This is a genomic window from Blastococcus sp. TBT05-19, assembly GCF_003319095.1.
Lineage (GTDB): Bacteria > Actinomycetota > Actinomycetes > Mycobacteriales > Geodermatophilaceae > Blastococcus.
The window spans coordinates 111,848-227,190 of sequence record NZ_QOHI01000007.1 but is presented as its reverse complement, the minus strand read 5'-3'; the positions used below and the strand labels follow the sequence as shown (position 1 = coordinate 227,190).

General features: G+C 73.4%; 98 protein-coding genes, 3 tRNA genes and 1 pseudogene (2 of these 102 running past the window's edge). 65 read left to right on the top strand and 37 right to left on the bottom strand.

All coding sequences use genetic code 11. The features are described from left to right. The 7 genes from DQ244_RS18065 to DQ244_RS18040 all read left to right on the top strand — a co-directional run. A protein-coding gene (locus tag DQ244_RS18065) for a F0F1 ATP synthase subunit delta (protein ID WP_113812880.1) crosses the window boundary here: on the top strand, positions 1 to 37 show its 3' end. Its footprint begins 782 nt before the window's first position; 37 of the gene's 819 nt are visible here — the last part of the coding sequence; the start codon falls outside the window, past its left edge; its stop codon occupies positions 35 to 37. Between the two features lie 49 nt (positions 38 to 86). Then, positions 87 to 1,721 (top strand): F0F1 ATP synthase subunit alpha, encoded by a 1,635-nt coding sequence (gene atpA, locus DQ244_RS18060; protein ID WP_113812879.1) that lies wholly within the window; start codon positions 87 to 89, stop codon positions 1,719 to 1,721. Positions 1,722 to 1,724: 3 nt separating this feature from the next. Further along, a complete protein-coding gene (locus DQ244_RS18055) occupies positions 1,725 to 2,711 on the top strand; it encodes a F0F1 ATP synthase subunit gamma (RefSeq protein ID WP_113812878.1) in 987 nt (328 codons plus the stop codon). 44 nt (positions 2,712 to 2,755) lie between these two features. Next, positions 2,756 to 4,201 carry a F0F1 ATP synthase subunit beta gene (gene atpD, locus DQ244_RS18050; protein ID WP_113812877.1) on the top strand — a complete coding sequence of 482 codons (1,446 nt, stop codon included), beginning with the start codon at positions 2,756 to 2,758 and terminating at the stop codon, positions 4,199 to 4,201. A 209-nt stretch (positions 4,202 to 4,410) separates the two neighbouring features. Beyond that, positions 4,411 to 4,581, top strand: a complete 171-nt coding sequence (locus DQ244_RS19480; RefSeq protein ID WP_158544612.1) for a hypothetical protein — start codon at positions 4,411 to 4,413, stop codon at positions 4,579 to 4,581. A 111-nt stretch (positions 4,582 to 4,692) separates the two neighbouring features. After that, the gene (locus DQ244_RS18045; RefSeq protein WP_113812876.1) at positions 4,693 to 5,082 is read left to right on the top strand and encodes a F0F1 ATP synthase subunit epsilon; all 390 of its coding nucleotides are present in this window, start codon (positions 4,693 to 4,695) and stop codon (positions 5,080 to 5,082) included. Positions 5,083 to 5,110: 28 nt separating this feature from the next. Beyond that, entirely contained in the window at positions 5,111 to 5,512 is a 402-nt protein-coding gene (locus tag DQ244_RS18040; RefSeq protein WP_113812875.1) for a DUF2550 domain-containing protein, read from the top strand. Between the two features lie 11 nt (positions 5,513 to 5,523). Here DQ244_RS18040 and DQ244_RS18035 read toward each other — a convergent pair whose 3' ends face one another. Further along, positions 5,524 to 6,132 carry a cob(I)yrinic acid a,c-diamide adenosyltransferase gene (locus DQ244_RS18035; RefSeq protein ID WP_113812956.1) on the bottom strand — a complete coding sequence of 203 codons (609 nt, stop codon included), beginning with the start codon at positions 6,130 to 6,132 and terminating at the stop codon, positions 5,524 to 5,526. Between the two features lie 69 nt (positions 6,133 to 6,201). Here DQ244_RS18035 and murA point away from each other — a divergent pair, with 69 nt between their 5' ends. Further along, entirely contained in the window at positions 6,202 to 7,482 is a 1,281-nt protein-coding gene (murA, locus tag DQ244_RS18030) for a UDP-N-acetylglucosamine 1-carboxyvinyltransferase (protein WP_113812874.1), read from the top strand. Position 7,483: 1 nt separating this feature from the next. Here murA and DQ244_RS18025 read toward each other — a convergent pair whose 3' ends face one another. Further along, positions 7,484 to 7,786: a hypothetical protein gene (locus DQ244_RS18025; protein ID WP_113812873.1), complete on the bottom strand. Its 303-nt coding sequence runs from the start codon at positions 7,784 to 7,786 to the stop codon at positions 7,484 to 7,486. Positions 7,787 to 7,882: 96 nt separating this feature from the next. Here DQ244_RS18025 and DQ244_RS18020 point away from each other — a divergent pair, with 96 nt between their 5' ends. Next, the gene (locus tag DQ244_RS18020) at positions 7,883 to 9,901 is read left to right on the top strand and encodes a protein meaA (protein WP_113812872.1); all 2,019 of its coding nucleotides are present in this window, start codon (positions 7,883 to 7,885) and stop codon (positions 9,899 to 9,901) included. Between the two features lie 30 nt (positions 9,902 to 9,931). Here the strand turns inward: DQ244_RS18020 and DQ244_RS18015 are convergent, their stop codons facing one another. Together DQ244_RS18015 and DQ244_RS18010 are read right to left on the bottom strand one after the other, a co-directional pair. Beyond that, positions 9,932 to 10,618, bottom strand: coding sequence for a cyclase family protein (locus tag DQ244_RS18015; protein WP_199580466.1), 687 nt, complete (start codon positions 10,616 to 10,618; stop codon positions 9,932 to 9,934). Next, a complete protein-coding gene (locus DQ244_RS18010; protein WP_113812871.1) occupies positions 10,615 to 11,199 on the bottom strand; it encodes a helix-turn-helix domain-containing protein in 585 nt (194 codons plus the stop codon). Before DQ244_RS18010 ends, DQ244_RS18015 begins: the two co-directional genes overlap by 4 nt. Before the next feature lie 136 nt (positions 11,200 to 11,335). Between DQ244_RS18010 and DQ244_RS18005 the strand changes: the two genes are divergently transcribed. The 3 genes from DQ244_RS18005 to DQ244_RS17995 all read left to right on the top strand — a co-directional run bounded on the left by DQ244_RS18005 (position 11,336) and on the right by DQ244_RS17995 (position 14,888). Beyond that, positions 11,336 to 12,901, top strand: a complete 1,566-nt coding sequence (locus tag DQ244_RS18005; protein ID WP_113812870.1) for a cytosine permease — start codon at positions 11,336 to 11,338, stop codon at positions 12,899 to 12,901. After that, positions 12,901 to 13,287: a nuclear transport factor 2 family protein gene (locus DQ244_RS18000; protein ID WP_113812954.1), complete on the top strand. Its 387-nt coding sequence runs from the start codon at positions 12,901 to 12,903 to the stop codon at positions 13,285 to 13,287. Before DQ244_RS18005 ends, DQ244_RS18000 begins: the two co-directional genes overlap by 1 nt. Positions 13,288 to 13,550: 263 nt before the next feature. After that, entirely contained in the window at positions 13,551 to 14,888 is a 1,338-nt protein-coding gene (locus tag DQ244_RS17995) for a dicarboxylate/amino acid:cation symporter (RefSeq protein WP_233491710.1), read from the top strand. Between the two features lie 50 nt (positions 14,889 to 14,938). Here the strand turns inward: DQ244_RS17995 and DQ244_RS17990 are convergent, their stop codons facing one another. Both DQ244_RS17990 and DQ244_RS17985 read right to left on the bottom strand, forming a co-directional pair. Further along, positions 14,939 to 15,790: a hypothetical protein gene (locus DQ244_RS17990; protein ID WP_113812868.1), complete on the bottom strand. Its 852-nt coding sequence runs from the start codon at positions 15,788 to 15,790 to the stop codon at positions 14,939 to 14,941. Then, a complete protein-coding gene (locus DQ244_RS17985; protein WP_158544610.1) occupies positions 15,787 to 16,968 on the bottom strand; it encodes an EAL domain-containing protein in 1,182 nt (393 codons plus the stop codon). Before DQ244_RS17985 ends, DQ244_RS17990 begins: the two co-directional genes overlap by 4 nt. Before the next feature lie 110 nt (positions 16,969 to 17,078). On the opposite strand from DQ244_RS17985, the gene nucS reads away from it, so the two are divergent. The 3 genes from nucS to DQ244_RS17970 all read left to right on the top strand — a co-directional run bounded on the left by nucS (position 17,079) and on the right by DQ244_RS17970 (position 19,922). After that, entirely contained in the window at positions 17,079 to 17,750 is a 672-nt protein-coding gene (gene nucS / locus DQ244_RS17980) for an endonuclease NucS (protein WP_113812866.1), read from the top strand. A gap of 81 nt (positions 17,751 to 17,831) precedes the next feature. After that, positions 17,832 to 19,613, top strand: a complete 1,782-nt coding sequence (locus DQ244_RS17975; RefSeq protein WP_113812865.1) for a 3-hydroxyacyl-CoA dehydrogenase family protein — start codon at positions 17,832 to 17,834, stop codon at positions 19,611 to 19,613. Positions 19,614 to 19,616: 3 nt separating this feature from the next. Continuing rightward, the gene (locus DQ244_RS17970; RefSeq protein ID WP_113812864.1) at positions 19,617 to 19,922 is read left to right on the top strand and encodes a hypothetical protein; all 306 of its coding nucleotides are present in this window, start codon (positions 19,617 to 19,619) and stop codon (positions 19,920 to 19,922) included. Here DQ244_RS17970 and DQ244_RS17965 read toward each other — a convergent pair. The 4 genes from DQ244_RS17965 to mce form a co-directional block, all read right to left on the bottom strand. Further along, complete coding sequence (locus DQ244_RS17965) at positions 19,919 to 21,166, bottom strand: DUF4397 domain-containing protein (RefSeq protein ID WP_113812863.1); 1,248 nt, start codon at positions 21,164 to 21,166, stop codon at positions 19,919 to 19,921. The two genes, DQ244_RS17970 and DQ244_RS17965, sit on opposite strands and share 4 nt — an antisense overlap. Before the next feature lie 29 nt (positions 21,167 to 21,195). Then, positions 21,196 to 22,410, bottom strand: a complete 1,215-nt coding sequence (locus tag DQ244_RS17960; RefSeq protein WP_113812862.1) for a hypothetical protein — start codon at positions 22,408 to 22,410, stop codon at positions 21,196 to 21,198. 141 nt (positions 22,411 to 22,551) lie between these two features. Next, entirely contained in the window at positions 22,552 to 23,883 is a 1,332-nt protein-coding gene (ccrA, locus tag DQ244_RS17955) for a crotonyl-CoA carboxylase/reductase (RefSeq protein ID WP_113812861.1), read from the bottom strand. A gap of 106 nt (positions 23,884 to 23,989) precedes the next feature. Continuing rightward, positions 23,990 to 24,466, bottom strand: coding sequence for a methylmalonyl-CoA epimerase (gene mce, locus DQ244_RS17950; protein ID WP_113812860.1), 477 nt, complete (start codon positions 24,464 to 24,466; stop codon positions 23,990 to 23,992). Between the two features lie 198 nt (positions 24,467 to 24,664). Here mce and DQ244_RS17945 point away from each other — a divergent pair, with 198 nt between their 5' ends. Together DQ244_RS17945 and meaB are read left to right on the top strand one after the other, a co-directional pair. Next, complete coding sequence (locus DQ244_RS17945) at positions 24,665 to 25,855, top strand: acetyl-CoA C-acetyltransferase (RefSeq protein ID WP_113812859.1); 1,191 nt, start codon at positions 24,665 to 24,667, stop codon at positions 25,853 to 25,855. Then, on the top strand, positions 25,852 to 26,874 hold the full coding sequence (meaB, locus tag DQ244_RS17940) for a methylmalonyl Co-A mutase-associated GTPase MeaB (RefSeq protein WP_113812858.1): 1,023 nt from the start codon (positions 25,852 to 25,854) through the stop codon (positions 26,872 to 26,874). Before DQ244_RS17945 ends, meaB begins: the two co-directional genes overlap by 4 nt. Here meaB and DQ244_RS17935 read toward each other — a convergent pair. Next, a complete protein-coding gene (locus DQ244_RS17935) occupies positions 26,838 to 27,728 on the bottom strand; it encodes an HTTM domain-containing protein (RefSeq protein ID WP_113812857.1) in 891 nt (296 codons plus the stop codon). The genes meaB and DQ244_RS17935 overlap by 37 nt on opposite strands. Then, the gene (locus tag DQ244_RS17930) at positions 27,725 to 28,219 is read right to left on the bottom strand and encodes a hypothetical protein (RefSeq protein ID WP_113812856.1); all 495 of its coding nucleotides are present in this window, start codon (positions 28,217 to 28,219) and stop codon (positions 27,725 to 27,727) included. The genes DQ244_RS17935 and DQ244_RS17930 overlap by 4 nt, the downstream gene beginning before the upstream one ends. Before the next feature lie 116 nt (positions 28,220 to 28,335). On the opposite strand from DQ244_RS17930, the gene DQ244_RS17925 reads away from it, so the two are divergent. Continuing rightward, complete coding sequence (locus DQ244_RS17925) at positions 28,336 to 29,808, top strand: NAD(P)/FAD-dependent oxidoreductase (RefSeq protein ID WP_113812855.1); 1,473 nt, start codon at positions 28,336 to 28,338, stop codon at positions 29,806 to 29,808. 24 nt (positions 29,809 to 29,832) lie between these two features. Here the strand turns inward: DQ244_RS17925 and DQ244_RS17920 are convergent, their stop codons facing one another. Together DQ244_RS17920 and DQ244_RS17915 are read right to left on the bottom strand one after the other, a co-directional pair. Further along, on the bottom strand, positions 29,833 to 30,321 hold the full coding sequence (locus DQ244_RS17920) for a C40 family peptidase (protein WP_233491709.1): 489 nt from the start codon (positions 30,319 to 30,321) through the stop codon (positions 29,833 to 29,835). Between the two features lie 336 nt (positions 30,322 to 30,657). Further along, the gene (locus DQ244_RS17915; RefSeq protein WP_113812853.1) at positions 30,658 to 31,563 is read right to left on the bottom strand and encodes a hypothetical protein; all 906 of its coding nucleotides are present in this window, start codon (positions 31,561 to 31,563) and stop codon (positions 30,658 to 30,660) included. Between the two features lie 144 nt (positions 31,564 to 31,707). Here DQ244_RS17915 and DQ244_RS17910 point away from each other — a divergent pair, with 144 nt between their 5' ends. The 5 genes from DQ244_RS17910 (at position 31,708) to DQ244_RS17890 (ending at position 38,178) form a co-directional block, all read left to right on the top strand. Continuing rightward, complete coding sequence (locus DQ244_RS17910; RefSeq protein ID WP_113812953.1) at positions 31,708 to 32,235, top strand: MarR family winged helix-turn-helix transcriptional regulator; 528 nt, start codon at positions 31,708 to 31,710, stop codon at positions 32,233 to 32,235. A gap of 40 nt (positions 32,236 to 32,275) precedes the next feature. Further along, entirely contained in the window at positions 32,276 to 33,955 is a 1,680-nt protein-coding gene (locus DQ244_RS17905) for a methylmalonyl-CoA mutase (RefSeq protein ID WP_113812852.1), read from the top strand. Between the two features lie 25 nt (positions 33,956 to 33,980). Next, on the top strand, positions 33,981 to 34,343 hold the full coding sequence (locus DQ244_RS17900) for a VOC family protein (RefSeq protein WP_113812851.1): 363 nt from the start codon (positions 33,981 to 33,983) through the stop codon (positions 34,341 to 34,343). A 77-nt stretch (positions 34,344 to 34,420) separates the two neighbouring features. Continuing rightward, a complete protein-coding gene (locus DQ244_RS17895; protein ID WP_158544608.1) occupies positions 34,421 to 37,159 on the top strand; it encodes a penicillin acylase family protein in 2,739 nt (912 codons plus the stop codon). Positions 37,160 to 37,212: 53 nt separating this feature from the next. Continuing rightward, entirely contained in the window at positions 37,213 to 38,178 is a 966-nt protein-coding gene (locus DQ244_RS17890) for a tetratricopeptide repeat protein (protein ID WP_199580464.1), read from the top strand. On the opposite strand, the gene DQ244_RS17885 is transcribed toward DQ244_RS17890, so the two are convergent. From DQ244_RS17885 to DQ244_RS17860, 6 genes are all read right to left on the bottom strand, one after another. Further along, positions 38,175 to 39,548, bottom strand: coding sequence for a hypothetical protein (locus tag DQ244_RS17885; RefSeq protein WP_113812849.1), 1,374 nt, complete (start codon positions 39,546 to 39,548; stop codon positions 38,175 to 38,177). The genes DQ244_RS17890 and DQ244_RS17885 overlap by 4 nt on opposite strands. A 51-nt stretch (positions 39,549 to 39,599) precedes the next feature. Beyond that, complete coding sequence (locus DQ244_RS17880) at positions 39,600 to 40,982, bottom strand: hypothetical protein (RefSeq protein WP_233491708.1); 1,383 nt, start codon at positions 40,980 to 40,982, stop codon at positions 39,600 to 39,602. A gap of 90 nt (positions 40,983 to 41,072) precedes the next feature. Beyond that, the gene (gene glgB / locus DQ244_RS17875; protein ID WP_113812848.1) at positions 41,073 to 43,910 is read right to left on the bottom strand and encodes a 1,4-alpha-glucan branching protein GlgB; all 2,838 of its coding nucleotides are present in this window, start codon (positions 43,908 to 43,910) and stop codon (positions 41,073 to 41,075) included. Between the two features lie 53 nt (positions 43,911 to 43,963). Next, on the bottom strand, positions 43,964 to 45,337 hold the full coding sequence (locus tag DQ244_RS17870; RefSeq protein ID WP_113812847.1) for a maltokinase N-terminal cap-like domain-containing protein: 1,374 nt from the start codon (positions 45,335 to 45,337) through the stop codon (positions 43,964 to 43,966). After that, on the bottom strand, positions 45,334 to 47,157 hold the full coding sequence (treS, locus tag DQ244_RS17865) for a maltose alpha-D-glucosyltransferase (protein WP_113812846.1): 1,824 nt from the start codon (positions 47,155 to 47,157) through the stop codon (positions 45,334 to 45,336). The genes DQ244_RS17870 and treS overlap by 4 nt, the downstream gene beginning before the upstream one ends. Before the next feature lie 53 nt (positions 47,158 to 47,210). After that, positions 47,211 to 49,238, bottom strand: coding sequence for an alpha-1,4-glucan--maltose-1-phosphate maltosyltransferase (locus DQ244_RS17860; RefSeq protein WP_113812845.1), 2,028 nt, complete (start codon positions 49,236 to 49,238; stop codon positions 47,211 to 47,213). A gap of 159 nt (positions 49,239 to 49,397) precedes the next feature. Between DQ244_RS17860 and glgP the strand changes: the two genes are divergently transcribed. Beyond that, positions 49,398 to 51,947, top strand: a complete 2,550-nt coding sequence (gene glgP, locus DQ244_RS17855; RefSeq protein ID WP_113812844.1) for an alpha-glucan family phosphorylase — start codon at positions 49,398 to 49,400, stop codon at positions 51,945 to 51,947. Positions 51,948 to 52,070: 123 nt separating this feature from the next. Next, positions 52,071 to 53,030: an FHA domain-containing protein gene (locus DQ244_RS17850; RefSeq protein WP_113812843.1), complete on the top strand. Its 960-nt coding sequence runs from the start codon at positions 52,071 to 52,073 to the stop codon at positions 53,028 to 53,030. Positions 53,031 to 53,093: 63 nt separating this feature from the next. On the opposite strand, the gene DQ244_RS17845 is transcribed toward DQ244_RS17850, so the two are convergent. Next, positions 53,094 to 53,627 (bottom strand): phosphate-starvation-inducible PsiE family protein, encoded by a 534-nt coding sequence (locus DQ244_RS17845; protein ID WP_113812842.1) that lies wholly within the window; start codon positions 53,625 to 53,627, stop codon positions 53,094 to 53,096. Positions 53,628 to 53,702: 75 nt separating this feature from the next. Next, a complete protein-coding gene (glgX, locus tag DQ244_RS17840) occupies positions 53,703 to 55,865 on the bottom strand; it encodes a glycogen debranching protein GlgX (protein WP_233491707.1) in 2,163 nt (720 codons plus the stop codon). Between the two features lie 89 nt (positions 55,866 to 55,954). Here glgX and DQ244_RS17835 point away from each other — a divergent pair, with 89 nt between their 5' ends. From DQ244_RS17835 to DQ244_RS17775, 13 genes are all read left to right on the top strand, one after another. Then, entirely contained in the window at positions 55,955 to 56,767 is an 813-nt protein-coding gene (locus DQ244_RS17835) for an ABC transporter ATP-binding protein (protein ID WP_233491706.1), read from the top strand. Positions 56,768 to 56,788: 21 nt separating this feature from the next. Further along, the gene (locus DQ244_RS17830) at positions 56,789 to 57,574 is read left to right on the top strand and encodes an enoyl-CoA hydratase/isomerase family protein (RefSeq protein ID WP_113812841.1); all 786 of its coding nucleotides are present in this window, start codon (positions 56,789 to 56,791) and stop codon (positions 57,572 to 57,574) included. A 137-nt stretch (positions 57,575 to 57,711) separates the two neighbouring features. Next, positions 57,712 to 58,854, top strand: a complete 1,143-nt coding sequence (locus tag DQ244_RS17825) for an ABC transporter substrate-binding protein (RefSeq protein WP_113812840.1) — start codon at positions 57,712 to 57,714, stop codon at positions 58,852 to 58,854. 263 nt (positions 58,855 to 59,117) lie between these two features. Beyond that, the gene (locus DQ244_RS17820; RefSeq protein WP_233491705.1) at positions 59,118 to 59,756 is read left to right on the top strand and encodes an ABC transporter permease subunit; all 639 of its coding nucleotides are present in this window, start codon (positions 59,118 to 59,120) and stop codon (positions 59,754 to 59,756) included. Then, a complete protein-coding gene (locus DQ244_RS17815; protein ID WP_113812839.1) occupies positions 59,753 to 60,637 on the top strand; it encodes an ABC transporter permease in 885 nt (294 codons plus the stop codon). Before DQ244_RS17820 ends, DQ244_RS17815 begins: the two co-directional genes overlap by 4 nt. Next, the gene (locus DQ244_RS17810; protein WP_113812838.1) at positions 60,634 to 61,725 is read left to right on the top strand and encodes an ABC transporter ATP-binding protein; all 1,092 of its coding nucleotides are present in this window, start codon (positions 60,634 to 60,636) and stop codon (positions 61,723 to 61,725) included. Before DQ244_RS17815 ends, DQ244_RS17810 begins: the two co-directional genes overlap by 4 nt. Beyond that, a complete protein-coding gene (locus DQ244_RS17805) occupies positions 61,722 to 62,822 on the top strand; it encodes a PLP-dependent cysteine synthase family protein (RefSeq protein WP_113812837.1) in 1,101 nt (366 codons plus the stop codon). Before DQ244_RS17810 ends, DQ244_RS17805 begins: the two co-directional genes overlap by 4 nt. 116 nt (positions 62,823 to 62,938) lie before the next feature. After that, positions 62,939 to 63,718 (top strand): electron transfer flavoprotein subunit beta/FixA family protein, encoded by a 780-nt coding sequence (locus DQ244_RS17800; RefSeq protein WP_113812836.1) that lies wholly within the window; start codon positions 62,939 to 62,941, stop codon positions 63,716 to 63,718. Positions 63,719 to 63,752: 34 nt separating this feature from the next. Beyond that, positions 63,753 to 64,715, top strand: a complete 963-nt coding sequence (locus DQ244_RS17795; RefSeq protein ID WP_113812835.1) for an electron transfer flavoprotein subunit alpha/FixB family protein — start codon at positions 63,753 to 63,755, stop codon at positions 64,713 to 64,715. A gap of 160 nt (positions 64,716 to 64,875) precedes the next feature. Further along, positions 64,876 to 66,264 carry an MFS transporter gene (locus DQ244_RS17790; protein WP_233491704.1) on the top strand — a complete coding sequence of 463 codons (1,389 nt, stop codon included), beginning with the start codon at positions 64,876 to 64,878 and terminating at the stop codon, positions 66,262 to 66,264. Beyond that, a complete protein-coding gene (locus DQ244_RS17785) occupies positions 66,261 to 67,451 on the top strand; it encodes a cysteine desulfurase family protein (RefSeq protein WP_113812833.1) in 1,191 nt (396 codons plus the stop codon). Before DQ244_RS17790 ends, DQ244_RS17785 begins: the two co-directional genes overlap by 4 nt. Positions 67,452 to 67,465: 14 nt before the next feature. Then, on the top strand, positions 67,466 to 68,560 hold the full coding sequence (gene mnmA / locus DQ244_RS17780) for a tRNA 2-thiouridine(34) synthase MnmA (protein ID WP_233491703.1): 1,095 nt from the start codon (positions 67,466 to 67,468) through the stop codon (positions 68,558 to 68,560). A 10-nt stretch (positions 68,561 to 68,570) separates the two neighbouring features. After that, positions 68,571 to 69,578 carry a methionine synthase gene (locus DQ244_RS17775; RefSeq protein ID WP_113812831.1) on the top strand — a complete coding sequence of 336 codons (1,008 nt, stop codon included), beginning with the start codon at positions 68,571 to 68,573 and terminating at the stop codon, positions 69,576 to 69,578. Between the two features lies 1 nt (position 69,579). Here DQ244_RS17775 and DQ244_RS17770 read toward each other — a convergent pair whose 3' ends face one another. After that, on the bottom strand, positions 69,580 to 69,960 hold the full coding sequence (locus DQ244_RS17770) for a hypothetical protein (protein ID WP_113812830.1): 381 nt from the start codon (positions 69,958 to 69,960) through the stop codon (positions 69,580 to 69,582). 83 nt (positions 69,961 to 70,043) lie between these two features. Between DQ244_RS17770 and DQ244_RS17765 the strand changes: the two genes are divergently transcribed. Genes DQ244_RS17765 through DQ244_RS17755 form a run of 3 tightly spaced genes read left to right on the top strand, consistent with a single transcriptional unit; the run spans position 70,044 to position 74,711 of the window. After that, a complete protein-coding gene (locus tag DQ244_RS17765; protein WP_113812829.1) occupies positions 70,044 to 72,254 on the top strand; it encodes an insulinase family protein in 2,211 nt (736 codons plus the stop codon). Positions 72,255 to 72,294: 40 nt separating this feature from the next. Beyond that, complete coding sequence (gene ligA, locus DQ244_RS17760; RefSeq protein ID WP_113812828.1) at positions 72,295 to 74,460, top strand: NAD-dependent DNA ligase LigA; 2,166 nt, start codon at positions 72,295 to 72,297, stop codon at positions 74,458 to 74,460. A 50-nt stretch (positions 74,461 to 74,510) separates the two neighbouring features. Beyond that, positions 74,511 to 74,711, top strand: a complete 201-nt coding sequence (locus DQ244_RS17755) for a hypothetical protein (protein WP_113812827.1) — start codon at positions 74,511 to 74,513, stop codon at positions 74,709 to 74,711. A gap of 12 nt (positions 74,712 to 74,723) precedes the next feature. On the opposite strand, the gene DQ244_RS17750 is transcribed toward DQ244_RS17755, so the two are convergent. Continuing rightward, the gene (locus DQ244_RS17750; RefSeq protein WP_113812826.1) at positions 74,724 to 76,595 is read right to left on the bottom strand and encodes a DUF222 domain-containing protein; all 1,872 of its coding nucleotides are present in this window, start codon (positions 76,593 to 76,595) and stop codon (positions 74,724 to 74,726) included. Between the two features lie 76 nt (positions 76,596 to 76,671). Then, positions 76,672 to 77,346 (bottom strand): ACT domain-containing protein, encoded by a 675-nt coding sequence (locus DQ244_RS17745; protein WP_113812825.1) that lies wholly within the window; start codon positions 77,344 to 77,346, stop codon positions 76,672 to 76,674. A 170-nt stretch (positions 77,347 to 77,516) separates the two neighbouring features. On the opposite strand from DQ244_RS17745, the gene gatC reads away from it, so the two are divergent. From gatC to gatB, 3 genes are read left to right on the top strand one after another with little or no spacing between them, the layout of a single operon-like run. Next, a complete protein-coding gene (gene gatC / locus DQ244_RS17740; RefSeq protein ID WP_113812947.1) occupies positions 77,517 to 77,834 on the top strand; it encodes an Asp-tRNA(Asn)/Glu-tRNA(Gln) amidotransferase subunit GatC in 318 nt (105 codons plus the stop codon). Further along, complete coding sequence (gene gatA / locus DQ244_RS17735; RefSeq protein WP_113812824.1) at positions 77,831 to 79,354, top strand: Asp-tRNA(Asn)/Glu-tRNA(Gln) amidotransferase subunit GatA; 1,524 nt, start codon at positions 77,831 to 77,833, stop codon at positions 79,352 to 79,354. Before gatC ends, gatA begins: the two co-directional genes overlap by 4 nt. Further along, on the top strand, positions 79,351 to 80,850 hold the full coding sequence (gene gatB, locus DQ244_RS17730) for an Asp-tRNA(Asn)/Glu-tRNA(Gln) amidotransferase subunit GatB (protein WP_113812823.1): 1,500 nt from the start codon (positions 79,351 to 79,353) through the stop codon (positions 80,848 to 80,850). Before gatA ends, gatB begins: the two co-directional genes overlap by 4 nt. Before the next feature lie 126 nt (positions 80,851 to 80,976). Here the strand turns inward: gatB and DQ244_RS17725 are convergent, their stop codons facing one another. Next, the gene (locus DQ244_RS17725; RefSeq protein WP_113812946.1) at positions 80,977 to 82,110 is read right to left on the bottom strand and encodes a sorbosone dehydrogenase family protein; all 1,134 of its coding nucleotides are present in this window, start codon (positions 82,108 to 82,110) and stop codon (positions 80,977 to 80,979) included. Between the two features lie 48 nt (positions 82,111 to 82,158). Between DQ244_RS17725 and DQ244_RS17720 the strand changes: the two genes are divergently transcribed. Beyond that, positions 82,159 to 83,106 carry a 2-hydroxyacid dehydrogenase gene (locus DQ244_RS17720; protein ID WP_199580463.1) on the top strand — a complete coding sequence of 316 codons (948 nt, stop codon included), beginning with the start codon at positions 82,159 to 82,161 and terminating at the stop codon, positions 83,104 to 83,106. Here DQ244_RS17720 and DQ244_RS17715 read toward each other — a convergent pair. Further along, positions 83,100 to 83,471 (bottom strand): PH domain-containing protein, encoded by a 372-nt coding sequence (locus tag DQ244_RS17715; RefSeq protein ID WP_233491702.1) that lies wholly within the window; start codon positions 83,469 to 83,471, stop codon positions 83,100 to 83,102. The genes DQ244_RS17720 and DQ244_RS17715 overlap by 7 nt on opposite strands. 23 nt (positions 83,472 to 83,494) lie before the next feature. Next, positions 83,495 to 84,316, bottom strand: a complete 822-nt coding sequence (locus tag DQ244_RS17710) for a helix-turn-helix transcriptional regulator (RefSeq protein WP_233491701.1) — start codon at positions 84,314 to 84,316, stop codon at positions 83,495 to 83,497. Positions 84,317 to 84,400: 84 nt separating this feature from the next. Here DQ244_RS17710 and ilvD point away from each other — a divergent pair, with 84 nt between their 5' ends. The 5 genes from ilvD to ilvC all read left to right on the top strand — a co-directional run bounded on the left by ilvD (position 84,401) and on the right by ilvC (position 92,716). Further along, positions 84,401 to 86,113, top strand: a complete 1,713-nt coding sequence (gene ilvD / locus DQ244_RS17705) for a dihydroxy-acid dehydratase (protein WP_233491700.1) — start codon at positions 84,401 to 84,403, stop codon at positions 86,111 to 86,113. A 106-nt stretch (positions 86,114 to 86,219) separates the two neighbouring features. Beyond that, positions 86,220 to 88,988 (top strand): bifunctional diguanylate cyclase/phosphodiesterase, encoded by a 2,769-nt coding sequence (locus tag DQ244_RS17700; RefSeq protein ID WP_113812821.1) that lies wholly within the window; start codon positions 86,220 to 86,222, stop codon positions 88,986 to 88,988. A 234-nt stretch (positions 88,989 to 89,222) separates the two neighbouring features. Further along, the gene (locus DQ244_RS17695) at positions 89,223 to 91,091 is read left to right on the top strand and encodes an acetolactate synthase large subunit (protein ID WP_199580462.1); all 1,869 of its coding nucleotides are present in this window, start codon (positions 89,223 to 89,225) and stop codon (positions 91,089 to 91,091) included. Continuing rightward, a complete protein-coding gene (ilvN, locus tag DQ244_RS17690) occupies positions 91,091 to 91,618 on the top strand; it encodes an acetolactate synthase small subunit (RefSeq protein WP_113799115.1) in 528 nt (175 codons plus the stop codon). Before DQ244_RS17695 ends, ilvN begins: the two co-directional genes overlap by 1 nt. A 69-nt stretch (positions 91,619 to 91,687) precedes the next feature. Continuing rightward, complete coding sequence (gene ilvC / locus DQ244_RS17685) at positions 91,688 to 92,716, top strand: ketol-acid reductoisomerase (protein WP_113812820.1); 1,029 nt, start codon at positions 91,688 to 91,690, stop codon at positions 92,714 to 92,716. A gap of 57 nt (positions 92,717 to 92,773) precedes the next feature. On the opposite strand, the gene DQ244_RS17680 is transcribed toward ilvC, so the two are convergent. From DQ244_RS17680 to DQ244_RS19740, 3 genes are all read right to left on the bottom strand, one after another. Then, positions 92,774 to 93,328 (bottom strand): hypothetical protein, encoded by a 555-nt coding sequence (locus DQ244_RS17680; protein WP_113812819.1) that lies wholly within the window; start codon positions 93,326 to 93,328, stop codon positions 92,774 to 92,776. A 153-nt stretch (positions 93,329 to 93,481) separates the two neighbouring features. Further along, a complete protein-coding gene (locus DQ244_RS17675) occupies positions 93,482 to 94,114 on the bottom strand; it encodes a hypothetical protein (RefSeq protein WP_199580461.1) in 633 nt (210 codons plus the stop codon). A gap of 113 nt (positions 94,115 to 94,227) precedes the next feature. Next, complete coding sequence (locus DQ244_RS19740; protein WP_199580460.1) at positions 94,228 to 94,959, bottom strand: hypothetical protein; 732 nt, start codon at positions 94,957 to 94,959, stop codon at positions 94,228 to 94,230. Positions 94,960 to 95,104: 145 nt separating this feature from the next. Between DQ244_RS19740 and serA the strand changes: the two genes are divergently transcribed. The 3 genes from serA (at position 95,105) to cimA (ending at position 99,615) form a co-directional block, all read left to right on the top strand. Continuing rightward, the gene (serA, locus tag DQ244_RS17665; protein WP_113812818.1) at positions 95,105 to 96,706 is read left to right on the top strand and encodes a phosphoglycerate dehydrogenase; all 1,602 of its coding nucleotides are present in this window, start codon (positions 95,105 to 95,107) and stop codon (positions 96,704 to 96,706) included. 16 nt (positions 96,707 to 96,722) lie between these two features. Next, entirely contained in the window at positions 96,723 to 97,742 is a 1,020-nt protein-coding gene (locus DQ244_RS17660) for a 3-isopropylmalate dehydrogenase (RefSeq protein WP_113812817.1), read from the top strand. 244 nt (positions 97,743 to 97,986) lie between these two features. After that, positions 97,987 to 99,615: a citramalate synthase gene (gene cimA, locus DQ244_RS17655; RefSeq protein WP_113812816.1), complete on the top strand. Its 1,629-nt coding sequence runs from the start codon at positions 97,987 to 97,989 to the stop codon at positions 99,613 to 99,615. Here the strand turns inward: cimA and DQ244_RS17650 are convergent. The 3 genes and pseudogenes from DQ244_RS17650 to DQ244_RS17640 all read right to left on the bottom strand — a co-directional run bounded on the left by DQ244_RS17650 (position 99,566) and on the right by DQ244_RS17640 (position 101,124). Further along, positions 99,566 to 100,276 carry a glutamine amidotransferase gene (locus DQ244_RS17650; RefSeq protein WP_233491719.1) on the bottom strand — a complete coding sequence of 237 codons (711 nt, stop codon included), beginning with the start codon at positions 100,274 to 100,276 and terminating at the stop codon, positions 99,566 to 99,568. The two genes, cimA and DQ244_RS17650, sit on opposite strands and share 50 nt — an antisense overlap. Positions 100,277 to 100,424: 148 nt before the next feature. Further along, positions 100,425 to 100,640, bottom strand: a pseudogene (locus tag DQ244_RS20000) (putative quinol monooxygenase); the annotation flags it as partial. Between the two features lie 67 nt (positions 100,641 to 100,707). After that, the gene (locus DQ244_RS17640; RefSeq protein ID WP_113812814.1) at positions 100,708 to 101,124 is read right to left on the bottom strand and encodes a VOC family protein; all 417 of its coding nucleotides are present in this window, start codon (positions 101,122 to 101,124) and stop codon (positions 100,708 to 100,710) included. Between the two features lie 42 nt (positions 101,125 to 101,166). Here DQ244_RS17640 and DQ244_RS17635 point away from each other — a divergent pair, with 42 nt between their 5' ends. From DQ244_RS17635 to DQ244_RS17590, 10 genes are all read left to right on the top strand, one after another. Then, a complete protein-coding gene (locus tag DQ244_RS17635) occupies positions 101,167 to 101,979 on the top strand; it encodes a fumarylacetoacetate hydrolase family protein (RefSeq protein WP_113812813.1) in 813 nt (270 codons plus the stop codon). Further along, positions 101,976 to 103,466, top strand: a complete 1,491-nt coding sequence (gltX, locus tag DQ244_RS17630) for a glutamate--tRNA ligase (RefSeq protein ID WP_113812812.1) — start codon at positions 101,976 to 101,978, stop codon at positions 103,464 to 103,466. Before DQ244_RS17635 ends, gltX begins: the two co-directional genes overlap by 4 nt. Before the next feature lie 272 nt (positions 103,467 to 103,738). Next, a complete protein-coding gene (locus DQ244_RS17625) occupies positions 103,739 to 104,635 on the top strand; it encodes a CPBP family intramembrane glutamic endopeptidase (RefSeq protein WP_113812811.1) in 897 nt (298 codons plus the stop codon). 79 nt (positions 104,636 to 104,714) lie between these two features. Next, positions 104,715 to 104,786 (top strand) — tRNA-Gln (locus tag DQ244_RS17620). Between the two features lie 34 nt (positions 104,787 to 104,820). Next, positions 104,821 to 104,893: transfer RNA gene (locus tag DQ244_RS17615), tRNA-Glu, on the top strand. A 220-nt stretch (positions 104,894 to 105,113) separates the two neighbouring features. After that, positions 105,114 to 105,186 (top strand) — tRNA-Glu (locus tag DQ244_RS17610). A gap of 180 nt (positions 105,187 to 105,366) precedes the next feature. Beyond that, positions 105,367 to 106,452, top strand: a complete 1,086-nt coding sequence (galT, locus tag DQ244_RS17605; RefSeq protein WP_113812810.1) for a galactose-1-phosphate uridylyltransferase — start codon at positions 105,367 to 105,369, stop codon at positions 106,450 to 106,452. Next, complete coding sequence (gene galK, locus DQ244_RS17600; protein WP_233491698.1) at positions 106,449 to 107,615, top strand: galactokinase; 1,167 nt, start codon at positions 106,449 to 106,451, stop codon at positions 107,613 to 107,615. The genes galT and galK overlap by 4 nt, the downstream gene beginning before the upstream one ends. Positions 107,616 to 107,639: 24 nt before the next feature. Beyond that, the gene (locus DQ244_RS17595; RefSeq protein ID WP_113812808.1) at positions 107,640 to 109,304 is read left to right on the top strand and encodes a sodium:solute symporter family protein; all 1,665 of its coding nucleotides are present in this window, start codon (positions 107,640 to 107,642) and stop codon (positions 109,302 to 109,304) included. 11 nt (positions 109,305 to 109,315) lie between these two features. Beyond that, the gene (locus tag DQ244_RS17590; protein ID WP_113812807.1) at positions 109,316 to 109,591 is read left to right on the top strand and encodes a hypothetical protein; all 276 of its coding nucleotides are present in this window, start codon (positions 109,316 to 109,318) and stop codon (positions 109,589 to 109,591) included. Here the strand turns inward: DQ244_RS17590 and DQ244_RS17585 are convergent. Continuing rightward, positions 109,588 to 110,289 (bottom strand): IclR family transcriptional regulator, encoded by a 702-nt coding sequence (locus DQ244_RS17585; protein WP_113812806.1) that lies wholly within the window; start codon positions 110,287 to 110,289, stop codon positions 109,588 to 109,590. The two genes, DQ244_RS17590 and DQ244_RS17585, sit on opposite strands and share 4 nt — an antisense overlap. A gap of 75 nt (positions 110,290 to 110,364) precedes the next feature. On the opposite strand from DQ244_RS17585, the gene leuC reads away from it, so the two are divergent. Together leuC and leuD are read left to right on the top strand one after the other, a co-directional pair. Beyond that, positions 110,365 to 111,771 carry a 3-isopropylmalate dehydratase large subunit gene (gene leuC / locus DQ244_RS17580; RefSeq protein ID WP_113812805.1) on the top strand — a complete coding sequence of 469 codons (1,407 nt, stop codon included), beginning with the start codon at positions 110,365 to 110,367 and terminating at the stop codon, positions 111,769 to 111,771. A 4-nt stretch (positions 111,772 to 111,775) separates the two neighbouring features. After that, positions 111,776 to 112,375: a 3-isopropylmalate dehydratase small subunit gene (gene leuD, locus DQ244_RS17575; protein ID WP_113812804.1), complete on the top strand. Its 600-nt coding sequence runs from the start codon at positions 111,776 to 111,778 to the stop codon at positions 112,373 to 112,375. A 72-nt stretch (positions 112,376 to 112,447) separates the two neighbouring features. Here the strand turns inward: leuD and DQ244_RS17570 are convergent, their stop codons facing one another. Next, entirely contained in the window at positions 112,448 to 113,383 is a 936-nt protein-coding gene (locus DQ244_RS17570; RefSeq protein WP_113812803.1) for a bifunctional NUDIX hydrolase/histidine phosphatase family protein, read from the bottom strand. Next, a protein-coding gene (locus DQ244_RS17565; RefSeq protein WP_113812802.1) for an RNA degradosome polyphosphate kinase crosses the window boundary here: on the bottom strand, positions 113,367 to 115,343 show its 3' portion. Its footprint extends 96 nt past the window's final position; only the last 1,977 of its 2,073 coding nucleotides appear in the window; its start codon lies beyond the right edge, outside the window — the gene reads right to left on this strand; the stop codon is at positions 113,367 to 113,369. Before DQ244_RS17565 ends, DQ244_RS17570 begins: the two co-directional genes overlap by 17 nt.

Here is a 115,343-nt window from a genome sequence, read left to right as displayed (position 1 = left end):
CCGCCTGGAAGCTGCCCGCCGGCAGCTGGCCGGCTGACCGCCCACACTCCACAGACACGACCCCGCAGGGAAGAGGACTCAGAGCCATGGCCGAGTTGACGATCTCCGCAGACGAGATCCGCAGTGCCATCCAGAACTACGTCACCGAGTACTCGCCCGACGTATCCCGGGAAGAGGTCGGGATCGTCACCGAGGCCGGTGACGGCATCGCGCGTGTCGAGGGCCTGCCCTCGGTCATGACCAACGAGCTGCTCGAGTTCGAGAGCGGTGTGCGTGGCCTGGCGCTGAACCTCGACGTGCGCGAGGTCGGCGTCGTCATCCTCGGTGACTTCTCCGGCATCGAGGAGGGCCAGCAGGTCCGCCGGACCGGCGAGGTCCTCTCGGTGCCCGTCGGCGACGGCTACCTCGGCCGCGTCGTGGACCCGCTCGGCAACGCGATCGACGGCGGCGGCGCCATCGAGACCACCGGCCGCCGCGCCCTCGAGCTGCAGGCCCCCACCGTGGTGCAGCGCCAGTCGGTGCACGAGCCGATGCAGACCGGCATCAAGGCCATCGACGCCATGACGCCGATCGGCCGTGGCCAGCGCCAGCTGATCATCGGTGACCGCCAGACCGGCAAGACCGCGATCGCCATCGACGCGATCATCAACCAGAAGGAAGCCTGGGCGACCGGCGACCCGGCGCAGCAGGTCCGCTGCATCTACGTCGCCGTCGGCCAGAAGGGCTCGACGATCGCCTCGATCCGCTCGGCCCTCGAGGACGCCGGCGCGATGGAGTACACGACCATCGTCGCCGCCCCGGCCTCGGAGGCCGCGGGCTTCAAGTACATCGCCCCCTACACGGGCTCGGCCATCGGCCAGCACTGGATGTACGAGGGCAAGCACGTCCTCATCGTGTTCGACGACCTCACCAAGCAGGCCGAGGCCTACCGTGCGGTGTCGCTGCTGCTCCGCCGCCCGCCGGGCCGCGAGGCCTACCCCGGCGACGTCTTCTACTTGCACTCCCGCCTCCTGGAGCGCTGCGCGAAGCTGTCCGACGAGCTGGGCGCCGGTTCGATGACGGGTCTCCCGCTCATCGAGACCAAGGGCAACGACGTGTCGGCCTACATCCCGACCAACGTCATCTCGATCACCGACGGGCAGATCTTCCTCGAGACGGGTCTGTTCAACTCCGGCGTCCGCCCGGCCATCAACGTCGGCATCTCGGTGTCCCGCGTCGGTGGCTCCGCGCAGATCAAGGCGATGAAGTCGGTCGCCGGCCGCCTGCGCCTGGACCTGGCCCAGTTCCGCGAGCTCGAGGCGTTCTCCTCGTTCTCCTCGGACCTCGACGCGTCCAGCCGGGCCACCCTGGACCGCGGCCAGCGCCTGGTCGAGCTGCTCAAGCAGGGGCAGTACTCGCCGTACTCGGTGGAGCGCCAGGTCGTCTCGCTCTGGCTGGGCACCACCGGCCGGCTCGACCGGGTCGCCGTCGGCGACGTGCGCCGGTTCGAGAGCGAGTTCCTCGACTTCATCGCTCGCGGCGACAACGGCATCCTGCCGTCGATCAGCAGCAGCAAGAAGCTCGAGGACGACACCGTGAGCAGCCTGGAGCGGGCCGTCGAGGCCTTCTACGGTCAGTTCACGACCTCTGACGGCGAGTCGCTCGTGAACGAGCCCGAGGCCGAGGCCATGGACGCCTCGGAGCGGGGTCAGGAGCGCGTCCAGGTCAAGAAGAAGGCCTGACCCGTGGCCGGTAACCTCCGCGCGCTGCGGCGCCGCATCCGCTCCACGCGGTCGACGAAGAAGATCTTCTCGGCCCAGGAGCTGATCGCCGGCGCCCGCATCGTGCGCGCCCAGGCCCGGGTGGAGGCCTCGAAGCCCTACGCCCGGGAGATCACGCGCGTGCTCTCGGCGCTGGCCTCGTCTGCGTCGCTGGACCACCCGCTGCTCACCGAGCGGGAGAACCCCAAGCGGGCCGCGGTCCTCGTGATCACCTCCGACCGCGGGTTCGCCGGCTCGTACAACGTGAACGTGCTGCGGCGCACCGAAGAGCTGCTGGGCCTGCTCCGGCAGGAGGGCAAGGAGCCGGTGCTCTACGTGGTCGGCCGCAAGGGCGAGACCTACTACCGGTTCCGCGAGCGCGACGTCGAGCAGACGTTCACCGGCTTCTCGGAGCAGCCCGGGTACGCCGACGCGCAGGAGGTCGGCCAGGCCCTCATCGAGGCCTTCACCTCCGGTGAGGACGACGACCACGACAACGGAGCCGGCGGCTCCGCTGGTCCTGATGGCATCGCCGGTGTGGACGAGCTGCACATCGTCTTCACCGAGTTCCGGTCGCTGCTCGCCCAGGTCCCGGTCGCCAAGCGGATGGCTCCGCTGGAGGTCGAGGAGGTCGAGGAGTTCGACTACGAGCGCGAGGACCGCGAGCAGGGCGTCGCGAAGGACGACGGGCTGCAGGCGGCCTACGAGTTCGAACCGTCGGCCGAGGGGCTGCTCGACGCCCTGCTGCCGAAGTACGTCACGACCCGCATCTACGCGGCGATGCTGGAGGCCGCGGCCTCCGAGTCGGCGTCCCGTCGGCGGGCGATGAAGTCGGCGTCGGACAACGCCGAGGAGCTGGCGAAGAACCTCTCGCGCCAGGCCAACCAGATCCGCCAGGCAGACATCACGCAGGAGATCAGCGAGATCGTCGGCGGCGCCGACGCTCTGGTGTCCTCCGGCGCCAACGACTGACCCCCGAACGAACCCCCGAGCCCCAGGGCAGGAGAGCACTACAGATGACCGTCACCGAGGACCGTCCGTCCACCCAGCAGACGCAGGCCACCGGCCGCGTCACGCGGGTCACCGGGCCGGTCGTCGACGTCGAGTTCCCCCGCGACGCGATGCCCGACCTGTTCAACGCCCTGAAGGTCGACGTCACGCTCGCCGACCTCAGCAAGACGCTGACCCTCGAGGTCGCGCAGCACCTCGGCGAGAACGTCGTCCGCACCATCTCGATGGCGCCGACCGACGGCCTCGTCCGTGGCGCCGAGGTCTCCGACACGGGCAAGCCGATCTCGGTCCCCGTCGGTGACGTCACCAAGGGCCACGTGTTCAACGCCCTCGGCGAGTGCCTGGACACCCCCGGCCACGCCGAGGACGCGCTGCACTGGGGCATCCACCGCCAGCCGCCGCGGTTCGACCAGCTCGAGGGCCGCACCGAGATGCTGGAGACCGGCATCAAGGTCATCGACCTGCTGACGCCCTACGTGGCCGGCGGGAAGATCGGCCTGTTCGGTGGTGCCGGCGTCGGCAAGACGGTCCTCATCCAGGAGATGATCCGTCGCGTCGCGCAGGAGTTCGGTGGTGTGTCGGTGTTCGCCGGTGTCGGCGAGCGCACCCGTGAGGGCAACGACCTCATCACGGAGATGACCGAGTCCGGCGTCATCGAGTCCACCGCGCTGGTCTTCGGCCAGATGGACGAGCCGCCGGGCACGCGTCTGCGCGTCGCGCTCTCCGCGCTGACGATGGCGGAGTACTTCCGCGACGAGCAGAACCAGGACGTGCTGCTCTTCATCGACAACATCTTCCGGTTCACCCAAGCCGGCTCGGAGGTGTCGACCCTGCTGGGCCGCATGCCGTCGGCCGTGGGTTACCAGCCGACGCTGGCCGACGAGATGGGTCAGCTGCAGGAGCGGATCACCTCGACCCGGGGTCGTTCGATCACCTCGATGCAGGCGATCTACGTGCCCGCCGACGACATCACCGACCCGGCGCCGCACACGACCTTCGCGCACCTGGACGCCACGACGAACCTGTCGCGGCCGATCTCGGAGAAGGGCATCTACCCGGCCGTGGACCCGCTGGACTCCACCAGCCGGATCCTCGACCCGCAGTACGTCGGCGAGGAGCACTACTCCATCGCCCAGCGGGTGAAGCAGATCCTGCAGCGCTACCAGGAGCTGCAGGACATCATCGCGATCCTCGGCATCGACGAGCTCGGCGAGGAGGACAAGGTCACGGTCAACCGGGCCCGGCGCATCGAGCGCTTCCTCTCGCAGAACATGTTCGTGGCCGAGGCCTTCACCGGTCAGCCCGGATCGTTCGTGCCGCTGTCGGAGACCCTCGAGGCGTTCAAGGCGCTCACCGAGGGCAGCTACGACCACCTGCCGGAGCAGGCATTCTTCATGTGCGGTGGCCTCGAGGACCTCGAGCGCAACGCCGACAAGCTCAAGAAGAGCTGAGCTCCCAGCACGTCACGGCGTCGGCCGGATCCCCGCGAGGGGGTCCGGCCGTCGCCGTTCCGGGGCACTGAGGGCGCGATCCCATCGCCCGATCGGGTGATTCCGGTCGGCCGTCCCTGCGTGGGCAGCCGTGAGCTGCCGACCATCTCCGCAGGCGCGCCCGCGCAACGGGCGCCGGATCGAGGGGCGACGTGGAGCGGGACAGCAGGGTGCTGCGATCCCCGGAGCGGGGCAGCCGGGACTGGACCTGGCCGCCGTACGCCCCGGTCACGATCGCCGACCCGGGTTTCGACACCGAGGGGTGGGCGCCGTCGACGTGCGTCCGGCACCCGTGGGTCCGCGTCGGGCGCTGGACGCTGCTCTACCGCCGCTCCGCGTAGGACGGCGCGCTCCGCAGCACCCGGGCCGGGGCCGCCCTGCGACACGCCGCTATTGTGGACCCATCCGCCGTCGGCTCACGGGCCGCCGGACCCTGGACCCCGAGGAGTGTCGTGGCGACCCTGCAGGTCGAGTTGGTGGCCGTCGAGCGCAAGATCTGGTCCGGCGAGGCCACGACCGTGATCGCCCGCACCACCGAGGGCGAGCTGGGCATCCTGGCCGGCCACGCGCCCGTGCTGGCGCAGCTGGCCGACGGCGGCGTCGTGACGATCCGGACCACCGAGGGCGAGGACCTGGTCGTCGCCGCGCACGGTGGCTTCCTCTCCATCACCGGGGAAGGCGTCTCCATCCTGGCCGAGACGGCGGAGATCTCCTCCGAGATCGACGTGGAGCGGGCCCGCGAGGCCCTGCGCCGCGCCGAGGGCGAGAAGGACGACCCCGACGCGCAGGCCGCTGTGCGCCGCGCGCAGTCCCGGCTGAGGGCTGTCGGCGAGAGCGTCTGATCCGGGCGGGGCGCGGCGGTAGCACGACATGACCACGGCCCTGCTGATCCTGGTCGGCGTCCTGCTGCTGCTGGTCGTCGTCGTCTTCCTGCTGCGCCGCCGGTTCCTGCTGTCCGGGCTGGGTGCGGTCACCATGTGGCTCCGCCCGGTCGGCTCACCGCGCTGGTCGGTGGGCGTCGCCTGGTACGGCGGCGACGCGCTGCTCTGGTACCGCGCGCTGTCGCTCTCGGTGCGTCCTCAGCACCGACTCTGCCGGGCCGAGTTCCGGGTGCTCTCGCAGCGCTCGGCCGGCCGGGACGACCTGGCGCTCCCCGGCGACGTCGTCGTGCTCGAGTGCAGCACGGCGGCGGGTGCCCGGGAGCTGGCCATGGAGCCCTCGACCCTCACCGGCTTCCTGTCCTGGGTCGAGTCCGCCCCACCGGCTGGCTGAGCGCGGCGGGGTCAGTTCCCGCTGCTCGCGGCCCGCTGCTTGTGCACGCCGCTGTGCGCGCCGGGCTCCCAGAGGATGTCCCCGTCCGGGTTGGCCACCCGCGACAGGATGAACACCAGGTCCGAGAGCCGGTTGAGGTAGCGCGCCGTCTCGGCGTTGGTCTGCTCGGGCTCGGCCTCCAACAGGGCCCAGACGCTCCGCTCGGCCCGCCGGACGACGACGCGGGCCTGGTGCAGCAGCGCCGCGGCGGGGGTGCCGCCCGGCAGGATGAAGCTGGTCAGCTTGGGCAGCGTCTCGTTGTACGTGTCGCAGGCCGCCTCGAGCCGCTCGGTGTACTCCGCGGTGATCCGCAGCGGCGGGTAGGCCGGGTTCTCCGCGATCGGCGTGCACAGGTCGGCGCCGATGTCGAAGAGGTCGTTCTGGATGCTGCGCAGCAGGTCGGCGATCTCCGCATCGACCTGCCCCAGCGCCAGCGCGACGCCGAGGACGCTGTTGGCCTCGTCGACGTCGGCGTAGGCGACCAGCCGCGGATCGGTCTTCGCGACCCGGCTCATGTCGCCGAGGTGGGTCTGACCGGCGTCACCGGTCTTCGTGTAGATGCGGGTCAGCCGGACGGTCATGGGTGGAGCGTAGGCGGCGGCCGCCCGCGCCTGGAACGGATGGCGCACAACGGGCCTTAGGGTGGACCGGTGGACTGCTTCGAGGTGACCGGCGGCGCGCGGCTGGCCGGACGTGTTCGGGTCACCGGCGCCAAGAACAGCGCGCTCAAGCTCATGGCGGCGACCCTGCTGGCGACCGGCCGCTCGACGATCGACGAGGTCCCCGACATCCTCGACGTCACGATCATGAGCGAGGTGCTGCGCCGGCTGGGCTGCGACGTCTCCTACGAGCGCACCCCGGGCAGCGGGGGCGGCGGCCGGCTCACCATCGACGTCCCCGAGAAGCCGTCCACGGAGACCGACTACGACCTGGTGCGCCGGATGCGCGCCTCGATCAACGTGCTCGGTCCGCTGGTCGCCCGGTGCGGGTCGGCGCGCGTCGCCCTGCCCGGCGGCGACGCGATCGGCTCCCGGGGCCTGGACATGCACATCTCCGGCCTGGAGCGGCTGGGCGCCACGATCATCAGCGAGCACGGCTTCCTGGTCGCCACCGCGCCGCGGCTGACCGGCGCCTCGATCTGGCTGGACTTCCCGTCCGTGGGGGCCACCGAGAACCTGGTGATGGCCGCCGTCCTCGCGCAGGGCACCACGGTCGTGGACAACGCCGCCCGCGAGCCGGAGATCGTCGACCTGTGCCGGCTGCTCGCCGCGATGGGCGCGCGCATCGACGGCGCGGGCACCTCCACCATCACCGTCGAGGGCGTCGAGCAGCTGCACCCGGTCGAGTACACGACGGTCCCGGACCGGATCGTGGCCGGCACGTGGGCGATCGGCACGGTCATGACCCGCGGGGACGTCGTCATCGAGCGCGCCACGGCCGAGCACCTCACCGTGGCGCTGGACAAGCTGACCGACGCCGGCGCGACCGTCGAGGTCGTGCCCGACGGGCTGCGCGTGGCCATGGACGACCGCCCGCGGTGCGTCGACGTCGTGACCCTGCCCTTCCCCGGCTTCCCGACCGACCTGCAGCCGATGGCAGTGGCGCTGGCCGCCGTCTCGACCGGGACCGCCCTGATCACCGAGAACGTGTTCGAGGGCCGGTTCATGTTCGTCAACGAGCTCGTCCGGCTGGGCGCGGACATCCGCATCGACGGGCACCACGCGGTCGTGCGCGGCCGGGAGCGGTTCTCCAGCGCCCCGGTGCTCGCCAGCGACATCCGCGCCGGGGCCGGGCTGGTGCTGGCCGGGCTGTGCTCCGACGGCGTCACCGAGGTGCAGGACGCCTACCACGTCGACCGCGGCTACCCGGACTTCGTCGAGCAGCTGCGCGGCCTGGGCGCCCAGGTGGAGCGGACCCAGCGCCCCGGCTGAGTCACTCGGGGCTGCGGAACGAGACCGCGAGCGCACGCGCGCGGTCGGCGTCCTCCGGGAACACCAGCACCTCGGCGCGGTGCGCGCCGGGGAAGCGGACGGTGGAGCGGATGCCGGCGTCGGAGAGCAGCGCCCGCAGCTGCAGCGCCGACTCCCGTCGGCTGAGCGTCGCTACCCGGGTCAGCAGCCCGTCGTCGACCGGGGACGACGGCGCGGGCCGGCCGGCGAAGGCCCACCGCGTGAACAGCGCGAGCAGCCCCAGCACGACCACGGCGACGAGCGGTCCTGCTGCGTCGTACGGCACGGCACCTCCTCCTGGAACCCCCGATCGAGTGTGCCACCGCACACCTCGTCACGGCGGAGCTGCTACTCGCGGGTAACCGCCCTACACTCCGCCGGTATGCCGTTCCCGTCATCGCCGGAGGAGCGTGACCGTCCCTGGGTCATGCGCACCTACGCCGGCCACTCCTCGCCGGCCGAGTCCAACGCCCTCTACCGCCGGAACCTGGCCAAGGGCCAGACCGGTCTCTCGGTGGCCTTCGACCTGCCGACGCAGACCGGGTACGACCCCGACGACGAGCTCGCCGTCGGCGAGGTCGGCAAGGTCGGCGTCCCGGTCACGCACATCGGTGACATGCGCGCGCTCTTCGACGGCATCCCGCTCGACGAGATGAACACGTCGATGACGATCAACGCGACCGCGATGTGGCTGCTGGCGCTCTACCAGGCCGTCGCCGAGGAGCACGGGCACGACGTCAGCAAGCTGGCCGGGACGACGCAGAACGACATCATCAAGGAGTACCTGTCGCGGGGGACCTACGTCTTCCCGCCGGCTCCGTCGATGCGGCTGATCACCGACATGGTCGCGTACACGGTGACGACCATGCCGAAGTGGAACCCGATTAACATCTGCAGCTACCACCTGCAGGAGGCCGGGGCGACGCCGGAGCAGGAGATCGCCTACGCGATCAGCACCGCGATCGCCGTCCTGGACTCCGTGCGCGACTCCGGCCAGGTGCCGCAGGAGAAGTTCGGCGAGGTCGTCGCGCGCATCTCCTTCTTCGTCAACGCGGGCGTCCGCTTCGTCGAGGAGATGTGCAAGATGCGCGCCTTCACCCAGCTCTGGGACGAGCTGACCGAGGAGCGCTACGGCGTCCAGGACGCCAAGCACCGCCGCTTCCGCTACGGCGTGCAGGTCAACTCCCTCGGCCTGACCGAGGCCCAGCCGGAGAACAACGTCCAGCGCATCGTGCTGGAGATGCTCGCGGTCACGCTGTCCCGCGACTCCCGCGCCCGCGCCGTGCAGCTGCCCGCCTGGAACGAGGCGCTCGGGCTGCCCCGGCCGTGGGACCAGCAGTGGTCGCTGCGGCTGCAGCAGGTGCTGGCCTACGAGACCGACCTGCTCGAGTACGAGGATCTGTTCACCGGCTCGGTCGTGGTGGAGAAGAAGGTCGCCGACATCCTCGAGGGCGCCCGCGCCGAGATCGCCCGGGTGCAGGAGATGGGCGGCGCGGTCACCGCCGTCGAGTCGGGGTACATGAAGGGCCAGCTGGTGGGCTCGCTCGCCGAGCGCCGTCGCCGGATGGAGAGCGGCGAGGACGTCGTCGTCGGGGTGAACAAGTTCGACACCACCGAGCCCAACCCGCTCACCGCCGACCTCGACACCGCGATCATGACGGTCGACCCGGCCGTCGAGGCCGCCGCGCAGGAGGCCGTGAAGAAGTGGCGGGCCGAGCGCGACCAGGAGGCCGCCGACAAGGCGCTGGAGGCGCTGCGCGAGGCCGCGAGCAGCGACGTCAACCTGATGCACGCGACCCTGGAGTGCGCCCGTGCCGGCGTCACGACGGGGGAGTGGTCCGGCGTGCTGCGCGAGGTCTTCGGCGAGTACCGGGCACCGACCGGCGTCTCGGCCGCCTCGGGTGGCGGCGAGGCCGACGAGACCCTCCTCGGGGTCCGCGAGCGGGTGCGGGCGACCGGTGAGGAGATGGGCGGCCGACTGCGCTTCCTGGTCGGCAAGCCGGGGCTCGACGGGCACAGCAACGGCGCCGAGCAGATCGCCGTGCGCGCCCGCGACGCCGGGTTCGAGGTCATCTACCAGGGCATCCGCCTCACGCCGGCGCAGATCGTCTCCGCCGCCGTGGAGGAGGACGTGCACGTCGTCGGGCTCTCGGTGCTCTCGGGCTCGCACCTCCAGGTCGTCCCGGCGGTGCTCCAGGGCCTGAAGGACGCCGGTCTCGACGACGTCCCGGTGGTCGTCGGCGGGATCATCCCGGACAGCGACGCCCGCCGGCTGCGCGAGCAGGGCGTCGCCCGGGTGTTCACGCCCAAGGACTTCGGGCTCAACGACATCATGGGCCAGGTCGTCGACGTCGTCCGCGAGGCCAACGGGCTTCCGGAGTTGGTGCCGGAGCCGGCCTGACGTCGGGCGGCTGACCCCCCGGGCGGGGGGTCAGCCGGCGACGTCGAACGCCACGGCCCGGACCGGGGCGCCGTCGGCTCCGGTGAGCCGGAGCGGGAGCACGCTGACGACCGGCTCGGCCGAGGTGACGGAGGACAGGTTCCGCAGGTTCTCCACGATCACGCCCCCGGCGCCGAGGACGGCGAGGTGCGCGGCGAACCCGCCCGCCGACTCGCCGTCCAGCACCGTCTCGTCGAGGCTCAGCGCGTCCAGGCCGATCGTGCGGACGCCGGCGTCGACCAGCCGCTGTGCTGCGTCGCCGTCCAGGTACGGGTGGGCGAAGTACGCGTCGGTGCCCCAGTGCGCGTCCCAGCCGGTGTGCAGCAGGAGCATGCGCCCGGGCCCGAGGCGGTCGGCGACCGGCGCCAGGTCCGCCCACGTGATCGGGGTGCGCGGTGCCCGGCCGCGGAGGTCTGCGACGACCGCCGGGCCGAGGAACAGCTCCAGGGGGAGCTCGTCGATGCGGGCGCCGTCCTCGAGGAAGTGGAAGGGGGCGTCCACGTGCGTGCCGGTCTGCGAGCCCATCCGCACGTGCAGGACGTTGTAGCCGTGCTCCTCGATGGTCGTGGCGGGCTCGATCCGCGCGACCGGGTCCCCGGGGTAGACGGGGGTGCCGTCGTCCAACGGGTGCGAGAGGTCGACGATGCCCCGCACCGACGGGACCAGGGGGCCGCTCACGGTGCCGGACTCAGGACCCACAGCACCTCGGCGACGGTGTCGGCCGAGGGGTTGAGCCACGTGTGGGGGGTGGCGCCGGGCATGGTGAAGGCGTCACCGGCGGTCAGGTCCACCGGATCTCCGGGCAGCAGCAGCCGCAGCTCCCCGGCCACCAGGTAGACGAACTCCGCCTCGCACGCCAGGGAGTAGAGCTCCGGGCCGCTCCCGCCGCCCGGCTCGACCAGGGACCGGATCACCTGCAGGTGGCGCTGCGAGCCCGCGGTGAGCAGGTACTCGCGGAGACCGCGCCTGCCGAAGTTGATCGGCGGGGCCTCGTCGCCCCGCACGAGCGAGGTCTCGGGCGCCTCGAACAGCTGCCCGACCCCGATGCCGAGGATGCCGCACACCGACACCAGCGAGGCGACCGACGGCGAGACCTCGTCGCGCTCGAGCCGGCTCAGGAAGCCCTTGGTGAGCCCCGCCTCGATGGCGACCGCCGCGAGGGTCAGTCCCGCTGCCTGCCGTGCCGCCCGCAGCCGGGCGCCGATCAGCGCCTCGGCGGGGTCGTGCGGTCGTGCCAGCCGTCGTACCTCTCCGGCCACGTCGTCCCCTCTCCCGAGTCCACGAGCAGCATGCCGCACGAAACTTTCGGGCAACTTTAGTTGTCTCCCAGACAACTCTGCCCCTAATCTTCGCCCACTGCGGTGGTCGGGACCACCGCCTCACCCGGAGGTGCACATGAGCGGACCCGTTGTGGCCGGGACGGCCGCGGAGGCGCGGCGACCCCGCGTCACCGAGATCGAGCAGCACGGGATCGACACGATCCCCGCTGCCGAGCGCACGTCGCGGCCCTTCGACCTGTTCCGCATCCAGTTCGGCGGCGCCAACACGTTCGCGACGGTCATCCTCGGCACCTTCCCGGTCCTACTGGGGCTCTCGCTGGGCCAGGCCGTCGCCGCCACGCTCGTCGGCGTCGTGGTCGGGGCGCTGATCCTCATGCCGATGGGCCTCTTCGGCCCGCGGACGGGGACGAACAACGCGGTGTCCTCCGGTGCGCACTTCGGCGTCCGGGGCCGGGTGCTCGGCTCGTTCCTCTCGCTGCTGACGGCGATCGCGTTCTACTCGATCTCGGTGTGGGTCAGCGGCGACGCGATCGTCGGCGCGGCCACCCGCCTGTTCGGCACGGAGGACTCCGACCTGTTCCGCGGGATCATCTACGCGGTCCTCGGAGCGCTGGTGATCGTCGTCGTGGTCTACGGCTACCAGTTCATGCTGCTGGTGAACAAGGTGGTCGTCCTCGCCAACACCGTGCTCATGCTGCTCGGCATCGTCGCCTACGCGTCGCTGTTCGACTTCGGCTACGACCCCGGTCCCGAGGCGTACGCGCTGGGCAGCTTCTGGCCGACCTTCATCCTCTCGGCGCTGATCGTCATGGGGAACCCGGTCAGCTTCGGGGCGTTCCTCGGCGACTGGTCGCGCTACATCCCCGCGGGCACGCCCACCCCGAAGCTGCTGGGCGCCACCTTCCTCGGTCAGCTGGCCACGCTCGTGCCGTTCCTCTTCGGTGTCGGCACCGCGACCCTGGTCGCCGGAGAGGCCGACTACGTGGTGGCGCTGATCCAGGCGTCGCCGCTCTGGTACGCGGTGCTGCTGATCGTGGTGGCGTTCCTCGGCGGCATGTCCACCGGCGTGACGTCGCTCTACGGCACGGGGCTGGACTTCTCCTCGGTCTTCCCCCGGCTCAGCCGCGTGCAGGCGTCGCTGTTCATCGGCGCGCTGGCCTTCGTCTTCATCCTCGTCGGCCGCCTGGCCTTCGACCTGCTGGGCAGCGTGAACGCCTTCATCGGCGCGATCGTCATCTGCACGACCCCCTGGATGATCATCATGACCATCGGCTACGTCGTCCGGCGCGGGTACTACTCGCCCGAGGACGTGCAGGTCTTCAACCAGGGCCGGACCGGTGGGCGCTACTGGTTCAGCGAGGGGGTCAACTGGCGGGGCATGGCGGCGTGGATCCCCTCGGCGATCGCCGGGCTGCTCTTCGCCAACTACCCGCCGCTGATCGAGGGGCCCTTCCGCAACGCGGTCGCCGGCGGCATCGACGTGAGCCTGCCGGTCTCCCTCGGCCTGGCGGCCGTGATCTACCTGGCCCTGCTGTTCGCCTTCCCGGAGCCCCGCCACGCCTTCGGCCCCGAGGGCCCGCGCTGGGTCCCGGTCAGCGACGGCGAGGCCGCGCCCGTCGTCGACGATCCGCGCGCCTCGGTGCACCGGGCCGGTCGCCGTCCCCAGGAACCGGTCGCGTGATGGTCGAGGCGGAGGTCAGGGCAGCCGCGGAGGCACTCGTGCAGGCCTTCGGACGTGGCGACCTGGAGGCCTACTTCGGCAGCTTCGCCGAGGACGCCACGTTCCTGTTCCACACCACCGACCGGCTGCTCACCTCGACCGAGGAGTACCGGCGGGAGTGGGCACGGTGGGTGGCCGAGGACGGTTTCCAGGTCGTCTCCTGCGAGAGCACCGACGTGGTCGTCCAGCTCCTCGGCGAGACCGGCGTGTTCACCCACCGGGTCCGGACGACGGTGCGCACGAACGACGGCGAGGACGTCCTGCACGAGCGGGAGACGATCGTCTTCGCGCGCCGTGACGGGCGCTGGCTGGGCGTGCACGAGCACCTCTCGCCGGCACCGGCCTGAGGTCGCGTCACGGCCGGCGGTGCACGCCGGGTCGGCCGTGACGGCGGCGGGGTTCCCGCGTCCGGGTGAAACCGAGCACAACCCGGCATGGGCCGGGGCCTGCTCGCATTGACCCTCTCGTGCAGAACCTGTGGGGCCTCACGCGACGGCGTGCCCTGGACTTCGGACGGATGACGACCGCCGGCTGTTGACGCCGGCCGCGCTCGTCGTCCCGTTCCGATTCCTCGAAAGGCCCCTCCCTCGTGCTCGCTCGTCTCCGCCGTGTGCCCTTCGCGGCACAGGTGCTCCTCGCCCTCGTGGTCGGCGTGGCCCTCGGCCTCGTCGCCCGCGAGATCGGCCCCGTCTCCGACGGCTCGCCGAACTGGCTCACCAGCACCCTCCAGACCATCGGCAGCAGCTTCGTCGCGCTGCTCAAGGCGCTGGTCCCGCCGCTGATCGTCACCGCGGTCATCGTCTCCATCGCGAACCTCAAGCAGGTCTCCAACGCCGCCCGCCTGGCCGGCCAGACCCTGCTGTGGTTCGGCATCACCGCGCTGATCGCCGTCGGCATCGGCATCGGGCTGGGCCTGCTGACGCAGCCCGGCCGCAACAGCTCGGTCGACGCGGCCGCCGCCGAGGCCCCCGCGACGACCGGTGGCTGGTGGGACTTCCTCACCGGGCTGGTCCCGGGCAACATCCTCGGGCTGCAGGCCTCCGCCGGCAGTGACGGCTCGGTGGGCCTGTCGTTCAACGTGCTGCAGCTGATCGTCATCTCGATCGCGATCGGCGTGGCCGTCCTCAAGGTCGGCGAGGCCGCCGAGCCGTTCCTCGGCTTCGTGCGCTCCGCCCTGGCGATCGTGCAGAAGGTCCTGTGGTGGGTCATCCTCCTGGCCCCGATCGGCACCGTCGGCCTGATCGGCAACGCCGTCGCCAGCTACGGCTGGGACTCCCTGGGCAGCCTGGGCGTCTTCGCCGGCGCCGTCTACGCGGGCCTGGCCCTGGTGCTCTTCGTCGTCTACCCGGTGCTGCTCAAGGCCCACGGTCTCTCGCCGCTGCGCTGGTTCGCCGGCGCCTGGCCGGCCATCCAGCTGGCCTTCGTCTCCCGCTCCTCGATCGGCACCCTGCCGGTGACCGAGCGCGTGACCGAGCAGAACCTCGGCGTCCCGCGGTCCTACGCCTCGTTCGCCGTGCCGCTCGGCGCGACGACGAAGATGGACGGGTGCGCCGCGATCTACCCGGCGCTGGCCGCGATCTTCGTGGCCCAGTTCTTCGGCGTGGACCTCGGCGTCACCGACTACCTGCTCATCGCGCTCGTCTCGGTGATCGGTTCGGCGGCCACGGCCGGCGTGACCGGCGCGGTGGTCATGCTCACCCTCACGCTGTCCACGCTGGGCCTGCCGCTGGCCGGTGTCGGCCTGCTGCTGGCGATCGACCCGATCCTGGACATGGGCCGCACCGCGGTGAACGTGGCCGGCCAGGCGCTGGTCCCGACCATCGTGGCCAAGCGCGAGGGCATCCTCGACGTCGAGCGCTTCGGCTCGACGTCGTCGGCCCAGCCGCTGGCGAAGGTGGAGGAGCAGAGCGGCGTCGACGCCGACCTGCGCACCCCCGCCACGGTGTAGCACTCCCCGCGACACGGGCCCGGACCTCCCAGGAGGTCCGGGCCCGTTCGTCATCCCCGGGAGAGGTCCTCGCAGCCGGACTCGTGCGGGAGCAGCGGGCGCAGCAGCACCGTCCAGCGCCGGCCGTCCGCCGTCGTCCAGGGGGTGTGGTCGGTGGCCGAGGCCGCGGCGTCGAGCACCGGACCGACCTGGTCCTCGGGCACGAGGACGCAGCCGACCCCCGCCACGTCCAGCGGGGGGCCGGGCCACGGCCGCGCGGTCGGGCCGGGCTCGACGAGCTCGGCGGCGACGGCGGCGACCGACCGGACGGCGTAGGGCTCGGGACCCTCCACCCCGTCGGGGCCGAGGGTGCCGGGCAGGTCGAGCAGCTGCTCGACCAGCCGTGACAGCCGCTCGCGGTCCGCGACCTGCCCCGGCGTCAGCCCGTACCTGCCGTCGGCATCGGGTCCCGACCCGATGCCCAGCGCGTACACCTGGCGCGTGGCGCTGTCCAGACCGGCGCGCAGCTCGAAGCGGGTGTCGGGCAGATCGGTGACCGAGGGCGAACCCAGGTCGCCGGTCTCCGTCACGCCGGCCTGCACGGCCAGCCCGACCAGCTCCTGCAGTCCGCCGGGGTCGACGCGGTGCACCTGCAGGGCCGGCAGCGCGGGCTCGGGGAACCGTGCCGGCCCGGGTGCGCGGGTGACGACCCGGCCGTCGGAGTACACGGTGACCGCGGGCAGTCGGGCCAGGGCGTAGGTGGCCGGCACGTAGCCCCCGACCTCGCCGATCTGCAGGACGACGGCCGGCGGCTCCCCGGGGAGCGGGGCCTGACGGTCCTCGGGCGCCTGCTCCTGGCCCGGGCCGGTGCACGCGCCCAGGAGCACGAGGAGCGCACCGATGGCGGTGGCCGGGCGCCTCACGCCACGAGGTCGTACGCCGGGCGCGGCCGGCCGAAGAGGTAGCCCTGCCCGTACCGCACCCCGCGGGCGAGCAGCGCATCCCGCTCGGCCTCCTCCTCGACCCCCTCGGCCACCAGGCGGGCACCGGTCTCGCCGGCGAAGGCGACCATCGCCGAGGTCATCGCCTGGCGGGCGGGGTCGTCGTGCAGCCCCATCACCAGGCCGGTGTCGAGCTTGATGACGTCGGGACGCAACCGGAGGATGTGCCGCAGGCTCGCGTAGCCCGCGCCCGCGTCGTCCACGCTCACCCCGATGCCGGACCCGCGCAGCCGCCCGGTCGCGCTCAGGACGGCCGCGTAGTCGTCGATCCGGCTGTGCTCGGTGATCTCGACTGCCAGGTCGCAGTCGCAGTGCTCCAGCAGCAGCTGGACGACCGAGTCGCAGGTCAGCGCCTCGGGGGAGAGGTTGACGGCGAGGGTCAGGTCGGCCGGGAGCGTCCGGGCCACCTCGAGCGCGGCGCGCGCGGCGAGCTCCTCCAGCTCCACCCCGAGCCCGACGGCGGCGGCCTCGCTGAACAGGCCCGCCGGGCCGGGGCCCTTCCAGTCGGGGAAACGGCTGAGCGCCTCGTGCCCGACGACCGCGCCGGTGGCCATCTCCACGACCGGCTGGAGGTGGGTGACGACCGCGCCGCGGACGAGGAAGGAGCGCACCCGTTCGCGCCGGGCGGCCAGGTCGCGCGCGGCCGCGGCGGACCCGCTGCGCAGGTGGTCGCTGATGAGGTCGGCGAGCAGCTCGACGGTGCGTGCCGACTCGGCGTCCAGGTGCGTGCCGGGGCCGCGGCTGACGCAGCACAGCATGCCGACGGGGCGGTGGTCGGCGTCCCGCACCGGGGCGCCGACGTAGGAGCCGATGTTCAGGTCGGCGGTGACCTCGAGGTCGCGCGTCCGGGGATCGCGGGTCGCGCCGGTCACCACCGGTGGCAGCTGGCCGCTCAGCACGCGCACGCAGTAGGAGCCCTCCAGCGGGGCGCTCATGCCCTCGACCACGTTCATCGACGCGAGGTCACCCACCGCGGAGGTGATCCGCTGGTCCCCCTCGGTGAAGAGCGACACCCAGGCGACGTCCATGCCCAGCCGGGCACGCGCCGCGTCGAGGAGCCAGTGCACCCAGTCGTCGCCGAGACCGGTGCCCTCTTCCACGGGTGTCATTCTCGACCCGGCAGGGCCTCCGCCACCACATGCGAGCCGATGACTTCCCGAAAAGCCCGGGCCGGCGCGAGCCGTCGGCCCGCCCGGTACCGTCGGCGCCCGTGCGTCTGGTCATCGCTCGTTGCTCGGTCGACTACATCGGTCGGCTCACCGCCCATCTGCCCCTGGCGACCCGTCTCCTGCTGGTCAAGGCCGACGGCTCGGTGTCCGTCCACGCCGACGACCGGGCCTACAAGCCGCTGAACTGGATGAGCCCGCCCTGCCGCCTCGAGGAGCAGCTGGACGACGGCAGCGGCACCTGGACGGTCACGAACAAGGCCGGCGAGCAGCTGATCATCACCATCGACGAGGTGCTGCACGACCACGCGCACGAGCTGGGCGTCGATCCCGGCCTCCAGAAGGACGGCGTCGAGGCCGAGCTCCAGCGGCTGCTCGCGCTGCACGTGGAGACGTTCGGGCAGGGGTGGACGCTGGTGCGGCGGGAGTACCCGACGGCGATCGGCCCGGTGGACCTGCTCTGCCGGGACGCCGACGGCAAGGTCGTCGCGGTGGAGATCAAGCGCCGCGGCGAGATCGACGGCGTGGAGCAGCTGACCCGTTACCTGGAGCTGCTCAACCGCGATCCGCTGCTCGCGCCGGTGAAGGGCGTGTTCGCCGCGCAGGAGATCAAGCCGCAGGCGAAGGTGCTCGCGCAGGACCGCGGCATCGACTGCGTCACGGTCGACTACGCCGTCCTCAAGGGGACCGACGACCCCACCCAGCGCCTCTTCTGAGTTACCGGCGGGTAGCCCCCGCGCGGCGGTGATCGCCGGGTGAGAGACTGCCCGCGATCACCGGCGATGGGAGATGGCAGCGTGGCCAGGGAACTGAACGAGGTCGGCGTCGTGGGGCTGGGCACCATGGGTGCCGGCATCGCGGAGGTGCTCGCGCGGGCGGGCCTGTCGGTCACCGCGGTCGAGGTGTCCGACGAGGCACTGGCACGTGGCCGCGGCCACGTGGAGCAGTCCACCGACCGGGCCGTGGCCCGCGGCAAGCTGGACGCCGCCGAGCGGGACACGATCTTCGAGCGCATCCGCTTCAGCAACTCGCTGGAGGACCTGGCGAACGCCGAGCTGGTCATCGAGGCCGTGCCGGAGCGCATGGAGCTCAAGGCCGAGGTCTTCGCCGCGCTCGACAAGATCTGCCCGCCGGACACCATCCTGGCGACCAACACCTCGAGCCTGTCGGTCACCGAGCTCTCGGTCGTCACGGGCCGGCCGAGCAAGGTCATCGGCATGCACTTCTTCAACCCGGCCCCGGTCATGAAGCTCGTCGAGGTCGTGCAGACCGTCGTCACCGAGCCCTCGGTGGTCGAGGACGTCGAGGCGCTGGCCGACCGGCTGGGCAAGGTCGACGTCACCATCGGTGACCGCGCGGGCTTCATCGCCAACGCGCTGCTGTTCGGCTACCTCAACCACGCGGTCTCGATGTACGAGAACCGCTACGCCTCGCGCGAGGACATCGACGCGGCCATGCGGCTGGGCTGCGGCCTCCCGATGGGCCCGCTCGCGCTCATGGACCTCATCGGCATCGACACCGCCTACGAGATCCTCGACACGATGTACAAGCAGTCGCGCAACCGGCTGCACGCGCCCAGCCCGATCATCAAGCAGATGATGACCGCAGGCCTGCTCGGCCGGAAGTCCGGCCGCGGCTTCTACAGCTACGCCGAGGCCGGCTCCGCCGAGGTCGTCGACGACGCGCAGACCCCCACCCCCGGCGGTGCCGCCGAGGGCGCCCGTCCGGTGCGGACCGTGGGCGTCGTCGGCTCGGGCACGATGGCCACCGGCATCATCGAGGTCGTCGCCAAGGGCGGGTTCGACGTGGTCTTCGTCGCCCGCGCGGCCGAGAAGGTCGAGGCCGTAACCCGGGCCCTGACCAAGTCGCTGGAGAAGCAGGTGCAGCGAGGCCGGCTCGAGGAGTCCGCCCGCGACGAGATCCTCGCCCGGGTCACCGGCACCACCTCGCTGGACGACCTGGCCGACCGCGACCTGATCATCGAGGCCGTCGTCGAGTCGCTGCCGGTCAAGGAGGCGCTGTTCGCCAACCTCGGCGAGATCGCCAAGGCCGGTGCCGTGCTCGCCACGACCACCTCCAGCCTCCCGGTGATCGAGTGCGCCAAGGCCAGCGGCCGCCCGGCCGACGTCGTGGGCATGCACTTCTTCAACCCGGCGCAGGTGATGAAGCTGGTGGAGGTCGTCTCCACGATCTCCACCGCGCCCGACGTCGCCGCCACGATCCACGCGGTCTCGGCGGAGCTGAAGAAGCACGCGGTGTCCTGCACCGACCGGGCCGGCTTCATCGTGAACGCGCTGCTCTTCCCGTACCTGAACGACGCGGTGAAGATGCTCGAGGCGCACTACGCCACCGCCGACGACATCGACGCGGCCATGAAGGTCGGCTGCGGCTACCCGATGGGCCCGTTCGAGCTGCTCGACGTCGTCGGGCTGGACGTGTCGCTGGCCATCGAGCGGGAGCTCTACACCGAGTTCCGCGAGCCCGGCTTCGCGCCGGCCCCGCTGCTCGAGCACCTGGTCACCGCCGGCTACCTCGGTCGCAAGACCGGCCGCGGGTTCCGGGACTACGCCAGCCGCTGACGGGTGCCCCGTCGCCGCCCACGAGCCGGCTCCCGACCCTCCGGTCGGGAGCCGGCTCGTCGCGTCGAGACGGTCGAGGAGGCCGCTGACGGCGACTGGGTGGTGCGGGCGCTCACCGGCTCGTCGGCCGGCAAGGCCTACCGCTGTCCCGGCTGCGACCAGGAGATCCGCCCGGGGACGCCGCACGTGGTGACCTGGCCGGCCTACGCCCGCGACTCGGACCTGGAGCCCTGGGACGTCGAGTCGGCGGCCGACTGGCGCCGGCACTGGCACACCACCTGCTGGCGCTCCCGCGACCGCCGCCGTTAAGAAGCCTGCGCGGTGACGACGACGTTGTCCCGGTAGCTGCCCCGCTCGAACGGGCCGCCGCAGGTGATCAGCCGCAGCTCGGCCCCGGCGGTCGCCCCGTAGACCAGCTCGGTGGGGAACGCGTCCTTGGCGTACCGGTCGACGGCGGTGACCCGGAAGCGGGTCTCGGTGCCGTCGGCCCGCTCCACCACCACCTCGTCGCCCACGGCGGCTCCGGACAGCTCGGCCAGCGCTCCCGGGCGACCGGCCCAGTCCACGTGGCCGGTGACCACGGCGGGGCCGCGCTCGCCGGGACGCGGGCCACCGGTGAACCATCCGGCCACGAGGGGGTCGGCGGGCGGCACCAGGGCACCCGCGCCGTCGAGGCCCGTCCCGGTCAGCGGGGCATCGACGCCCGCCGAGGGCAGTCGCAGGCGCACCGGCGCGGTGGCCTCCTCGCCGAGGCGGACGGCGGCCGAGCCCGCGCCCGTGACCGCGGCGAGCGCCGTCGTGAGCGCCGTCCCCGGCAGCCGGGGGGCGCCGCCGGCCTCCACGCCACCCGCGGGCCGCACGGCCGGGCCGCTGGCGTCGACCACGGGCCGCAGCGTCGTCCCGCCGCCGGGAGCGTCCAGCACCAGCAGGGTGACCACCGAGCCGGCGGCGAGGTCGAGGGGCACCTCGCGGTCCGCGCCGGTCACCGAGGCCCGGTACCGCCCACCGGGGACGGTCAGCGGCTCCCCGGCCTCCCCGGGGCGGAGGTCCGAGGCCGGTACGAGGCCTCCGGCGAACGAGACGTCCACCGTCGGTTCGGTCGTCGCGGCCAGCACCCGCACGCGGGCGGTACCGGCCGGGGGAGGGGAGAGGTCGTCGTCGGTGGGGGAGAGAGCGAGGTCGGCGAACGCCCCGCCGAGGACGACGGTGCGCACCTGCCCCGGCGCCACGTCCACCCGGGCCGAGAGCACGGGGGCGGAACCGGAACCGGCGCCCCGGATGCTCACCGCGTGGCTGCCGGGGAGGACCTCCCGGTACTCGCTGAGGGCGCCGTAGGCCAGCTCGGCCGCGACCACGGGCCCGGGGTCGGTGAGCACCGTGCCCGGCGCGGCGGCGGACGTCAGCGAGACGTCGACCGCCGGCGTGTCGGGGGAGAGGTGGGCGACCCGCAGCAGCCCGGGCTCCTCGGCCCGGGCGGGTGCGGGGACCAGGACGGCGCCTCCCACCGCCACGAGCAGGGCCAGGACGGCCGACAGCCCGCGGGCCGTGGGCACGCGGGCTGCGGTGGAGCGGGGCGCGAGGATCAGGAGCGACCCGGCGCCACGGGCTGGTCGATCGTCTGGGTGCTCTCGGCCTGCGACGCCGCGGTGGAACCGGTCGCGCCCTGGCGGGGCGGCATGGGCAGCTGGCGGGTGGCGGGCTCCTCGGAGCGCTGCGGCGCCGCCGGGAAGGTGGCGGTGGCCGGGTCCTGCCGGGTGGGCTGGCGCGCCGCGGCGGCCTCGCTCTCCCCGCGGGTCACCTGGACCGCCGGCTGCTGACCGGTCTGCTGACCGGCGACCTGGGCCGGCGCCTGGGTGGCGGGCTCGGCGGTCGTGACCTCAGCGGCCGGCGGAGCGGCCTGAGCCGGCTGGGCGGGCTTCGGCTCGACGGCCGGCGCCTGCTGCGGGGCGGGCTGCGCGGCCTGGGTGCCGCGGGCGGCCTCGTCCCGGGCCGGCTCGGGACGGTCGCTCAGGTCGGGCAGGCCGTCGAGCAGGCGGCGGGCCTGGACCAGGCGCGAGGTGAGCTCGTCGCGCACGTCGCGGATGGCCTCGGCGCGGGCCTCGGCCTCGGCGACGAGCTGCGCGGCGTGCTGCTCGGCGGCCGAGATGCGCTGGCGGGCGGCCTGGGTGGAGACGCGCTCGCGCTCCTCCTCGACCCGGGCGGCCTCGGCGCGACGGGCGCGCTGCGCGATGTCGAAGTCCTCCTCGACCTTCGCGCGGCGGGCCTGCGACTCGGCGTCGAGCCGGGCGACGCGCTCCTGCGCCTTGCCGACCAGCTCGTCGGCGCGGATCTGCGCCTTCTGGGCGATCTGCTCGGCGGTCTGGCGGGCCTCGCCGAGCATGCGCTCGACCTCGGCCTGACCGGCGGCGTGCCGCTCCAGCAGGGCGCGCTCCTCGGCGGCGGTCTGCTCGCGGACGGCCATGGCGTCGGCCTCGGCGGCGCGGCGGATCTCGCCCGCCTCCTCCTCGGCCAGCTGCAGCATGTGCTGGATGCGCTCGCTGATGTTCTCGAACGTCGGCGCGGACTGCGTCGCGGCCTTGCGGCGCAGCGCGTCGACCTCGCCGTGCAGGGCGGAGAGCTGGCCGGCCATGTCGGCGGTGCGGGCCACGGCGGCGTCGCGGTCGGCCAGGGCGATGCGGAAGTCCGCCTCGAGCCGCTCGATGGTCTCGGCCACCTGACTGCGGTCGTACCCCCGCAGGACGACGTCGAACGAGTGCTGCGCCTCGTGCATCGGCAGATCACGGCGGGGGTCGGTCATGTCCTCATCCTCGCAGAAGGGGGAGGCGTCGTCACCGTCCCCCGGGAACCGTAGATCCCAGCCGCCCCCGTCGTCCCTGCCGACACGGGGAGCAGGGGGTTCCCGGTGGGGCCGGCGACGCGCCGGCCCCACCGGGAGGGGTCACACCCCGCGGAAGCGGTTGATCGCGTCCACGTGCTTCTCGCGCTTGGCGGTGTCCGTGACGCCCAGGCCCTCCTCGGGGGCGAGGGTCAGGACGCCGACCTTGCCCTGGTGGGCGTTCTTGTGGACGTCGAGGGCGGCCTGGCCGACCTCCTCCATCGGGTACACCTTCGACAGGGTCGGGTGGATGAGGCCCTTGTCGATGAGCCGGTTGGCCTCCCACGCCTCCTTGTAGTTGGCGAAGTGCGAGCTCAGGATGTTCTTCAGGTTCATCCAGAGGTACCGGTTGTCGTACTGGTGCATGTATCCGCTGGTCGAGGCGCAGGTGACGATCGTGCCGCCCTTCTTGGCGACGTAGACCGAGGCGCCGAAGGTCTCGCGGCCCGGGTGCTCGAAGACGATGTCGACGTCCTCACCGCCGGTCAGCTCGCGGATCTTCTTGCCCAGGCGCTGCCACTCCTTGGGGTCCTGGTTGTTCTCGTCCTTCCAGAACTTGTAGCCCTCGGCCGAGCGGTCGATGATCAGCTCCGCGCCCATCCGGCGGACGATCTCCGCCTTCTCGGGGCTGCTCACGACGCAGACCGGGATCGCGCCGCCGTTGAGCGCCATCTGCGTGGCGTAGGAGCCCAGGCCACCCGAGGCGCCCCAGATCAGGACGGTGTCGCCCTGCTTCATGTGGGCGCCGTTGCGGCTGACCAGCTGGCGGTAGGCGGTGGAGTTGACCAGGCCGGGGGCAGCGGCCTCCTCCCAGGAGAGGTGCGCCGGCTTCGGCATCAGCTGGTTGCTCTTGACCAGCGCCATCTCGGCGAGGCCGCCGAAGTTGGTCTCGAAGCCCCAGATCCGCTGCTGCGGGTCCATCATCGTGTCGTCGTGGCCGGCCGGGTCCTCGAGCTCCACCGAGAGGCAGTGCGCGACGACCTCGTCGCCCGGCTTCCACTTGTTCACACCGGGGCCTACGCGCAGCACGACGCCGGCCAGGTCGGAGCCGACGATGTGGTACGGCAGGTCGTGGCGCTTGGTCAGCTCGGAGACGCGGCCGTAGCGCTCGAGGAAGCCGAAGGTCGAGACCGGCTCGAAGATCGACGTCCAGACGGTGTTGTAGTTCACCGAGGAGGCCATGACGGCCACGATCGCCTCGCCCGGGCCCAGCTCCGGGGTGGCGACCTCCTGCACGTGCAGCGACTTGCGGGGGTCCTTGTCCTTGGTGGCCACCCCCTCGAACATGTCCTGCTCGTCCTTGCGCACCACCACGGCGCGGTAGGACTCCGGCACGGCCAGGCCGCCCAGCGCGTCCAGCTGGTTGGCGAGGATGGCGTCCCTGATCTCGTTCACGCGTACTCCCGGGTCGTCTGCGGCCGTCGTCGGCCGGGCTCGGAGGGCGGTGCGGTGGTGCGGGTGCGCAGATGTTACCGATGGGTAACCGCGCGGGTCACTGCGGTCAGTGGGCGGGGGAGGCGGCCGGCTCGACGAGCTCGACCAGGACGCCGCCGGCGTCCTTGGGGTGGATGAAGTTCACGCGGCTGTCGGAGGTCCCGCGCTTGGGGACGTCGTAGAGCAGCCGCAGGCCCCGCTCGCGCAGCGTGGCGCTGACGGCGTCGACGTCCTCGACCCGGAAGGCCAGCTGCTGCAGGCCCGGGCCGGAGCGCCCGATGAACTTCGCGATCGTGGACTCCGGCGTGAGCGGCGCGAGCAGCTGGATGCGGGTGTCGCCGTTGCCGACGGCCAGCATCGCCTCGCGGACGCCCTGCTCCTCGTTGGTCTCCTCGTGCACGGAGTGCACGCCGAAGGCCTGGGCGTAGAAGGCGATCGCCTCGTCCAGGTCGGGGACGGCGATGCCCACGTGGTCGATGGTCGTGAACAGCCCGGCGGGCAGCCCCGCGGCGGCGGCGGTGTGATCGGCGTCGTTGGTGGTCACGCGGGCATCCTGCCGGTAAGACGTCTGAGACGACACTCGGATGTGGCAGGGTTCACCGACGGGTGACCGACATCGCCGGACCGGGTGGCTCGTTGCACCTCACGTCCTATCCTGTTCGGCAGTCGGCCCGCGTCCCGTGCGCGGGTCCGCCCTGTCGACACGGTCGCCAGCGTCGGCGGCCCAGCCACTGGAGGCCTCATGTCCCGCTCGGTCATCGTCAGCGGTGCTCGCACCCCGATGGGCCGGCTTCTCGGCTCGCTGAAGGACTTCTCGGCCGCCGACCTCGGCGGGGTGGCGATCAAGGCCGCCCTGGAGCGGGCCGGCATCTCCGGCGACCAGGTCGAGTACGTGATCATGGGCCAGGTCATCCAGGCCGGCGCCGGCCAGAACCCGGCCCGCCCGGCCGCGGTGAAGGGCGGCATCCCGATGTCGGTGCCCTCGATCACGGTCAACAAGGTCTGCCTCTCCGGCCTCAGCGCGATCGCCATGGCCGACCAGCTCATCCGCGCCGGCGAGTACGACATCGTCGTCGCCGGTGGCATGGAGTCGATGACCCAGGCGCCGCACCTGCTGGCCGGCTCGCGCACGGGCACGAAGTACGGCGACACGAAGCTGGTCGACGCGATGGCCCACGACGGCCTCTCCGACACCTTCGACCAGGTCGCGATGGGCGTGCTGACCGAGCAGGCGAACAGCCGCTACGACCTGACCCGCGAGGAGCAGGACGAGTTCGCCGCCGCCAGCCACCAGAAGGCCGCGCGGTCGCACAAGGACGGCGTCTTCGCCGAGGCGATCACCCCGGTGCTCATCCCGCAGCGCAAGGGCGATCCGATCGAGTTCACCGACGACGAGGGCATCCGCGCCGACACCACCGCCGACAGCCTCTCCAAGCTCAAGCCGGCGTTCGCCAAGGACGGCACGATCACCGCCGGCACCGCCTCGCAGATCTCCGACGGCGCCTGCGCGGTCGTGGTCATGAGCGCGGCCAAGGCCGCCGAGCTGGGCATCGAGCCGATCGCCGAGATCGGTGCGCACGGCATCGTCGCCGGCCCGGACGCCACGCTGCAGAGCCAGCCGTCGCGGGCCATCCAGAAGGCCTGCGAGCGCGAAGGCATCGACCCGAAGGACCTCGACGTCGTCGAGCTCAACGAGGCCTTCGCCGCGGTCGCCATCGTCTCCACCCGCGAGCTCGGCATCGACCCGGAGAAGGTCAACCCCAACGGTGGCGCCATCGCCCTGGGGCACCCGGTCGGCATGAGCGGCGCCCGCGTCGTCCTCGACGTGGCGCTCGAGCTGCGCCGTCGCGGCGCCAAGGTCGGCGCCGCCGCGCTGTGCGGCGGCGGTGGCCAGGGTGACGCCCTGATCCTGCACGCGCCCAGCAAGGCGTGACGGACGGCACCGCCGTCCAGGCCGACGCCCCCACCTCCCCCCGCGGCAGGCGGGGGCGTCGGTCCGTCGACGTCCCGGAGCTCGTCGAGCGCGCCCGCGAGGGTGACGCGCGGTCGGTGGCGCGGCTGATCTCGCTGGTGGAGGACGCCAGCCCGGCGCTCCGCGAGGTCGCGGCCGCACTGGCCCCGCACACCGGCAACGCCCAGGTCATCGGCCTGACCGGCTCGCCGGGCGTCGGCAAGTCCACCTCGACGACGGCGCTCGTGCGCGCCCTGCGGCAGGCCGGCAGGCGCGTCGGGGTGCTCGCCGTCGACCCGTCGTCCCCGTTCTCCGGCGGGGCGCTGCTCGGCGACCGCGTGCGCATGCAGGACCACGCCGGCGACAGCGGCGTCTTCATCCGGTCGATGGCCTCGCGCGGGCACCTCGGCGGCCTGTCCTGGGCGACCCCGCAGGCGCTGCGGGTGCTCGATGCCGCGGGCTGCGACGTGGTGCTGATCGAGACCGTGGGCGTGGGGCAGTCGGAGCTGGAGATCGCCTCGCTGGCCGACACCACGCTCGTGCTCGTGGCCCCCGGCATGGGCGACGGCATCCAGGCGGCCAAGGCCGGCATCCTCGAGGTCGCCGACGTCTTCGTCGTGAACAAGGCCGACCGCGACGGCGCCGACCAGACGGTGCGCGACCTGCGCTACATGCAGTCCCTCGGCGGCCGTCACTCCGAGGCCGGCAACTGGCGCCCGCCGATCTGCCGGACCGTGGCCTCCCGCGACACGGACAACGGCGTGGACGGGGTGCTGGAGAAGATCGAGGAGCACCGCGGGTGGCTGGAGTCCACCGGCGAGGGCCGTCGCCGGCGCGCGGAGCGGGCCGCCCGTGAGATCGAGGCGATCGCGCTGGCGACGCTGCGCGAGCGCATCGGGGACATCCGCGGCTCGGCGGCGCTGGAGTCCCTCGCCGGCTCGGTGGTCGACGGGACGACCGATCCCTACCGGGCGGCCGACGAGCTGCTCGCCCAGCTCTGATCCGCCGCGGGGGCGGTCCGCTGCCACCGCGCGGCCAGCCGCTCCCACGGCAGGATCGACAGGATCGCCACGCAGTGCGGCAGGAAGATGATCGTCACGCCGGCGAACACCATCACGTGGAAGCCGAGCAGGAAGAGGACCAGGCCGATCCGCGCCCGGTCGCTGCGGACCAGCAGCATCAGCGGGGCGAGGAACTCCAGGACCAGCATCGCCCACTGCGCCGTCGACAGCAGCCACGGCAGCTCGAGCGTCCAGTCCGACAGCGGCGTGCCCCGGCGCATCACCGCTCGGGTGAGCGTCGAGCCGGTCGGCCAGTCCCAGCCGCCGAAGCGGATCTTCGCCCAGGCGGCGAGGAAGTACGTGAGCATGACGGTGATCAGGACGGCGGCCATCGCCCAGCCGGCTGCCTCCGAGGAGCGGCGATCGCGCAGGCGGGCCCGGCCGATGGTCGGCAGCACGGCGAGCGCCACCAGGAAGGCGATCCGGTCGTGGTCGACCTTCCCGTAGCTCATCGCGATGACCATCCACTCCATGTAGAGGAGGAAGACGGCCGTACCGAGGAGTCGCGGTGCCCGCCCGGTGGCGGCGGCCAGCGCGGCGAGGACGAGGGCCCACTGGACGACCACGACCACGGTGGCGGTGGGCGTGGGCAGGTGCAGCAGCCGGCCGATGAGCAGCGGTGAGTACCACTCGACCGGGACGTCGGCGTGCGCCCGCACCCAGGCGGTCGTGAGGAAGACGTCGATCGGGATGAACAGGTAGGCGATCACCCGGAAGACGGCGATGCGGGCGAGCGGGACCGGCCGGAAGAACCAGCGGCCCAGCGCGCCGGCGTGAGGTGCAGGGGTGGTCATGCTCCGTCGTCCTCCAGCAGGTGCTCGACCAGCACGCGGTCGGTGAACTCGCCGGTCTGCCGGCCGTCGATCAGCTGGAAGCGCCGCTGGATCACCTGCACCGCGACGAGCTCGGGGGCGTCGGGGTGCCGCTCGACGTAGGCGTCGGCCAGCAGGCCCAGCAGCTCCGGCTCGTCCCGGAGCCGGTCCAACTGGCCCTCGAACTCCGCGCGCCGCAGGCCGACCTCCCCGCCGGACAGGCGCACCTCCTCGCCCGTGGGCGTGAGGGCGACCGTGCGGGTGGAGACCACCGCGGCGTTCGGGTCGGCCCGGGTCGAGTACATGCGGAACGGGCCGAAGGGGAACTCGTCGTCGTCCCCCCACGCGGTGCCGGCGAGCAGCAGGGCGAGCACGATGCCGGCGGCGGCGAGCCGCCAGCTGCGGCCCGCGGGGGTCAGCTGCAGCGGCTCGGGCTCCGTCCGCGGGTCCGCGACGGTCGGGAGGGCTGGCACGCGGGACAGGGTAGGACCGGTGCGCCCCTGCCGGGACCAGGTCGCTGCGCGCCCCGCACCGCGGAGCCCACCGTCCCCAGCCGACACAACGCAGGGGTCCGTGTGAGGATCGGGCGATGAGCGGGCGCCCGGATGCTGTCGTGGTCGGTGCGGGTCCCAACGGGCTGGCCGCCGCCCTGCGGATGTCGGCGGCGGGCCTGCGCGTGCAGGTGGTGGACGCCGCCGACAAGCCCGGTGGCGGCATGCGCACCGAGGAGCTGATGCGGCCCGGCTTCCACCACGACGTGTGCTCCACGGTGCAGCCGATGGCCGCGGCCGCGCCGTTCTTCCGCGAGTTCGACCCGGAGAGCCGCGGTGTGCGGTTCGTGCACCCGGAGATCAGCTTCGCCCACCCGCTGGACGGCGGAGGGGCGGCGCTGTCGTTCCGGTCGCTGGAGCAGACGGCGGCCGGCCTGGGCGCCGACGCCGACGCCTACCGCCGGATGTTCGAGCCCATCGTCGAGCACGGCACCGACGTCATCGACTTCTTCCTCTCCAGCCGGCTGCGCTCGCTGCCGACCAAGAGCGTTCCGCAGGTCACGAAGTTCGCGCTCACCGGGCTGCCGAACGTCAGCTGGCTCGCCCACCGGTACTTCGAGACGCAGGAGGCCCGCGCGCTGCTCGGCGGCGCGGCGGCCCACGGCATGCTCGACCTCAGCCAGCCGCTGACCTCGGCCCTGGGCATGCTGCTGGCGATGCTGTCCCACCACGCGGGCTGGCCGCTGATCGAGGGCGGCTCGCAGAAGCTCGCCGACGCGATGGTGACGGCGCTGGAGCAGCAGGGCGGCGAGGTCGTCACCGGGCACCGGGTCACCGACCTGCGCGAGTTCGACGGCGTGCCCGCGGTGCTGCTCGACACCACGCCCGAGGACTTCGTGACGATGGCGGGGGACCGGCTCAACGAGGGCTACCGCCGGTGGGTGCGCCGGTACAAGCACGGCGCGGGGGTGTTCAAGATCGACTGGATCCTCTCGGACCCCGTGCCGTGGACCAACCCGGACGCGCGCCGGGCGGGCACCCTGCACGTCGCCGGCGACCTCGAGGAGACGATCGCCGGCGAGCGGGCGCCCAACGAGGGCCGGATCACCGACAAGCCGTACGTGCTCGCCGTCCAGCCGACCGTCCCGGACCCCACGCGGGCCCCGGCCGGCGGGCACATCTTCTGGGCCTACGTGCACGTGCCGCACGGCGCCGACGTCGACATGACCGCGGCCATCGAGGACCAGATCGAGCGGTTCGCGCCGGGCTTCAAGGACACGATCCTCGAGCGGCACACGAAGAACGCCGTCCAGATGGAGCAGTGGAACATCAGCTACCTCGGCGGCGACATCTCCAACGGCCAGGCGACGCTGCGGCAGATGCTGGCCCGCCCGGTGCCGCGGTGGAACACCTACCGGACGCCGGTGAAGGGCGTGTACCTCGCGTCGTCGGCGACCCCGCCGGGGCCGGCCGTGCACGGGATGTGCGGCGACCTCGGGGCCCGGGTCGCGCTGCGCGACGTCTTCGGTGTGCGGCGGGTACCGCCGCTGCGGCCGGCGCCCGCCGCGTGAGCTGAGCGCCGGCCGGCCGGCGGATCAGGCGATCCGGCGGGCGGTGTTGTAGCCGTCCATGTCGACGGTCTCGTACTCGACGCCGGTGGACTCGCTACCGGCGTGCACGACCTGGCCGTCGCCCACGTAGATGGCCACGTGGCTGATCGGCTCGTAGTAGAAGACCAGGTCGCCGGGCTGCAGGTCGGCGCGGGCGACCGGGGTGCCGACGTCCGCCTGGTCGGCGCTGCGGCGCGGCAGCTCGATGCCCGCGGCGCGGTAGGCGTGCTGGGTGAGCCCGGAGCAGTCGTAGGCGTCCGGACCCTCGGCGCCGTACTCGTAGGCCTTGCCCACCTGCGCGCGCGCGTCGTCGACGGCGGCCTGCGCGGCGGCGGTCGGGGCCGGGGCCGAGGTGGCGGCCGGCGTGGGCTCGGCGGCGGACGCGGTCACCGGCGAGAGCGTGAGGGTCAGGGTGGCAGCGGCACCGGTGAACAGGCCGGCACCGAGGCGGCGCAGGGTCGGGCGAGTGGTCACCACGAGGTGGCTCTCCTTCCGTTCGTCCGCCGCGGCCGATCACGGGCACGGCCCGGCACACCTCGGCGCGGGGACTCGGGTGTGTGCGGTGTGCTCGCGGTCCGGGGCGGGCCCTCGATGGGGGGCGCACCGCGCCGGTGCTGCGGCGGTACCGATCCGGGGCCACCCTCGTCGGGCGACGACCACCCGGCCGGCTCCTCCACCGTAGGAAGGCGGTTCCGGGGCCACAAGCCGGCGGTCGCCCTGTCGAGGTGTCGAGGTGTCGACATGTGGCGCCACGCCTGGGAATAACGCCCCTCTGGTGCAGTGGGTCACATCGAGATCAGCCGGCGCCGCCTACGGGTGCAAGCGTTGCCGGACTTCCGCCGATCTCGCCGCCAGCGCCCGATCGAGCCGGGTCACGAGCAGGTCGGGCCGGCGCAGGTCGGCCGCCGTCACGAAGAGCACGACCCACCCGGCTGCGGTGAGCCGGTTCAGCCGCTGGCGGTCGCGCCGGAACTGCCCCGGTTCCCCGTGCCACGCGCCGTCGTACTCCACGGCCAGGCGCAGCTCGGGCCAGGCGAGGTCGACGCGGGCGACGGGGCGGTCATCGTGCCGGACGCCGTACTGGGCAACGGGTGCCGGCAGCGGAGACCGGCCGATGACCAGGCGCAACCGGGTCTCCTGCGGTGACTCGGCCAGCCCGTCGGCGAGAGCTGCCGCCATCCGGACGTGCCGGCAGTCCCGCCCGACCGCGGTCGCCGCTGCCGCCCGCACCTCCTCGAGGAAGACGAGCCCGGGGCGCAGGAACTGGTCCAGCGCCACGACGGCCTCGTCGAGCGGGCGGATCCTGGCCAGGTCGAGGGCTGTGCGCAGCGGGGTGGTGACGGCTACGCCCCGGCGCTCCGTCACCTCCGCAGGGGTCAGCGCGCGCCGGTTCGCGCGCAGCCCGGCCACCGGGCCGGCGCCCGATGCCCGGGGGACCGTGCACTCGACGTCGTCGTCCACCGTGGCCACCTCGACGCCCCAGAGGACGGCGGCCGTGCGCCCGCAGGCCACCGCTCCCGGGATCATCAGCGCGGCTGCCTCGGCGCGGAGCTCGTGGGTCAGCGGGAGCGATGCGCAGGCGTAGACGTCGGGGAAGAGCCGGCACCAGGCGGAGCTGCCCAGCTGGTGGCGCGTCAGCTGGCCGGTGCGCACGGCGAGCGACCCCCGGAAGACCGACGCGTGCAGCTCGGGGGGTCGATGCGGGCGTCGCGGCACACCGGCACCATGGCGGACGGGACCGCCGGCGGGTGTCCGCTGTCCACAGGCGGTCGCGAGATGACCCTCAAGCCGGTATCCCGCCCGGGTGACACCGGTCTGCGGCTGATCTCGGTGCCGGCGGGGCCCGGTAGCGTCCGCGGCATGGTCCGACCGCTGGGGCTGCCGTTCGACCCGATCGAGCGCGCCGGGGAGACGTGGGAGAAGCACTTCGGCCCGTCGTCGGCGATGCGCGCGGCCACGTCGGTCTTCCGGGTCCAGCAGATCCTGCTCGCCCGCTTCGACGACGCCCTGCGCCCGCTGGAGCTCACCTTCGCCCGGTACGAGGTGCTCGTGCTGCTGACCTTCAGCCGCCTGGGCGAGCTGCCGCTCAAGGTGATCGGCAGCCGGCTGATGGTGCACCCGACCAGCGTCACCAACGCGATCGACCGGCTGGTCGCCGCGGGCTACGTGGACCGCCGCCCGAACCCCGCCGACGGCCGCGGCGTGCTGGCGTCGATCACCGAGCGCGGCCGCGCGGTCGTCGAGGAGGGGACCCGGGCGCTGACGGCTCAGGACTTCGGGCTGGCCGACCTCTCGGTGGACCAGCACGAGGCGCTGTTCACGACGCTGCGCCAGGTGCGCCTGGGCGCCGGCGACGTCGCCCCGCCGGGGGAGGACACGCCCGCGTGACCGTCGACACACGATAGTTGGACGTCCTACTATCTCGGGCATGACCCAGGACGCCCAGCAGCGGTGGCAGCAGCGGTACGACGCGGCGCTCGCCGCCGGGCGGGTGCGGGACGCCGACTTCACGACCCTGTCCGGGGTCGAGGTGGCGCCGGTCTACGGGCCGGCCGACGAGTCCGCGGTCGAGGGCTTCGAGCGGATCGGCTACCCGGGGGAGTTCCCCTTCACCCGGGGCCTGCACGCCACCGGCTACCGCGGCCGGGCGTGGACGATCCGCCAGTTCGCCGGCTTCGGGAACGCGAAGCAGACCAACGAGCGCTACAAGATGATCCTGGCCGAGGGCGGCGGTGGCCTCAGCGTCGCCTTCGACATGCCCACCCTCATGGGCCGGGACTCCGACGACCCGCGGGCCCTCGGCGAGGTCGGGCACTGCGGCGTCGCCATCGACACCGCCGCCGACATGGACGTGCTCTTCGACGGCATCGACCTCGAGGCCACGACGACGTCGATGACGATCAGCGGCCCCGCCGTGCCGGTCTTCTGCATGTACCTGGTGGCTGCCGAGCGCCAGGGCGCCGACGTCGGGAAGCTCAACGGCACGCTGCAGACCGACATCTTCAAGGAGTACATCGCGCAGAAGGAGTGGCTCTTCGCCCCGGAGCCGCACCTGCGCCTGATCGGCGACCTGATGGAGTACTGCGCGGAGAACATCCCGGCGTACAAGCCCATCAGCGTCTCCGGCTACCACATCCGCGAGGCCGGCTCGACCGCCGCGCAGGAGCTCGCCTACACGCTCGCCGACGGGTTCGCCTACGTGGAGCTGGGTCTCTCGCGGGGGCTGGACATCGAGCAGTTCGCCCCCGGCCTCTCCTTCTTCTTCGACGCGCACATCGACTTCTTCGAGGAGATCGCCAAGTTCCGCGCCGCCCGCCGCATCTGGGCCCGGTGGCTGCGCGACGTCTACGGGGCGCAGACGGAGAAGGCGCAGCAGCTGCGGTTCCACACCCAGACCGCCGGTGTCTCGCTCACCGCGCAGCAGCCCGACAACAACATCGTGCGCACGGCGGTGGAGGCGCTGTCCGCCGTCCTCGGCGGTACGCAGTCGCTGCACACCAACGCCCTCGACGAGGTGCTCGCGCTGCCCAGCGCCAAGGCCGCGCAGATCGCGCTGCGCACCCAGCAGGTGATCGCCGAGGAGACCGGCGTCATGAACGTGGCCGACCCGCTCGGTGGCAGCTGGTACGTCGAGGCGCTGACCGACGACATCGAGCGGCAGGCGGAGGAGATCTTCACCCGCATCCGCGACATGGGGTCGGACGGGAGCATCACCGCCGGCATCCTGCGCGGCATCGAGGACGGGTACTTCACCGGTGAGATCGCCGAGGCGGCCTTCGTCTACCAGCGGGCGCTGGAGAAGGGCGACAAGAAGGTCGTCGGCGTCAACACGCTGACCGGCTCGGTCGACGCCCACGACAAGCTGGAGATCCTGCGGGTCAGCCACCAGGTGGAGGTCGACCAGAAGGCCGAGCTGGCCGGGCGCCGCGCCGCCCGGGACGACGAGGCCGCCCGCGCCGCCGTCGCCCGCATGGTCGAGGTGTCGCGCACCGGGGAGAACATGGTCCCCGCGATGCTCGACGCGGTCCGGGCCGAGGCCAGCCTCGGCGAGATCTGCGACGCCCTGCGCGCCGAGTGGGGCACCTACACCGAACCCGCCCGTTTCTGACGCACCCCTGCGGCACGATCCCCGCATGGCCGACTCCCCGCACCACTCCATCGACTACGTCGAGCTGACCGTTCTCGACCTGCAGCAGGCGCAGCGCTTCTACGCCGACGCGTTCGGCTGGGTGTTCACCGCCTACGGGCCGGAGTACGCCGGCTTCCGCGCACCGGGGAGCGAGCGGGAGGCCGGGGGGCTCCGCCTCGACCCCGCGGGACCGCGCGCCGGCGGGCCGCTCGTGCTGCTCTTCTCCACCGACCTCGACGCCACCGCGGCCGCGGTCGAGGCCGCCGGCGGCAGCGTGGTCGAGGGCCCCTACCCGTTCCCGGGTGGGCGCCGGTTCCACTTCCGCGACCCGTCGGGCAACGAGCTCGGCGTCTGGGCGGAGGCCTGACCTGGGCGTAACCCGGTAGGTGTGTCGTCGTTCACACAGCAACACCACCCTCGACCGGGGAGATCTGGATGCGGCGCGTGGCAGTTCTGGTGACCGGAGCGGTCGTCCTGGCCGGGCTCTCCACGCCGGCCGGGGCGACCCCCGGGTCGAGCGGGAAGCACGGTGACCAGCCAGGGGTCCTGAACATCCTGCCGCCGGGCCAGTCGGGGTCGATCAACGCCGCCGAGGCAGCCGTCGTCGCGGCCGGGGACCCGCAGAACCGCCGCGCCGTCGACGGCGAGAACGCACCGGCGAACTTCGCCGACCAGCTGGAGATGTACGACGCCCTCAACCGCGCCGACCTCACCGCGCTCACGCCGGGCGACCTGGGCAGCTACTACAAGGACGCGCCGCTCACCTTGAAGAACAAGGACGCCGTGCGGGTCGACAGGCCGAAGCCCGGCGTCGTCATCAAGTGGGACTCCTTCGGTGTGCCGTACATCGAGGGGAAGACCCGGGAGGACGCCGCCTGGGGCTCGGGCTACGCCGGCACCAAGGACCGCATGTTCCTCATGGACCTGCTGCGGCACGTCGGGGCGGCCCGCGCCGCGGAGTTCCTCGGCCCCAGCGAGGCCAACGCGGCCATGGACCAGGAGCAGCTGCGCGCCGCCTTCTACACCGAGGAGGAGGCCGAGCAGCAGATCGCGGACGCCGAGGAGCGGTTCGGCGAGGAGGGCCGGCGACTGGTCGCCGCGCTGGACGCCTACCTGGCCGGCATCAACGCCGCCCAGCAGGAGCTGTGCCCGGTCGGCCCGGTCGGGCCGGACTGCCCGGTCGAGTACGCGGCCCTGCAGAAGGCGCCCGAGCCCTGGGACCGTGCCGACGTCGTCTACGTGGCGTCGCTGGTCGGCGGCATCTTCGGCAAGGGCGGGGGCGCGGAGTTCGCCAACGCCCGGTGGCTGCAGCAGCTCCAGGACCGGTTCGGTGCCGAGGAGGGACGGCGGGTCTTCGACGACCTGCGGCTGACCGACGACCCGCAGGCGCCGACCACCTCGACCGTGCCGACGCCCTACGGCGGCGGGCCGGTCGACCCGACGAAGCCGGGTGTCGCGCTGCCCGACCTCGACGGCCCGACGGCGCCGGGGACGGGAGCCGACGCCGGGTCCGGGCTCGTCCCGCCGCCCACCCTCGACAGCCTCGACGGGCGCACCGACGGCGGCCGGCCCATGACCCTGGACGGTCCGTTCGGGACGATCGACCTGGGGGCGGTGCCCGACGGCATGAGCAACGCCGCGCTGGTGTCCGCCGACCGCACCGCCGACGGCCACCCGGTCGCCGTCTTCGGCCCGCAAACCGGGTACTTCGCGCCGCAGCTGCTGACCGAGCAGGCGGTCGTCGCTCCGGGCATCCGGGCGCGCGGCGTCTCCTTCGCGGGCACCAGCCTGGTCGTCCAGCTCGGCCGCGGGGTGGACTACGCCTGGTCGGCCACCAGCGCCGGCAGCGACCTCGTGGACACCGTGGTGGTGCGGCTGTGCGAGCCGGACGGCAGCGCGCCCACCGTGGAGTCGGAGCACTACCTCGACGGCGGCGGCGCCTGCGTGCCGATGGACCGGCACGTGCACGAGGAGACCGCGGTGCCCAACCCCGCCGGCCCGGGCCTGCCGCAGACCTACCGCTTCCTGGTCCTGCGCACCGAGCACGGCATCGTCCAGCTGCGCACCACGGTCGACGGGGAGCCGGTCGGCATCGTGCACCAGCGGAGCACCTACGGCCGCGAGCTCGACTCCGCGCTGGGCTTCGAGCGGCTCGGCAACCCCGACCACGTGCGGGACGCCGCCGGCTTCCGGACGGCGGCCGCGGCCATCGACTACACGTTCAACTGGTTCTACGTCGACGACACCGACATCGCGTACTACTCGTCGGGCCGGCTCCCGGTGCGCGCCGAGGGCACCGACCCGCACCTGCCGCGCTGGGGGGATGCCGCCTACGACTGGCAGGGCTGGCTCGGCGTCGACGAGCACCCGCAGGAGGTCAACCCGCCGACCGGCTACCTGGTCAGCTGGAACAACAAGCAGGCGCCGGGGTTCGGCGCGGCCGACGACCAGTGGGGCTACGGGCCGATCCACCGCAGCCTGGCGCTCTCCGACCGCCTGGACGTGCTGACCGCCGACGGCGGGGTCACGGCGACCTCGCTGGCCGCTGCCGTGCAGGACGCCGCGACCGTCGACTCCCGGGCGGTGCACACGCTGCCGGCGCTGCTCGGCGTCGTCGGCGACGACCCGGAGCTGGCCGAGGCCGTGGCCCTGCTGAGCGGCTGGGTGGAGCGGGGCGCGCACCGGCTCGACCGCGACCGGGACGGCGCGTACTCCGACGAGGCCGCGATCGCGCTCTTCGACGCCTGGTGGGGCGTGGACGCACCTGGCGCCGCCCAGGACCTGCTCCGCGGCACGCTCGGCGATCTCGTCGACGAGCTGCCCCAGCGGCTGGACGACCACCCGCGCCAGGGCCTGGGCTCGGCGTGGAACGGGGTGGCCTGGTACGGCTACGTGGCGAAGGACCTCGACCGGGTGCGCGGCAGCGACCCGGGTGCCTGGTCGCGCACCTACTGCGGCGGCGGGGACGCCACCGCCTGCGCCGAGGACCTGCGGGCGTCGTTGCGGACCGCGGTGGACCGGGTCCTGGGCGAGCAGGGGGCGTCCTCGGTGTCGGAGCTGACCTACGACAAGCACATCGACGACATCCGGGCCACCACCGCGGGCCTGGTCGGCGTGCGGGACATCGACTGGCAGAACCGGCCGACGTTCCAGCAGGTCGTCCACTTCACCGGTGGGCGCTGAGCCGTTCCGGTGCCGGGTAGGGCCGGTGCGTCCGGGGTGGGATGATCGAGGTCATGCAGCCCACCCGCCCCGGACGTCCCGACCCGCGCGCGCAGGCCCAGCAGGCGCAGATGGCCGCCGCCATGGCCGGCGCCGTCGACCTGGCCGCGGTCAAGGCCCGCTCCGACGCGGCCGCGCGCGCCCAGGCGGCACCGCCGCCGAGCGCCTCGGCTCCGGCCGGCGCACCCGGGGGCGCCGTCGTCGACGTCACCGAGGCAACCTTCCAGGCCGAGGTGCTCGACCGGTCCTTCCAGGTGCCGGTCGTGCTCGACCTGTGGGCCGAGTGGTGCGGACCCTGCAAGCAGCTCTCCCCGGTGCTCGAGGCGCTCGCCGTCGAGGGCGGCGGGTCCTGGGTGCTGGCGAAGGTCGACGTCGAGGCGAACCCCGCGCTGGCGCAGGGGCTGCGCGTGCAGGGCATCCCGGCGGTCAAGGCGGTCTGGCAGGGCCAGCTCGTCGCCGAGTTCACCGGCGCGATCCCCGAGGAGCAGGCCCGCCAGTTCGTCACCGAGCTCGTGCAGGCGACCACGGGCGGCGCGGTCCCCGGCGGGCCGGCCCCCGAGGAGGCGGCGGAGGACCCGCGCCTCGACGCCGCCGAGGCAGCCTTGGAGCGGGGTGACCTGGCCGGGGCCGAGGCCGCGTACCAGGCGATCCTGGCCGAGGAGCCCGACCACCCCGACGCCGGCATCGCGCTGCGCCAGGTCCAGCTGTTCCGCCGTGCCGAAGAGGCGGGGCCCGACGCGCTCGACGCCGCCGACGCCGCACCCGACGACGTCACCGCGCAGACCCGCGCGGCGGACTTCCTGCTCGGCACCGGCAACATCGAGGCCGCCTTCGACCGGCTGCTCGACGTCGTCCGCCGCAGCGCCGGCGAGGACCGCGACCAGGCCCGCCAGCACCTGGTGGAGCTGTTCGGCATCGTCGGCGACGAGGACCCCCGCGTCGGTGCCGCCCGCCGCGCCCTCATGACCGCCCTCTTCTAGACCCCTACGTCGCAGGCCGCGGCGCCCTCGACGAAGCCGCCGCGGAAGACGTCGACCAGCTGGAAGCCCGAGAGCTCGGCGGCACCCAGCACGTCCTCCTCGACGCCGTACGTGAGCAGGAAGAGCACGCTCTCGTCCAGGTCGCCCGGTGAGATGAGCACGTCGGGGACCTGGCGGTTGAAGACAGCGGCGCTGAACCAGCCGGTGAGGCACACGGCCGAGCGGATCGCGTCCGGGTCCGCCGGGTCCAGTCCGAGCTGGTCCCGCGCGCCCAGGGCGTAGGGGATGGAGAGGGCGGTCGCGACCGCGTAGTCGCCGAGCTCGTAGGCGTCGGTCGTGAGCCCCTCGTCGTAGCCGACGACGTTGCCGTCGGCGCAGTAGACGAGGTCGCGGTCCGACGGCGCGCAGTCCGGGGCGGCCCCGGTGAAGGCCTCGACGGGCGGGGCGTCGAAGTCCTCGTCGAAGACCTGGGCGAAGGCGCTGTCCCAGAACACGGGGAGGGCGTCACCGACCAGGTCGACCAGCTGGTCGTAGGGGGCGTTGCCCTGGGTGAGCAGGTCCTCGTCGCGGAAGGTGCCCTGGGTGAACACCCGGTCGCGCCCGAACCGGTCCCGGCAGGCCGTCGGCCCGTCGTCGAACCCCTCCTGGAACGCCGACACCCGGTCGAAGTAGGAGCCGTGCGCCGACTGCTCGGCCGGGCTCGTGCCGACCGGGTCGCGGAGCAGGAAGTAGCCGCGCAGGAGGTCGTCGAGCTCGCTCTCCCGCAGCTGCGAGTGCTCGGCCTGCCCGTCGGCGACCCACGCGCTCCAGGCGCCGGCGAAGCAGTCGGCCTGGGTCTCGGTGGCGATGGAGGGTCCCGGGGTGCCGACCCGGCCCTGGACGGCGTGGCCGAACTCGTGCGCCATCACCAGCGCCGGCAGGAAGCGGCCGTAGCCGTCGGCCAGCTCGGCGAGGAACGCGCGGTCGTAGGTGATCGAGTCCGAGTTGGGCTGGTCGGGCGCCTGGCAGTAGAACGCGTTGTTCTCCGACTCGCGCGGGTCGGCTCCGCAACCGACGCCCTGCGGGTAGTCGCGGGGGTCGACGTCGCCGGGGTCGACGCTGAAGTAGCCGCCCTGCAGCGGCGCGAAGCGGTCGCCGTACGCGTCCGGGAACTGCTCGGCCCAGAAGCCCTGCAGGTCGGCCAGGGCGTTGCGGGCCAGCTCGTCCACCGGTTCGTCCGTGGCGCCCACGACCGTGACCTCCCCGGGCGGGGCGTCGGACGGCGCCGGGCCGACCGCGCTCGGCGTGCCCCCCACCACCACGACGCCGCAGGCGCTGATGAGGCCGCAGAGCAGCAGGCTCGCGACGGACAGCAGGACGGGCCGCTTCATGCCTGCCTCCATCGCCGCCCCGGCGGGAGCGCAAACCCACCCGGGAGCCCGTCACCCCGTCAGGTCGCACCCCTCGCTGCCGTCGAGGAAGCCGCTGCGGAAGGCGCCCACCAGCTCGAAGCCGGAGGCGTCGACGTTCGGGAAGACGCGGTCGTCGACGCCGTACTGCAGCAGGAACTGGACCGCCTCGTCGATGTCGCCGGGACTGATCTGCGCGCCCACGAGGTCGGTGAACGCGTTCGTGTACCACTGCGCCTGGTACCAGCCGGTCAGGCAGACAGCCGAGCGGGTGGCCGCGCCGTCGTCGACCGAGAGCCCGGCCTGGTCCCGCACCGCCAGCGCGTAGGGCAGGGACAGGGCGGTGGCCAGGGCGAAGTCGCCGATCTCGTCGTACGCGGGGATGGCCAGGTCGGTCTCGTCCACGTAGACGGTGCCGTCCTCCGGGCAGTAGCCGAGGTCGCGGTCGGCGAGACCGGCGCAGTCGGGGGCGTCGCCGTCGAAGGCCTCGACCGCCGGAGCCTCGAACCTGCCGCCGAACGCGTCGGGGAAGATCGCGTCGTAGAAGGCGGGCAGCGTCGTCGCCACCCAGTCCACCAGGCTGTCGTAGTCGGCGTTGCCCTGGTCGGCGAGGTCGGTGGGATCGAACTCGGCGGCGGTGAAGAGCCGGTCGTCGCCGAAGTCGTCGCGGCACGTGGCCAGCCCGGACTCGAACCCCTCGTAGAACGCCGACACCCGGTCGAAGAACGAGCCGTGCGCGGCGCCGTCGTCGGGGTCGCTGCCGACGTCGTCGCGCAGCAGGAGGAAGCCCCGGACGACGTCGTCGAGCTCCGGCTCGCGGAGCGTGACGTGCTCCGCGTTGCCGTCGGCGACCCAGCGCGTCCAGGCGCCGGCGAGGCAGTCGGCCTGCGTCTCGTCCAGGATGCTGCGCTCGGCGAACCCGTACCGGCCCTGCATCGCGTGCCCGAACTCGTGCGCCATGACGACCGGTACGAGGAAGCGCCCGTAGTCGTCGGCGAGCTCCTGCAGCAGCGTGCGGTCGTAGGCGACGACGTCGCAGACCGGGTCGTAGAAGGCGTTCCCGGCGACCTCCTCGGGGTCGGTCGGCTGCTCCGCGCACCCGATCCCGGTCTCCGGGTAGAGGCCCGGGTCGAGGTCCTCGGAGTCCACCGAGAAGTAGCCGCCCGACAGGGGCGTGTACTCCTCGCCGAAGAACTCCGGGTAGCTCTGCTGCCAGAACGTCTCCAGGTCGGCCAGCGCGTTGCGGGCGACCTGGTCGATCGGCTCGTCGCCGGCGCCGGTGACCGGGAACTCGTCGGCCGACACGTCCAGCGCCGGATCACCGGCGGGCGAGGCCTGCCCCTGCACCACCTCGACGGCACAGCCGCTCACGAGCACTGCGGCGAGGGCGAGCGGTGCGGCCCGGCGCAGGGTCATGGGCGTCAGCATGCCCGGTGACGGGCTGGAACGGCCACCTTTCAGGGGCCCGCGCCGAGCATGCGAGGTGTGGGGGGAAAGGTGGTCCTTCTACTCGTGCAGGAACCAGACGGTGCCCAGCGGGGGAGCGGAGATCGTCGCCGAGTACGGCTGGCCGTGCCACGGCTCGGCGACCGCCTCGACCCCGCCGTAGTTGCCGACGCCGGATCCGCCGTAGCCCTCGGCGTCGCTGTTGAGCACCTCGCGCCACTGGCCGGGGCGGGGCAGCCCGATCCGGTACTCGTGGTGCGGGGAGCCGGAGAAGTTCACGACGCAGGCCAGCGCGGAGCCGGCGACGTCCTCGTCGGGCTCGGTGCCTTCCGCCGGCGGTGTGCCGTAGCGCAGGAACGACAGCACGTTGCCCGACGCGTCGTTGGCGTCGATCCACTGGAACCCCGCCGGCTCGACGTCGAGCGACCAGAGCGCGTCGAACTCCTTGTAGCGCGCGTTCAGGTCGGTGACCAGCTGCAGGATGCCGCGGTGGGCCGGGTCGTCGAGGTGCCACCAGTCCAGCGAGCGGCTCTCGGCCCACTCGGAGTCCTGGGCGAACTCCGAGCCCATGAAGAGCAGCTGCTTGCCCGGGTGCGCCCACATGTAGGCCAGGTAGGCGCGCAGGTTCGCGAGCTGCTGCCACCGGTCGCCCGGCATCTTCCGCAGCATCGAGCCCTTGCCGTAGACGACCTCGTCGTGGCTGATCGGCAGCACGAAGTTCTCGGTGTAGGCGTAGTGCATCGAGAACGTCAGCTGCCCGTGGTGGTAGCTGCGGTAGATCGGCTCGCGCTCCACGTAGGCCAGCGAGTCGTGCATCCAGCCCATGTTCCACTTGAACCCGAAGCCCAGGCCGCCGAGGTGCGTCGGGCGGGTGACGCCCGGCCAGGCGGTGGACTCCTCGGCGATCGTGACGATCCCGGGGACCTCGCGGTACACGGTGGCGTTGAACTCCTGGAGGAAGGCCACCGCCTCCAGGTTCTCCCGGCCGCCGTACTTGTTGGGCAGCCACTCGCTGCGCGAGTAGTCCAGGTAGAGCATCGAGGCCACCGCGTCCACGCGGATGCCGTCGATGTGGAACTCCTTGGCCCAGAAGAGGGCGTTCGCGACCAGGAAGTTGCGCACCTCGGAGCGGCCGAAGTCGAAGACGTAGGTGCCCCAGTCGAGCTGCTCGCCGCGGCGGGGGTCGCCGTGCTCGTAGAGCGGCGTGCCGTCGAAGCGGGCCAGTGCCCACTCGTCCTTGGGGAAGTGCGCCGGGACCCAGTCGACGATGACGCCGATGCCGGCCGCGTGGGCGCGGTCGATCAGGTACCGCAGGTCGTCCGGGCTGCCGAAGCGCGAGGTGGGCGCGTAGTAGGAGGTGACCTGGTAGCCCCAGGAGCCGCCGAAGGGGTGCTCGGCCAGCGGCATGAACTCGATGTGCGTGAAGCCGGCGTCCTTGACGTAGGCGATCAGCTCGTCGGCGAGCTCCCGGTAGGACAGGCCCTGCCGCCACGAGCCGGCGTGCACCTCGTAGACGCTCATCGGGCGCTCGTGCCAGGGAGTGCTCGCGCGCTCGGCCAGCCACTCGTCGTCGCTCCACTCGTAGGTGGACTCGGTGACGATCGAGGCGTTCAGCGGCGGCACCTCGGTGGCGAAGGCGAGCGGGTCGGACTTCTCCCGCCAGACGCCGTCGGCCCCCAGCACGTGGTACCGGTAGCGGTTGCCGACCTGCGCGCCCGGGATGAAGATCTCCCAGACGCCGGAGGACCCGAGGTGCCGCATCGGGTAGGCCCGGGCCTCCCAGTAGTCGAAGTCGCCGGTGACCTTGACGCCCTGGGCGCTGGGCGCCCAGACGGCGAAGGAGACGCCCTCGACGGTGCCGCGGGGCGTCTCGTAGCGCCGGACGTGCGCACCGAGCACCTCCCAGAGGCGCTCGTGCCGGCCCTCGCGGATCAGGTGCTCGTCCAGCGGGCCCAGCGTGGGCAGCCAGCGGAACGGGTCGTCGACGGTGTGCGTGGTGGTGCCGTCCGCGCCATCGCCGTAGACGACCTCGATGCGGTAGTCGCCCGGCTGGCGGGGGAGCGCGCCCTCGTAGATGCCGCCGGCGTGCAGCTGCCGCATCTCGTACCGGCTGCCGTCCTCGTCGAGGACGGCGACGGAGACGGCGTCGGGGCGCAGCGTGCGCACCGCCCAGCCCTCGGCCGTGCGGTGGGCGCCCAGGACCCGGTGGGGGTCGCGCGACCAGCCGTCGACGATCGCCTGCAGGTCCTCGTCGGAGAAGACCTCGAGCTCGGCGTCCTCGGCGGCGCCGGCCGTGGTCCCGCCCGCGGGTGCGGCCGGGGTGCCGTCCGGGGCGGCGGCGGCCGGAGGAGCGGCGTCCTGGCCCGGCTCGCGGACGGGGGCCGCCGGCTCGGCGGCCCCCGGGGTGGTGGCGGTGGCTGGAGCGGCGGCGGTTCCGCCGCCGGCGTCCTCGGGTGCCTGCGGCGTGGGCGGCTCCGCCGGATCGGGGTCGGGCGCCGTCGGCTGACCGGCGGGCGCGCCCGAGGGGGACCCCGGCTCCGCGATCGGCGCGGGGGCGACCACGGGGTTCGCGGTGACCTCGGTGTCCTCGCCGCCGGGCTCCGGCGTGGCCTCGGTCGGGTTCGGGGCCGTCTTCGCCGCGGTCGTCCGCTTGGCCGTCGTCGCCTTCTTCGCGGGTGCTGCCTTCTTGGCGGCGGGGGCCTTCTTGGCCGCGGCCTTCTTCGCCGGGGTGCCGCCCTCGGCGGCCTTCTTCGCGGCCCGCTTGCGGGTGGCGGGGGCGGCGTTGACCGGGGGCTCGCTGCCCGCGGCTGCCTCGGCCTGGGCGACCTTCTCCTCCACGGCGCGCTGCAGTTCGTCCTTGCCCTGCACTGGGTTCTCGCCTCGGTCGTCGGTCGTCATCGTCTCGCCGTCCTCGTCGCTTCTCGGTGCTCTGGTCCGGTGGGTCGGTGCGCTCAGTCGCGGTCGGCGATCCGGGACAACGACTGGAGCGGGATCATGAGCCAGTGCGGACGGTTCCTCGCCTCGTAGACGCATTCGTAAACCGCCTTGTCGGCTTCGAACGCCCGAAGGAGTGGTGATTCCCCGCACGGGTCCAGGCCGCTCGCCTCGGAGTAGCCGGTGCAGAACGCTGCCCGGTTCCGGGCGGCCCACTCCTGGGCGCGGTAGGCGCGCTGGGTGTCCTCGGGCTGCTCGACCAGCATGTGCCGGGCGGCGTAGTCGAAGCTCCGCAGCATGCCGGCGACGTCGCGCAGCGGGCTGTCCAGCACCCGGCGCTCGGCCAGCGGGCGGGCCGGCTCGCCCTCGAAGTCGAGGATGATCCAGCCGGTCGTGGTGCGCAGCACCTGACCGAGGTGGAGGTCGCCGTGCACGCGCTGGCGCACGACCGGCTCCTGGCTCTCGGCGACCGCGGCGTAGACCTGCCGCAGCCCCTCGGCGTACTGCTCGAGCTGCGGCACGACGGCGATGGCGGCGTCGAGCCGCTCGGTCATCTGCCGGGCCACCTCGGCGTACCACTCCGGCGAGGCCGGCTCGGTGGGCAGCACCTGCGCCATGTCGCCGTGCACCGACGCCGTCGCCGCGCCCAGGCGCTCGCTGTCGGCGGCGAAGTCCCCGCCCACCTCGTCGGCGTGCAGGTCACCCTCGGCGTAGAGGTCGCGCACGCTGGCCGTGGCCAGCCGCCAGCCGTCGCTGGCGTTGGGCACGAACGTCTGCAGCATCGCCACGGTCGCCGGCGGGGTGTCCGGGTCGCCGTCGTCGTCGATCTCGATGTGCCCGAGCAGGGCGGCGATGTGCTCGTTCTCCGCCCGGCGCAGCGCGTCGTGGATCTCGACGTCGGGGTTGAGGCCCGGCTCCAGCCGGCGGAACAGCTTGAGGATCGCCTCCTGGCCGTAGACCAGCGAGGTGTTGCTCTGCTCGGTGGAGACGATGTCGCCGGGCAGCCCCTCGGGGATGTGCCCCTCACCGGCGGGGGAGAAGCGCATCGGGCCGATGGCCGACCCCTGCGCGAGGTGGATCAGCCACGGGGCGGTCGACTCGCGGTCGCGCATCGCGTCGTAGGCGAAGGACTCGCGACCGTCGGTGGAGACCGCGCCGACGAACGCCGCGTCCATGTCCTCGGCGAGGTGGTCCCGCCACGACAGCGGGACCAGGTAGGTCTCGCGGGCGCCGTCGCGGTAGGTGATCCGCACCCGGTGCACCGAGAGCACCGGGTTGCCCCGGTCGAGGAAGAAGCCGTCCTCGGTGACGTCGGCCCACTCCCGGCCCTTGCCGCCGAACCACCGCTGCTGCGGGATCCACTCGCGGAACAGATCGGTGAGCGCCTTCATCGGGTGCCTCCGGACTCGTCGGTCGGGGTCTCGTCGGCGGCGCTGACCACACCCGCGGCCAGCAGGTTGTCGGCCACGGCGCTGGACGTGGCGCTGGTCCAGTCCTCGCTCTCGTCGGGGGTGACCGGCTCGCTCGGCTTGGACAGCTCGAACCAGTAGAAGCCGTGCCCGGCGAGGGTGAGCATGTAGGGCAGGACGCCGATCTGCGGGAACTCGACCCGGCCGGTGAGCTCGATCGGCGTGTAGCCCTCGAACCGGCGCAGGTCCAGCTCCACGGCCTGCGGGAACCGGGACAGGTTGTTGACGCAGAGCACCACGTCGTCGCCGAACTCGCGGACGAACGACAGCACGGTGGGGTTGCGCGAGCCGACCTCGGCGTAGCTGCCCAGGCCGAATGTCGGGTGCTGGCCGCGGACCTGGATCATCCGTCGGACCCACTGCAGCAGCGAGTTGGTGTTGCGCAGCTGCGACTCGACGTTGGTGACCTGGTAGCCGTACACCGGGTCCTGGTTCAGCGGCAGGTACATCCGCTGCGGGTCGGCGCTGGAGAACCCGCCGTTGCGGTCCGGCGTCCACTGCATCGGGGTGCGCACGCCGTCGCGGTCACCGAGCCAGATGTTGTCGCCCATGCCGATCTCGTCGCCGTAGTACAGGACCGGGGAGCCCGGCAGCGACAGCAGCAGCGCGTTGAACAGCTCGAGGGTGTTGACGTCGTTGTCGAGCAGCGGGGCCAGCCGGCGACGGATGCCGATGTTGGCCTTCATGCGCGGGTCCTTGGCGTACTCCGCCCACATGTAGTCGCGTTCCTCGTCGGTGACCATCTCGAGGGTCAGCTCGTCGTGGTTGCGCAGGAAGATGCCCCACTGGCAGTTGTCCGGGATGTCCGGCGTCTGGGCCATGATCTCCGAGATCGGGAAGCGCTGCTCCCGCCGCACCGCCATGAACAGGCGCGGCATCACCGGGAAGTGGAACGCCATCTGGCACTCGTCGCCGTTCTCGCCGAAGTACTCGACGACGTCGGCCGGCCACTGGTTCGCCTCGCACAGCAGCACCTTGTCGGTGTAGTTGTCGTCGACGACCTTGCGCACCTGCTTCAGGAACTCGTGGGTGCGCGGCAGGTTCTCCCCGTTGGTCCCCTCCTCCTCGAAGAGGTAGGGCACGGCGTCGAGCCGGAAGCCGTCCACGCCGAGGTCCAGCCAGAAGCGCAGGGCGTCGATGATCGCCTCCTGCACCTTCGGGTTCTCGAAGTTGAGGTCCGGCTGGTGGGAGAAGAAGCGGTGCCAGAAGTACTGCTTGCGCACCGGGTCGAACGTCCAGTTCGAGCTCTCGGTGTCGACGAAGATGATCCGGGCGTCGGCGTAGCCGGTGTCGTCGTCGGCCCACACGTAGAAGTCGCCGTAGGGACCCTCGGGGTCGCTGCGGCTGGCCTGGAACCAGGGGTGCTGGTCCGAGGTGTGGTTCATGACGAAGTCGATGATCACGCGCATGCCGCGCGCGTGGGCCTCGTCGAGGAACTCGTGGAAGTCCTCGATGTTGCCGAACTCCGGCAGCACGGCGGTGTAGTCGCTGACGTCGTAGCCGCCGTCGCGCAGCGGGGACGCGAAGAACGGTGGGAGCCAGAGGCAGTCGACGCCCAGCCACTGCAGGTAGTCCAGCTTGTCGATCATGCCGCGGAGGTCGCCGATGCCGTCGGCGTTGCTGTCGGCGAAACCGCGGACCAGCACCTCGTAGAAGACGGCGCGCTTGTACCACTCCGGGTCGGACCCGGGCGGCGGCAGAGCGGAGCGGGCGGCAGGGGAGTCGGGGACGGGGACGGTCATCGACGCGTATGCCTCGTTCGGGGTCGCAGGTGCGGTCGGGGAGGGGCCGGTCCTCAGGAGACCAGCGGGGGGAACTGCACGGGCCGCGGGAAGGTGATCCCGAAGACGTGGGCCGGCTCCCGGTAGGGGTCGAGCTCGACGTAGTTGAACTGGCCCCAGTCGTACCGGGCGCCGCTGAGCTCGTCGGTGACCGCGAATCGCTCGTGCCAGTCCAGACCGAGGGTCGGCAGGTCCAGCGCCGTCGTCCCGATCTGGGTGTTGTGGCTCGAGAGGTTGACGACGACGAGGACGGCGTCGTTCGAGCCGGGGTCGGTCTTGGTGAAGCAGAGCAGGTTCGGGTTGTCCACCTGGTGGAACCGCAGCGTGCGGAGCTGCTGCAGCGCCGGGTGGGCGCGCCGGACCTCGTTGAGCCGGCGCAGGTAGGGCGCGAGGCTGCGACCGCTCGCCTCGGCACCTTCCCAGTCACGGGGGCGCAGCCGGTACTTCTCGCTGTCGAGGTACTCCTCGCTGCCCGGCTTCACCGCCACGTGCTCGAACAGCTCGAACCCGGAGTAGACGCCCCAGGTCGGGCTCAGCATCGACGCGAGCACCGCGCGGATCTTGAACATCGGCGGGCCGCCGAACTGCAGCGACTCGTGGAGGATGTCCGGGGTGTTCACGAAGAAGTTCGGCCGCATGTAGTGCGAGTTGGTGGCCAGCTCGCGGCCGTACTCCTCGATCTCCTCGCGCTCGGTCCGCCACGTGAAGTACGTGTAGGACTGCGTGAAGCCGATCCGGGCCAGCTGGTGCATCATCGCCGGCCGCGTGAACGCCTCGGCCAGGAAGAGCACGTCGGGATCGGTCTTCTTGACCTCCCAGATCAGCCAGTGCCAGAAGTTCAGCGGCTTGGTGTGCGGGTTGTCGACGCGGAAGATCCGGACGCCGGCGTCCATCCAGTGCCGGACCACCCGGAGCACCTCGGCGTACAGACCCTCGGGGTCGTTGTCGAAGTTGATCGGGTAGATGTCCTGGTACTTCTTCGGCGGGTTCTCCGCGTAGGCGATCGTGCCGTCGGGCTTGGTGGTGAACCACTCCGGGTGCGCCTCGACCCACGGGTGGTCCGGCGCGGCCTGGAGCGCCAGGTCCAGCGCGATCTCCATGCCCAGGCCTTCGGCGCGCGCCACGAAGGCGCGGAAGTCCTCGAGGGTGCCGAGCTCGGGGTGCACGGCGTCGTGACCGCCCTCGGCGCTGCCGATCGCCCACGGGGAGCCGACGTCGTCGGGGCCGATCTCGTGCGGGTTGCCGCCGGGGAACTGGGCGGTGTTCGGGCCCTTGCGGTTCACCGTGCCGATCGGGTGGATCGGCGGGAGGTAGACGACGTCGAAGCCCATGTCGGCGATCGCCGGCAGCCGGTCGCCGGCGGTGGTGAAGGTGCCGTGGGTGGGGGTGCCGCCGACGACGGGGCCCTCCGAGCGCGGGAAGAACTCGTACCAGGAGCCGAACAGGGCCTGCCGCCGGTCAACCCAGACCTCGTGGTCGGGGGTGGCGGTGACCAGCTCGCGCACCGGGTGCTCGTGCAGGTAGCGCTGCAGCCCGGCGGCCAGGGCCGGGGCGATGCGGACGGTCAGCTCCTGCGAGCTGTCGCGGAGCGACTCGGCCGCGGCGGTGACGCGCCCGCGCCACTCGTCGCCGGCCTCGGCGGCGACCCGCTCGAGCAACCGGGCGCCCTCCTCGAGGTCGTTGGCCAGCTCCTCGGCGCCCTGGCCGGCCTCGACCTTGACCTCGACGGCGTGCTTCCAGGTCTCCAGCGGGTCGCTCCACGCCTCGACCCGGAAGGTCCAGCGGCCCTCGCGGTCGGGCACGACGGTGGTGAGCCAGCGGTCGGGCTCCGGCGGCAGCTTGGCCATCCGGAGGAACCCGGTCTGCTCGCCCTCCGGTGAGGTCCACACCACGTTCGCGGCGACGGCGTCGTGGCCCTCGCGGAACACGGTGGCGGTGATCGGCAGGTGCTCGCCGACCACCGCGCGGGCGGAGAAGGTCCCGCAGGACACGACGGGGGCGACATCGGTGATGCCGAGTCGGAGTTCAGCGCGTCCAGTCATCGCCGCCCACGCTAACGAGTGGCCGCCTCACCAGCATCTCGACCGCTCACCTGCCCCTCCCGCCTCACCCGTCGGAGTGCTCGGGAGCGGTGCCGAAGGGTCCGGAGGAGTTCCGCCGGAGGCCCTGACGAACGGCCCGGGGCTGGTTAGTCTCGGTCGGTGCGAGCTCTCCGACGTTTCACCGTCCGCGCGGCTCTGCCCGAGCCCCTCCTGCCGCTGTCCCAGCTGGTGATGAACCTGCGCTGGTCGTGGCACCCCGAGACCCGGGACCTCTTCGAGACCCTGGATCCGGCCCTGTGGCAGCGCTGCGGAGGTGATCCGGTGCGCGCGCTGGGAGAGGTCTCGGCCGAGCGGCTGGCCCAGCTCGCCGCCGACCGCCGGTTCGTCCGCCGGCTGACCGACGCCGTCGACGACCTCGACGAGTACCTCTCCACCCCGCGCTGGTACCAGTCCCTCGGGGACGAGGCGCCGCAGACGATCGCCTACTTCTCCGCGGAGTTCGGCATCACCGAGGTGCTGCCGCAGTACTCGGGCGGGCTCGGCATCCTGGCCGGTGACCACCTCAAGGCCGCCTCCGACCTCGGCGTCCCGCTGATCGGCGTCGGACTGCTCTACCGGGCCGGCTACTTCACGCAGGGCCTGTCGGCCGACGGCTGGCAGCTGGAGCACTACCCGTCGCTGGACCCGCACGGCCTGCCGGTCAAGCTGCTCCGCCAGGCCGACGGCTCGGCCGTCGTCATCAACGTCCCGCTGCCGGAGGGGCGCACGCTGTACGCGCACGTCTGGCGCGCCCAGGTCGGCCGGGTCTCGCTGCTGATGCTCGACAGCGACATCGAGGAGAACGCCCCGGCCGAGCGCGGCGTCACCGACCGGCTCTACGGCGGCGACGAGGACCACCGCCTGCGACAGGAGATGCTGCTCGGCATCGGCGGCGTGCGGGCGCTGCGGGCGTACTGCTCGCTCACCGGCACCCCGGTGCCCGAGGTCTTCCACGCCAACGAGGGCCACGCCGGCTTCCAGGGCGTCGAGCGCATCCGCGAGCTCACCGAGGCCCACGGCCTCACGTTCGCCGAGGCGCTGCAGGCGGTCCGGGCCGGCACCGTCTTCACGACGCACACCCCGGTGCCCGCCGGCATCGACCGCTTCCCCAAGGCGCTGATCGAGCGCTACTTCGCGGGCTTCGGCGTGCCCATGGAGCACCTGCTCCCGCTGGGCGCCGAGGAGGACCCGGCGAAGTTCAACATGGCCCACATGGGCCTGCGGCTGGGGCAGCGGGCCAACGGGGTGAGCGAGCTGCACGGCCACGTCAGCCGCGGCATGTTCAACGGGCTGTGGCCGGGCTTCGACGAGGGCGACGTCCCGATCGGGTCGATCACCAACGGCGTGCACGCGCCCACCTGGACCGCGCGCGAGCTGGTCGACATGGGCACCCAGTCCTCCAGCCAGGGCGACCCGGTCACCGTCGACGGCGAGGTGCACTTCGACGGCGTGGACCGCATCCCGGCCGCGGACCTGTGGGCCGTCCGCCGGACGTTGCGCGGCCGGCTGGTCGACGAGGTGCGGCGGCGGATCCGGGAGACGGCGCTGTCCCGCGGCGCCAGCGAGGCGGAGATCGGCTGGACCGACACCGCGTTCGACCCCGACGTCCTCACCATCGGCTTCGCCCGGCGGGTGCCGTCCTACAAGCGGCTGACCCTCATGCTGCGCGACCCCGAGCGGCTCAAGGCGCTGCTGCTGGATCCCGAGCGCCCCATCCAGCTGGTCATCGCCGGCAAGAGCCACCCCGCCGACGACGGCGGCAAGAAGCTGATCCAGCAGATGGTGGCCTTCGCCGACGACCCGGAGATCCGTCACCGCATCGCCTTCCTGCCCGGCTACGACATCGGCATGGCCCGCTACCTCTACTGGGGCTGCGACGTCTGGCTGAACAACCCGCTGCGGCCGCTGGAGGCGTGCGGCACCTCCGGGATGAAGGCCGCGCTGAACGGCGGGCTGAACCTCTCCATCCGGGACGGGTGGTGGGACGAGTGGTTCGACGGCCAGAACGGCTGGGCGATCCCGACCGCCGACGGCGTCAGCGACGCCGACCGGCGCGACGAGGTCGAGGCGCGGGCGATCTACGACCTGCTGGACAACCAGGTGCTGCCGCGCTTCTACGAGCGCGACCGCGCCGGGGTCCCCGGGCGCTGGGTGGAGATGGTGCGGCACACGCTGCGCGAGACCGGCCCCAAGGTGCTGGCCACCCGAATGGTGCGCGACTACGTCCGCGACCTGTACGTGCCGGCGGCGGGGTCGGCGCGCACGATGGCGACCGACGGCTACGCCCCGGCGCGCACCGAGGCGTCGTGGCGGGCCCAGGTGCTGCACCACTGGCACGACGTGCGGGTGGCGCACGTCGAGGCGACCGGTGCGGGGGACGCGCCCGAGATCGGGTCGACGCTCGCGCTGCGCGCCGAGGTGGAGCTGCCGGGCCTGACGCCCGGGGACGTCGAGGTGCAGGCGGCCTACGGCCGGGTGGACGACGCCGACGGTCTGCACGAGCTGACGACGGTGCCGATGGCGCACGAGCACACCGACGGGTCGCGGCACTGGTTCACCGCGACCGTTCCGCTCGAGCGCACCGGCGCGTTCGGCTACACGGTGCGTGTTCTCCCGTACTCTGCGTACCTGGCTGATCCGGCCGAGCTCGGGGTGGTCAGCACCGCGTGATGACAACATCATTGAACTCATCCACCACGCCGGTCCCAGTGACTCACTGCCACCCCGCGACGCCCCGGCGTGGCGCTGCAGCCGGGGCGCCGAGACCGCTCCGGCTTCACTAGGCTGGTCGTCATGCCCGACCGCTGTGAAGTCCTCCCCGGAGATGCCGTCGTCGCCCGCCGTGGCGGCGGCCTGCTGTGGGTCGACGCTCCCGGCTCGCCCGCCCTCGTGTCCGCCCTGCACGCCTGCCTCGGCGTGTCCGGGCCGGGTGCCGACCGCGTGCTCGCCGCCGTGGCCGGCCAGGTGAGCTCGCTCGCCTCGGGTAGCGCGTCCTTCGCCCTCGTCCTCACCGACGACACCGGCTCCGGTGTCGCGCTGTGGTCGGGCAAGGGCCAGCCGGCCGTCGACGGTGTCCCCGTGTCCGGTTCGTCGGTCGACGGGGGCACGCTCGCCTCCGGCTTCTCGCTGGGCCAGTCCCTGTACGTGGGCCCCGGCCAGTCCGCTCCGCGCACGCCGCCCGGTGTCAGCTTCGACCTCGTCGAGGGCACCGTGCCCGGCGGCGGGGCCACGCTGCACCTGGCCGCGCCCGCGCCGTCGTCGGCGGCCTCGCCGGCCACGTCGGCCAGCCCCGCGCCGTCCTTCTCCGCCTCCTCCGACGCAGGCTTCGGCGCTTCTCGCGGCTCGACCGCGGCGGCCCGTCCCGAGTCGGGCGAGCAGACGGCGTTCTGGTCGCCGAGCACCGACTCCGCCGTGCCGCTGCTGCGGTTCGACGACGGCATGGTCGTCACGATCGACGAGGACCTGGTGCTGGGCCGCCGTCCCGACAACCACGAGATGGTCTCCAGCGGCTCGGCCCGCGCCGTGCCGATCGCGGACACGCAGAACGTGCTGTCCTCGGCCCACGCCGCGCTGACCCGCTCGGGCCGCGAGGTCTCCCTGGTCGACCTGGGCTCGCTCAACGGCACCCACGTCGCCGGCCCCGAGGCCACCGAGTGGACCCAGCTGGAGCCGGGTGTCGCCCACCCGCTCTCCGACGGCGACCGTCTGCTGCTGGGCTGGACCGTCATCACCTTCGAGCAGCCGCAGGAGTAGCTCCCGCTGACGCAGCCGAGGCCCCGTTCCGATCCCGGAACGGGGCCTCGCTCGCATCCGGCGTCAGCGGGGGCGGCGCTCGGGTGGTGGCTGGTCGCTGTCGCCCTCGTCGGGCTCGCGCTCCTTGCGCCGGAGCAGGAACGAGGTGCCGCCGAGGAGCAGCACGAGGACGCCGAGGACGGCGATCTCGACGATGCGGTCGGTGAACTCCGCGCCGTTGCCGACCTCCTTGGCCGACTCCACCGACAGCACCACGATCTCCTTGATCGAGGCGATGATGCCCACGAGGAGGAACGGCTCCGCGAGGAGTTCACGCTTCTCCACCGTCGTGCGGACCGCGAAGAGCAGCTCCACGACGATGAAGACCAGCAGCAGGATGTCGAGCAGGTCCAGGACCGGTTGCTCGGTGAAGTCGGATGTGAGGCCCCAGGCCGTCTTGCCGGCCAGGGCGAGGCAGACGAGGGCCGTGCCCACGAGGAAGGCCGCGATGCCGGCGTAGACGACGTTCTCGGAGAGCTCCAGCAGGCGGGTGCCGAACCGCCCGATGCCCGGACGCTCCTCCTGCTCCCGGTCCTCGCCCTTCCGCCGCTGCGTCATCGGGTGATCGTGGCAGCCGGAACGCCGCGCGCCCCCGGGATCCGGACCGCCACCCCCCGGACGGGGCAGCCGTGCCTAGGGGCGCCGCTCGATGCGCAGCAGCCAGACGCAGCGGCCCGGCAGCTCCACCGGGCCGGGGGCGAGGAACGCCGGCGCCGGGGGAGCGCCCCTGGGGTACTCGGTGGACAGCACCAGCTCGTAGCCGTCGGCCCAGGGCGGCCCGGGCAGCTCCACCGTGACCGGGTCGGGGCCGGCGTGCAGCTGCACCAGGTAGCAGTCGTCGACCAGCGGGTGGCCGTGCTCGTCGCGGTGCCGGATGCCGCGCCCGTCGAGGTACATGCCGATGGTCTGCAGGCCGGTGTCGAACCAGTCGCCGGTGGTGAGCTGCCCGCCGCTGGGGGCGAACCAGGCGAGGTCGCGGGTGCCGCCGGTGCCGGGCAGCTCGTGCCCCTCGAAGAACGCCTCCTGCCGCAGCACCGGTGCCCGGCGGCGCAGCTGCACCAGGTGGGTGACGAAGGCGAGCAGGTCGGAGTCGACGTTCGCCCAGTCCAGCCAGGAGATCTCGTTGTCCTGGCAGTAGGCGTTGTTGTTGCCGCCCTGGGTGCGGCCGATCTCGTCGCCGGCGGTCAGCATCGGCACCCCGGTGGACAGCAGCAGCGTCGTCAGCAGGTTCCGGACCTGCCGGGCGCGCAGCTCCAGGACGTCGGGGTCGTCGGTGGGCCCCTCGACGCCGCAGTTCCAGTTCCGGTTGTGGCTCTCGCCGTCCCGGTTGTCCTCGCCGTTGGCCTCGTTGCGCTTGTGCTCGTAGGTGACCAGGTCGGCCATCGGGAAGCCGTCGTGCGCGGTGACGAAGTTGATGCTGGCGAACGGGCGTCGGCCGTCGGAGCGGTAGAGGTCCGAGGAGCCGGTCAGCCGGTAGGCCAGGTCGCGGACGCCCACGTGCGCCCCGGACCAGACGTCGCGCACGGTGTCGCGGTACTTGCCGTTCCACTCCGTCCACGGCGGCGGGAAGTTGCCCACCTGGTAACCGCCCGGGCCGACGTCCCACGGCTCCGCGATCAGCTTCACCTGGCTGACCACCGGGTCCTGGTGGACGACGTCGAAGAACGCCGAGAGCCGGTCGACGTCGTGCATCGAGCGGGCCAGCGCCGAGGCGAGGTCGAAGCGGAAGCCGTCGACGTGCATCTCGGTGACCCAGTAGCGCAGCGAGTCCATGAGCAGCCCGAGCACCGCGGGGCGGCGGACGTCGAGGGTGTTCCCGCAGCCGGTGTAGTCGGTGTAGCGGGAGCGGTTGCCGCCGTCGAGCCGGTAGTAGCCGGCGTTGTCGATGCCCCGGAACGACAGGGTCGGCCCGCTGTGGTCGCCCTCGGCGGTGTGGTTGTAGACGACGTCGAGGATGACCTCGATGCCGGCGGCGTGCAGCTCCCGCACCATCGTCTTGAACTCGGTCACCTGCCCGCCGCCGCTGCCCGCGGAGCTGAAGCCGGCGTGCGGGGCGAAGTACCCGAGCGTGTTGTAGCCCCAGTAGTTGGTCAGCCCGCGGCGCAGCAGGTGCGGCTCGCTGACGAAGTGGTGGACCGGCAGCAGTTCGACCGCGGTCACGCCCAGGGACAGCAGGTGCTCGACGAACGCCGGGTGGGCCAGTCCCGCGTAGGTGCCCCGCAGGTGCGGCGGGACGTCGGGGTGCTGCGCCGTCGCGCCCTTCACGTGCACCTCGTAGATGACGGTGTCCGACCACGAGCGGCGCAGCGGACGGTCGCCGTCCCAGGGGAAGGGGTCGTGGACGACGACGCCGCGCGGCACGTAGGGGGCGGAGTCCTGCTCGTCGGGGACGGCGGAGTCGACCGTCTCGTAGGGGTGCCCGAACAGGGCGGTGCTCAGCTGCAGCTCGCCGTCGACCGCCCGGGCGTAGGGGTCCAGCAGCAGCTTCGCCGGGTTGAACCGCAGCCCGGAGAACGGGTCGTAGCCGCCGTGGACCCGGTAGCCGTAACGCTGGCCGGGGCCGACGCCGGGCAGCCGCCCGTGCCAGACCTGGTGCGTCGTCTCCTCGAGGCGGTGGCGGTGCTCGGTGCCGTCGGCGTCGAACAGGCACAGGTCGACCGCGGAGGCCCCGCCGGACCACAGCGCGAAGTTGGTGCCGCGGCCGTCCCAGGTGGCCCCGAGCGGTGCGGGGGTGCCCGGCAGGAGGCCGGGGACGACCCCGTGGGGGTGGCGTTCGGCTCGGGTGCGATCGGTCACGGCGCGATCGTGCCCCCTCCGACGGCGGACGGGGCGCAGCGCCCGCCGGACGGAGTTGATTGGATGGGGGTGTGTCGAGCATCGGCGGGGTGGGTGGGGGCCACGCAGACGCCTCCGCGGGGGCCGTCGTCCGGATGGCCGGGGTGGACGTCGTCCGGGGGCAGAACCACCTGCTCAGGGGCGTCGACTGGCAGGTCGAGGCCGACCAGCGGTGGGTGGTCCTGGGTCCCAACGGGGCGGGCAAGACGACGCTGATGCAGCTGGCGTCCGCCCTGATGCACCCGACGCGCGGCGAGGTGCGGCTGCTCGGGGAGACCCTCGGCGCGGTCGACGTCTTCGAGCTGCGCCCCCGGATCGGGATCACCAGCGCCTCGCTGGCCCAGCGCATCGACCCCAAGGAGAAGACCGGCGACGTCGTCGTCTCCGCCGGCTACGCGGTGGTCGGGCGGTGGCGGGAGCGGTACGACGTCCACGACCTGACCCGCGCCGGGCTGCTCATGCAGCAGTGGGGGGTCGCGCAGTACGCGCACCGGCCGTTCGGCACCCTCAGCGAGGGGGAGCGCAAGCGCGCCCAGATCGCCCGGGCGCTCATGCCCGACCCGGAGCTCCTGCTGCTCGACGAGCCGGGTGCCGGGCTGGACCTGGGCGGCCGCGAGGACCTCGTCTCGCGGCTCTCGGACCTGGCGAGGTACCACTACGCGCCGGCGCAGGTGCTGGTCACCCACCACGTCGAGGAGATCCCGCCGGGGTACACCCACGCCCTGCTGCTGCGCGACGGCGAGGTGGTGGCCACCGGCGCCGCCGACGACGTCCTGACGTCGGCGCACCTGTCCGACACCTTCGGGCTGGCCCTGTCGCTCACCCGGACGAACGGCCGCTTCACCGCCCGCCGCGCGGGCTGACCCCCTGGCTAGGGTGCGCACATGGCTGAGCCCGAGTTCGTGACCCTGCAGGTGGAGGACGGGGTGGGCACGATCCGCCTCGACCGCCCGAAGATGAACGCGATCGACGAGCAGCTGCACATGGAGGTCCGAGCCGCGGCGCTCGAGGCCGGGCAGCGCGACGACGTCCGCGCCGTCGTCATCTACGGCGGCGAGCGGGTGTTCGCCGCCGGCGCCGACATCAAGGCGATGTCCCAGCGCGACGCCACCGGCATGCAGGCCTGGGGCAAGGAGCTGCAGGACTCCTTCCGCGCCGTGGCCACCACCCCGAAGCCGGTCATCGCCGCGATCACCGGCTACGCCCTGGGCGGCGGCTACGAGCTCGCCCTGTGCGCGGACTTCCGGGTGCTCGGCTCGAGCGCGAAGATCGGCCAGCCGGAGATCCTGCTCGGCGTCATCCCCGGCGCCGGCGGCACGCAGCGCCTCGCCCGCCTGGTCGGCCCGGCCAAGGCCAAGGACCTCGTGTTCACCGGCCGGCACGTGGCCGCCGAGGAGGCGCTGGAGATCGGCCTCGCCGACGCCGTCGTCCCGGACGCCGAGGTGTACGAGACCGCCGTCGCCATGGCGAAGAAGTTCGCCGCCGGGCCGCCGCTGGCGCTGGCCGCCGCCAAGCGGGCGATCGACGAGGGCCTCGACGGCTCGCTCGACGCCGGGCTGGACCTGGAGAGCCGGCTGTTCGCCGAGCTGTTCGGCACCGAGGACCAGAAGACCGGCATGCGCTCGTTCCTCGAGAGCGGCCCCGGGAAGGCCACTTTCACCGGCCGCTGAGGTCTCGAGAGCAGAACGTTCACCGCCCGGACGGCTGCACGACTGCCCAATCCACCGCGGTCTCGGTCACAATCCCCTCGCCGCCCGGGCGGGCCACTCGGGCCCTGCCGGAGCACGGCACCACCTCAGGAGGACACGTGCGACGAAGCACCCTGCGGACCGCGGTCGCGGTCGTCACCACCGGACTGGCGCTGACCGCCTGCGGCTCGGGTGGCAGCGGCTCGGGTGGCGGCGGGGGTTCGGAGGCGGCGACGGCCGCCTCCGCCGAGGACCTCGGCGGCCTCGCGGAGCTGATCGAAGCCGCCCAGGCAGAGGGCGAGCTCAACGTCATCGCTCTCCCGCGCGACTGGTCCAACTACGGCGAGATGCTCGACACCTTCAGCCTGAAGTACGGCATCGAGATCAACGAGGCCACGCCGGACGCGTCCAGCCAGGACGAGATCAGCGCCGTCACCAGCCAGAAGGGTCAGGACCGCGCTCCCGATGTCCTCGACGTCGGCACCAGCTTCGCCCAGCAGGCGGCCGCCCAGGACCTGCTCGCCCCGTACAAGGTGGCGACCTGGGAGGACATCCCCGAGAACCAGAAGGACCCCGAGGGGCGCTGGTACAACGACTACGGCGGCTTCATCTCCATCGGCTGCAACGCCTCGGTCATCGCCGAGTGCCCGACGACGATCGCCGACCTGCTCGACCCGCAGTACGCGGGCAAGGTCGCGCTCAACGGCAACCCGACGCAGGCCGCCGCGGCGTTCAGCGGCGTCTGGGCGGCCTCGCTGGCCAACGGCGGGGACCTCGACGACATCGGCCCCGGCATCGACTTCTTCAAGAAGATCAAGGACGCCGGCAACTTCAACCCCGTCGAGGTCACCCCGGCCACCGTGCAGAGCGGTGAGACGCCGCTGGCGATCGACTGGGACTACGTCAACGCCGGCCTCACCGAGACCCTCGCCGAGGCCGGGGTCGAGTGGCAGGTCGCCGTCCCCACCGACGGGATCTTCGGCAGCTACTACAGCCAGGCGATCAACAAGTTCGCCCCGAACCCGGCCGCTGCCCGCCTGTGGCAGGAGTTCCTGTACAGCGACGAGGGCCAGAACATCTGGCTGAAGGGCGGTTCCCGCCCGGTCCGACTGCCGGCCATGGAGGAGGCCGGCACGGCCGACGCCGAGGCCCTGGCCGGGCTGCCCGAGGTCTCCGGGGACGTCGAGTTCCCGACCCAGGAGCAGCAGACCGCGGCGCAGAAGGTGGTCGCCGACCGCTGGAACGCGGAGATCTCGGGCTGAGTACGACGACGACGGCGCCCGCGCCGGCCCCCTCCCGGGGCCGGCGCGGGCCATCGCCGGCACTCCTCGGGGCGCTGCCGTTCCTGCTCTTCGTCACGGTCGTCCTGCTGCTGCCGATCGGCGTCCTGGCGGTCGAGGCGTTCCGGGCCACGGACCCCACGACCTTCGAGGAGAGCTGGTCGACCGACTCGCTCGTCACGGCCACCGAGGGCGCCTCGGCGCGCGCCTACCTCGGCAGCCTGCAGCTGTCGGCCATCACCGCCGTGCTGGGCACGGTGCTGGGGCTCGCGCTGGCCGTGGCGGTCGTGCGGGCGGAGCGCGGTCGGCTCCTGCGCCGCCTCGTGCTCACCGCGTCCGGCGTGCTCGCCAACTTCGGCGGGATCCCGCTGGCCTTCGCGTTCATCGCCACGATCGGCAGCACCGCCGGGGTCATCACCGGGCTGCTCACCGACCTCGGCCTCGGGCTCGGCGGCTTCTCGCTGTACTCGATGGCCGGGCTGGCGCTGGTCTACCTGTACTTCCTCATCCCGCTGATGGTCCTGACCATCACCCCGGCCCTCGAGGCGCTGCGCCCGCAGTGGCGGGAGGCCTCGGACAACCTCGGCGCGTCGGCCTGGCAGTACTGGCGGCACGTCGGCGGGCCGGTCCTGCTGCCGCCGGTGCTCGGCGCCATGATGCTGCTCTTCGCCTCGGCGTTCGCCGCGTACGCCACCGCGAAGGCACTGGTCGGCAGCAGCGTCCCGCTGGTCACGCTGCAGATCGCCGACGCGCTCTCCAGCAACGTCGTCGTCGGCTCGGAGAACCTCGGGACGGCGCTGGCGCTCGGCATGGTCGTCGTCGTCGGGCTGGTCATGGCGTTCTACGCGTGGGTCCAGCGGCGCACCCAGCGGTGGCTCGCATGACGGCGCTGGCCGAGGGGATCGCCGGCGCCGGCAGCGTCGAGCCGGCCACCCCGGTCCGGAGCGGGCGGCGCCGGGGCGGGGCCTGGCGGCTCGCCGTCCTCGTCGTGCTGGGCCTGTACTTCGTCGTGCCGATCGCGTCCTCGATCTGGTTCACCGTCCGGGACCGCGGCACCGGCACCTTCACCGCCGACCCCTACGCCGCGATCCCCGGCGCCCCGGGGTTCGCCGAGGCGTTCGGCCGCTCGCTCACCCTCGGCGCGCTCACCGTCGTCCTGTCGCTGCTGCTCATGGTGCCCACGGTGGTGCTCGTGGAGCTCCGGCTGCCGCGGCTGCGCACCGCCCTCGAGCTGCTCACCCTCGTGCCGCTCGTGGTCCCGCCGATCGCGCTGGTGGTCGGCGTGCGCAGCGTCCTGTCCTGGGCGCCGGACCACTTCTACGGCACCCCGGTGGCCGACGTGATGTTCGCGCTCCAGGAGCCGGCGCTGCCATGGATCCTGGTGCTGGTCTACGTCGTGCTGGCGCTGCCGTTCGTCTACCGCGCCCTGGACGCCGGGGTGCGCAACGTCGGTCTGGCCACGCTCACCGAGGCCGCTCGCAACCTGGGGGCCTCCTGGCCCCGGGTGCTGCTCACGATCGTGCTGCCGGTGCTGCGCACCTCGGTGCTCAACGCCTCGTTCCTGACCCTGGCGCTCGTGCTGGGCGAGTACACCGTGGCGGCGATCCTGGGCTTCGAGACCTTCCCGACCTGGATCGTGCAGGTGGGCGGCTCGCAGCCGCAGCTGTCGGTCGCCGTGTCGGTGCTCTCCCTGCTGGTGACCTGGGCCCTGCTGCTGCTGATCTCCGCGCTGGACCGCCGGCGACGGAGCGAGGAGACCTCATGACGACCGACACCGCCTCTCCCGCGGGCGCCGCGGCGGACCTGCGCGCGCGGCCAGGGACGCCCGTCCGGCTGGAGGGACTGACCCGCCGCTACGGCAGCGTCGTCGCCCTCGACGGCCTCGACCTCGACATCGCCGGCGGCGAGCTGCTGGCGCTGCTCGGCCCCTCCGGCTGCGGCAAGACGACGGCGCTGCGGGCCATCGCCGGGTTCGACCAGCCGGATTCCGGCCGGGTGCTGCTCGGCGACCGCGACGTCACCCGCGTGCCGGCGAGCAAGCGCGACACGGGCATGGTCTTCCAGGCCTACAGCCTCTTCCCGAACATGACCGTGGCCGACAACGTCGCCTACGGGCTGCGCGTGCGCGGCCGCGGCCGGCCCGAGCGGGTCGCCCGGGCGGCCGAGCTGCTGGAGCTCGTCGGCCTGGCCGACCGGGCCGGGCGCTACCCCCACCAGCTCTCCGGCGGGCAGCAGCAGCGCGTAGCCCTGGCCCGCGCGCTCGCCGTCGCCCCCCAGGTGCTGCTGCTCGACGAGCCGCTGTCGGCCCTGGACGCACAGGTCCGCGTGCAGCTGCGGGAGGAGATCCGGCGGCTGCAGCTGGAGCTCGGGATCACCACCGTCTTCGTCACCCACGACCAGGCCGAGGCGCTGTCGGTCGCCGACCGCGTCGGCGTCATGCGGGCCGGTCGGCTCGAGCAGGTGGCCTCGCCCGACGAGCTCTACGAGCGGCCCGCGACGGCGTTCGTGGCCGAGTTCGTCGGCACCATGAACCGGGTGCCGGCCACGCTCGCCGGCGGCGCCGTCGAGCTGCTCGGCACCCGTCGTCCGGTCGCCGGCGCGGCCCTTCCGAGCGGACCGGTCGTCGCGCTCGTCCGCCCCGAGGCGCTGGTCGTGACCGCGGGTGGTCCCGGGCGGGTCGTCACGCGCACCTTCTCGGGCGCCGTCACGCGCGTGCTGGTCGCGCTGCCCGGCGGCACCGAGGTCCGGATCGACGTCGCCAGCGCCGACAGCTCCGCGCTCGTGCCGGGCGCCGCGGTCACCGTGGTGCCGGCCGAGCGCCCGGTGCTGGTGGCGCCGGTGGAGCCGGAGTGACGGTCGTCGTCGACCGGTCGGACCCGGCCGGGCGGGCCTGGGTGGACCGGGCGGTCGAGATCGTCGAGGCCGACGCCCGGCGCAGCGCCGACACCCACCTGCTGGTCTACCCGCTGCCGCCGGAGTGGGGCGTGGACCTCTACCTCAAGGACGAGTCCACGCACCCCACCGGCAGCCTCAAGCACCGGCTGGCCCGCTCGCTGTTCCTCTACGGGCTGTGCTCGGGGCAGATCGCCGAGGGCAGCACGGTGGTCGAGGCCTCCAGCGGGTCGACGGCGGTGAGCGAGGCCTACTTCGCGCGGATGCTCGGGCTGCCCTTCGTCGCGGTCATGCCGCGGTCCACCAGCCCGGAGAAGATCGCCCTCATCGAGTTCCACGGCGGGCGGTGCCACTTCGTGGACCGGGCGCCGGAGATGTACGACGAGGCGCGCCGGCTGGCCGCCGAGTGCGGCGGTCACTACCTCGACCAGTTCACCTACGCCGAGCGGGCCACCGACTGGCGCGGCAACAACAACATCGCCGAGTCGATCTTCGAGCAGCTCTCCGCCGAGCGGCACCCCGTCCCCGAGTGGGTCGTCGTCGGTGCCGGCACCGGGGGCACCAGCGCCACGATCGGCCGCTACCTGCGCTACCGGCGGCACCCGACCCGGCTGGCCGTCGTCGACCCGGAGAACTCCGCGTTCCTGCCCGGCTACGAGGCCGGGGAGCCCGGCTGGACCACCGGCACGCCGTCGCGCATCGAGGGCATCGGGCGGCCGCGGGTGGAGCCGTCGTTCGTCCCGACGATCGTCGACCGCATGATCGGCGTCCCCGACGCGGCGTCGGTGGCCGCGATGCGCCACCTCGAGCGGGTCACCGGCCGGCGGGCCGGCGGCTCGACCGGGACCAACCTGTGGGGTGCCTTCGGGCTGGTCGCCGAGATGCTGGCCACCGGTCGCCGCGGCAGCGTCGTCACCCTGCTGTGCGACGGCGGCGAGCGGTACGCGCACACCTACTACTCCGACGAGTGGGTGGCCGCGCAGGGCATGGACCTCGCGCCGGCGACGGACACCCTGGTCAGGTTCGCAGCGACGGGGGAGTGGGCGTCGGCGGGGTGACCTGTGTCACCGGACCCGACGGCACAGCAGCGTTACCAGCCAGTAACATCCATCATCGGAGCCAGGCGGGCCACCGTGCCCGCATCCTGAACGCGTCCTGAGGAAGGTTCAGCGCGATGAACATCGTCGTTCTTGTCAAGCAGGTCCCGGACTCGGGAAGTGAGCGGAAGCTGGACCCGGCCGACAACACCGTCGCCCGTGCGTCCGCCGACAACGTGATCAACGAGATGGACGAGTACGCCATCGAGGAGGCGCTCACCATCAAGGAGGCGCAGGGCGGCGAGGTCACGGTGCTGACCGTCGGCCCCGACTCCGCCACCGACGCCATCCGCAAGGCGCTGTCCATGGGTGCCGACAAGGCCGTGCACGTGGTCGACGACGCCATCCACGGCTCGTGCGCGGTGCAGACCTCGGCGGTCATCGCCGCGGCCCTGCAGCAGATGGAGTACGACCTCGTGCTCTGCGGCGCCGAGGCCACCGACGCCCAGCTGTCGGTCATGCCCGCGCTGCTCGCCGAGCGCCTCGGCCTCCCGCAGCTCTCCGGTGCCCGCAAGGTCACCATCGAGGGCGGCACCGCCAAGGTGGAGCGGCAGACCGACGGCGGCTTCTGGGCCCTCGAGGCCCCGCTCCCGGCGATCGTCTCGACCTGGGACACCATCAACGAGCCGCGCTACCCCTCGTTCAAGGGGATCATGGCCGCCAAGAAGAAGCCGGTCGAGACCAAGTCGCTGGCCGACATCGGCCTGGACGCCGGCAGCGTCGGCCTGGCCAACGCCACCAGCAAGGTGCTCGACTTCGCCGGCCGCCCGCCCAAGGGCGAGGGCGTCAAGGTGACCGACGAGGGCGACGGCGCCCAGAAGTTCGTCGACTACCTCGCCGGCCAGAAGATCGTCTGACCCCGCCCGGATCGAAGGAAGAGGAGAACACCCCATGGCAGAGATCCTGGTCCTGGCCGAGCTCAACCCGGCCGGTGGCGGAGTCCGCAAGACCACCCTGGAGGCCCTGACCGCGGCGCGTGCGCTCGGTGAGCCCTCGGCCGTCGTCCTCGGCGCCCCCGGCACCGCGGCCGGCGTCCGCGACCAGCTCGCGGAGTACGGCGCGGCCACGGTGTACGTCGCCGAGTCCGACGACATCGACGCCTACCTCGTCGCCCCCAAGGCCGAGGTGCTGGCGCAGCTGGTGGGCGAGAAGTCGCCGGCCGCCGTCGTCATCCCGTCCTCCCCGGAGGGCAAGGAGATCGCCGCCCGCCTGGCCATCAAGACCGGCAGCGGCTTCCTGACCGACGTCACCGAGATCGCCGCCGACGGCACCGCCACCCAGGCGGCCTTCGCCGGCGCGACGATCGTGCACTCGCAGGTGACGGTCGGCACCCCGATCTACACGCTGCGCGGCAACTCGGTCACCCCCGAGCCGGCTCCGGCCGCGGGTGCGGAGCAGCCCGTGTCCGTGGCGGTCAGCGACGCGGCCAAGCAGGTCAAGGTCGTCGAGCGCGTCGTCGAGCAGAAGAGCAGCCGCCCCGAGCTCACCGAGGCCTCGATCGTGGTCTCCGGTGGTCGCGGTGTGGCCAGCGCCGAGAACTTCTCGATCATCGAGGGCCTGGCCGACTCGCTCGGTGCCGCCGTCGGCGCCTCGCGTGCCGCGGTCGACTCCGGCTTCTACCCGCACAGCTTCCAGGTGGGTCAGACCGGCAAGACCGTCTCGCCGAACCTCTACGTCGCCGTCGGCATCTCCGGTGCCATCCAGCACCGCGCCGGCATGCAGACCTCGAAGACCATCGTGGCCATCAACAAGGACCCCGAGGCCCCGATCTTCGAGCTGGCCGACTTCGGTGTCATCGGCGACCTGAACACGGTCGTCCCCGCCGCCACCGAGCAGATCAACGCCCGCAAATAAAACACCCCGTCCCCCTCCGGACTCGCTCCGCTCGCCCGGAGCCTCTGGACGGGGCCGTTCCATCACGTAACGGTCGGGGGCCGGTTCCCGTAGGGGAGCCGGCCCTCGACGCATGTCCGGGGACGGGAAGCCCCGAGGAGCACGAGAGGTTGGGCGGGACGTGGACGGTCGGGTCGAGGAGAGCATCTGGGACGCCGGCCACCGGCGGACGACCACCGGCCTGCTGACCCTCGTCACGCTCATCGCCTTCGAGGCGATGGCCGTCGGGACGGCGATGCCCAGCGCGGTGGCCGAGCTCGACGCGGTCGCCTGGTACGCGTGGCCGTTCAGCGCCTTCCTCGTCACCTCGGTCGTCGGCATGGTCGTCGGCGGTGAGGTGGGGGACCGGCGAGCACCCGGACCGGGCGTCCTGGCCGGCGTGCTGGTGTTCGCGGCCGGCCTGGTCATCGCCGGCGTCGCCCAGCACATGGCCGTGCTCGTGCTCGGCCGCGCCGTCCAGGGGCTCGGCGCCGGGGTGGTCATCGTGCTGCTCTACGTCATCGCGGGGCAGGCGTACTCCTCGCGGCTGAGGCCCCGCCTCTTCGGCGCCTTCGCGGCCGGCTGGGTGCTGCCCGCGCTCATCGGCCCGCTGGCCGCCGGTCTGGTGACCGCCTCCGTCGGCTGGCGCGGCGTCTTCCTCGGGCTGGTGCCGTTGGTGGCGGCGGGGCTCGCGCTGCTGCTCACCGCCGGTCCCGGCGAGGCCCCCGTCGGCGAGGGGACGCCGCGGCGCAGCAAGGCGCCCTGGGCACTGCTGGCCGGTGCCGGCATCGCGGCCCTGCAGTACGCCGGTCAGCGCCTGGACGCCCTCGCGGTCGCGGTCGCGGTCGCCGGTGCCGTCGCCCTGGGCCTGGGGCTGCGGCGCCTCATGCCCCGCGGCACCGTCCGCGCCCGGCCCGGGATCCCGGCGGTCGTCGCCTCCCGGGGGCTGCTGGCCGGCGCCTTCTTCGGCATGGACGCGCTGATCCCGTTCGTCCTGACCCAGCAGCACGGCTGGAGCGCCGCCACCGCCGGGCTCCCGCTGACCGCGGGGGCAGTCGGCTGGGTGGTCGCCGCGCAGCTCCAGGGGCGGCGGCCCGACGTCCCCCGGCAGCGCGTCCTGCGGGTGGGGTGCCTCGTGCTCGCCACCGGTCTGGCCGCCACCGCCACGATCGCCGTCCCCGCGCTGGGCGGCTGGCCGGCCTACCTCACCTGGGGGCTGGCCGGTGTCGGCATGGGGCTGGGCATGCCGAGCGTCGGCGTGCTGCTGCTCGACCAGTCGCCGGAGGCGGAGCGCGGCTCGAACTCGGCGGCGCTGCAGATCTCCGACGTCACGGCCTCGGCCCTCCTCGTCGGCGCCGCCGGGGTGCTGGTGGCCGGGGCCGCCGACGGCGGCGGTCCGCTCTGGCCGGCGGTGCTCGTCGCGGTCGCCGTGCTCACCGTCCCCGCGCTGCTGGGCGCGGGGATCGCCGGCCGCACCGCCTCGCCGGGCCGAGGCGCTCCGGAGGGCGCGACTACATTGGCTGCGTCATGACGTATCTCGACCACGCGGCGACCACGCCGGTGCTGCCCGAGGTGCTCGCGGCCATGACCGAGCAGCTGGGCCGGGTCGGGAACGCCTCGTCGCTGCACGCCAGCGGCCGCGCCGCCCGCCGCGCCGCCGAGCAGGCGCGCGAGCGGCTCGCCGAGGCCCTGGGCGCGCGGCCCTCCGAGGTGCTCTTCACCGGCGGCGGCACCGAGAGCGACAACCTGGCCGTCAAGGGGCTGTTCTGGGCCCGTCGTCAGGCCGACCCCCGCCGTCGCCGCATCGTCGTCAGCCCGGCCGAGCACCACGCCGTGCTGGACAGCGTCGAGTGGCTCGCCACGCACGAGGGTGCCGAGGTCACCTGGCTGCGGGTGGAGCCGTCCGGCCGGGTGACCCCGCAGGCCCTGGCCGAGGCGCTCGGGGACGGCAGCGACGTCGCCGTCGCCAGCGTCATGTGGGCCAACAACGAGATCGGCACCGTCAGCGACATCGCCGAGCTGGCCGCCACCGCGCACGACGTCGGCGTCCCGCTGCACACCGACGCGGTCCAGGCGGTCGGTCAGGTCCTGGTCGACTTCGGCGCCTCCGGCGTGGACGCCCTGACCATGACCGGGCACAAGCTCGGTGGCCCGATGGGCGCCGGCGTCCTGCTGCTGCGGCGCGAGGCCGAGTGCACCCCGCTGCTGCACGGCGGCGGGCAGGAGCGCGACGTGCGCTCGGGCACCCTCGACGTCGCCGCCATCGTGGGCCTCGGGGTGGCCACCGTGTCCGCGGTGCACGGCCGGGTGGAGCGGGCGGCCGAGCTGCGCCGGCTGCGCGACCGGCTGGTGGCCGGGGTGGTGGAGCAGGTGCCCGACGTCCGGCTCAACGGCGCACCGCTGGACGACGTCGTCCGCTCGGGCCCGGGGCGGCTGCCCGGCAACGCCCACCTGTCCTTCCCCGGCGCCGAGGGCGACGCGCTCCTCATGCTGCTCGACGCGCGGGGGATCGAGTGCTCGACCGGGTCGGCCTGCAGCGCCGGCGTGGCCCGCCCCAGCCACGTGCTGACCGCCGTGGGCGCCGACCCCGATCGGGCGCGCAGCTCGCTGCGGTTCAGCCTCGGGCACACCAGCACCGACGCCGACGTCGACGCGCTCCTCGCGGTCGTCGCACCCGTCGTCGAGCGTGCCCGGCGGGCCGGGATGGGCCGGCGATGAGGCTCCTGGCCGCCATGAGCGGGGGAGTGGACTCCGCGGTCGCCGCGGCGCTGGCGGTGGACGCCGGCCACGACGTCACCGGCGTGCACCTGGCGCTCTCGCCCGACCGGCAGACCCTGCGCAGCGGTGCCCGCGGGTGCTGCAGCGTGGAGGACGCGCACGACGCCCGCCGGGTGGCCGACGAGCTCGGCATCCCCTTCTACGTCTGGGATCTCGCCGACCGGTTCCGCGAGGACGTCGTCGACGACTTCGTGGCCGAGTACGAGGCCGGCCGCACGCCCAACCCGTGCCTGCGCTGCAACGAGAAGATCAAGTTCACCGCGGTGCTCGACCGGGCGCGGGCGCTCGGGTTCGACGCCGTGGTCACCGGTCACCACGCGCGGCTGGCCGACGGCGAGCTGCGGCGCTCGGTGGACGCGGGCAAGGACCAGTCCTACGTGCTCGGCGTGCTCACCCCCGAGCAGCTGGCCGCGGCGGTGTTCCCGCTCGGCGGCATGACCAAGGACCGGGTGCGCGAGATCGCCGCCGAGCGCGGGTTCGCCGTCGCCACCAAGGCCGACTCGCACGACATCTGCTTCATCCCCGACGGCGACACCCGCGGCTTCCTGGCGAAGAAGCTGGGCAGCCGTCCCGGACCGCTGGTCGACGCCGCCACCGGGGCGACCGTCGGCGAGCACGACGGCACCTACGGGTTCACCGTGGGCCAGCGGCGCGGCCTGGGGATCAGCGTGGGCGACCAGCAGCCGCGGTACGTGCTGGGCATCGAGCCGGTGACCCGCACGGTCACCATCGGCACGGCCGACCTCGCCGGCGTCGACGAGATCACCACCGCCGGGCCCACCTGGACGGCCGGTGCGCCGGCGCTGCCCTTCCGGGCCCAGGTGCAGCTGCGGGCGCACGGCCGGCCGGTCGGCTGCGAGGTCGCCGCCGGTGCCGACGGCGGGCTGGTGGTCCGGCTCGACGAGGTGCAGCGCGGGGTGGCCGCGGGGCAGTCCGCCGTCCTCTACGAGCCGGACGCCGAGCGGGGTGACCACGTCGTCGGGCAGGCCGCGATCCGGACGGCGGCCCGGCAGCGAACCCCGGACCGGGCGGCGACGGCCGCCGACTAGCGTCGTCGGCGTGAGCTCCGAGACCACCGACCCGAGGCCTGCTCCCGCGTGGGGGCCGGCCTCCGGCGTCGGGTCGCTGCCCGGCACCGATCCGGCCGAGGCGCTGCGCACGGTCGTGGGGGAGCTGCCCGGGTTCGCGCACCTGCCCGAGCTGCCCGGGCGGGGTGCGGGCGCCGATCTGCTCGGCCGCAGCGCCGCCCTGCTGGTGGACCTGGCGGTCGACCTGACCCCGGCGGGCTGGCGGCTCGTGCCGCGGGCGGGCATCGACCAGCAGCGGGCCGAGGAGTTCCTCGCCCGGGACCTCGACGCGCTGCACGAGGTCGCCGAGGACTGGACCGGCCCCTTCAAGGTGCAGGCCGCCGGCCCCTGGACGCTGGCCGCCGGTCTCGAGCGCACCCGCGGGGACCGCGCCGTCACCGACCCGGGCGCCCGCCGCGACCTCGGCCAGTCGCTGGTCGAGGGGCTGACGGCGCACGTCGCCGAGGTGCGGGCGCGGGTGCCCGGTGCGCAGGTCGTCGTCCAGCTCGACGAGCCGTCGGTCCCGGCGGTCCTCATCGGCGGGCTGCCCACCGCGAGCGGTTTCGGCAAGCTGGCCGCCGTTCCCGAGGACGTCGTCGAGCAGGAGCTGGCCGCCGTCGTCCGCGCCCTGCCGGGAACCGTGGTGGTGCACTGCTGCGCCCGGCGCATGCCCCTGGGCCTGTTCCGCGCCGCGGGCGCGGCCGGGCTCTCCTTCGACCTCGGGCTGGTGCAGGACCTCGACGCGGTGGGCGAGGCCGTCGACGCCGGCGTCCACCTGCTGGCGGGCGTCGTCCCCGGCACCGACGCCCCGCTGCCGGCGCCCAAGGCCACCGCCTCGCGGGTGCAGGCGTGGTGGCGCGAGCTCGGTTTCGCGGCCGAGCAGCTGCCCGGTGCGGTCACGCTCACGCCGTCCTGCGGTCTGGCCGGGGCGACCCCCGGCTACGCCCGGGCCGCCATGCGGCACGTGCGCGAGGCGGCGAAGTACCTGCTGCCCGGGTAGCTCAGCCCAGGTCGCCCACCCGGCGTACGGCGGTCCCGTCGGCCGGGCAGACCCACTCGACGGCGTCGCCGCTCCGGCGCACCTCGAGCGGATGGCTCTCCGGGTGGCCGGGGCACGGCGGCCAGTTCGTGGGGGCGGTGCCCCACAGCTCCTCGACGACCCAGTCGTGGACGACGTCGGTCACGTGCGCGACCTGCTCGGCGGCCGGCCGGTCCAGGACGACGGAGATCCCGGACCCGCTGCCGTCGGAGTGCCACAGCATCGCCCCGGCGACGCCGCCGTCCCCGGGCCAGTCGCTCGGGACGACGCGGGGCAGCGGCCCGCCGGTCGCGCGGAGATCGCGCAGCACCGGCTCCAGGGCGAGCGCCAGCTGCGGGTGCACGAGGTGATCGTGGCAGGGGGTTTCTGCCGGTCACCAGCGTGCCCACCCCGTCGGGAGCGGGTGCGGCCACCTACATTGCCGCCGTGTTCACGACTTCCGTCGACGGCGTCCCGGTCTTCTACGCGGAGGGCCCGCCGCCGCTGAGCGCCGGCCTCGTGTTCGGCGTCGGCCGGCGGGACGAGTCCTTCGTGCACGGCGGGCTGACCCACCTCGTCGAGCACCTGGCCATGCGCGCGGTCGGACGCACCCCCATCGAGACCAACGCGTCGGTCGACCTCACCGCCACCGAGTTCACCGCCAGCGGATCGCCGGACCGCGTCGCGGCCTTCCTCCGCGCGGTCTGCGAGGCGCTGGCCGATCTGCCCACCGGCGACCTCGCGGTGGAGGCCGACGTGCTGCGCGCCGAGGGCGGCACGGTCGCCCCGCCCGCGGTCGGCCTGCTCCTGGGCGAGCTGTACGGCACCCGCGGTGCCGGTCTCGCGGCGTCGCGGGAACCGGCGGTCCGGGGGCTGAGCGCCGAGCAGGTGCGCAGCTGGTCGCGGCGCTCCTTCACCCGGGCGAACGCCGCGCTGTGGCTGACCGGCCCCGTGCCGGAGGGGCTCCGGCTGCCGCTCCCGGACGGACCGGCGCCGCAGCGGCCGTCGCAGCCCCGCCTCTCGCCGGTCACCCCGTCGTGGGGGCAGATCCCGGTCGAGGACCGCGTGACGCTCGGTGCCGAGGTGGAGCAGCACCCGGCCCTCAACGGTGCGCTGGGCATCCTGCGGACCCGGCTGGAGGAGGAGCTGCGCCACCGCCGCGGCGTCGCCTACTCGGTCGAGGCGGACAAGATCGGCGTCGACGAGCGGACGCGGGTGGTCGTGGTGACCACCGACGTGCGTCCCGGGCAGGAGGTCCTCGCCGCGCAGACGATCTGGCGCGAGGTGCACCGGCTGGCCGACCAGGGGCCGACGGCGGCGGAGGTCGAGCAGGAACGCGCCGAGGTCGAGGCCTACCTGGACGATCCGCGCTCCGACCTCGAGGAGGCGCGGGCGCGGGCCCAGGCCACGGTGACCGGCGTCGGGGTGCTGTCGGCGGAGGAGATGCGCGCGAACGCGGCGGCTCTCGGCGTCGACGGCGTCCGCGAGGTGGCCGGACGGCTGCGGTCAGCCGCGCTCCTGCTCGTGCCGCAGTCGGCGGACCTGGCGGTCCCCGACCTCGGCCGGCTGCCGGAGTGGTCGCCGGGCACGGTGACCGGGCGGACCTTCGTCCGCAAGCGGCTGCGCGGGGTGCCCAAGGACGCGCGGCTCGTCGTGGGCGAGGAGGGCGCCTGCCTCGTGCTCGGCGAGGACCGCCGGATCACGGTCCGCTGGGCGGAGGCGACGGCCCTGGTGCGGCAGGCGCCGGGGGAGTGGCTGCTGGTCGGGCACGACGGCTTCACCCTGCCGCTGTCCGAGGACGACTGGCGGGACGGCGCGGACGCGGTGCGCCTGGTCCGGGCGGCGGTGCCGCCGGAGCTCCAGGTCGTCGACGACGACGCCGTGGACGACGGCCTGCTGCTGTTCCGCACCCCGGCGCACAAGGTGCGGGAGGCGGTGGCCCACCACCGGTACGGCGCGCGACTGGTGGGCAACGGCGAGTGGACGGCGGTGCTGCCCGACACCGACCGGGCACCGGAGGACGTCGCCGACGACCTGGCCACCGTCCTCGGGCGGAAGACCACCGGTCTGGTCCTGCGGCGCTCGCACGTCGACGTCGGGTACGTGCTGCTGCGGGGCGCGAAGGTGGTCGGCCGGCACGACTGGGGAGGCACCGTCGGCGATCCCGCGCTCCTGGCCCGGGCCACCGAGCGTCCCGAGGCCCACACCGCGTACCTGCTGCAGGTCACCGGCACCCCCGACGAGGTGGTCGGGCACGCCGTGACCGCGCTCGGGCTGCCCCCTGAGGTGCCGGCGCTGCTGCGCGGCGAGGAGCCGGCGGGGGCGGAGCGGGTCGAGGGACAGGGGATCGCGGGTGCCTTCCGCGCCTCGGTGCGCGGGGACTTCGCCCCGCCCGCAGGCACGGGCGGCCCGATGGACGAGTGGGCGAGGCTCGGCCGTACCCGGCCCGGCTGGTACCGGGCGGTCAACGTCCTGGGCGCGCTGCTGTGCGCGGCCGGGATCTGGTTCCTGGTCACCGTTCCGGACCTCTTCGACGGCGGGGTGTGGGAGGTCGTCGTCTGGGTGCTGTGCGTCTCCGGGCTGCTGAACTGCCTGTGGGAGAGCCGGCCGCCGACCCGGTCCCGGGCGGAGGACCGCGAGAAGTCTCCGACCGGGTGAGCACCGGTTGGCCGTCGTACCCGCCGGATACCGTTCCCCCGTGACCAGCGAGGCCGGAGTCGAGGAACCCGTCGTCGAGCAGCTCCCGGTCGGGGCGCCGACCGACCGCGAGGACCTCACGGAGGTCCCCGACGACGCGCGCACCAGGCATCGGGACCTCTCGGAGGAGCTCGACCGGTACGCCTTCGCGTACTACGTGCGCGACGAGCCGCTGATCAGCGACGGGCAGTACGACGAGCTGATGGGCGAGCTCAAGGCGATCGAGGCCGCGCACCCGGCGCTGGTCACGCCCGACTCGCCCAGCCAGAAGGTCAACGGCGGGTTCACCGCCACGTTCGCCCCGGTGCAGCACCTGGAACGGATGCAGAGCCTGGACAACGCGTTCAGCAGCGACGAGCTGTCGGCGTGGGCCGCCCGGGCCGAGCGCGACGGCGCCGCCGGCGGCGGCTACCTGTGCGAGCTGAAGGTCGACGGCGTGGCCGTCGACCTCGTGTACGAGAAGGGGCGGCTGGTCCGGGCCGCGACCCGGGGCGACGGCACCACCGGTGAGGACGTCACGGCCAACGTCCGCACGATGGCCGACGTCCCGCAGGAGCTCACCGGGGACGACGTCCCGGAGCTGCTCGAGGTCCGCGGCGAGATCTACTTCCCGATCGCCGGGTTCGCCGACGTGAACGCCGGCATGGTCGAGCAGGGCAAGGCGCCGTTCGCCAACCCGCGGAACGCAGCCGCCGGGTCGCTCCGGCAGAAGGACGCCCGGGTGACCGCGTCACGGCCGCTGCGCCTGGTCGTGCACGGCCTCGGGGCGCGCACGGGCTTCGAGCCGGAGCGCCAGTCGGCGGCCTACGAGCGGCTGCGTGCGCTCGGCCTGCCGGTGAGCGACCGCTTCCAGGTGGTCGACGACCTCGAGGGCGTGTGGGCCTACATCGAGCGCTACCGCGAGCAGCGGCACTCCGTCGAGCACGAGATCGACGGCGTGGTGGTGAAGGTCGACCAGGTGGCCCTGCAGCGCCGGCTCGGGTCGACGTCGCGGGCGCCGCGGTGGGCGATCGCGTTCAAGTACCCGCCCGAGGAGGCGACCACGACGCTCCTCGACATCAAGGTGAACGTGGGCCGCACCGGGCGGGTCACCCCGTTCGCCTACATGGAGCCGGTGAAGGTGGCCGGCTCGACCGTCCAGCTGGCCACGCTGCACAACGCCAGCGAGGTCGTGCGCAAGGGCGTGCTGATCGGTGACACCGTCGTCATCCGCAAGGCCGGCGACGTCATCCCCGAGGTGCTCGGTCCCGTCGTCGCGGCGCGCACCGGCGACGAGCGCGAGTTCGTCATGCCGACGCACTGCCCCGAGTGCGGCACGGAGCTGCGGCCGGAGAAGGAGGGCGACGCCGACATCCGCTGCCCGAACGCGCGGTCCTGCCCGGCACAGCTGCGGGAGCGGGTCTTCCACGTGGCGGGTCGCGGCGCGTTCGACATCGAGAACCTGGGCTACGAGGCGGCGATCGCGCTGCTGCAGAGCGAGCTGCTGACCGACGAGGGGGACATCTTCTTCCTCGACGAGGAGCAGCTGCAGCGCTCGCCGTTCTTCACGAAGAAGAACGGGGCGCTCTCGGCCAACGGAGCCAAGCTGCTGGCCAACCTGCAGAAGCGCAAGGACGTCCCGCTGTGGCGGGTGCTCGTCGCGCTCTCCATCCGGCACGTGGGTCCCACCGCGGCGCAGGCGCTGGCGCGGGACTTCCGGTCGATGGACCGCATCGTCGCCGCGACCGAGGAGGAGCTGGCCGCGGCCGACGGTGTCGGTCCGACGATCGCGAAGTCGGTGCGCGACTGGTTCTCCGTCGACTGGCACCGCGACGTCGTGGAGAAGTGGCGGCATGCGGGCGTGCGCATGGCCGACGCCGGCGAGGACGCCCCGCCCGGGCCGCTGACCGGGGTCACCGTCGTCGTCACCGGATCGCTGCGCGACCACAGCCGCGACCAGGCGATCGCGGCCATCCAGGAGCGCGGCGGCAAGGTCACCGGCTCGGTGTCGAAGAAGACCGGGTTCGTCGTCGTGGGTGCCGATCCCGGCAGCAAGTACGACAAGGCGGTGCAGGTCAAGGCGCCGATCCTGGACGACGACGGCTTCCGGGTGCTCCTGGAGGACGGCCCGGACGCCGCCCGCGAGGTGGCCACGATCGGCGACGGGAACTCCCCGGCGGACGGGTGACGCCGGTGCCCGGGTAGACGCGGAGTCCAGCCCCCCGGAAGGACCTCCGCGTGCCCCTGCCCGACGATCCCAGCCGCTACGTCGAGGTGCGCGGCCGCGTCACCGAGGTCACCGAGGACGGCGCCCGCCAGCACATCGACGAGCTCGCCCAGCGCTACATCGGCCGTCCCTACCCGTGGTTCGGTGGCCGGGACCAGGTCCGCCTGCTGCTCCGGATCTCCCCGGAGAAGGTGACCTCGCCGCGCGGCTGAGCGCCGTTCGCGTCAGAACGGTGGAGGGCTGGTGCTCGCGATCAGCCCGGTGGGCGTCGTGACGGTGAGCGTGCCGTCCTCCGCCAGCTCGTGCCGCCAGCCCGGCGCCTGGTGCTTGCCGCGGTGGTGGCCGGTGCAGTAGCCGGTCAGGTTGCCCGCGCTGGTCAGGCCGTCCGGCCACGGGCGGTCGTGGTCGAGCTCGCCGCCGAGCGGCACCCGGCGCCGGCAGCCGGGGAAGCGGCACCGCCGGTCGCGGACGCGCACGAACCGGTCGAGCGCGGCGCCCGGGCGGTAACCACTGCTCGCACCGGGTGGGCCCAGACCGAGGCCGTCGGCAGCCTTCCGGCGCAGCTCTCTGCTGTCGGTCAGCGCGAGCAGCGCGCCGCTCAGCTCGTCGACCACCGCGATGCGTGGCCGGTCGACCAGCGTCCCGCCGGCGCTCGCGTCGAGCAGCGCGGCCAGCGCCTCGCGGTGCGGTGCGGCAGCGGCCCGCAGCGCGTCGAGGTCGGTCGCCGCGGCGGTCACCCGGCCGGCCGGGCTCTGCTGCCAGGTGTCCTCGTCGTCCTGGTCGGCGCGCCGGGCGTCGGCCACCGCCCGCCGGGCACGCCCGACGGCCCGGTCGAGATCCCGCAGGACGTCGCCCGCCGCCGACAGCGCGTTCTGGGTGTGCTCCCACCCGGGCGGCACCGGATCGTCGGGCTCCTCGGACGCCGGCCCCGGTCCGGCCACTGCGGGTGGTGAGGCGTCTGGTTCGGATTGCGAAGCCCACCAGCGCTCGAGCTCGTCGTCCGGCGGGTCGTCCTCGCCGCCCCATTCACCCCGCAGCGCGCGGGCCTCCACCTCGGCCCACCACCGCTCGTCGGCTGCCCGCAACGCATCGGGCCATGCATCAGGCCGGCCCTCGTCGGGCGCCGGCTCCGGTGCTGTCGACCGTCGGGCGTCGTCGAGCTCGGGCAGCAGACCCAGGGCGCGGGCGAGCGCCCGGACCACCTCGGCCGGGACCGGCTCGCCGCCGATCTCGGCCGGGGCGTCGCCGCCCAGCAGTGTGCGCACGCCCGCGACCACGGTCAGCTGGGCCTGCACGGCGGGCAGTCCGCTCTCCTCCGGCCGCAGCACGAGGTCCAGGAGGCAGTCCGCCATCTTCTGACCGCGGGTTCGGCCGTCCTCGGGGTCGTCGAGGGCGTCGGCGTACCGGCCCAGCGCGTCGAGCAGCGCCTGCGCCTCGGGCACCGTGAGCAGGGCGTCGAGCACGGCCATGCCCTCGCGGCGGTCCGCCCGCACCGAGACGCCTCGTTCGCGCAGCGCCGCGGCCAGCCGGGCAGCCTCGTCGCGCGCGTCGCGGGCGAGACCGAGCCGGCGGGCCTTCGCGCCGAGCTGTGCGGGGGTGGTGACCCGGCCGGACATCCACCGGAGCAGCTCGGCCTCGATGGCCGCCCGCTTCTTCACGTCCGCGATCGGCGCGACCCGCTCGAGCAGCGGCCAGAGGTGCCCCTCGTGCAGCTCGCCGCGCTCCAGCGCAGCCAGCGTCCGCGGGAGCCGGTGCACCAGCGTCAGCGATCGGATGAGCAGCTGCTCGGCCGCCCGGGCCGACAGCGACAGCGCCACCACGAGCTCCTGCGCGGCCCACTCGCTCACGTCGGCGAGGACGTCGGGCCGGGCGGCGCGGCGCTCGGCGCTCATGGCTCCGGGTTCCCCCGGCTGCCGGTCGGCCGACGCTGGGCGGGTCGCGGCGAACGCGGCCACCGCCCGGGCGCGGAGCGCGGCCTGGTGGGCGATCTCCCGGTCGGCCTCCTGGACGGCGCGCAGCGGCCCCGTCGCCCACCCCGCGGCGGGCGCGGGAGCGGCAGCAGAGGGTGCTGTCTCCGTCGTCGCTCCGGGCGCCATGTGTTCGATCATACGTTCGAACACGGACGGTGGCAACCGGAAGTAGCAGGTCAGGGAGCCGATAACGGACGGGCGATCAGGCCGGGGGGAGCTGAGCCACCGTCGTCGCGATGCCGGTGAGGTGCGCCAGCCGGAGCAGCTCGGACCGGCGGAAGCCCGGCCCGCCCGAGCGCCCGAGCACGACCGCGTGAGCGGTGCCGAAGGGCACGGCCATCATCTCGATGGCCATCTCCTGCCAGCGCTCCGGCAGCCACGCCCCGTCGCTGGGCAGCAGCCGGGGGCCGGAGAGCGGCAGCCACGGCAGCGTCAGCCCGACGAAGGCCGGCGCCGCCTCGGAGGCCGCCACCACGCACTCGGGCGCGAGGGGCCTCGCGTGGCCCGAGCCGTCGAGGATCACCGCCCAGCCGCTGTGGAAGACCCGCGGGAGCTCCGCGGTGAGCAGCTCCGCCGGTGTGCGCTCGCCGCGGGACAGCGCGTCGAGCAGGTCGAGCTCTCGGTGGGTGTCCAGCGGCCCGGCGAAGGGGCGCAGCGACTCCACCTGGACGCCCTCGACCGCCTGCACCACGGTGATCAGGCTGTCGGGCAGCCGGTCGCCGGGCAGGTCCACGACGACGTCGTCCACGGCGATGCCGTTGCCGCGCTCGAGCACGTCCAGGGAGACGATGTCGATGCCGGCGGTTCCCAGCGCGGTGGCCACCGCGCCCAGCACACCGGGACGGTCGGGCACCACGAGACGCAGGAGATAGGACACGGTTCCTCCGGGGGAGTGCTCGCCGGGCGGGGGCCGATCTCCGTCGATCGCGTTCGGGGGCAGCTTCTCACGCTGGTCAGGACGCCGAGGGCCCCACGTACAGTGACCCGGTCACGTCCCGGGCCGAGAGCGGGCCGCCGGGCATCGCCGAAGTGGAGTTCCACCGCAGCATGAGCACCCCCTCCCCGAAGGGCCAACTGACCCGCGACGAGGTGGCGCACCTGGCGCACCTGTCCCGGCTGGCGGTGAGCGACGAGGAGCTGGATCTCTTCGCCGGCCAGCTCGCCGCCGTGCTGGACGCCGTCGCCCAGGTGGGCAAGGCCGACGTCTCCGACGTCGCGCCCACCACGCACGCGGTGCCGATGACCAACGTCATGCGGCCCGACGTCGCCCGGCCGAGCCTGCCGCGGGACGTCGTCCTCGCGGGTGCGCCCGCAGCCGAGGACGACCGCTTCCGCGTGCCTCGCATCCTGGGGGAGGAGGCATGACCGACGTGACGAACAGCAGCGCCGCCGATCTCAGCACCGCGCTCCAGGCCGGTGAGCTCAGCTCCGTCGAGGTCACCCGCGCCTACCTGGACCGCATCGCCGCGGACGACGACACGATCGGCGCCTACCTGCACGTCGACGCCGACGCCGCCCTGAAGGCCGCCGAGGACATCGACGCCGCCCGCGCCAAGGGCGCGGAGCTCGGCCCGCTGGCCGGCGTCCCGCTGGCGCTCAAGGACGTCGTCGTCACCGAGGGGGTGCCCACCACCAGCGGGTCGAAGATCCTCGAGGGCTGGCGCCCGCCGTACGACGCGACCCTCGCCGCTCGCCTCAAGGCCGCCGGCACGGTCCTGCTGGGCAAGACCAACATGGACGAGTTCGCGATGGGCTCCTCCACCGAGAACTCCGCCTACAAGGTCACCCGCAACCCGTGGGACACCGACCGGATCCCCGGCGGTTCCTCGGGTGGCTCCTCGGCCGCGGTCGCCGCCGGGCTGGCCCCGTGGGCGATCGGCACCGACACCGGCGGCTCGATCCGCCAGCCGGCCGCCGTCACCGGACTGGTGGGCCACAAGCCCACCTACGGCTCGGTCTCCCGCTACGGGCTGATCGCGTTCTCCTCCAGCCTCGACCAGGCCGGTCCGATGACCCGCACGGTCCTCGACGCCGCCCTGCTGCACGAGGCGATCGCCGGCCACGACCCGCTGGACTCCACGAGCATCGACTCACCGGTCCCGGTGCTGGCCGAGTGCGCCCGCCGCGGTGCCGAGGGCGACCTGTCCGGGCTGAAGGTCGGCGTCGTCACCGAGCTCGGCGGCGACGGGCACAGCGAGGGCTACGACCCCGGCGTGCTGGCGCGGGTGGCCGAGGCTGTGGCGCTGCTGGAGAGCATGGGCGCCGAGGTCCGGCAGGTCTCCTGCCCGGCCTTCGACCTGGCGCTGCCCGCGTACTACCTGATCGCGCCGAGCGAGGCGTCGTCCAACCTGGCCCGCTTCGACGGCGTCAGGTTCGGCCTCCGGGTCGGCGAAGACGGCAGCCGCGACCTCGACGAGGTCATGGCGCTGACCCGCGAGCAGGGCTTCGGCCCCGAGGTGAAGCGCCGGATCATCCTCGGCACCTACGCGCTGTCGAGCGGCTACTACGAGGCCTACTACGGCCAGGCGCAGAAGGTCCGCACGCTGATCACCCGGGACTTCACCACCGCCTGGGACGAGGTCGACGTGCTGGTCAGCCCGACCAGCCCGACCGTGGCCTGGAACATCGGCGACCGCGTCGACGACCCCGTCGCGATGTACGCCGCCGACCTCTGCACGCTGCCGGCCAGCCTCGCGGGCGTGCCGGCCATCTCGGTGCCCTGCGGCCTGTCCGACGGCCTGCCGGTCGGCTTCCAGATCATGGCGCCGGCCCTGGCCGACGACCGCTGCTACCGCGTCGCCGCCGCGCTCGAGGCCGCCCAGGACGCTGCCCGCGGGCACGTCCTGCTGGCCGGGATCGCCCCGAAGGAGAACAGCCCCTCATGAGCGACACCCTGGTCGACTTCGACGAGGTCCTGACCCGCTACGAGCCGGTCATCGGCCTGGAGACCCACGTCGAGCTGGGCACCGCGTCGAAGATGTTCTGCGGCTGCTCGACCACGTTCGGCGCGGAGCCCAACACCCAGACCTGCCCGGTCTGCCTCGGTCTGCCGGGCTCGCTGCCGGTGGTCAACGCCGACGCCATCGAGTCCACGATCCGCATCGGCCTCGCGCTGGGCTGCCGGATCGCCTCCTGGTCCCGGTTCGCGCGGAAGAACTACTTCTACCCGGACATCCCCAAGGGCTTCCAGACCAGCCAGTACGACGAGCCGCTGTGCACCGCCGGGCACCTGGACGTCGAGCTCGACGGCGAGACCTACCGGGTGGAGATCGAGCGGGTCCACATCGAGGAGGACACCGGCAAGAACCTCCACGTCGGTGGTGCCACCGGTCGCATCCACGGCGCCGACCACTCGCTGGTCGACTACAACCGCGCCGGGATCCCGCTCGTCGAGATCGTCACCCGGCCGATCCCCGGCGCCGGTGCCAAGGCGCCCGAGGTCGCCCGCGCCTACGTCACCGAGCTGCGGGAGATCCTGCTCGCCCTGGGCGTCTCCGAGGTGCGGATGGAGCAGGGCAACCTGCGGTCGGACGTGAACACCTCGCTGGCGCCCATCGGCAGCCTCGAGTGGGGCACCCGCACCGAGACCAAGAACGTGAACTCGCTGCGGTCGGTGGAGCGGTCGGTGCGCTTCGAGATGCGCCGGCAGGCCGCCGTCCTCGACGCCGGTGAGCGCGTGGTCCAGGAGACCCGGCACTTCCACGAGGACACCGGCAGCACGTCGTCCGGGCGGAGCAAGGAGGAGGCGACCGACTACCGGTACTTCCCCGAGCCCGACCTGGTGCCGATCGCGCCGGACGAGGAGTGGATCGACGAGCTCCGGGCGGCGCTGCCCGAGCTGCCGGCCGCCCGCCGGATCCGGCTGCGCGAGGAGTGGGGCCTGTCGGACACCGAGATGGCCTGGCTGGTCAACGCGGGCGCCGTCGAGCTGGTCAGCGACACGGTGGCCGCCGGCGCCTCGCCGGCCGACGCCCGGAAGTGGTGGCTCGGCGAGCTGGCCCGCCGGGCCAACGACGCCGGCACCGAGCTCTCGCAGCTCGCGGTGACCCCGGCGCAGGTCGCCGAGCTCATCGGCCTGGTCGCGGCCGGCACGGTCAACGACCAGCTGGCCCGCCAGGCCCTGGACGGCGTCCTCGCCGGCGAGGGGGACCCGGCCGCGGTGGTCGAGTCGCGCGGGCTGGCCGTCATGGGCGACTCCGACGAGCTGGTCGCGGCCGTCGAGGCGGCCATCGAGGGCAACCCGGACGTCGCGGACAAGGTGCGCGGCGGCAAGGTGCAGGCGATCGGCGCGCTCGTGGGCGCGGTCATGAAGACCACCCGCGGCAAGGCCGACGCCGGCACGGTGAAGCGCATGCTCGAGGAGCGGCTCGTCAGCGAGTGAGTTCGGAACCCTCCGGGCACCCCGTCACGCCGAGTGGGGCCCGGAGGGTTCCGCGCAGGCGGGACTCAGCGGCTCCGCGGACTGGGGACGGCATGTGGCCGCGGTGCGATCCGGAGGATCGCAGTGTCACAGCGGCGAGTTCGGCTGGCCGCCGGGCGGGCGGATGCGCAGGACCTTGTCGTCGTCCTCCGCCGGCTGACCGACGCCGTCGCGGTTCGACGTCGTCACCCACAGCGCACCCTCGGCGTCCAGGACGACGGTGCGCAGCCGGCCGTAGCGGCCGCCGAGCACCTCGTCGGTCGCGTCGTCCACGGGGTCGCCCTCGTCGTCGAGGGTGAGGACGTGCACGCGCTGCCCGTCGAGCGCGCCGAGGAAGACCGTGCCGAAGCCGGCGGCGCAGCCACCGAGCCCGCCCTCCTCCGGGAGGACCGTCGCCAGCGGCGGCGCCGCGGCGTCGCCCTGCTCGACGACGACGTCGAGCTCGTCGGGGCCCTCCCGCGACTCGTCGGTCGCGTACGTGCGCTCCTCGTCCTGGCACAGCCCGGTGACGTCGCGGTGCCCTCGGCTGAACACCGGCGAGGGGCCGCCGACCGGCCGACCGAAGACGTCGATCCGGAGCACCTTGCCCGCGAGCGAGTTCGGGTCCGCCGCCAGCGCGGGGTTCCCGGCGTCCCCGGTGCCGACGTACAGGTTGCCGTCGAGGCCGGTCATCAGGCCGCCGCCGTTGCCCACCTCGCCGCGCGGGATGCCGGTCAGCACCGGGTTCGGGGTGCCGCCGATCGGGAACCGCACCACCCGGTTGTCCGTCGCCGTCGAGACGTAGGCGAACAGCAGGCCGTCCTCGGGGAACGTGGGGGAGAGGGCCAGGCCGAGCAGGCCGCCGTCGCCGGCGGTGTCGATTCCCGGCACGGTCATGAGCTCCTTGGCCGGGGAGCGGTCGGGGAAGACCTGCAGCAGCCGCCCGGTCTCGCGCTCGCCCACGATCGCCGAGCCGTCGGGGAGCAGGACCAGGCCGGTGGGAACGGCGAGGCCGGAGGCGACCACGTTGGGGTCGCCACCCTCCTCGCCGGCGCCGGGCTGCGCCGGCCCGCCCGGCGGCACCGTCTCCGGCGGCCGGCCGACCTCCGGCGGGGCGCCCTCGGGCAGCGGCCGGAAGGGCCCGGCAGGCTCGTACCCGTCGTCGCCGCAGCCGGTCAGCAGCGCGATCCCGAGGACCACGGCGACCAGCCGTGCCGTCCGCGTCCGCGACCGTCGTCCCACCCGGATCACAGTACGTGCGCGCGGAGGGACGCCGCCTAGAGTCCGGGCGTGGCGCACCTTCACCTGGAACCCGACGAGCCCCTGCACGTCCTCGTGCCCTCCCGCGCGATCGGGACGGCCGTGGAGGCGCTGTCCCCTCGGGTGCGCGCCCACCGCGTCGACGCCGCCGACGGCCCGCCGACCGGCGACGCGGCGCTGGCCCGCGTGTGGATCCCGCGTGGTGGGGGTGCTCCGCTGCCCGGCGAGGACTTCTTCCGCGCGCTGCCCCGGCTGGGCCTCGTGCAGCTGCTCACCGCCGGCGCGGAGTCCTACGCCGGCCGGCTCCCCGAGGGCGTCCACCTCTGCAACGCCCGCGGCGCGCACACGCCGTCGACGGCGGAGTGGGCGGTGGCCGCCGCCCTCGCCGCGCAGCGCGGGCTGCCCTTCTTCGTGCGGGAGCAGGTCGCGGGCCGCTGGTCGTTCGGCACCCACCGGTCCCTGGTCGGCGCGCGGGTCCTGGTCGTCGGCGCGGGCGACATCGGCCGGGCGATCGGGCGGATGCTGGCGGGCTTCGACGTGCAGCTCACCTACGTCGCCCGCACCGCCCGCGACGGCGTCCGGTCGACCGCGGAGCTGCCCGAGCTGCTCCCCGACGCCGACGTCGTGATCCTGATCGTCCCGGTGACCGATGAGACCCGGGGCATGGTCGACGCCGGCTTCCTCGGCGCCATGCAGGACGGCGCGCTGCTGGTCAACGCGGCCCGGGGCGTGGTGGTCGACACCGACGCCCTGGTCGCGGAGCTCGCGTCCGGCCGGCTGCGGGCCGCGCTCGACGTCACCGACCCCGAGCCCCTGCCGGAGGGGCACCCGCTGTGGTCGGTGCCGGGGCTGCTGCTCACCCCGCACGTCGGCGGTGCCGTGCCGGCGACCGGGGACCGGGCCGCCGCGGCGGTCGTCGACCAGCTCGCCCGAGTCCTCGAGGGCCGGCCGCTGGAGAACGTCGTCGCGGACTACTGAGCCGACAGCCGGATCCGGCCGCCGGAGAAGTCGGCGAGCCGGGGCAGGTCCCGGGCCCGCACCACGGGCAGCCGCAGCTCGGTGCCCGCCGTCGTGACCAGCCAGAGGCTCCCGCGCTCGGCGACCCGGATCCCGGCGACGTCGGTCCACGGCACCCGCCGCCGGCCGAGCAGCGCCTGCACGGTCAGCCCCTCGTCGTCGATGTCGAGCCCGGTGCGCAGGACCCACAGCGCGACCCCCACCGGGATCAGCAGCAGCACCGGCAGCCACGGGGCGGCGAAGGCCAGCGGGACGACGCACAGCGCCAGCAGCGCGACGGGCACCAGAGCGGTGCGGTTCATCCGCAGTCGGGCGGGGGCGTCCACGACGACCGATCCTCCCAGGCCGCTCAGCCGGCCAGCCGCGTCAGCTTCGCGGCGGTGCCGGTGCCGTCGACGGCGGTGTAGACGACCAGCTGGATCCCCGGGGCGTCGGCCGGGGTGAGCTGGTGGTGCTCCAGGACCAGGGTGCCGACGACGGGGTGCTCGAAGCGCCGCTCGGTCGAGGTGAACCGGTCGACGTCGTGGCTCGCCCAGCCCTCCCGGAAGGCGGGGCTGGCCGCCTGCAGCCGGGCCACCAGGTCGACGACCTCCGGGTCGGCCAGGCGCGGGCCGACCTCCGCCCGGAACTGGGCGAGGAAGCTCCGGCTGTCGGCGTCCCAGTCGCCGAGCAGGTCCCGCACGGCCGGGTCGGTGAAGACGGCCCACAGCAGGTTCCGGTCGTCGGCCGCCATCGCGGCGACCCCCGGGTAGAGGCGCTCGTAGGCCCGGTTCCAGCCGATGATCGACCAGCTGGAGGTGATGGCGTAGACGGGGGAGGGGCTGAGCGCGTCCATCAGCCGCTGCAGGTGCGCGGGCACCCCGTCGACCGAGCGGGCCGCCGGCACCCCGCCGTGGCCGGCGAGGCGCAGCAGGTACTCGTGCTCGGCCGGCGACAGCCGCAGCGTGCGGGCCAGGGCGTCCATCACCTGCCGGGAGGGCCGGATGTCGCGGCCCTGCTCGAGCCACGTGTACCAGGTGTGGCTCACCCCGGCGAGCAGCGCGACCTCCTCGCGGCGCAGCCCGGGGGTGCGCCGGTTGGCACCGGCGGGGAGCCCCACCGCGGCCGGGGTGACCGAACGACGCCGGGAGCCGAGGAACTCGGCCAGCTCGCGGCGGGCGGTGGCAGTCACGGCGGCTCCTCGGTCGGTGGTGGTGCCACTACTGGTACCACCGCAAACTCGGCGGCCCGCGCGCACCGGCATAGCATCGCCGCCGTGACCACCCTGGACGACCGCTCCGCCGGCAGCGAGACCGCCACCATGAAGCCCCGTAGCCACGAGGTGACCGACGGGGACGCCAAGGCGCCCGCCCGCGCCATGCTGCGCGCCGTCGGCATGGGCGACGACGACTTCGCCAAGCCGCAGATCGGCGTCGCCTCGTCCTGGAACGAGATCACCCCCTGCAACCTCTCGCTGGACCGGCTGGCCAAGCGGGCCAAGGAGGGCGTGCACGCGGCCGGCGGCTTCCCGCTCGAGTTCGGCACCATCTCCGTGTCCGACGGCATCTCCATGGGCCACGAGGGCATGCGCGCCTCCCTGGTCTCCCGCGAGGTCATCGCCGACTCCGTCGAGACGGTCATGTTCGCCGAGCGGCTCGACGGCTCGGTCCTGCTGGCCGGCTGCGACAAGTCGCTGCCCGGGATGCTGATGGCCGCCGCGCGCCTCGACCTGGCCAGCGTCTTCCTCTACTCCGGCTCCACGCTGCCGGGGAAGCTGGGCGACCGCGACGACCTCACGATCATCGACGTCTTCGAGGCCGTCGGTGCCTGCGCGCGCGGCCTGATCACCCGCGACGAGCTCACCGCCATCGAGAAGGCCGCGTGCCCCGGTCAGGGCTCCTGCGGCGGCATGTACACCGCCAACACGATGGCCAGCGTCGCCGAGGCGCTCGGCATGGCGCTGCCCGGCAGCGCCGCCCCGCCGGCTCCGGACAGCCGCCGCGACGCCTTCGCGGTCGCCTCGGGCGAGGCCGTGGTGAACCTGCTGCGCAAGGGCATCACCGCCCGCCAGATCATGACCAGGGAGGCGTTCGAGAACGCCATCACTGTCGTCATGGCGCTGGGTGGCTCGACGAACGCCGTCCTGCACCTGCTGGCGATCGCCCACGAGGCGCAGGTCGACCTGACGCTCGAGGACTTCAACCGGATCGGCGACCGCACGCCGCACCTGGCCGACGTGAAGCCCTTCGGCCGCTTCGTGATGACCGACATCGACCGGGTCGGTGGCGTCCCGGTCGTGCTCCGGGCGCTGCTCGACGCCGGCCTGCTGCACGGCGACGCGCTCACCGTGACCGGGAAGACGATGGCCGAGAACCTCGCCGACATCGCCCCGCCGGACCTCGACGGCACGATCGTGCACGCGATGGACAACCCGATCCACAAGACGGGCGGCCTGACGATCCTCCGCGGTTCCCTCTCCCCGGACGGCGCGGTCGTGAAGTCGGCCGGGTTCGACGCCGAGGTGTTCGAGGGCACCGCCCGGGTCTTCGACGGCGAGCAGGGCGCGATGGACGCCGTCACCGAGGGCACGCTGCAGCCCGGCGACGTCGTCGTCATCCGCTACGAGGGCCCCCGCGGCGGCCCGGGCATGCGCGAGATGCTGGCGGTCACCGGCGCGATCAAGGGCGCCGGTCTCGGCAAGGACGTCCTGCTGCTCACCGACGGCCGGTTCTCCGGCGGGACGACGGGCCTGTGCGTCGGTCACATCGCGCCGGAGGCGGCGGACGGCGGCCCCATCGCCCACGTGCGCGACGGTGACCGGATCCGCCTGGACCTCACCACCCGCACCCTCGACCTGCTGGTGGACGACGACGAGCTGGCCCGCCGCACGGAGGGCTGGGAGCCGCTGCCCCCGCGCTACACGACCGGCGTCCTCGGCAAGTACGCGAAGCTCGTGGGATCGGCGGCGCAGGGCGCCATCTGCGGCTGACCACTTGGGGTGAGCCGGGGGCGGGCCGGCTTCTCCCCGGGCCCACCCCTGCCGACCTCCCGGGTGTGGACGGACGTCGGTCGAGCAGGCGCGGGCGGGTCGGGCGATGACCCCGCGCCTGGTTCCCCGTGCGGTCCTCCGGCAGCCGTCGACCGCCCCGACCGTGCCCGCCGGCCGTGATCCCCGTGCCCGGCGCGAGTCGACCGCCGCGCTGACCGTCCTGGGCCTGCTGGCCCTGGCGGCGGTGGCGGCGCACGCCGTGCTCGGCGCTGGGACGTCCTCCGTCTTCCCGCTGCTGCTGGCGGTGGCCTCGGCGGTGGGCTCGGTGGTCGTGGCGAAGCACGCGCGCCGGCTGGACCCGCGGTCCCGGCGACCCTGGCAGGCGCTGTCCGCCGTCGCCGGGCTGCTCGTCGTCGCGGAGCTGATCTACGTGGTCGACCCGGCGGGGTCGCAGAGCGGCCTGGCCCAGGTGCCGCAGGTCCTCGCCGCGCCCCTGGGCATCACCGCCTGCCTGCTCCTGCTGCCCTCCCGCGCCGGACGCCGGGCCGGCCCGCGGGAGCTGCTCGACGGCGGCATCGTCGTCGTCGCCGTCGTGCTGGTCGGCACGCTCGTGCTGGGCGACGCCGCGGCCGGCAGCCGGACCCTGGTGGACGCGCTGATGGTGGTCGGCTACCCGGTCACCGGTGCGCTGCTGTGCGGCATCGCCCTCATCACCGTCTCCCGCGTGGACCCGGTCCGGCGCCGGGCCGCCGTGTGGCTGCTGGTCACCGTCGCGTCCTTCGTCGTCGTGGCCGTCGCCGGCGCGCTGGCCAACGTGCTGGGCGCCGGTGCCTCCCACCTGATCACGCTCGCGGCCTGGATGGGCATGCTCGCCGCCGGGATCAGGGCCGTGGACAGCGACCCCGGCGCGCCGGTCGGCCGGGCAGACGAGTCCCCGGGGCCTGCACTGTTCGGCGTCGTCGCCGGCCAGGCGACCGCCTACGGCGTCGCCGGTGTCGTCGTGATCATGCTGAGCGCGGGGCACACCTTCTCCCTCCCCGAGCAGGTGCTCGTCGCGCTCGTCGTCCTGCAGACCTCCGCCCGGGGCCTCCTGTGGGCCGCCGACGGCCGCCGCCTGACCCGTCGCATGGAGCAGACCGAGGCCTACTTCCGGGCGCTGGCCGCCAGCGCCGAGGACGTCACCGTGGTCCTCGACGACGACGGCCGCGTGCGCTGGGTCTCCGGTCCCGCCCTCGGCCAGCTCGGCTGGCCCGCGCGCGACCTGACCGACCGGGTGCTCGCCGAGCTGGTCGACCCCTCGGACCGCGGCGTGCTCACCCGGGTGCTCGCGGACGTCGGCGCACCGGCCGCGCTGCCGCCGGTCGTCCGGCTGCGTGCCCGCGAGGGCGACTGGCGCGACGTCGAGCTCTCCGGCGCGGCCCGCGCCGGCGTGCCGGGGACGGCGCTGCGCGAGGGGGTCGTGCTGCACCTGCGCGACGTCACCGCCCGCCGGTCCAACCAGCGCGAGCTCGAGCGCATGGCCTTCACCGACTACCTGACCGGGCTGCCCAACCGGGCCCGTTTCATGGCTGCGCTCGAGGAGGCCAACGCCGGCGCCGCCGCCGGCGAGCCCGCCTGCGTGCTGCTCGTCGACCTCGACGGGTTCAAGGCGGTCAACGACGTCGCCGGGCACGACGCCGGGGACCAGGTGCTCGTGCAGGTGGCCGACCAGCTCCGCGCCGGCGCGCGGGAGCAGGACCTCGTGGCCCGCCTCGGCGGCGACGAGTTCGCCCTGCTCGTGCCCGGTGGGCCCGACGAGGCCACGGGTCTGGCCGAGCGGCTCGTCGTGGCCCTGGACCGGACCTTCCAGGCGTCGTCCCCGGGCGTCGGCGTGGGTGGTCCGCTGTTCGCGGTCTCCGGCAGCATCGGCCTGGCCGAGCTCGACGGGTCCGGTGACGTGTCGGCCGTCGTCCGGCACGCCGACCTGGCGCTGCGCGCCGCCAAGGCCGCCGGGAAGCGCTGCGTGCGCTCCTCCGGCGATGCCGTCGACGCCGCCGTGGGGCGGCGGACGCGACTGGCTCGCGACCTCCCCGTGGCGCTGGAGGAGGGGCAGCTGCGCGTGCTGTACCAGCCGGTGGTCGGGCTGCACGACCGGCGGATCCTGGGGCTCGAGGCGCTCGTGCGCTGGGAGCACCCGCTGCTGGGCACCGTGCCGCCGGACGAGTTCATCCACCTCGCGGAGGAGGACGGGCTCATCGTCCCGCTCCAGCGCTGGGTGCTCGACGTCGCGGCGCGGCAGGCGGCGGTCCTGCTCGCCGACGGCTGGGACGTCCAGATGGGCGTCAACGTCTCCGTCCGGCACCTCCAGGCGGGCTGCCTGGCTCCCGACGTCGCCGCGGCGCTGGCCGCCGCGCAGCTCCCGCCGGGCAAGCTGGTGCTGGAGCTGACCGAGTCGGTGCTGCTGGAGGCGCAGGACGGGCTGCTCAGCGACCTCGAGACGCTGCGGGCGATGGGCGTCGTGCTCGCCCTCGACGACTTCGGGCGGGGCTGGTCCTCGCTGGCCTACCTGGCCCGCCTGCCCGTGCAGGTCCTGAAGCTGGACAAGGAGTTCATCGCGGGGATCGAGACCGGTCCGCGGGGGCGCGCCCTGGTGGCCAGCGTCGTCGAGCTCGGCCGGACCCTGGGCATGGACGTCGTCGCCGAGGGCGTGGAGACCGAGGAGCAGCTGGCCGAGCTGCGGTCGATGGACTGCGACTACCTGCAGGGCTACCTGTTCGGCCGGCCGATGCCGTTCGCCGACCTGCGGGCGCTGCTGGACGTGTTCGATCCGGCCGTCCTGGACACCGAGATCACCGATCTGGACACGGGAGTCCACCTGGTGGGACGCGACGGTTGACGGCGCGGCGTCGTGAGGCGCACAGTGTCGGAGTGCCTCGCACCAGCATGCCCGCAGACGCCCGCACCAGCGGCGTCCTCGTACTCGCGTAGCGCGTCCGGTCACCGACCGACGCGCTGACCCTTCGTGCCCTGGGCACGAGGGGTTTTTTGTTGGCCGTGACCTGCCGTACCGCGAGCACGCTGTCCGTCGCACCAGCCCGAACCACGCCGCAAGGCACAGGAGATCCGCGCGATGACCACCACCCCTCACGAGGCCCCCAGCCGCGAGGCGGCCGAAGCACTGACCGGCGTCGAGACGACGGCCCGCTCCGTCGCCGAGAGCGCCGCCGAGCCCGCCACCGGCATCACCGGCGCGCAGAGCCTCGTCCGCTCCCTCGAGGCCGTCGGCGTCGAGGTCATCTTCGGGATCCCCGGCGGAGCGATCCTGCCGGCGTACGACCCGCTCTTCGACTCCGCGGTGCGGCACGTGCTCGTCCGGCACGAGCAGGGCGCCGGCCACGCGGCCACCGGGTACGCGCAGGCCACCGGCAGGGTCGGGGTCTGCATCGCCACCTCGGGTCCCGGCGCGACCAACCTGGTGACGCCGCTCGCCGACGCCTACATGGACTCCGTGCCCATGGTCGCGATCACCGGGCAGGTGCCCAGCGCGGCCATCGGGACCGACGCCTTCCAGGAGGCGGACATCCGCGGCATCACGATGCCGGTCACCAAGCACAACTTCCTGGTCACCTCCGCCGAGGAGATCCCGCAGCGCATCGCCGAGGCCTTCCACCTGGCCTCGACCGGGCGACCCGGTCCGGTCCTGGTCGACATCCCCAAGGACGTGCTCCAGGCCACCACCGACTTCGCCTGGCCGCCGCGCATGGACCTGCCCGGCTACAAGCCCACGACCCGCCCGCACAGCAAGCAGGTCCGCGAGGCCGCGACGATGATCGCCGGCGCGAGCCGGCCGGTGCTGTACGTCGGCGGCGGGGTGATCAAGGCGCAGGCCACCGAGGAGCTGGCGGCGCTCGCCGAGCTCACCGGGGCCCCCGTCGTCACCACGCTCATGGCCCGCGGCGCCTTCCCGGACAGCAGCCCCCAGCACCTGGGCATGCCCGGCATGCACGGCACCGTCGCCGCCGTGACGGCGCTGCAGAAGTCCGACGTCATCGTCGCCCTGGGCGCTCGCTTCGACGACCGGGTGACCGGTCAGCTGTCGAGCTTCGCGCCCGAGGCGCTGGTGGTGCACGCCGACATCGACCCGGCCGAGATCGGCAAGAACCGCAAGGCCGACGTGCCGATCGTGGGGGACGCCAAGGAGACCATCGCCCAGCTCGTGGAGGCGCTGCGCGCCGAGCACGCCGCCGGGCGCACCCCCGACCTGGCCGCCTGGTGGACCCAGCTCGACGACTGGCGGGACCGCTACCCGCTCGGCTACGACTGGCCCGAGGACGGCGCGCTGTCCCCGCAGTACGTCATCGAGCGCCTCGGCGCCATCGCCGGACCCGATGCCATCTACACCTCCGGCGTCGGCCAGCACCAGATGTGGGCCGCGCAGTTCATCAAGTACGAGAAGCCGGGCACCTGGCTCAACAGCGGCGGCCTCGGGACGATGGGCTACGCCGTGCCGGCGGCGATGGGTGCCAAGTACGGCTGCCCGGAGACCACCGTCTGGGCCATCGACGGCGACGGCTGCTTCCAGATGACCAACCAGGAGCTCGCCACCTGCGCCATCGAGGGCATCCCGGTCAAGGTCGCCGTCATCAACAACGGCAACCTCGGCATGGTCCGGCAGTGGCAGACCCTGTTCTACGAGGGCCGGTACTCCAACACGAAGCTGCACGCGCGGAATGCCGACGGGACGCCCAAGCCGGTGCGCATCCCCGACTTCGTGGCGCTCGCCGAGGCGCTGGGCTGCGTCGGCCTGCGCTGCGAGAGCAAGGACGACGTGGACGCCGTCATCGAGAAGGCCATGGCGATCGACGACGCCCCGGTCGTCATCGACTTCGTCGTCGGCGCCGACGCCCAGGTGTGGCCGATGGTCGCCGCGGGTGCCAGCAACGACGCCATCCTGGCCGCACGCGACCTGCGGCCCGTCTTCGGAGAGGGACAGGTCTGATGACCCGCCACACGCTCTCGGTCCTCGTCGAGAACAAGTCCGGTGTGCTGGCCCGCGTCTCGGCGCTGTTCAGCCGGCGCGGCTTCAACATCGAGTCCCTCGCCGTCGGCCCGACGGAGAACCCGGACCTCTCCCGCATGACGATCGTCGTCGACGCGGAGAGCCAGCCGCTCGAGCAGATCACCAAGCAGCTGAACAAGCTCATCGAGATCATCAAGATCGTCGAGCTGGACGGCGGTGCCGCGGTCCAGCGCGAGCTGCTGCTGGTGAAGGTCCGCGCCCCGCTGGCCGAGCGCACCCAGGTCCTGCAGACCGCCGAGCTCTTCCGCGCCCGCGTCATCGACGTCAACACCGACACCGTGACCCTCGAGGCCACGGGCACGCCGGACAAGCTCCAGGCCCTGCTGGCGGTGCTCGCGCCGCTCGGCATCAAGGAGATGGCGCAGTCGGGCACCGTCGCCCTGGGCCGGGGACCGCGGGCGATGTCGGGCGCCGGTACCTTGCGCCCGGTCGAGCGCAGCGCCTGATCAACCCGGCCCGTCCAGGGCCACAATGGCCATTTTGGCCCTTTCACCTACCGAAGGAGCACGCACCGCATGGCCGCCGAGATCTTCTACGACAGCGACGCCGACCTCTCGATCATCCAGGGGCGCACCGTCGCCGTCCTGGGCTACGGCAGCCAGGGCCACGCCCACGCGCTCTCGCTGCGCGACTCCGGCGTCGACGTGCGCGTCGGCCTGCCCGAGGGGTCGAAGAGCCGTGCCAAGGCCGAGGCCGAGGGCCTGCGGGTCGTCACGCCGGCCGAGGCGTCCGCCGAGGCCGACCTGATCATGATCCTGGCGCCCGACCACGTGCAGCGGACGCTGTACGCCGAGTCGGTGGAGCCGAACCTCCAGGACGGCGACGCGCTGTTCTTCGGCCACGGCTTCAACATCCGCTTCGGCTACATCAAGCCCCCGGCCGGCGTCGACGTCGCCATGGTCGCCCCCAAGGGCCCGGGCCACCTGGTGCGCCGCGAGTTCGAGAACGGCAAGGGCGTGCCCTGCCTCGTCGCCGTGGAGCAGGACGCCAGCGGCTCCGCGCTGTCCCTGGCGCTGTCCTACGCCGCGGCCATCGGCGGCACCCGCGCCGGCGTCATCAGGACGACGTTCGCCGAGGAGACCGAGACCGACCTCTTCGGTGAGCAGGCCGTGCTCTGCGGTGGCGCCAGCGCGCTGATCACCGCCGGCTTCGAGACGCTGACCGAGGCCGGCTACCAGCCCGAGGTCGCCTACTTCGAGTGCCTGCACGAGCTGAAGCTGATCGTCGACCTCATGTACGAGGGCGGTATCGCCAAGCAGCGCTGGTCGGTGTCCGACACCGCCGAGTACGGCGACTACACCTCCGGCCCGAAGGTCATCGACGCCCGCGTCAAGGAGTCGATGGGCGAGGTGCTGGCCGCGATCAAGGACGGCTCGTGGGCCGCCGCCTTCATCGCCGACCAGGACGCCGGCGCTCCGGACTTCAAGGCCAAGCGCGCCGCCGCCGAGGCGCACCCGATCGAGGAGACCGGTCGCAAGCTGCGCGGCCTCATGAGCTGGGTCTCCGCGTCGGACGACTACACGGGCACCGCCGCCCGCAGCTGATCGATTCCCGCCGCAGAGCCCCCGCGACCGTCCGGTCGCGGGGGCTCTGCCGCGTTCTCAGTAGCTGATGCCGCGGGCGGCGTAGTGCTGCTTGGCGACGGGCTGGCGCAGCAGGAAGACGATCGCGGCCGGCAGCAGGAAGCCGAGGAACCCGGTGAACAGGAACCCCCAGCCGCTGACCAGCGCCCACACGAGGGTGAGCGCCTGGATGGCGATCGAGGCGTAGCTGCCGAGGAGCAGCAGCTGCGGGGACTTGCCCTGCAGGACCTGGATGCCACCGATCAGGAGCACGATGCCCGCGGCGACCGACAGCAGGGCGAGCACCCCGAGGAACCCGCCGAAGGCGAACAGCAGACCCAGGCTGAACAGGCTGATCAGCGCGAGCACGCCCATGACGATGCCGATGATCGCCGCGGCCATCACGCCACCCGGGCGGTCACCGGCGAACGACTGGCCGCCTCCGTACGAGGGCGCGGACCCGTAGCCGGGTGCCTGCTGGCCGTTCCCCTGGGCCGGGGGCGCCCCGTGCGGCGGAGGCGGACCCCAGCCGGGGGGATTGCCGCCCGGGGCCGGACCCGGATCGGGGCCGGTGCTGGAGCTGGGACTGGACATCGCGCGCTCCCTCCTGGGGAGGTCGCCCGGTCGGCGACCGTGGCGCGGAGTGTAGGGACGCCGCGGCCGTCGTGGGGGCTTCTGCGTCCCGCGCGCACGACGGCCCCCGCTGCCGGAGCAGCGGGGGCCGTGGTGCGTGGTCGTGCGTCCGGGTCAGACCGTGCCGGTGCGCCCGCCGTACCACTCCTGAGCGGACTTGCTGCGCAGCAGCACGACCACCGCAGCCGGACCGAGCAGGCCGAAGCCCCCGGCGCCGTCGAGGTCGCCCCCGCTGGACAGCACGACGACGACGGTGACGAGGGCCAGCGCGACCGCGGCGAGCGCGGCGTACAGGAGCAGCTGCGGCGGGGCACCCCGGAGGACCTGGATCCCGCCGACGACCAGCGCGACGCCGATGGCGGCGGCCAGGAGCCCGAGCGCCACGTCCACACCGGTCAGCTGGACGCCCACGCTGTCGGCGGCCAGCACCCCGAGCAGGTTGAGCAGCGCGGACAGCGACCCGATGACGATGCCGATGACGGCGGCGGCGGTCACCGCGCCGGGCCGCTTGCCCCCCGGGACGGGGCCGCCGGGGTAGCCGGGGCCGTAGCCGGGCTGCTGGCCGTAGGGCTGCCCGTAGCCCGGCTGCTGACCGTAGGGCTGGGGCTGGCCGTACCCCGGCTGCTGGCCCTGCGGCGGGCCCCAGCCGGGCTGCTGGCCCTGCGGCGGGACCCAGCCGGGCTGCTGGCCCTGCGGCGGGCCCCAGCCGGGCTGCTGCTGGGAGGGATCGGGGGTGGGGCTGGACATCGTGCGGCGTCCTCCTGGTCGTCGGTCGCCCGGATGGCCACCGAGGGCGGAACGTCCTGATCGTCACACCGATCGGTGCGGCGGGCAGGAGCGGCCGCCCCCGGCCACCCGGTTCAGCGACCGGCGCGGCGGAACCGGTGCGCGGCGTAGAAGTCCGCGGCACGGCGGCCGGCGAGGAGCACGACGATCGCGATCGCCGCGGCCACCGCGATCAGCGCCGTCACCGTCCCGGGGCCGTCGGCCTCGCTCAGCGCGCCCAGGAGCATCAGGGCTGTGAGGGCGATGGTCAGCGAGCCCATGACGATGAGCAGGACCCGGCTGCGCCCCGTGAGCGCCAGGACCGCCCCCCAGATCGTCGCCACCGTGTAGGCGAGGACCAGGATCCCGGCGAACACGAGGCCGGCGGTGACGGCGTCCTCCTCCGTGCCGGAGAGGTCCGCCAGCTGGGCGAACTCCGAGCCGGCGACCGCCAGGCCGAGCAGGGCCAGCAGGCCGAACGCGGCGAAGAGGAAGCCGAGGACGGCCGCCACGATCACGCCCGGCGGGCGGGCCGGCACGGCAGCGGAGCCGTAGCCGCCGTAGGGCTGCTGCCCGTACTGCTGCTGCCCGTACTGGGGCTGCTGCCCGTACTGCTGCTGGCCGTACTGGGGCTGCCCGTACTGGGCCTGGGGGTACTGGGGCTGGCCGTACTGGGGCTGGCCGTACGGGGTCTGCTGGCCCTGCTCCGGCTTCTCGAACTGCGGCTGCCCGTACTGCGGCTGGCCCCACGAGGGCTGACCCGGCGCCTGGTCGCCGTGGGGCGGCGTGCCGGGAGCGGGGCGGTATGGATCGTCGGACTGGCTCATGGTTCCCTCCGGTCGGCACCGGGTCCGCCGGTGCAGAAGATCTGCAGCATGTCCGGGGCGGTCGAGGACGGGCAAGCCGACCGGCCGGGTTCCACCTCCGAGGGCACGCCGCCCCGGTGGGTCCGCCGTCCCTAGGCTGGTTCCCGTGACCACGACCGCGCCCGTCGTCCTGATCGCCGAAGAGCTCGCGCCCAGCGTCCTGGAGGTGCTCGGGACCGACGTCGAGATCCGCCACGTCGACGGTGCCGACCGGGCCGCGCTGCTCCCGGCGCTCGCCGAGGCGGCGGCGGTGATGATCCGCAGCGCGACCCGGATCGACGCGGAGGCCCTCGCCGCGGCGCCGAACCTCGAGGTCGTCGCCCGGGCCGGCATCGGGCTGGACAACGTCGACGTCCCGGCCGCCACCGAGCGCGGCGTCATGGTCGTGAACGCACCGACCTCGAACATCGTGAGCGCCGCCGAGCACGCGGTCGCCCTGCTGCTGTCCGCTGCCCGGCACATCCCCGCGGCCGACGCCTCGCTGCGCGAGGGCACGTGGGCCCGGTCCAGGTTCACCGGCGTCGAGGTCACCGAGAAGACCGTCGGCGTGGTCGGCCTCGGCCGCATCGGCCAGCTGGTGGCGCAGCGCCTGGCCGCCTTCGACGTCGAGCTGATCGCCTACGACCCCTACATCCAGCCGGGCCGGGCGGCGCAGCTGGGCGTGCGGATGGTGTCGCTGGAGGAGCTGCTGCAGCAGGCCGACTTCATCACCATCCACCTGCCCAGGACGCCGGAGACGCTCGGTCTCATCGGCGCCGCGGAGCTCGCCACCACCAAGCGCGGCGTGATCATCGTCAACGCCGCCCGCGGTGGCCTGGTCGACGAGGCGGCCCTGGCCGAGGCGCTGCGGTCGGGCCAGGTGGGTGCGGCGGGCATCGACGTCTACGCCACGGAGCCCTGCACCGACAGCCCGCTGTTCGGCCTCCCGAACACCGTCGTCACCCCGCACCTGGGCGCCTCCACCACCGAGGCGCAGGACAAGGCCGGTGCCGCCGTCGCCCGTTCGGTGCGGCTGGCGCTGCAGGGCGAGTTCGTGCCCGACGCGGTCAACGTCCAGGCCGGTGGCGTCGTCGCCGAGGACGTGCGCCCGGGTCTGCCGCTGGCCGAGAAGCTCGGCCGGGTGTTCACCGCGGTCGCCGGCGGGCTGGCCCAGTCGGTCACCGTCGACGTGCGCGGCAAGCTCGCCGAGTTCGACGCCTCGGTGCTGCAGCTGGCGGCGCTCAAGGGGGTGTTCTCCGACGTCGTCGAGGAGCAGGTCACCTACGTCAACGCGCCGCTGTTCGCCGAGCAGCGCGGGCTCGACGTCGCGCTGACCACCGACCCGGAGAGCCCGACCTACCGGAACCTGGTCACCCTGCGCGGCGCCATGGCCGACGGCCGGCCGGTCGCGGTCTCCGGCACGTTGTTCGGCAAGAACCAGGTGCCCCGGCTGACCGAGGTCGCGGGTTTCGAGATCGACCTGGCGGCCTCGGGTCACCTGCTCTTCTTCACCTACGCCGACCGGCCGGGCGTCGTCGGCGCCGTCGGCGCGGCCCTGGGCGAGGCCGGGATCAACATCGCCGGTGCGCAGGTCAGCCGGACGAGCGAGGGCGGCGAGGCGCTCATGGCCGTCACCGTCGACAGCCCGGTGACCCCCGAGATGCTCGAGGCGATCGCCGCCCGCATCGGCGCGCGGGCGGCCCGGGCGGCCGACCTGACAACTCTCTGACCTAGGGTTCCCTCCCATGCGCCTGGCTGTGATCCCTGGAGACGGCATCGGTCCCGAGGTGGTGGCGGAGGGGCTCAAGGTCCTGCGCGCGGTCGCCCCCGACCTGGAGACCACCCCCTACGACCTCGGTGCCGCACGCTGGCAGCGCACGGGGGAGCTGCTGCCCGACACGGTGCTCGACGAGCTGCGCCAGCACGACGCGATCCTGCTCGGCGCCATCGGGGACCCGGGCGTGCCGCCGGGCATCCTCGAGCGCGGCCTGCTGCTGCGGCTGCGCTTCGAGCTGGACCACCACGTCAACCTGCGGCCGGCCCGGCTGTTCGACGGCGTGCGCAGCCCGCTGGCCTCGCCCGGCCCGATCGACATGCTGTGCGTCCGCGAGGGCACCGAGGGCCCCTACGTCGGCAACGGCGGCGTCCTGCGCAAGGACACCCCGCAGGAGGTGGCGACCGAGGTCAGCCTCAACACCGCCTTCGGCGTCGAGCGGGTCGTCCGGTACGCCTTCGAGCGGGCCACCGCCCGCCCGCGCAAGCACCTCACGCTGATCCACAAGACCAACGTGCTCACCCACGCCGGCGGCCTCTGGTCGCGGATCGTGGAGGAGGTGGCGGTGGAGTTCCCCGAGGTCACCGTCGCCTACCAGCACGTGGACGCCGCCTCGATGTTCTTCATCACCGACCCCGGCCGGTACGACGTCATCGTCACCGACAACCTGTTCGGCGACATCGTCACCGACGTCGCCGCGGCCGTGACCGGGGGCATCGGGCTGGCGGCCAGCGGCAACCTCGACGCCTCGGGCACCAACCCCAGCATGTTCGAGCCGGTGCACGGCTCCGCACCCGACATCGCCGGTCAGGGCGTGGCGGACCCGACGGCCACCGTGCTGTCGGTCGGGCTGCTGCTGCAGCACCTGGGCCGCACCGAGCAGGCGCGCAAGGTCGACGCGGCCGTCGCCTTCGACCTCTCCACCCGCGACCCGCGGGCGCCCATCCGCACCACCGACGTCGGGGACCGGCTCGCGGCCCTCGCCGGCTAGGCGGGCGGTTCCGGCTCGGGCCCCCGAGCCGGAACCGCCGCCGGGGCTGCCGGCCGCCGTCCCATCATGTGGACGGTCCGTTCCATCCGGTGAGCGGACGTGCTTCACTGGGCGGCGATGACCCCCCACCGCTCGATCATCATCGCCTAGCGCGCAGTCACCCTCCGACTGCGCGCCGACCTCCCGTACCCGGGGGGTCTTTTTCGTTTCCGGGACGCCGTCCACCCGAACCGAGGAGCACCTCGTGCCCAGCGACACCGACTTCCACGTCTTCGACACCACGCTGCGCGACGGCGCCCAGCGCGAGGGCATCAGCTACTCGGTCGCCGACAAGCTCGCGGTCGCCCGCCTGCTGGACGAGATCGGGGTCGGGTTCATCGAGGGCGGCTGGCCGGGGGCGCTCCCCAAGGACACCGAGTTCTTCGCCCGGGCGCGCACCGAGCTCAAGCTGCGGCACGCCCAGCTGGTCGCGTTCGGCGCGACCCGGAAGGCCGGCGTCCGGGTCGAGGACGACCTGCAGGTGCGGGCGTTGCTGGACGCCGGGACGCCGGTGGTCTGCCTGGTCGCCAAGTCCGACGTCCGCCACGTGCGCGACGCGCTGCGGACCACCCCGGAGGAGAACCTGGCGATGGTGGCCGACACCGTCGCGTTCCTCGTGGCGCACGGCCGCCGCGTGTTCGTCGACTGCGAGCACTTCTTCGACGGGTACGCCGCCGACCCCGGCTACGGCGTCCGGGTGCTGGAGACGGCGTTCGCGGCCGGCGCGGAGGTCGGCGTCCTGTGCGACACCAACGGCGGGATGCTGCCGATGGGCGTCGGCCGGGTCGTGGCCGACGTGCGGTCGCGGGTGGGCGGGAAGCTCGGCATCCACTGCCAGGACGACACCGGCTGCGCGGTCGCCAACACCCTCGCCGCCGTCGAGGCCGGGGTCACGCACGTGCAGGGGACGGCGAACGGCTACGGCGAGCGGGCCGGCAACGCCGACACGTTCGTGCTCGTGGCCAACCTGGTCACGAAGATGGGCATCCCGGCGGTGCCGGCCGAGTGCCTGCCCGAGCTGCAGCGGGTGAGCCACGCGATCGCGGAGCTCGCCAACATCGCCCCCGACGACCACCAGCCCTTCGTCGGGGCGTCGGCGTTCGCGCACAAGGCCGGGCTGCACGCCAGCGCCATCAAGGTGAGCCCGGAGCTCTACAACCACCTCGACCCGACCGTCGTCGGCAACGACATGCGCATCCTGGTCACCGAGATGGCCGGCCGGGCCTCCGTCGAGCTGAAGGGCCGCGAGCTCGGCGTCGACCTCGACGGTCACTCCGACGCCATCGGCCGGGTCGTCGACCAGGTCAAGGTGCTCGAGGCCGACGGCTGGTCGTTCGAGGCCGCCGACGCCTCCTTCGAGCTCCTCCTGCGCGCCCAGCTGCCCGACGCCCCGGCCCCGCTGTTCGAGCTGGAGAGCTACCGGACCTCCGTCGAGCACTGGGGCAACGGCGTCGTGGTCAGCGAGGCGACGGTCAAGGTGCACCTGCCCAACCCCGACGGGACGACGGAACGCGTCATCAGCACCGGCGAGGGCAACGGCCCGGTCAACGCGCTCGACAACGCGCTGCGCCAGGCGCTGGTGGGCCGCTACCCGCAGCTGGCCGGCGTCTCGCTGGCCGACTACAAGGTCCGCATCCTGGGCTGGCGCGGTGGCACGAGCGCCACCACGCGGGTCCTGATCGACACCACCGACGGCGTGGGGGAGTGGACCACGGTCGGCGTGCACGCGAACGTGGTCGAGGCGTCCTGGCACGCGCTGGTCGACGCGCTCAGCTACGCCGTCCTCAGCCGTAGCGGCGGACAAAGTTCGACAGGACCCGCGCCGGCTCGGTGACCGCCGCGGCGGCGACCCGGGCGATCACGTCGTCCAGCTCGCCCGGCGGGAAGTACCCGGCGTGCTGGTAGATCCGCGCCCTCGCCACCAGGCCGTCGACGTCGAGCTCGGGGTGGAACTGGGTGGCGTAGACGTTCCGGCGCACCCGGAACATCTGGACCGGGCAGGTCGGCGACGACGCGAGCAGCACCGCCCCGGGCGGGAGCACCCGGCAGGCCTCCTTGTGCCCGACGAAGGCGTCGAACCGCTCGGGCACGCCGGACAGGAGCGGGTCCCGCCGTCCCTCCGCGGTGAGGCTCACCTCGACGGCCGAGATCGGCTCCGCGTACGTGCGGTCGACCGTGCCGCCCTGGTGGGTGACCAGCGTGCCGATGCCGTAGCAGGCGCCGAGGAACGGGAGGTCGCGCGCCACCACCTCGTCGAGCAGCGCCGCCACCTCGCGCTCCACCCGCAGCTGGACCGGCGACTTCTCCTCCGGCGGATCGCTGGAGTTGAACGGGCTGCCCCCGAGCACCAGGCCCGCGTAGTCGTCCAGGTCCAGCGAGGGCAGCGGCCCGGCCTCCATCCGGATCCGGTGCAGCCGGCCCGGGGGTAGCCCGGTGACCTGGAGGAACGACGCGAGCTCCTGGTCGGCCGCGGCGTCCTCGGGGCGGGACGACAGCAGCAGGAACGGCCGGCCCGACCGGCCGGCGACGGCGTTCAGCGGGCTGGATCTCGCCCATCGGGCCCCAGCCGGGAACCTCGGGCGAGTCGACGTAGATGATCTGCGGCTGCGCGGAGACGAGGTCCGGTGCCTGCTCGACGAAGCGCTTGAACGCGTCGGTGCCCACGTGCGCCGCGCCCGCGTCGGAGTCGCGGAAGCCCTCGATGCAGATCCAGGTGTCGGGCTCCTCGACGCTCCGGGACCACTCGAAGAACAGGCTGCCCTCCTCGGCGTTCACCGACCGGGCGTAGTCGGCGGCCAGGCCGGCCCACTCGTCGGCGCGCTCGGGACGGACGGGCATCTTCACGACGATGAGGATCATGGGGGTCCATTCTGCTCGGTCGTCCCGAGTGGGGCCCGGAGGGCTCCGCGCAGGGACGACGGACGGCTCAGCTCGACGGGGGGACGGCACCTGGCCGCGGTTGCTGCCCGGAGGGCAGCCGGGTGGAGAGCAGGCAGAACTCGTTGCCCTCGGGGTCCTGCAGGACGTACCACCCCTCGTCGCCCGTCTGCCCGACGTCGGCCGGCCGCGCGCCCAGGGACAGGAGCCGCTCGAGCTCCGCCTCCTGGTCGCGGTCGGTGGGGTTCACGTCGATGTGCAGGCGGAGCTTCCCGGGCGTGGGCTGCGCGACGGCGCCGAACACCAGCGTCGGCGCCGGGCCGCCGAAGCCCGCCTCGGGCCCGATCTCGACGCTGCCGTCGTCCTCCTGGCCCAGGACCCGGTAGTCCAGGACGGCGGCCCAGAAGGCGGCGAGCGCCTCCGGGTCGCGGCAGTCGACGACGAGCTCGCTGAGCTGGCAGGCCATGGCGGGAAGGTACGCGGATCGGGGCGCGGCTAACCTCGGCTCGTGCGCATCGTCCGTTTCGCCTCGCCTCAGGGCATGTCCTTCGGAGTTCTCGACGGGGACGGCCAGATCGCCCAGATCGAGGGCCACCCCTTCGGCCAGATCTCCTTCACCGGCACGCGCTACGCGCAGGCCGACGTCCGGCTGCTCTCGCCGATCCTGCCGAGCAAGGTCGTGTGCGTCGGCAAGAACTACGCCGACCACGTGAAGGAGATGAACACCGGCGACGCCCCGAAGGAGCCGCTGCTGTTCCTCAAGCCCTCGACGTCGGTGATCGGCCCCGGTGACGCCATCCGCATCCCGCCGGGCAGCACCAACGTGCACCACGAGTCGGAGCTGGCCGTCGTCATCGGCGCGCGCGGCGCCCGCAACGTGACGCCCGAGCAGGCCCTGAGCAGCGTGTTCGGCTACACGATCGGCAACGACGTGACCGAGCGGGACATGCAGAAGGGCGACGGCCAGTGGACCCGCGCCAAGGGCTTCGACTCGTTCTGCCCGCTGGGCCCGTGGATCGAGACCGACCTCCCGGGGCTGGGGCTGGACCCCTCCGACCTCGAGATCGGCTGCACCGTGGACGGCGAGCGTCGCCAGCAGGGCCGCACGAGCCAGCTGCTGTTCGGCATCCCGACCCTCATCTCCTACATCTCCCGCGTGATGACGCTGCTGCCCGGTGACGTCGTGCTCACCGGCACCCCGTCCGGTGTCGGCCCGATCCGCCCCGGCCAGCAGGTCGAGTGCACGATCCAGGGCCTGGGCACGCTGACCAACTCGGTCAGCGCGGCCGACGCCGTCTCCACCGCGGGCGGTGGCCTGTGACCGCACCGGCTCCCGCCGTGCGCACCCGGTTCTGCCCGTCCCCGACGGGGATGGTGCACGTCGGCTTGATGCGGACGGCGCTGTTCAACTGGGCGCACGCACGGCACACCGGCGGCACCTTCGTGTTCCGGATCGAGGACACCGACGCCGCCCGCGACTCCGAGGAGTCCTACCGGCACCTGCTGGACTGCCTGCGCTGGATGGGCCTGGAGTGGGACGAGGGCCCCGAGGTGGGCGGCTCCTACGGCCCCTACCGGCAGTCGGAACGGTCCGACGTCTACCGCGAGGTCGCGGCCAAGCTGCTCGAGTCCGGGCACGCCTACGAGTCGTTCTCGACCAACGAGGAGGTCGACGCCCGCCGCCGGGCGGCCGGCCAGGACCCCAAGCTCGGCTACGACAACGCCGACCGCTTCCTCACCGACGCGCAGAAGTCCGCCTTCCGCGACGAGGGCCGCCAGCCCGTCCTGCGGCTGAAGATGCCCGACGAGGACCTCGTCTGGACCGACCTCGTGCGCGGCGAGATCCGCTTCGCCGCCGGGTCGGTGCCCGACTTCGTCCTCGTGCGCGGCAACGGCGCGCCGCTCTACCCGTTCGTCAACCCGGTCGACGACGCGCTCATGCGGATCACCGACGTGCTGCGCGGGGAGGACCTGCTGCCCTCCACGCCGCGCCAGCTCGCCCTCTACGGCGCGCTCACCGACATCGGCGTCGCCCAGGGCACCCCGCGCTTCGGCCACCTGCCCTACGTGACCGGCGAGGGCAGCAAGAAGCTCTCCAAGCGCGATCCGCAGTCCAACCTGGACGTCTACCGCGACCGCGGCTTCCTGCCCGAGGGGTTCGCCAACTACCTGGCGCTGCTCGGCTGGTCGATCGCCGAGGACCGCGACATCTTCTCGATGGAGGAGATGGTCGGCGCCTTCGACGTCACGCGGGTCAGCCCCAACCCGGCCCGTTTCGACCTCAAGAAGGCCGAGGCGATCAACGCCACCCACCTGCGCGCCCTGCCGGTCGAGGAGTTCGTGTCCCGCGTCGTGCCGTACCTGGCCGCCGCGGGGGTCCTCTCCGACCCGCCGACGCCGGAGCAGGACCGGGTGCTCCGCGCGATCGCGCCGCTGGCCCAGGAGCGCATGGTCGTGCTGTCCGAGGCGGTCGGGCTGCTCCGCTTCCTCTTCGTGGACGACGTCGAGATCGAGCCGGCCGCGGCGGAGAAGCAGCTGACCGGGAACGGTGCCGTGCAGGTGCTCGACGCCGCCACCGAGGTGCTGGGCGGGCTGACCGACTGGAGCACCCCGGCCATCGAGCAGGCGCTCAAGGACGCCCTGGTCGAGGGCCTCGGCCTCAAGCCCCGGCAGGCGTTCGGCCCGGTCCGCGTGGCGGTGAGCGGCCGCACCGTGTCGCCCCCGCTCTACGAGTCGATGGAGCTGCTCGGCCGCGAGCGGACGCTGGCGCGGCTGGCCGCGGCCCGCGAGGTGGCGGCGGCCGGATGACCGTGCCGGGCGCCGGTGCCGGGCCGGACGAGTCGTACGCCGGTCCGCCGCCGTTCCAGCGCCCCGGACCGGACCAGCTCCCGCCCGCGCCGTGGGCCGTCGGACCCCCGCCGCCCGGCTGGGTGCCCCCGCCCCCGGGCTGGGGACCGCCGCCCCCGGGCTGGGGACCCCCGCCGCCTACCGGGTGGGGACCGCCCGGGCCGCCGCAGGTCGCGTGGGCGCCCCCGCCTGGAACCCCGCCGCACGACGAGCCGAAGCCCTTCCTGCACGCGATGCGGTCCCGGGACTGGGCCTGGTGGCGGCCGGCCGTCGGCCTGCTGCTGCTCGCCGTGGTGTTCGGGGTCGCGGGTGCGGTGCTCGGCGTCATCGGCATCCTCACCGGGATCAGCCCCGACCTGACCCTGGGTGACCTCACCGACCCCGGCGTCCTGCTGGTCACCAACGCCACCCTCGTGGTCGGCATCCCGGTCGTGTGGCTGGCCTGGGCGGTCGCGCACGGGATGCGCCCCGGCTGGTCCTCGTCGGTGCTGGCCCGGCTGCGCTGGCGGCTGCTGCCCCGGTTCACCCTGCTGGCGTTCCTCTCGCTCGGCCTGGCCATCGGCCTCGCGGTGGTGCTCGACCTCGCGACGGGGGAGGGAGAGGTCGAGGGCCCGGTGCCCGGCTGGGGCTGGCTGCTGGCCGTCGTCCTGCTCACCACGCCGCTGCAGTCGGCGGCCGAGGAGTACCTGTTCCGCGGCTACCTGAGCCAGGCGATCGCGGGGTGGGTGCGCAGCCCGGCGGTCGGCGCGGTGCTGGCGGCGCTGATCACCGCCGCGCTCTTCTCGCTGGCGCACCTGCCACCGGACCTGATCACGTTCCTGGACCGGTTCGCCTTCGCCCTCGCCGCGTCGGCGGTGGTGTGGCTGACCGGCGGCCTGGAGGCGGCGATCGTCCTGCACGCGGTGAACAACGTGGTGGTGTTCCTCCTCGCCGCGCTGCTGGGCGGGGGAGTGGCGACCGAGTCGCTCCCGGAGGGCGCCTCGGTGCTCCCGCTGCTGATCGGCCTCGCGGGCACGGCCGCCTACGTCGGCCTCGTGGCCCGCTGGCGCCGGCGGGGGAAGCCGGAGACCCGCACGGCGGCGCAGGACCTGCGCGAGCCCTTCCTGCCGGCTCCGGTCCCGGCGGCCTGACCCGCCGACGAGGGGGTGGTGCGACCACCCCGGGAGGCGTCAGGTACAGTTTTCTCCGGCGCCGCGAGGTGCCCACCCATGGGGTATGGGGTAATTGGCAGCCCGACGGTTTCTGGTTCCGTTAGTCTAGGTTCGAGTCCTGGTACCCCAGCGAGGAATCCTGGTTCCTCTTGCACCACCAGCACGGCCCCGTCGTCTAGCGGCCCAGGACGCCGCCCTCTCACGGCGGTAGCGAGGGTTCGAATCCCTTCGGGGCTACGCGACCGAGAGCCCCCGGCCACCAGGCCGGGGGCTCTCGCCTTTTCCCGGGCGGGGTCCGCCCGCGCCGACCGTGCGCCTCGACCGCCGCCTCGTCGCCGCGACCGCCGCGCTGCAGGGCGGCGGTCGTCACGAGGGCGCGGCGGTGACCTGCTCCGGCGGCCGGCCACCCCCCCTCGGTTCGCAGCCGATCCCCGGCATGGCAAAATGGCCTCTGCACGGCCCCGTCGTCTAGCGGCCCAGGACGCCGCCCTCTCACGGCGGTAGCGAGGGTTCGAATCCCTTCGGGGCTACGCGACCGAGAGCCCCCGGCCACCAGGCCGGGGGCTCTCGCCGTTCCCGGCCCCCACGTCCTGGGACCCGATCGGGCGTATCGCAGATCGCACCGGTCTCCGGTGGCAGCGTGATCACGACCGGGGCTACCGTCGGTCCGCCGCTCACGCTGGGTGACGACGGCGGGAGGGCGGCGCCAGGTGATCCGGACGACCCGGCAGCTGTCCGACGGCCGCGAGATCCTCTACTTCGACGCCGATCACGACGCCCCGGCCCGCGAGGCGGACGATCCCCGCGACCTGCCCACCGTGACCACCCGGTCCGAGCTGCGGTTCGACCCGCTGCTGGGGGAGGAGGTCGTGGTGGCCGCGCACCGGCAGACCCGCACCTTCCTGCCGCCGGCCGACCAGTGCCCGCTCTGCCCCTCGACGCCGGGCCGGCCCACCGAGGTGCCCGAGAGCGACTACCAGGTCGTCGTCTTCGAGAACCGGTTCCCGTCGCTGGCCCTCGACGTCGTCCGGGACGTGCCCACCTCCGCACCCGGCAACCCGCTGGCCGGGCTGCGCCCGGGGTTCGGCCGCTGCGAGGTCGTCTGCTTCACCAGCGACCACGACCGCGACTTCGCCGACCTGGGTCCCGAGCGGGCGCGGCTCGTCGTCGACGTCTGGGCCGAGCGCACCGCGGAGCTGTCCGCGATCGACGGCGTGGAGCAGGTGTTCTGCTTCGAGAACCACGGCGAGGAGATCGGGGTGACGCTGTCCCACCCGCACGGGCAGATCTACGCCTACCCGTTCGTGACGCCCCGGGTGGCCAAGGTCCTGGCGTCGGTCGAGCGGCACCGCGAGCGGACCGGGGGCGACCTGTTCGCCGACGTCGTCGCCGCGGAGCGCTCCGGCCCGCGCGTGGTCGCCGCCAACGAGCACTGGACGGCGTTCGTGCCGGCCGCGGCCCGCTGGCCCTACGAGGTGCAGCTGTTCCCCACCCGCAGGGTCCCGGACCTCCCCGAGCTGACCGACGACGAGCGGGACGCCTTCATCGCGGTCTACCTCGACGTGCTGGGCCGGTTCGCGCACCGCTTCGACACCCCGATGCCCTACATCGCCTCCTGGAACCAGGCCCCGGCGCGGGCGCGGGAGGACTGGTGGCTGCACCTGCAGCTGTTCTCGCTGCGGCGGGCGCCGGGCAAGCTGAAGTACCTGGCCGGCTCGGAGTCCGGCATGGGTGCGTTCATCACCGACACGAACCCCGAGGACGTCGCCGAGCAGCTCAGGGCCGTGTCGTGGTGAGCGACGGCGAGGCCGCGCGCGCGGCAGCCGCCGCGTTCACCGAGCGGTTCGGCCGGCAGCCCGAGGGCGTGTGGGCCGCACCCGGCCGGGTCAACCTCATCGGCGAGCACACCGACTACAACGGCGGCTTCGTGCTGCCGGTGGCCCTCCCGCACACCACCCGCGCCGCGGTGGCCCGCCGGGACGACGGCCTGCTCGTGCTCGCCTCGGCCCAGCACCCGGAGGAGGACGCCGAGGTCGCCGTGGCCGACCTCCGGCCCGGCCGGCCCGGTGGCTGGGCGGGCTACCCGGCCGGCGTCGTGCACGCCCTCGCGAGCTCCGTGCCCGGAGGCCTGAGCATCCTGGTCGACGGCGACGTGCCCGCCGGGGCCGGCCTGTCGTCGTCGGCCGCGCTCTCCTGCTCCGTCGCCCTCGCCGTCCGCGATCTGCTCGGCCTGGATCTGGACGCCGACGCGCTGGTCGAGGTCGCCCGCCGGGCGGAGAACGACTTCGTCGGCGCCCCCACCGGGATCCTCGACCAGTCGGCCTCGGTCCTCTGCACCGCCGGGCACGCGCTGTTCCTCGACACCCGCGACGGCACCCGCGAGCAGGTGCCGTTCGACCTCGCCGCCGCGGGGCTCGCGCTGCTGGTCCTCGACACCGGCACCACCCACGACCACGCCGAGGGCGGCTACCGCGACCGGCGCCGCGAGTGCGAGCGGGCCGCGGCCGCACTGGGCGTGGACCTGCTGCGCGAGGTCGACGACGTCGCCGCGCTCGAGCCGCTGACCGGCCAGGACCCCGACGGCGAGGTGCTGCTGCGCCGCGCCCGGCACGTGGTCACCGAGGACGCCCGGGTGCTCGAGGTGGTGGCCGCGCTGCGCGAGGACGCCGACCCGCGCGCGATCGGCCCGGTGCTGACCGCCGGCCACGTCTCGCTGCGCGACGACTTCGAGGTGTCCGTGCCGCTGATCGACGTCTGCGTGGACGCCGCGCTGGCGGCCGGCGCCCACGGCGCACGGATGGTCGGCGGGGGCTTCGGCGGCAGCGTGATCGCCCTCGTGGACACCGGTGCCGTCGACGCCGTCACCACCGCCGTCACCGATCGCTTCGCGCGGGAGTCGCAGCCCGCCCCGCGCACCTTCGTCGTCGTCCCGTCCGCCGGCGCCCGCCGCCTGGCCTGAGCCCCACCCCGAGAAGAGGAACCCGTGGACGATCAGCTGAGGCTCGATGCCTCCTTCGTCGACTACGCCCTGGTCGCCGCCTACTTCGCCGTCGTCCTGCTGATCGGCGTCGCCGCCCGCCGGCGGGTGTCCGACAGCCTGGACTTCTTCCTGTCCGGCCGGTCGCTGCCGGCCTGGGTGACCGGCCTGGCGTTCGTCTCGGCGAACCTCGGCGCGGTCGAGATCGTCGGGATGTCGGCCAACGGCGCCCAGTACGGCATGGCGACGATGCACTACTTCTGGATCGGCGCCGTGCCCGCGATGCTCTTCCTGGGCATCGTGATGATGCCCTTCTACTACGGCTCCAAGGTGCGCAGCGTCCCGGAGTTCATGCGCCGCCGCTTCGGCACCGGCGCCCACCTGGTGAACGCGATCAGCTTCGCCGTCGCCCAGGTGCTCATCGCCGGCATCAACCTGTACCTGCTGGCCACGATCGTGAACGCCCTGCTCGGCTGGCCGCTGTGGGTCTCGCTGATCGTGGCCGCCGTGGTGGTGCTCAGCTACATCACCCTCGGCGGGCTCTCCGCGGCGATCTACAACGAGGTGCTGCAGTTCTTCGTGATCGTGGCGGCCCTGCTGCCGCTGACGCTGATCGGCCTGCACCGGGTCGGCGGCGTCGGGGGCCTGGTCGACAAGGTGACGGCGTCCGGTGGGGAGGAGCAGCTCTCCTCCTGGCCGGCCACGGAGCTGTCCGGCTTCGAGAACCCGGTGTGGTCGGCGGTCGGGATCGTCTTCGGCCTGGGCTTCGTGCTCTCCTTCGGCTACTGGACGACGAACTTCGTCGAGGTCCAGCGGGCCATGGCCACGAACTCGATGTCGGCCGCGCGGAGCACCCCGGTCATCGGCGCCTTCCCGAAGATGTTCATCCCGTTCATCGTCGTGATCCCGGGCCTGATCGCCACGGTGCTCGTTCCCGAGGTGATCGAGGCCAAGGCGAACGCGGATGCCGACTTCGACTACAACAACGCGATCCTGCTGCTGATCCGGGACGTGCTGCCCAACGGCCTGCTCGGGGTGGCGCTCGCCGGGCTGCTGGCCGCCTTCATGGCCGGCATGGCGGCCAACATCTCCGCCTTCAACACCGTCTTCAGCTACGACCTGTGGCAGCAGTACGTGAAGAAGGACCGCCCCGACGGTTACTACCTGGCGGTCGGCCGGTGGGCGACCGTCGGCGCCACGGTGGCAGCGATCGGGACCGCGCTCATCGCCTCGGGCTACACGAACCTGATGGACTACCTGCAGACGCTGTTCGGGTTCTTCAACGCCCCGCTGTTCGCCACGTTCATCCTCGGCATGTTCTGGAAGCGGATGACGCCGACGGCCGGCTGGGCGGGCCTGGTCGCCGGCACGAGCGCCGCGATCGTGGTGTTCGTGCTGGTCGAGACCGGCGTCCTGGACCTGCCGGGCCAGGGTGGTGCGTTCGTCGCGGCGGGGGCGGCGTTCGTCGTCGACATCGTCGTGAGCGTCGTCGTCAGCCGGGTCACCACACCCAAGCCGGTGAAGGAGCTGGCCGGCCTCGTCTACTCCGAGACCCCGCGCGAGGTGCGCACCGATCCCGATGCGCACAGGCTGCCCTGGTACCGCTCGCCGGTGCCGCTGGCCGGGATCGCCCTGGCCATGGTCATCGTCCTGAACGTCATCTTCCGGTGAGGGGAGAACCCGTGAGCAAGCGGCAGCAGCAGAAGCAGCAGAAGGCGGGCGCCTTCGACGTCCGCAACGTCATCGCGGAGCTGCTCGGCCTGTACGGCGTCGTGCTCGTGGTGGTGGGGCTGGTCGACGACTCGGCCGACGCCATGGCGAAGACCGGCGGCGTGAACGCCAACCTGTGGGCCGGCATCGGCCTGATCGTCGTCGCGGTGGCCTTCGCCCTGTGGTCCCGGCTGCGGCCGACCGTCGTCCCGACGTCGACGGGGGACGACTCCGGCCCGGAGGCCTAGCGGGCGGCCCGGGAGATCGCGGCCGCGGCGTCGAGGACGGCGCCGATGACCTCGGCGCTGGGGCGGCGGCCCAGCCGCTCGACCGGTCCGGAGATCGAGACCGCACCCAGAACCGCCCCCGTGCCGTCGCGCACGGGGGCGGACAGCGAGGCGACGCCGGCCTCGCGCTCGGCGACGCTGTGCGCCCAGCCGCGGCGGCGGACGTCGAGCAGCGTGCGGGCGGTGAAGCTGGCGTTGGGCAGCAGCCGGTTGACCTCGTCGGCCGGCATGAACGCCAGCAGCGCGTGGGCCGCGGAGCCGGCGGTCATGGGCAGGCGCGCGCCCACCGGCACGGTGTCGCGCAGCCCGCTGGTGCGCTCGGCGGCGGCGACGCAGACGCGGGTGGCGCCGTCGCGCACGTAGAACTGGGCGCTCTCGCCGGTGCCGTCCCGCAGCACGACCAGGTGCCGGCCGGCGATCTCGCCGATGTCGGCGGTCGCACGCCCGAGCTCGGCGAGCGCCGGACCGGGGGCCCAGCTGCCGCCGTCGGTGCGGCGCACCAGCCGGTGGCCCTCCAGTGCGACGGCCAGCCGGTGGGCCGTCGCGCGGGGCAGACCCGTGCGCGTCACGAGCTCGGCGAGCGTCGCCGGCTCCTGTGCCACGGCATGCAGGATCGACACCGCTTTGTCCAGAACCGCTACCGGGTTAGGCTGTCCCACACAGCAATACTTGCATCTCACTTGGTGGGATCGCCACCGCGATCCCCCGATGGGTGCCCGGTGAGAGGACGAACCGTGCCGAAGACCCTGGCCGAGAAGGTCTACGAGGCGCACGTGGTGCGCAGCACCCCGGGCGAGCCGGACCTGCTCTACATCGACCTGCACCTCGTGCACGAGGTGACCAGCCCGCAGGCCTTCGACGGTCTCCGGGCCGCGGGTCGCACGGTGCGCCGTCCCGACCTCACCATGGCGACCGAGGACCACAACGTCCCGACGCTGGACATCCTGGCGCCCATCGCCGACCCGGTCAGCCGGGCCCAGGTGGACGCGCTCCGCGCCAACGCGAAGGAGTTCGGCATCCGGCTGGCCCCCATGGGCGACCGCGACCAGGGCATCGTGCACGTCATCGGCCCGCAGCTCGGCCTCACCCAGCCCGGCATGACCATCGTCTGCGGCGACAGCCACACCTCCACCCACGGGGCGTTCGGCGCGCTGGCCTTCGGCATCGGCACCAGCGAGGTCGAGCACGTGCTGGCCACCCAGACGCTGCCGCAGTACCGGCCCAAGCAGATGTCGGTCACGGTGGACGGCGAGCTCGCCCCCGGCGTCTCGGCGAAGGACATCATCCTGGCCGTCATCGCCCGGATCGGCACCAACGGCGCCGCCGGCCACGTCATCGAGTACCGCGGCAGCGCGATCCAGGCGCTGTCGATGGAGGCCCGGATGACGATCTGCAACATGTCGATCGAGGCGGGGGCCAAGGCCGGCCTGATCGCGCCGGACCAGACGACCTTCGACTTCCTGCAGGGCCGGCCGCACGCGCCCCGGGGCGCCGACTGGGACGCCGCCGTCGCGCACTGGTCGACGCTGCGCACCGACGAGGGCGCGGTCTTCGACTCCGAGGTCGTCCTCGACGCCTCCACGCTGACCCCGTTCGTCACCTGGGGCACCAACCCCGGCCAGGGCCTGCCGCTCAGCGAGCGGGTGCCCGACCCGGCCGACATCGCCGACGAGGGCGAGCGCCGCGCCGCCGAGCAGGCGCTGGCCTACATGGGCCTGACCCCCGGCACGCCGCTGACCGAGATCGAGGTCGACACCGTCTTCCTCGGCTCGTGCACCAACGGCCGGATCGAGGACCTGCGGGTCGCCGCCGAGCTGCTGCGTGGCAAGCGGGTCGACGCGGGCACCCGGATGCTCGTCGTCCCCGGCTCGGTCGGGGTCAAGTCGCAGGCCGAGGCCGAGGGCCTGGACAAGGTCTTCCTCGAGGCGGGTGCCGAGTGGCGCGGCGCGGGCTGCTCGATGTGCCTGGGCATGAACCCCGACCAGCTCAAGCCCGGCGAGCGCTCGGCCTCCACCAGCAACCGCAACTTCCAGGGCCGGCAGGGCAAGGGCGGGCGCACGCACCTCGTGTCGCCGTCGGTGGCCGCCGCCACCGCGCTCACCGGCCGCCTGACCGCCCCCGCCGACCTGATCGGAGCCTGACCCCGTGGACGCCTTCACCACCCACACCGGCACCGCCGCCCCGCTGCGCCGCAGCGCCGTCGACACCGACCAGATCATCCCGGCCGAGTACCTCAAGCGGATCACCCGCACCGGGTTCGAGGACGGCTTGTTCGTCGCCTGGCGCACCAACGAGCCCGACTTCGTGCTGAACCAGCCCGAGTACGCCGACGCCTCGATCCTGGTCGCGGGCCCCGACTTCGGCACCGGCTCCTCGCGCGAGCACGCCAACTGGGCGCTCCTGGACGGCGGCTTCCGGGTGGTCATCAGCTCGCGGTTCGCCGACATCTTCCGGAACAACTCGACCAAGTCCGGGCTGCTGACCGTGGTCCTGCCGCAGGCCGAGGTCGAGGCGCTGTGGGCAGCGGTCGAGGCGGACCCCGCCACCCCGGTGACCGTCGACCTGCGGGCCAAGGAGGTCAGCTACGGGTCGACGACGGTGCCGTTCGAGATCGACGACTACGTGCGCTGGCGGCTGCTGGAGGGGCTCGACGACGTCGGGCTCACCGAGAAGCACGTCGACGACATCGAGGCCTTCGAGGCGCAGCGGCCCGCCTGGCTCCCCAGGGCGCTGCCCGCCGTCTGAGCGGCTGACGAACGCTCCAGGCATAGGAACCTCTACCTGTGGAATCCGCCCCGAGGACGTAGGTAGAGGTACCTATGCCTCGGGAGATGGGGCGTCGCGGTCGGGGGCGAGGTCGCGGTAGTAGTCGGCCGAGAGCTCGCCCGGGCGCCCGCCGAGGACCCAGACGCTGCCCTTGGCGGCCGGCGCGGGCAGCCCGGGCACCCCGTGCCCGTGCACGCCCAGGCCGCCGAGCACGCTGGGGATGGTGCCGCCCTGGCTGCACACGACGGTGACGCCCGGGCCCTCGAGCAGCCGGAGCGCCGTCTCCAGCGCGCGGTGCGGGTCGCCGCCGAACTCCGGCTCGCCGAACTCCGGCAGGTCGGCGACCTCGAGCCCCAGCCGCGCGGCCAGCGGCTCCACGGTCTGCCGGCAGCGGAGCGGGGCCGCGGTCGCCACCGTCGTGGGGCCGAGCAGCGGCAGGACCTGCGCGAGCTGCCGGGCCTGCTCCTCGCCGTTCCGGGTCAGCGGCCGGAGCTCGTCCGGCCCCTCCCACGCGTCGCTGCTCCCGGCCTTGCCGTGCCGCACCAGGACCAGCGCGGGCTCCGGAGGGACGTCGGTGCGCACCAGGTCGGCCAGCACCTCGCGGTCGGCGTCGTGGGTGACCAGCGCGGCGGCGTCGGCGGGGGAGAGCCAGCGCAGCTCGTCCACCTCGCCGTTGGGGGCGAACTCCCCGCCGGTGACCCGCATCAGCCAGTAGTCGACCCGCTTGTCGCCGTCGGGCACGCGGTACCGGCTGGTGACGCTGCGGCGCCCGGCCACCGCCTGCAGCCCGGTCTCCTCCAGGACCTCGCGGACCGCGGCGGTCAGGGGGTGCTCGCCCGGGTCGAGCTTGCCCTTGGGCAGCGACCAGTCGTCGTAGCGCGGGCGGTGGACCACGGCGGTCTCCAGGCCGCCGTCCCTCCCCGGCCGCCACACCGCACCGCCCGCGGCGGCGACCGTGCCCACCGCGCCCTCAGCTCGCGAGGTCATGGATGCGGTGCAGCAGCTCGGCCTGGTAGTCACGCCCCTCCAGGCGCTCCCAGCGCCCGTCGCTGCGCAGCTCCCAGCAGCGGACGCCGGGCTCCATGGCCGGCGCGAGCGTCTCGTGCAGCTGGGTGCGCGCCGCCTCGTCGCAGACCCGCAGCAGCACCTCCACCCGGCGGTCGAGGTTGCGGTGCATCAGGTCGGCACTGCCGATCCACCACTCGGCGTCGCCCCCGTTGAGGAAGGAGATGACCCGCGAGTGCTCGAGGAACCGGCCCACGATCGAGCGCACCCGGATGGTCTCGGACAGGCCCTCGACCCCGGGCCGCAGCGCGCAGATGCCGCGCACGAACAGCTCCACCGGCACGCCCGCCTGGGAGGCCTCGTAGAGCGCGTCGATGATCTTCTCGTCGACCAGCGAGTTCACCTTGATGCGGATGCCCGACGGGCGCCCCTCGGAGGCATGCCGGGCCTCGCGGCGGATCTTCTCGATCAGGCCGTTGCGGATGCCGTGCGGGGCGACCATCAGCTGCCGGTAGTTGGTCTGCCGCGAGTAGCCGGTGAGGGTGTTGAACAGATCGGTGAGGTCGGCGCCCACCCGCGGATCGGCGGTCAGGATGCCGACGTCCTCGTAGATGCGCGCCGTCTTCGGGTTGTAGTTGCCCGTGCCGATGTGGCAGTAGCGCCGGATCACGCCCTGCTCGCGGCGGACCACCAGGGCGGTCTTGCAGTGCGTCTTCAGCCCGACCAGCCCGTAGACGACGTGGCAGCCGGCCCGCTCCAGCGACCGGGCCCAGCTGATGTTGGCCTCCTCGTCGAACCGCGCCTTGATCTCGACGAGGACCACGACCTGCTTGCCGGCCTGGGCCGCCTCGATGAGGGCGTTGACGATCGGGGAGTCACCCGAGGTGCGGTAGAGGGTCTGCTTGATGGCCAGCACGCTGGGATCCGCGGCGGCCTGCTCGATGAAGCGCTGCACGCTGGTCGCGAACGAGTGGTAGGGGTGGTGCAGCAGCACGTCGCCCTCGCGCAGCGTCGCGAACACGCTCTTGGGGGTCTCGCCCTCCGACAGGCGCGGGTGCGTCGCGGGCACGAAGGGCTCGTCCTTGAGCTCGGGCCGATCGAGGTCGTAGAGCGCCCACAGCGACGCGAGGTCCAGCAGCCCGGGCACGTGCACGACGTCGTCGGGGGAGACCTCGAGCTCGGAGACGAGCACCTCGAGGATCCGCGGGTCCATCGGCTCGGCCACCTCCAGCCGCACGGCCGGGCCGAAGCGGCGGCGCGCGAGCTCGCGCTCCAGCGCCTGGAGGAGGTCCTCGTCGCGGTCCTCCTCGACCTCGAGGTCGGCGTTGCGGGTGACCCGGAAGATGTGGTGGTCGATGACCTCCAGGCCGGGGAACAGCTGCGGCAGGTGCGCGGCGATGAGGTCCTCGAGCGGCAGGAAGGTCGCGGTGTCAACCGGGCCCACCCGGACGAAGCGGGGCACGTTGTTGGGCACCTTGAGCCGGGCGAACCGCGGGGCGCCGGTCTCGGGGTCGCGCACCGACACGGCCAGGTTCAGCGAGAGCCCGCTGATGTAGGGGAACGGGTGCGCGGGGTCGACCGCCAGCGGGGTGAGCACCGGGAACACCTGGTCGCGGAAGTACTCGCGCAGGCGGATCGTGGCCTCGTCCTCCAGCTCCTCCCACCGGAGGATCCGGATGCCGGCGTCCTGCAGCCGCGGCAGCACGTCGTCGTTGAAGACGTCGGAGTGCCGCTGGACGAGCTCCTGGGTCCGGTCGGTGACCCGTTCCAGCTGCTCCCGGATGGTCAGGCCGTCGGGGGAGCGGACCGTGAGGCCGGTGCTCTGCCGCCGCTTCAGCCCGGCGATGCGGACCATGTAGAACTCGTCGAGGTTGCTGGCGAAGATCGCGAGGTACTTGACCCGCTCCAGCAGCGGCAGGGTGTCGTCCTCCGCCAGCTCGAG

Bases quoted from the DNA above. Each gene is read 5' to 3' on its own strand.
- atpA (WP_113812879.1), top strand. From the start codon at position 87: ATGGCCGAGTTGACGATCTCCGCAGACGAGATCCGCAGTGCCATCCAG.
- atpD (WP_113812877.1), top strand. From the start codon at position 2,756: ATGACCGTCACCGAGGACCGTCCGTCCACCCAGCAGACGCAGGCCACC.
- DQ244_RS18040 (WP_113812875.1), top strand. From the start codon at position 5,111: ATGACCACGGCCCTGCTGATCCTGGTCGGCGTCCTGCTGCTGCTGGTC.
- DQ244_RS18035 (WP_113812956.1), bottom strand. From the start codon at position 6,132: ATGACCGTCCGGCTGACCCGCATCTACACGAAGACCGGTGACGCCGGT.
- DQ244_RS18020 (WP_113812872.1), top strand. From the start codon at position 7,883: ATGCCGTTCCCGTCATCGCCGGAGGAGCGTGACCGTCCCTGGGTCATG.
- DQ244_RS18005 (WP_113812870.1), top strand. From the start codon at position 11,336: ATGAGCGGACCCGTTGTGGCCGGGACGGCCGCGGAGGCGCGGCGACCC.
- DQ244_RS18000 (WP_113812954.1), top strand. From the start codon at position 12,901: ATGGTCGAGGCGGAGGTCAGGGCAGCCGCGGAGGCACTCGTGCAGGCC.
- DQ244_RS17960 (WP_113812862.1), bottom strand. From the start codon at position 22,410: ATGACCGACCCCCGCCGTGATCTGCCGATGCACGAGGCGCAGCACTCG.
- DQ244_RS17945 (WP_113812859.1), top strand. From the start codon at position 24,665: ATGTCCCGCTCGGTCATCGTCAGCGGTGCTCGCACCCCGATGGGCCGG.
- DQ244_RS17935 (WP_113812857.1), bottom strand. From the start codon at position 27,728: ATGACCACCCCTGCACCTCACGCCGGCGCGCTGGGCCGCTGGTTCTTC.
- DQ244_RS17925 (WP_113812855.1), top strand. From the start codon at position 28,336: ATGAGCGGGCGCCCGGATGCTGTCGTGGTCGGTGCGGGTCCCAACGGG.
- DQ244_RS17910 (WP_113812953.1), top strand. From the start codon at position 31,708: ATGGTCCGACCGCTGGGGCTGCCGTTCGACCCGATCGAGCGCGCCGGG.
- DQ244_RS17905 (WP_113812852.1), top strand. From the start codon at position 32,276: ATGACCCAGGACGCCCAGCAGCGGTGGCAGCAGCGGTACGACGCGGCG.
- DQ244_RS17900 (WP_113812851.1), top strand. From the start codon at position 33,981: ATGGCCGACTCCCCGCACCACTCCATCGACTACGTCGAGCTGACCGTT.
- DQ244_RS17890 (WP_199580464.1), top strand. From the start codon at position 37,213: ATGCAGCCCACCCGCCCCGGACGTCCCGACCCGCGCGCGCAGGCCCAG.
- DQ244_RS17885 (WP_113812849.1), bottom strand. From the start codon at position 39,548: ATGAAGCGGCCCGTCCTGCTGTCCGTCGCGAGCCTGCTGCTCTGCGGC.
- DQ244_RS17880 (WP_233491708.1), bottom strand. From the start codon at position 40,982: ATGACCCTGCGCCGGGCCGCACCGCTCGCCCTCGCCGCAGTGCTCGTG.
- glgB (WP_113812848.1), bottom strand. From the start codon at position 43,910: ATGACGACCGACGACCGAGGCGAGAACCCAGTGCAGGGCAAGGACGAA.
- DQ244_RS17870 (WP_113812847.1), bottom strand. From the start codon at position 45,337: ATGAAGGCGCTCACCGATCTGTTCCGCGAGTGGATCCCGCAGCAGCGG.
- treS (WP_113812846.1), bottom strand. From the start codon at position 47,157: ATGACCGTCCCCGTCCCCGACTCCCCTGCCGCCCGCTCCGCTCTGCCG.
- DQ244_RS17860 (WP_113812845.1), bottom strand. From the start codon at position 49,238: ATGACTGGACGCGCTGAACTCCGACTCGGCATCACCGATGTCGCCCCC.
- DQ244_RS17850 (WP_113812843.1), top strand. From the start codon at position 52,071: ATGCCCGACCGCTGTGAAGTCCTCCCCGGAGATGCCGTCGTCGCCCGC.
- DQ244_RS17845 (WP_113812842.1), bottom strand. From the start codon at position 53,627: ATGACGCAGCGGCGGAAGGGCGAGGACCGGGAGCAGGAGGAGCGTCCG.
- DQ244_RS17830 (WP_113812841.1), top strand. From the start codon at position 56,789: ATGGCTGAGCCCGAGTTCGTGACCCTGCAGGTGGAGGACGGGGTGGGC.
- DQ244_RS17815 (WP_113812839.1), top strand. From the start codon at position 59,753: ATGACGGCGCTGGCCGAGGGGATCGCCGGCGCCGGCAGCGTCGAGCCG.
- DQ244_RS17810 (WP_113812838.1), top strand. From the start codon at position 60,634: ATGACGACCGACACCGCCTCTCCCGCGGGCGCCGCGGCGGACCTGCGC.
- DQ244_RS17800 (WP_113812836.1), top strand. From the start codon at position 62,939: ATGAACATCGTCGTTCTTGTCAAGCAGGTCCCGGACTCGGGAAGTGAG.
- DQ244_RS17795 (WP_113812835.1), top strand. From the start codon at position 63,753: ATGGCAGAGATCCTGGTCCTGGCCGAGCTCAACCCGGCCGGTGGCGGA.
- DQ244_RS17785 (WP_113812833.1), top strand. From the start codon at position 66,261: ATGACGTATCTCGACCACGCGGCGACCACGCCGGTGCTGCCCGAGGTG.
- mnmA (WP_233491703.1), top strand. From the start codon at position 67,466: ATGAGCGGGGGAGTGGACTCCGCGGTCGCCGCGGCGCTGGCGGTGGAC.
- DQ244_RS17750 (WP_113812826.1), bottom strand. From the start codon at position 76,595: ATGGCGCCCGGAGCGACGACGGAGACAGCACCCTCTGCTGCCGCTCCC.
- gatC (WP_113812947.1), top strand. From the start codon at position 77,517: ATGAGCACCCCCTCCCCGAAGGGCCAACTGACCCGCGACGAGGTGGCG.
- gatA (WP_113812824.1), top strand. From the start codon at position 77,831: ATGACCGACGTGACGAACAGCAGCGCCGCCGATCTCAGCACCGCGCTC.
- gatB (WP_113812823.1), top strand. From the start codon at position 79,351: ATGAGCGACACCCTGGTCGACTTCGACGAGGTCCTGACCCGCTACGAG.
- DQ244_RS17700 (WP_113812821.1), top strand. From the start codon at position 86,220: ATGACCCCGCGCCTGGTTCCCCGTGCGGTCCTCCGGCAGCCGTCGACC.
- DQ244_RS17695 (WP_199580462.1), top strand. From the start codon at position 89,223: ATGACCACCACCCCTCACGAGGCCCCCAGCCGCGAGGCGGCCGAAGCA.
- ilvN (WP_113799115.1), top strand. From the start codon at position 91,091: ATGACCCGCCACACGCTCTCGGTCCTCGTCGAGAACAAGTCCGGTGTG.
- ilvC (WP_113812820.1), top strand. From the start codon at position 91,688: ATGGCCGCCGAGATCTTCTACGACAGCGACGCCGACCTCTCGATCATC.
- DQ244_RS17680 (WP_113812819.1), bottom strand. From the start codon at position 93,328: ATGTCCAGTCCCAGCTCCAGCACCGGCCCCGATCCGGGTCCGGCCCCG.
- DQ244_RS17675 (WP_199580461.1), bottom strand. From the start codon at position 94,114: ATGTCCAGCCCCACCCCCGATCCCTCCCAGCAGCAGCCCGGCTGGGGC.
- DQ244_RS19740 (WP_199580460.1), bottom strand. From the start codon at position 94,959: ATGAGCCAGTCCGACGATCCATACCGCCCCGCTCCCGGCACGCCGCCC.
- DQ244_RS17660 (WP_113812817.1), top strand. From the start codon at position 96,723: ATGCGCCTGGCTGTGATCCCTGGAGACGGCATCGGTCCCGAGGTGGTG.
- DQ244_RS17640 (WP_113812814.1), bottom strand. From the start codon at position 101,124: ATGGCCTGCCAGCTCAGCGAGCTCGTCGTCGACTGCCGCGACCCGGAG.
- DQ244_RS17625 (WP_113812811.1), top strand. From the start codon at position 103,739: ATGCGGTCCCGGGACTGGGCCTGGTGGCGGCCGGCCGTCGGCCTGCTG.
- DQ244_RS17570 (WP_113812803.1), bottom strand. From the start codon at position 113,383: ATGACCTCGCGAGCTGAGGGCGCGGTGGGCACGGTCGCCGCCGCGGGC.